The sequence below is a fragment of the Dechloromonas hortensis genome (assembly GCF_009469765.1).
Taxonomy (GTDB): domain Bacteria; phylum Pseudomonadota; class Gammaproteobacteria; order Burkholderiales; family Rhodocyclaceae; genus Azonexus; species Azonexus hortensis.
In genome coordinates, this window is record NZ_SSSQ01000003.1 from 1 (window position 1) to 113,719 (window position 113,719).

A 113,719-nucleotide genomic window follows, 5' to 3' on the forward strand; every position below is an offset into this window, starting at 1 on the left:
TGGTGGAGGTACGCGGGATCGAACCGCGGACCTCTTGCATGCCATGCAAGCGCTCTCCCAGCTGAGCTATACCCCCGCCGCGAAAGAAGGCCGCATTATAGGGAGCGACCCTCTCCCTGTAAAGGGCCTGTCAGGAATTTTTAGATATTTTGTTGCAGCGCAGCCAGGACCTTGTCGCGCCCAATTAACGTAATCACTGCATCGACTGACGGTGTCTGCGCCTGTCCGGTCAGGATGACACGCAAGGGCATCGCCAGCTTGGGCATTTTAAGGCCGTGCTTGGTCACGCTTTCCTTGATCAGCGCATTGATGGCGGGCGCTTCCCAGGCGACGCCGGCGATCCCGGCCGCAAAATCGGCCAGCGCCGGGCGGGCATCGTCGCTCAGGTGCTGGGCGAGGAGTTCCGGGTTGGGTGTGACGTGGGCGTAGAACACTTCGACGGCATCGGCCAGTACATTCAGCGTATTGCTGCGGTCGACATACAGGGTGACGGCTTTTTCAAGATCGGGGCCGGCATCGGTGTCGATGCCGCGGGCGGCGAGGCGGGTCTTGATCTTGGCCGCCAGTTCGGCCGGCGGCAGTTGCTTCATGTAATGCTGGTTCAGCCACAGCAGCTTTTCGGTGTTGAACTGGGCGGCCGATGCCGTGATGTGATCAAGGTCGAACCATTCGACAAACTGCTCGCGCGAAAAGACTTCGTCATCGCCATGCGACCAGCCGAGGCGGGCCAGATAGTTGATGACGGCTTCGGTCAGGAAGCCATCTTCATCGTATTGCATCACCGAAACGGCACCATGGCGCTTCGAGAGCTTGGCGCCATCGTCGCCGAGAATCATCGACAGGTGGGCGTAGGTCGGAATCTCAGCACCCAGCGCCTGTAGGATGTTGATCTGGCGGGGCGTGTTATTGACGTGGTCGTCGCCGCGAATGACGTGGGTGATGCCCATGTCCCAGTCGTCGACACAAACGCAGAAATTGTAGGTCGGCGTGCCGTCGGCGCGGGCGATGATCAGGTCGTCCAGTTCCGTATTGGCGAATTCGATGCGGCCCTTGACCTGGTCGTCCCAGGCAACGACGCCATCCTTCGGGTTCTTGAAGCGGACAACCGGCGGCACGTCAGCCGGCGGGGTCGGTAGCGCCTTGCCCGCTTCCGGACGCCAGCGGCCGTCATAGCGCGGCTTCTCCTTGCGGGCTTCCTGTTCGGCGCGCAGCGCATCCAGCTCCTCGCGGCTGGTGTAGCAGTAATAGGCTGTGCCATTGGCCAGCATCTGCTGGATCATTTCCTTGTAACGATCCATCCGCTGCATCTGATAGAAGGGGCCTTCGTCATGCTCCAAGCCCAGCCACTGCATGCCGTCAAGAATGGCCTGCACGGCTTCCGGCGTCGAGCGTGCGACATCGGTATCCTCAATGCGCAAAATGAAGGTGCCGCCATGGCGGCGGGCAAATGCCCAGGAGAACAGTGCGGTGCGGGCGCCACCAATATGAAGATAACCGGTGGGGCTCGGGGCGAAGCGGGTGCGAACAGGTTTCATGGGCGCGGAGTCGATACGTAAGCAAAGACCGCTATTCTATCCGACCCACGTTTGACTCGTCGCCCGAGTTATGGTCAAATGCGCCCCTCTTGAATTTGGGCGGTTAGCTCAGTGGTAGAGCACTGCCTTCACACGGCAGGGGTCACTGGTTCGAACCCAGTACCGCCCACCAAATTCTGCATAGGCTCAGCATTTTGCTGGGCCTTTTTGCATTTTGGGCGAAAAAACATGTGGCTCGTGGCAAATTCCACTGGCAGATTTGGTGTGATGGTGTAGAGTCAAATCACAAGTTCTTTCTTGGGGGAGCGGGGATTATGGACGTTAATTCAGTAACTTCCAGCACAAGTACCTCCGGCAGTGTGCAGGCGGCTCCGGCGCGACAGGCGCAGCAAATTGAGAAACGCGAGCCGGCGGCGGAAGAGCGCACCGAAAGCAAGGAGGTTGCGCCGCGTCCGGTGGTGAATAGCGACGGGCAAAAAACGGGAACCGTGATCAACGTAACGGCCTGAGCAATCCAATTGGCCATCGGGTGGTGAAATGGCAACAGGTTCAATTTCCGGTTCGCAAGGCCTGAGTAGCGGAGTCTGGGCGCAGTTGCAGCAGCAACAGGCGCAGCGGACTGCCGATCAGGCCGAACAAAAAGCACGGGCCTTGCGCGCGCAGGCCAGTGATGCGCAATCCACAGCCGATCGTGCCCAGGAAAATGCCCGTACGCTGCGGGTGCAATCGGAACAGGCGCAAGGCGAGGCGAGTGGTGCCAGGATGGATTTGGCGGCAATGCGCTCAATGGATACGGTACAGAGCCAGTTCAATCAATGGCGTGCGGAGTTGGCGTCGGCGCTGGGTACTGCGGAAACGTCTTCACCAAGTGTGTCTACCGCAGCGACCGGCAGCCAACCGGTGCTTAACGCCGATGGGCAAACGACAGGAACGCTGCTTAGCGTGACCGCCTGAGTTCTCTGGCCTGAACCGGCTTGTGCGGATCGCGGGAGATGTTGCCCCGCGATTTTTTTCGCCGGTTTGCCGTGGTGGCTCTGGTATCGTTGCGCCCTGTCATTTCACGAGAGGCGGGAAGGGAGAGTGTTTGTGTTAGCCAATCATTGGTGCGCGTCGGTCGATGCGACCATCCAGTTGCGAACAGGTTGTAATCCGCTGGAAAAACACGGTCCGCAGGCGGTGATAGTGCATGCCGATGCCTGGGCGCCGATGGATGCAGTGGCTGATCCGCATGACATTCGCCAGGTGGTCGATTACGAGGTGATCTTTCTGGCGATTCGCAAGCTGGAAGGCAATGCGCATTGTGAATGTCTGGAATCGAGCATTCTGGAAGTCATGGACGCGATTTTCGGCATGTCGGTGGTAACGTCTGCCTTCATTTCGATGCACAAGCCGCATGTTTATAACGGTCAGGGCACGCCGGTGATTTCCTTGTCGATGACGCGTGAGCAATGGCAAAAAACGAAGCGGTGATTTCGGCGATTGGTGCCGTGGCCAGTAACAATATGCTTGGTCTGGCCGGTTGGCTGCCGTGGGATATTCCCGAGGAACTGGCTTATTTCGAGGCGACGGTAGCCGGTGCGGCGTTGGTGATCGGGCGCCTGACCTACGAGTCGATGGAGGTGGTGCCGGAGGACTCGTTCATCGTCAGTCGCGATCCCGACTTGCTGCTCAAGCCGGGCTGCCATCGTGTCAGTTCGGTCGAGGCGGGGCTTGCGGCGGCGATTGCAACCGGCAAACCGGTTTTCGTGATTGGTGGCGCATCGATTTATGAAGCGGCCTGGCCGTATTGCAAATACTTTTACTTGACGCGTATCGACAGGGCATTCGAGGGCGATACCCTGTTCCCCGAAAGTATTCCGCTGGCAGACTGGAAAGTCGTCAGCGAGGAGCGCAAAATCTATCGGGAACGCAAGACGGATAGCGATGTGTTGTGTCGTTTCTTGCGCTATGAGCAATCCGTGCCGCAGGTAATCGGGTAACGCGATTGTAATTGCCGACGAATAGTCAAAATCGTCGGGGCTGCGTCAAAACGAAAATGGCAGAGCCGATGGCACAGGCGTCAGAAAATTACGCCCGACGTGGGCAACGGTTGTGGGGCGGACTTATCGCCTTGACGCTAGGCGGCTTCTTGCTGCTTGCCTACGTGCTCTGGTCGGTTTTCGAGGGGGCGTGGTCCGAGGCGGAGAGTGCAACTGCCAACTACGCCGAGTTGCTGGCGACCTGGCAACAGCGCGTGACCAGTATTGCCGTCGTCAGTCTGCTGTTGTTCGCCGGGCTGGCGCTCGTGCTGTTCCGCCTTTTCCGTGCCCAGCGGCGGGAGCGGCAGGCGGCCGAGCGCTTGCGTCAGCAGCAGGAGCAGCTGGAAACAGCGCAGCGTATTGCCCAGCTGGGTAGTTGGGAAATGGATGTCAGGACGAGGAAGGTCGTTTGCTCTGAAGAGCAACGCCGCATTTTCGAAATCGATCCGGCCAAGGCCGATCTGGTTTATGAAGATTTCCTTGCCATGGTTCATCCGGACGAGCGTGAGCGGGCCGACAGCACCTTCCAGAGTGCTATTGCCGGGGATCACCTGTTGCAGTTGAAACATCGCCTGCTGATGCCCGATGGCCGGATCAAATATGTGATGGAAACCGGCGAGACCCGTTTTGCCGAGGACGGTAAGCCGCTGACGGTATTTGGCACCTCGCAGGATGTGACCGGACAGTACCAGATGGAATCGCAAATGCAGTTGCTGGCCAGCGCTTTTCAGTACAGCGGCGAAGCGATCCTGATTACCGACCACGAGAACAGGATTGTCACGGTCAACCCGGCTTTTTCACGCCTGACCGGGTATCTGCCGGCTGAGGCGATCGGCCGGAATCCTCGCTTTCTGTCGGCAGGACGGACAACGCGCGAGGAGTACCAGGAGATGTGGCAGACAATCCAGGCGCGCGGTTTCTGGCAGGGGGAAATCTGGGATCGGCGCAAGGATGGCGGGATCTATCCAAAATGGATGTCCGTCTCGGTGATTCGCGATGACGACGACGGGATTCGCTACTACGTTGCCCATTTCACCGATGTGTCGGCGGAGCGGGAAGCCGAAGCCCAGTTGCAGCATATTGCTCACCACGACATGCTGACCGGTCTGCTCAATCGCTTGAGCCTAGCCGGTCGGCTGGAGCAGGCGCTCGCCGCAGCGCGTCGGGAGGGGGGCCGGGTTGCCTTGCTGTTCATCGATCTCGACCGCTTCAAGGTGATCAACGATACGCTGGGCCATCATGTGGGCGATGAATTGCTGATCGCGGTTGCCGGGCGCCTGCGCGAAGCCGTTCGCGACAGCGACGTCGTGGCACGCTTGGGCGGCGACGAATTTGTCGTCATGCTGACCGGGATGGAGCACTCTGGCTCGGCCGCGATGATTGCCGAGAAGCTGATCCTCAGCGTCGGCGACCCCTATGTGATTGAAGGCCACGATCTGTATACGACGCCGAGTATCGGCATCGCCATTTTTCCGATCGATGGTGACGATGGCCAGACCCTGATGAAAAACGCCGATGCCGCCATGTACCACGCCAAGGCGGCCGGGCGAAACAATTTCCAGTTCTTCGATTCGCGGATGAACGATGCGGCACTGGAGCGTTTGAAGATCGAACACAGCCTGCGCCATGCGCTGTCCCGCAACGAGTTCCTGCTCCATTTCCAGCCGGTGATCGATGTGGCGAGTGGTCGGGTGGATGGTGTCGAAGCGCTGATCCGCTGGTTGCATCCGGAGCAGGGCATCATTCCGCCTGGGCGTTTCATTGGCATTGCCGAAGAAACCGGCCTGATTCAGCCGTTGGGGGATTGGGTGTTCTGGACGGCCTGCCGGCAACTGGCCGAGTTCAAGGCTGTCGGTTTGTCCGGCTTGAAGATGAGCATCAACATCTCGGCGATGCAGTTGCGAAACGGCAATTTACCGGTTCTGGCCAAGGGGGCGATCGAGGCATTCGGGCTCGACCCGGCGACGCTGATCTTCGAGGTCACCGAATCGGTGGCCATGCACCAGCCCGAGGAAACGGTGCGCATTCTTGATCAGTTGCACGCCATGGGCGTCGGCCTGGCGATCGATGATTTCGGGACCGGCTATTCCTCGCTCAGCTATCTGCGCATGTTCCCGATTCATCATCTCAAGCTGGATCGTTCGTTTGTCCAGGAAATCGGCCAGGGGCCGGACAGCTGGGTGATCTGCGATGCGACCATCGGCCTGGCGCATAACCTTGGTCTGAAACTGGTGGCGGAGGGGGTGGAAACGCAGGAGCAGTTCGATTACTTGCGTCTTCAGGGCTGCGATCTGGTGCAGGGTTTTCTGCATAGTCGGCCATTGCCGGCCGACGAAGTCATCGCTTTCATCCGCCAGCGTAACGGCTGAGAAAAAATCGCTTGCATCGGCTCGGCGTTTTTCCTATGATTCAAACGAACGTATGAATTATAAGGTGATGCCATGGCTGAAGCACGATCCGTCGATACCCGCGAACGCATTCTCGATGCGGCTGAACATCTTTTCATGGCGCATGGCTACGAAGGCACGTCGATGCGCCAGATTACCAGCGGCGCCGGCGTCAATCTGGCGGCGGTGAATTATCACTTCGGCTCCAAGGAGTCGTTGATGCAGGAAGTCTTCCGCCGTCGTCTGGATTGGCTGAACGACGAACGGATGCGCGTCCTCAATGCGCTGGAAAGCGAAGCGGCGGGCAAGCCGTTGAAGCCGTCGCAGATTGTCGACGGCTTCTTCGGCACCTTGTTGCGCATGGCCGATGATGAGGAGCGCGGTGGCGTCACTTTCCTGCGTCTGCTCGGCCGCACGCTGACCGACCCCTCCGAATTCATCCGCACCTTCCTGGCCCACGAGTACGCCGAAGTGGTCGATCGCTACAAGGAAGCCCTGTTCAAGGCGCTGCCCGATGTGCCGAAGGCGGAAATCGTCTGGCGCTTCCACTTCATGCTCGGCGCCACCTCCTACGCCATTGCCGGGACCGATGCCTTGCGCCTGGTCACCGACTGGCAGATCGAGGAGGAGGATGCCACCGACCGCCTGGATCGCCTGGTGCCGCGCCTGATGTCCTTCCTGCTCGGCGGCCTGCGCGCGCCGCTGCCGCAATTTTCGAGTCCTACGGTCGACCTCTGAAAAACCGCAAAAACCAAAAAACCATAATTGGAGACAAACAGCATGTTCAACAGCACCATCCCTCTGCTCGGGTTAGTCACCCTGGTGGCTTTGGCCGGGTTGCTCATCGTCCGGCCGCTACGCCGGGCGCTGATCACCCGGCCCATTTTTTCCACCTACCGAAAGGTATTGCCGCAGATGTCGGACACCGAGCGCGATGCGCTGGAAGCCGGCACCGTCTGGTGGGAAGGCGAACTGTTCCGCGGCAAGCCGGACTGGCAGAAGCTGCATGCCTACCCGCAGCCAAAGCTGACGCCGGCCGAGCAGTCCTTCCTCGACAACGAATGCGAGGAGGCCTGCCGCCTGGTCGATGACTGGAAAGTCACGCACGAACTGTACGACCTGCCGAGCGAGGCCTGGCGCTACATCAAGGACAAAGGCTTCCTCGGCATGATCATCCCGAAGAAGTACGGCGGCCTCGAATTCTCGGCCTACGCCCATTCGCAAGTGGTGACCAAGCTGTCGACCCGCTCTTCGGCGCTGTCGGTCTCGGTGATGGTGCCGAACTCGTTGGGCCCAGCCGAACTGCTGCTGCACTACGGTACCGAGGCGCAGAAGAACCATTACCTGCCGCGCCTGGCCAAGGGCATCGAGGTGCCGGCCTTCGCGCTGACCAGCCCGTGGGCCGGTTCCGATGCGGCGTCGATTCCCGATAGCGGCGTGATCTGCAAGGGCTTGTGGCAAGGCAAGGAAGTGATCGGCATGCGCGTCTCGTGGGACAAGCGCTACATCACGCTGGCCCCGGTGTGCACGGTGTTCGGCCTTGCCTTCCACCTCTATGATCCGGAAGGCCTGCTCGGCGACAAGAAGCACATCGGCATCACCTGCGCCCTGGTTCCTTACGACCACCCGGGCGTCGATACCGGCCGCCGCCACTTCCCGCTCAACGCCATGTTCATGAATGGCCCGACGCGCGGCAAGGAAGTCTTCATGCCGCTCGATTTCATCATCGGCGGGCCGAAGATGGCCGGCCAGGGCTGGCGCATGCTGATGGAGTGCCTCGCCGCCGGCCGCTCGATCTCGCTGCCGTCTTCCAATACCGGCATGGCGCAGATGACGGCGCGTGCCGTCGGCGGTTATGCCCGCGTCCGCAGCCAGTTCAAGATGGCAGTTGGCAAGTTCGAAGGCGTCGAGGAAGCGCTGACCCGGATCGGCGCCTACACCTACATGATGGACGCCGTGCGCAAGATGACGGCCGGCGCTGTCGATCTCGGCGAGAAGCCGTCGGTGGTCTCGGCCATCGCCAAATACCACGTCACCGAACGGGCCCGCCAAGTTGTTAACGATGGCATGGACGTCATCGGCGGCAAGGGCATCTGCCTTGGCCCATCGAATTTCCTCGGCCGTGCCTACCAGCAGGTGCCGATCGGCATCACTGTCGAAGGTGCCAACATCCTGACCCGTTCGCTGATCATCTTCGGCCAGGGCGCCATCCGCTGCCATCCGTATCTGCTGCCGGAAATGCAGGCGGCGCAGAATCCGGATCAGAAGAAAGGCCTGGCCGATTTCGACAAGGCGCTGTTCGGCCATATCGGCTTCACCATCAAGAACGGTTTGCGTGCGCTGTGGCTGGGGATGACCGGTTCGCACTTTGCTGCGGTCAACGTCGATACGGCACCGGAAATGAAGCGCTACTACCAGCAATTGACGCGCTTCTCGGCGGCCTTCGCCTTCATGGCCGACATCTCCCTGCTGGTGCTCGGCGGCAGCGTCAAGCGCCGGGAAAAACTGTCGGCCCGTCTCGGCGACATCCTGGCCCAGATGTACCTGATTTCCTGCACCTTGAAGCGTTACGAGGAAGAGGGGCGCCAGGCTGCCGATGCGCCGCTCGCCCACTGGGCGATCTGGGATGCGATGTACAAGGCGCAACAGGCGTTCGACGGTGTCATCGCCAACTTCCCGGTGCGTTTCATCGCCGCCTTCCTGCACCGCTCGATCTTCCCGTGGGGTCACCCGTATGTCGTGCCATCCGACGATGTCGGCCATCAGGTCGCCAAGTCGCTGATTTCGCCGTCGGCCACCCGCGATCGCCTGACCGCCGAATGCTATCTGCCGCTGGTCGAGAGCGAGCCGGTCGGGGCCATCGAGTTGGCGCTGAAGGCGACGCTGGAAGCCGAAGCCATCGAGGCGAAGATTCGTGCCGCCGAAAAGGATGGTCGTTTCGACAACAACCCGCTGGCCAATGTCCGCGATATTGCCTTCGTCGCTTTCGAGGCGGGCGTCATTTCGCCGGCCGAATTCGAGGTCATGAAGCGGCGCAATCATCTGCGCGACATCGTGGTCCATGTCGATGATTTTCCCTTCGACTACAACGTGGCGACCGCCAACAAGCCGGCCGAATGCCGGATGGCGGCCTGAACATGGGCGGCAGGACGATCTATGTGGTCGACGGCGCCCGGACGCCGTTTTTGAAGGCGCAGAAAGGGCCGGGGCCGTTCGCGGCGTCCGACCTGGCAACGCAGGCCGGGCGGGCGCTGTTGCTGCGCCAGCCTTTCGAGCCTTCCGATCTCGACGAGGTCATTCTCGGTTGCGCCGCGCCGTCGCCGGACGAAACCAATATCGGCCGCATGGTGGCGCTACGTCTTGGCTGCGGCGAGAAGGTGCCGGGCTGGACGGTGATGCGCAACTGCGCTTCCGGCATGCAGGCGCTCGATTCGGCGATTGCCAACATCCAGTGCGGTCGGGCCGAACTGGTGCTGGCCGGCGGCGTCGATGCCCTGTCGCGGGCGCCGCTTTTGTATTCGGACACCATGGTGCGCTGGTTCGCCGGCATGATGAGCATGCGGACAGCCGGCCAGAAGCTCGGGCATTTCCTGAAGCTGAAGCCGAGCGCCTTGCTGTCGCCGGTGATCGGCCTGATGAAAGGCCTGACCGATCCGGTGGTCGGCCTGCTGATGGGGCAAACGGCCGAAAACCTCGCCTGGAAGTTCGGCATCACGCGCCAGCAGATGGACGAATTCGCCGTGCGCAGCCACCAGCGGGCGCTGGCCGGCCGCCAGGCCGGTCATCTTGGCGAAATCGTGCCGCTGGTCGATGGCGCCGGCAAGGTGTACGCCGAAGACGACGGGGTGCGGGCCGATGCCAGCATGGCCGGCATGGCCAAGCTGAAACCCTTCTTCGACAAGAAATACGGCAACATCACCGCCGCCAACAGTTCGCAGATTACCGATGGCGCCGCCTGGCTGATTCTCGCTTCGGAAGAAGCGGTCAAGAAATGGAATCTGAAGCCGCTCGGCAAAATCGTCGATAGCCAGTGGTCCGGCCTCGATCCGGCGCAGATGGGCCTCGGCCCGGTGCATGCCTCGACGCCCATCCTGCAGCGCCATGGCCTGGGGCTGAATGATATCGATGCCTGGGAGCTGAACGAGGCGTTTGCGGCCCAGGTCATGGGCTGCCAGGCGGCCTGGCAATCCGACGAGTACTGTCGCGAGCAGCTAGGCCTGCCGGCAGCACTCGGCGCCATCGACGAGAACAAGCTGAATGTCGATGGCGGGGCGGTGGCCATCGGCCATCCGGTCGGCGCTTCTGGGGCGCGCATCGTGCTGCATCTGTTGCATGTGCTGCGCCGGCAAAAGGCCAAACGCGGCATTGCGACCATCTGTATCGGTGGCGGCCTGGGCGGCGCCATGCTGCTCGAAGCCGAAAGCTGAACATGCGGATCGGTATTGTGGTTGATTCGGCCTGCGATTTGCCGAGGGATTTTCTCGCCGCCAACGGCGTGCTGGTCATGCCGATCACGCTGCGCATCGGCGACCTGCTGATCGAGGATCGGCGCGATCCCGAGGAAACCCAGGCCTTCTATGCCCGCCATCTGGACCGGAAAGGTGAGGATTTTGCCGAGTCGATTCCATATTCGGTACAGCAGATCGAACAGCTGTTCCTCGAACGGCTGGTCCTCGATTTCGACTATGTCTTCTGTCTGACCATCACCAGCACGCGCAGTCCGATCTTCAATCATGCGATGCAGGCGTCGCGCGCCATCCTCACCCAGTACAAGGCCATTCGCCGTGCCGCCGGCGTGCCGGAGCGTTTCGGGCTGGCCGTGCTGTCGACGCGCAACCTGTTTACCGGCCAGGCCGTGCCGGTGGCCGAAGCCGTGCGCCTGATCCGGGCTGGCGGTTCGCCGAGCGAGATCGGCGCCCGCCTGCGCCATCTGGTCGATCAGACGCATACCTACCTGGTGCCGGCTGACCTGTTTCACATCTACAAACGTGCCTCCAAGAAAGGCGATACCAGCCTCAGTTGGGGTTCCTACACGCTCGGTTCATGGCTGGATGTCAAACCGATCCTGCATTGCCATTGCGACCAGACGACCACGGTCGACAAGGTGCGCGGCTTCGAAACCGGCGTCGAGCAACTGTTCACCAAGGCGGCCAAGCGCATCCGCGACGGACTCGATGCGCCGCATGTCTGCATCAGCTACGGCGGGGCACCGGGCGCGGTGGTCAATCTGCCCGGCTATGCCCGGCTGATCCAGGCCGCGGCGGAGCAGGGCGTCCAAATTCTCGTTTCGCCGATGAGCAAGACGGCCGCGGTCAACGTCGGGCCGGGCGCCCTGTCGTTGGCCTTTGCCGCCAGCGGCCATCGTCCGCATTAAAGAAAGCACATGATGACTCTCAATCTTCAACACTGGCGGGTCGAGCGCGATGCCGAAGGTGTCGCCACCGCCATCCTGGACAAGGCCGGCGAGTCGGCCAATTCGCTGTCGGTCGCCGTGATGGCGGAACTGGCGCAGATCCTCGATGGTTTCGACCAGCAGCCGCCAAAAGGGCTGATCTTCCGCTCCGGCAAGGCAGCCGGCTTCATCGCCGGGGCCGATATCGAGGAATTCACTCAGCTCGACACGCCGGAAAAGGGGCGGGCATTGGTCGAGCGGGGCTGGCAGCTGTTCAACCGTCTGGCTGCGGTCGACTACCCAACATTGGCCATAATCCGCGGCCATTGCCTGGGCGGCGGTCTCGAACTGGCCCTGGCCTGCCGCTACCTGCTGGCGGTCGACGAGCCGGCGACCAAAATGGGCCTGCCGGAAGTCATGCTCGGCATCTTCCCGGGCTGGGGCGGCATGCTGCGCCTGCCGCAACGGGTTGGCCCGGCGGCGGCGCTCGACATGATGCTGACCGGCAAGAGCCTCGACGCCAAACGGGCCAAGCGCATGGGGCTGGCCGATGAATGCGTGCCGCCTCGGGTCATGGAGCCGGCGGCGCGGCAACTGCTGCTCTCCGGCCAGCCCCGGCGCCCCTTACCGGCGCTGCAGCGCCTGCTCAACGGGCCGCTCAAGGCCGTCGTCGCCAATGGCGCCCGTAAACAAGTAGCGAAGAAGGCGCGGCCGGAACATTACCCGGCCCCCTACGCCATCATCGATATCTGGCAGAAACATAATGGCAATGCGCTGGCCGCGCCGGCCATCATCGACCGCATCATCAGTTCGCCGACGGCGCGCAATCTGGTCCGCGTCTTCTTCCTGCAGGAGCGGCTGAAAGGCTTCGGCAAGGCTTCGGAATTCTCGGCCCGGCGTGTGCATGTCATCGGAGCCGGCGTCATGGGCGGCGATATCGCTGCCTGGTGCGCCCTGCGCGGCATGACCGTGACACTGCAGGATCAGAGCCTGGAACGCATGGGGCCGGCCTTGCAGCGTGCCAACAAGCTATTCACGCGCCGCCTGCGCGACCCGCTCAAGGCACGGGCCGCTTTCGACCGCCTGATTCCCGACGTCAACGGCGATGGCGTCGCCCATGCCGATGTGGTGATCGAGGCGATTTTCGAGAATGTCGAGGCCAAGCATGCGCTGTTCAAGGCGCTGGAGCCGCGGCTGAAGCCGGGGGCGGTGCTCGCCACCAATACCTCCAGCCTGAAGCTGGAAGACTTGCGGACGGTGCTGCAACAGCCGGAACGCCTGGTCGGCATCCACTTCTTCAACCCGGTGGCAATGATGCCGCTGGTCGAAGTAGTCGAGGCCGAGGGGGCGGACCCCGATGCCGTGCAGGCCGCCTGCGCCTTTGTGAGGCAGATCGACAAGCTGCCGCTGCCGGTCAAGAGCGCGCCGGGCTTCCTGGTCAATGCGGTGCTCGCCCCCTACATGCTGGCCGCGATGCGTGCGGTCGACGAGGGAATTTCGCCGGAAACCGTCGATGAAGCGATGCTCGCCTTCGGTATGCCGATGGGGCCGATCGAACTGGTCGATACCGTCGGCCTCGATATCGCGCTGGCGGCCGGCCAGCAACTGGCCGGCGGGGCCGCTGCGCCGCGCTGCCTGTTGGCGCGGGTCGAGAAGAACCAGCTCGGCAAGAAGTCCGCTCAGGGCTTCTACGCCTGGGCAGACGGCAAGGCGAAAAAGGGCAGTGCCGGTGCCGTGCCGGCGGGTCTGGCCGAGCGTCTGGTCAAGCCACTGATCGACCGGGTCGAACAATTGGTGGCCGACAGCATCGTTGCCGATGCCGATCTGGCCGACGCCGGCGTGATTTTTGGCACCGGTTTTGCCCCCTTTACCGGTGGGCCGCTCAACTTTCGCAAAAATAAATAATCGAGCTGTTGTTTCTTTGCAACAAGACGGTCAAATTGTGTAAATAAAACAGTATTTCAAACGTTTGTTTGAGATTTAATGGCGGCAGCAGTAATGGGAATTCTTTCCCAAACATAAACAAAACAGGAGACAAACCAATGCAAAAAATCATCACCCCGCGCCTGATTCCAGCGCTCATCGCAGTTGCTTTTTCCGGTACTGCCAGCGCGGCCGGTTTCCAGCTGCTGGAGCAGAATGCGAGTGGTCTTGGTAACGCCTATGCCGGTTCAGCAGCAGTAGCTGATAACGCCAGCACGATCTACTACAACCCGGCCGGCATGACGCAATTGCAGAACATCGAGGTGTCGGGCGGCCTGACGGCAGTCAATACCAGCTTCAAATACAACAACGAAGGGTCCACCGGCCTCGGTGCCCTGGCCAATAGCGGCAATGGTGGCGATGGCGGCGATCTCGGCCTGATCCCGAACGGCTACGTCTCCTGGGCTGTGAGCAAGGATCTCTATCTCGGTCTGGGCATCGGCGCACCGTTCGGCATGCGGACCAAGTACGACGATCGCTGGGTCGGTGCCGCCCAATCGACGCATTTCGATATCAAGACGATCAATATCAACCCGTCGATTGCCTATCGGATCAACGATGTCGTCTCCATCGGCGGCGGCCTGAACTGGCAGCACCTGGAAGCCGATTACCGCCGGCTGACCGCAGTGACTGCATCCGGTGTGAACTCGCCGCTCAAGCTTACGCTGGAAGATGATTCCTGGGGCTGGAACATCGGTGCCCTGTTCAAGCTGGCACCGACTACCAAGCTGGGCGTTTCCTATCGCTCCAAGATGAAGTACGAAACAACTGGCAAGATCGAGATCAGTGGCACTTTGGCGTCAAACAGTTCCGATGCCAAGGCCGACATCACGCTGCCCGATACTTTCGTCATGAGCTTGACGCATGCCCTCTCCGACAAGTGGGAGTTGCTGGGCGACGTGTCATGGACGGGCTGGAGCAGCATTCCCAAGGTTGACGTGATTCGCGCTTCGGCGACCAGAAACGGCCTGTTTGCCGCGGGTACCAATGCCCAGGTGCTGGATACCGAATTCCGCGACACCTGGCGCGTCGCGCTGGGCGCCAACTACAAGCTGAGCAGTGACTGGGCCTTGAAGGGCGGTATCGCCTACGACCAGACGCCGGTCAGGGATGCGGCGACCCGCTTGGTTTCGCTGCCGGATAACAACCGTACCTGGTTCTCGGCCGGCGCGCAGTGGAAGGCCACCAAGTCGACAACGCTCGATGTCGGCGCCACCTATCTTTACCTGAAGGATGCCAAGATCGACAACAACCAGATCGCCCAGGGCCGTGGCCGCGTCACCGGCACCTACGAAGACAGCGCCTGGATCTTCGGCGGCCAGTTGTCGATGGCCTTCTGAACGAACAAGCTTCCTTGCGTCATTTCAACCCCGGCCAGTCCGGGGTTTTTTTATGCCCTGGCTGTCCAGCTCGCCTTGACCAGCAAGCCGGGCGGCGGCACTGCCTGATCCAGTTCCAGCCGGGCCCCGTGCAGTTCGGCAATCCGTGCGACGATGGCCAGGCCGAGGCCGCTGCCCGGCTGGTCGGTGTGGTTGAGGCGGTGGAAGCGGCGCAGCACGGAGGCTCTTTCTTCCGGTGGAATGCCCGGGCCGCTGTCGCTGACGCTGAGTACGCAGCGGCCGTTGTCTCGGTTGATGCCGACGCGGACCCGGCCGTCGTGCGGGGTGTAGCGGATGGCGTTGTCGATCAGGTTGCGGATCAGCACGCGCAGCCATTCGGCCTGACCGGTGACCGTGCAGTTGCTGTCGGCCGCGAAGTCGAAATCGATGTTCTTGTCGAGAATCAGCGTGCCCAGTTCGGCGCAGACGGATTCAGCCAGCCGGCCGAGGTCGACCGGCTGCGGGTCGGGCAGGCCGGATTCCGGGTCGAGGCGGGCCAGTTGCAGCATCTGGTCGACCAGGTGCGAGGCGCGGCTGAGGCCGCTTTGCAACTGCTGTAGCGAGCGGTCGCGTTCGTCGCTGTCGCGGGCCCTTAGCGCTACCTGCAACTGGGCCTGCAGCGCGGCGAGCGGCGTGCGCAGTTCGTGGGCGGCATCGGCGGTGAACCGGCGCTCGGTTTCGAGGGCCGTTTCGACGCGCTGGAAAAGGCCGTTCAGGGCCTCCAGCATCGGCCGGATTTCTTCAGGGGCGGAGGGCGGCGACACGGCCTGCAATTGTTGCGGGTCGCGGCTGGCGATCTGGGCGGCGACGCCGCCCAGCGAGGCCAGGCCCTGGCGGGTGGCGAGCCAGACCCAGAGACCGATCAGCGGCAGGCCGAAGAGGGCGGGGAAGAGCAGGCGCCAGGCGATGTGGCCGATCAGGTCGTCGCGGATGTGGTGGTTTTCGCTGACCTGGACCTGCAGGCTGCGTTCGCTGTTCCACTGGCTGTAGTGCCGCCAGTGGCCGTCGTCGCCGCGCGTTTCGGAAAAGCCGTCGGCTGCGGTCAACGCCGTTTCCGGGGCATTATTCGAGCGCATCAGCAGCTTGCCGTCGGCCCGCCAGATCTGGCAGCGCAGGCGGCGCTGGTATTTGTGGGCGACGTCGCCGAGATCTTCGATATCCTCGCCTTCGTCGTGGCTGGCCAGGGCGAGCAAGGTCTGCGCGGCCTGGGCGAGTTGGGCATCGAACAGTTCATCGACCTCGTGGTGGGCGTCGATGTAGCTGAAGATCATGGTCACCAGCCAGGCCGCGGCGACGCCGCCGAGCAGCAGGCTGAGCAGGCGGCGGCGCAGCGAGAACCAGACGGTATTCACTTGGCGATCGTGTAGCCGACGCCGCGCAGCGTGCGGATCAGGTCGCTGCCCAGCTTCTTGCGCAGGTGGTGGATATGGACTTCGAGCGCGTTGCTGTCGGGCTCGTCGCGCCAGCCGTAGAGCGATTGTTCGAGCTGGGTCCGACTCAGCACGCGGCCGGTGTTTTCGAGCAGCATCTGGAGTAGCGAAAATTCCCGACTCGACAGTTCGACCGGCTGGCCGGCCAGCGTCACGATATGGGCTGCCGGGTCGAGGGTCAGATCGCCGTGCGTCAGCAGCGGGGCGGCGCGGCCGGCGCTGCGCCGGGCCAGGGCGCGGATGCGTGCGGTCAGTTCGTCGAGGTCGATCGGCTTGACCAGGTAGTCGTCGGCCCCGGCATCGAGGCCGGAGACCTTGTCGCCGGTTGCATCGCGGGCGGTCAGGATGAGGATGGGCATCGCCTGGCCGCGTTGGCGGGCACGGCTCAGCACGTCCATGCCGGACAGGCGGGGCAGGCCGAGGTCGAGGACGACCAGGTCGAAGCTTTCGGCATGCAGGGCGTGGTCGGCGGCATTGCCGTCCTTGACCCAGTCGACCGCAAAGCCGGCCTGGCGGAGGCCGACGGTCAGGCCATCGCCAAGCTGGGGATCGTCTTCGACAAGCAGGATGCGCATGGCTTGGATTCTATCAGCTTGCAATCCACCAGCCGGCGGCGGCCACCCAGACCAGCAGCAGGATGGCGGCGAGCGGGCGGGCCGAGGCAATGGCCTCGCCGGGCTGCCCGTTCTTGCGGCCGGTGATCATGGCGCGCACCAGGTTTTCGCCGTGTAGCAGGCTGCCGGAGGCGACGCCGGCGAGATGGATGACGACGACGGTCAGCATCGTCGCGGCCAGGCCTTCATGCAGTTCTTCCAGCGGATGGCCGCCGAAGTCGTTGTAGATTGCCCAGCCGGCCAGCCCGGTGACGATGCCGAGGCCGAGCAGGAGCACGATGGCCCAGCCGCCGGCCGGGTTATGGCCGACATGGTGAGACGGTTCGAGGCGGAGCAGGCTGAGCAGATAGGCCTTGACGCTGCTCGGGCCACGTACGAAATCGACGAAGCGGGCGTAGCGGCTGCCGATGAAGCCCCAGGGCAGCCGGAAAGCGCAGACGGCAAGCACGGTGCCGCCGCTGATGACATGGAGCAGCCGCAGGCTTTCGCTTTCAGAGGTCAACCAGGCCAGGCAGAAACCACCAACCATCAGCCAGTGGCCGAGGCGAACCGGCCAGTCCCAGACGAGTATTTTTTGCATGGATTATCTCCGCAGTTCGGGCAGGGCGATGTCGTGTTCGCTGTAGCGGCCGTCGGCGGCGCCGCGATGGCAGGCTTCGCAATTGGCCGCCGATTTGACCCGCGGGTCGCGCCAGAATTTGGCCGGTACTTCACGGTGATGCCGGACAAAGCGCGGTGTCTGCGAGATGCGCGGCGGCTCGCCGGCGCTGCCCAGCTTGCCGGCATCGCCGGCATGGCGCTGGAGAAAGGCGCTGATTTCCTGCCTTTTGAGGGAGTCGACCGCAGCATCGCTGCCGAAATGCTGCTCCAGGCTGCCCAGGGTGCGTTGCCAGTCCCTGGCCGAGAGCAAGGCCGGTGGATAGGCAAGGTGGCAGCTGCCGCATTCGGCCCGGTAGCTGGCCGGGGTGTCGCCGGGCAAGGGCAGGCGGTCGGCCAGTGCCGGCAGCGCAAAGGCGAGCAGGGCAAGGGTGATGAGCGCTTTCATCTCAGCGCACCTCGCTCATGAAGGCGATGAAATCGGCCTTTTCACCCGGTGTGCAGGCCCGGCCGACGACTTCCTTGCAGTTGCGGCCAAACCACTTTTCGACCTTGGCCGGGTCGCTGAAACGTTCGCCATTGGCGGCAACGGCCAGTGGCCGGATGCTTTTGCCGGTGACGGCATGCTGGCCGCTGTTGGCGGGTTGCTCGGTATGGCAACTGGTGCAGGCCGGCATCTTGTCGTTGAGTGCAAAGCGCTGACGGAACAGGTTTTCGCCGCGTTTGGCAGAGGGCGTGAAGCCGGGCTGCTGGGTGGCTGCTTCGTTAGTGTAAATCTGGCGGATCTGCTGGGGCGTTTCGGCGTGACCGGCGAGGCTGACCAGCAGCAGGCCGAGAGCGGGGAGGGCTCGCATCATCTTCGTTCTCCTTGTTGTGTTGATGGAGACGAGTGTAGAGAGCGAGTCTTAAGCAGGAATTAGGCGAAACTTAAGGGACGATTAAGGCGGCTCAGGCGTACTCGAAAACCCAGCTTTCGCGGGTTAGTTCGCGCTGCCAGATGGTCAGCTTGGGCGGCTTGATCCACAGCGTCCACGTGTGCTGGCGGTTCCGGAAGGCTGCTTCGACGCCCTTGAACACCTCGGGTGACAGGATGGCCAGACAGTGGCCGTCGGCGTGGCGCACCGACTGGTAACGGATCAGTTCAACCCCGGCCTGGCGGGCAAGGCTGGCCAGTTGCTGGGTGGCCGTGTAATCCGCCGGATCGGTCCAGTCCTGGCGGTCGGCGTCCAGCGGCGGGCGGCTGAGGTCGAGGGCGGCCGGCGTCGCGCCATGGAATTCGAACAGCGTGATCGGGATCGCCGCTTCCTTGCCGGCCAGGCCCTCGCTGTCCATCCAGAAACGCAGCCGCCAGTAGCCGCATTCGGCACAGGCGGTTTTCTGTTCCTCGGCGCCGTAGAAGACGCCGGGATCGGTCCGCGCCCGAAAGCGGGAGCCGGCCGGCGGCTTGGGCCAGTAGCGGAACGGCGTGGCGAGCAGCCAGTGCAGACCTGCGGTGGCAGCCGGCAGACGCGGTTTTGCTTCTTCGAGAATGTCTTCGAGCAAGGACTGGTCGTCCAACCTGCCGTGCACCAGTGTCATGGTCGCCACACGGTGCTGGGCTTCGACCGCCCGCCAGCCGCTGCCCAGCCAGGGCCTGGCCTCAGACGCGAGCGCGGTGGGCGTCCAGGTATTCACAGACATGCAGCAGACCATCGACGCGTTTGACGAGTTCGAGCGGATGGCGGTTGTCGAAGGCCTGATTGGCGGACTTCAGCCAGTTGCGGGCCAGTTCGTCGTTACCGCCGACCAGCGACGATATGGAGCGGTAAAGGCGGATGAAATGCGCGGCCAGTTCCCAGGTCTTGCTGCCTTCGGCAATGAAGTATTTGCCGTTGAGCAGGCGCGATGCCGATGGCTGACTGGTGCCGATGATCGCATTCAACTCGGTAGAGCCCAGCTCAAGGCGCTTCGCCGCTTCGACCACGGCGGTCGAGAGAACGCGGGAGCGCTCGGAGAGCGGGTTGCTTTGCAGGGCAGTGGGCATATCAGTTTCCCCTGAATGGTTAATTAATTCTACAGAATAAATATTGCCATGTTTTGTTGTTTTGAATTAATTTTTGCCGGGGCTTAGGCAAACCCGTTTCGGGCCTCACCGGTGACCGGCCATTTTTGCCTTCGTCAGGCTGTTTACCGCAGGAGACTTGCCCGGCGGGCCGCTTCCCGGTAGTTTTCCGGCCTTGATCAATATATTCGCGCAAGCGATGGAGAGAGCAATGGCATTGTGGAAGAAAATCGTACTGACCGGACTGGTCGCTTTCGCCTCGGCTGGTGCCCAGGCCGGTGCGCCGGAGAAGACCCCGTCGGGCCTGGTTTATGAATCCCTGAAGGACGGCACCGGCGAACAGGCTTCGCCGCAAGCCAGCGTTCAGGTGCACTACCGTGGCACGCTGGCCAATGGCAGCGAGTTCGACAGTTCCTACAAGCGCGGCCAGCCGGCCACTTTCCCGCTCAATCGCGTCATTCCCTGCTGGACTGAAGGCGTCGCCAAAATGCGCGAAGGCGGCAAGGCCAAGCTGACCTGTCCGCCCGAGATCGCCTATGGCTCGCGTGGCGCCGGCTCAGCCGTGCCGCCGAATGCGACGCTGACCTTCGAGGTCGAACTGCTCAAGGTCATGCGCTGACCGGCGAAATGATTTGAGAAGCAGACCGGCGGCCATGCTTGCCGTCGGTCTGCTATTGAAGCGACTCAGCTAACGCTCGCCTCGTCCGGCACGCGGACGCCTGCCGCAGCCTGCGGCGCCTGCGATGTCCGCAACAATCGGTGCAAATGATTGGTCAGCTTGGGTAGTTCCTGCGCCAGTTCTTCGAGCGCTTCCTGAACCAGGAGGCTCGCCTCGGGGGCATTTTGTTTGAGCGGCAATTCAATCGCCGCAGCAATTCTCTGTATGTTCTGCAAACCGAGACTGCCGGCGCTGCCCTTGAGCGAATGGGCGTAGCGCTGCACTTCGTCGAGTTGGCCGCGCGCCAGGGCGGCTTTGATGACCTCGGCCTCGCCATCGTGGTTGTCGGCAAACATGCCAAGCAGGCGCAGATAGACCGGCAATTTGCCCCGCATGGCGTGCAGACCGATGCCCAAATCCAGACCATCGATTCGCGCCAATTGCTGGCGTAGCTGTTCATCGTTCCCGTTATCCTGAAGGCCGGTCGGAGACTCATGCAAGGCGGCAGGCTGAGTCTGGGCCGGCATCCACTGCAGCAGGGTACGGAACAGATGGTCCGGATCGACCGGTTTCGGGACATGGTCATTCATGCCGGCTTCCAGGCAGGCCTGCTTGTCTTCGTCAAAGGCATTGGCGGTCATTGCCAGAATAGGGACGGCGCGCCGTTCGGGCAGCGTCCGTAGTTTTCGGGTCGCCTCCAGACCATCGAGATTGGGCATCTGGACATCCATCAGGATCAGGTCGTAGGCAGTCTTGGTTGCTTTCTCGAAGGCTTCCTGGCCATCGACTGCAACATCCACCCTAAGCCCGGTTTCCTCGAGCAATTCAAGTGCAACCTCGCGGTTGATCGGATTGTCCTCCGCCAGCAGGATGTTTCTTCCCCGCAGCGGCGAAAGGTCGAGCGCGGCCGGCGAATCGGCGGCGGGGGCGGGGGCCAACGGCTTTTGCCCGGACAGCACGCCGAGCATGGCGTCGTGCAGTACCGAGGGCGTTACCGGTTTGTTCAACTGGGCAGCGATACCAATCGCCGCCAGTTGCTCGGCCGACCACTCGCCGCCATAGGCGGTGGCAAGAATGATCTTCGGGGCGGGCTGGGGGCCGAGGCCGAGGATGCGGCGGCTGGTTTCGATACCGTCCATGCCCGGCATGGCCCAGTCCATCATCACCAGATCGAATGGCTGGCCCGTCGCCATCGCCTCGTGCATGGCCGCGATCGCCTGTTCCCCGGATTCGGCCGTCCTGACCCGGGCGGAAAAGGAAAGCAGCATGTCTTCCAGCGCCACGCGCGCATCGACGACATCGTCAACGACCAGCACGCGGAGGCCACGCGGCAAGGTCAGGCTGCGCGCTACTGTTGTAGCTGCCGCCGCTCTTTGCAGTGGCAGCTCGAACCAGAATGTACTGCCCTGGCCGAGCGTGCTGTCGACGCCGATCCGGCCGCCCATCAGTTCGACCAGGCGCTTGCTGATGGCAAGGCCGAGCCCGGTGCCGCCAAAGCGCCGCGTCGTCGAGGCATCGGCCTGTTCAAAGGCCTGAAACAGGCGTTCCTGTTGTTCCTCGCTGAGTCCGATCCCGCTGTCGCTGACTTCGAAGCGCAGCGTCAGCGTCGTTTCGTCCTGGCTCAGCAGGCGGACGCGGAAAATGATACTGCCGGCTTCGGTGAACTTGATTGCATTGCTGGCGAAATTGACCAGTACCTGGCCAAGGCGCAGGCGGTCGCCGCGGAGGAGGGCAGGAATGGCCGGATCGATGCGGTTAACGATCTCCAGCCTTTTTTCCGCGGCGCGATCACCGATCAGATCGTTGAGATTCTGGAAGACCCTGTCCAACTCGAAGTCGTTATGCTCGATACTCAGCTTGCCCTCTTCGATCTTCGAAAAATCGAGAATGTCGTTGATGATGCCGAGTAAATGCTGGGCGGCCTGTGTCACCCGGTTGAGCTGTTCAATCTGGCGGCGATCGACCGCCGCCCGCCGGATCAGGTGGGTCAGCCCGATGATGGCGTTCATCGGGGTGCGAATTTCGTGACTCATGTTGGCCAGGAAACTGCTCTTGAAGCGGCTGGCATCCTCGGCCGCCACCTTGGCCTGCTCCAGTTCCCGGGTTCTTTGCGCAACCAGGTCCTCAAGATGAATCTGGATATTGCGCAACTCCTGCGTGCGCTGGTCGAAGTTTTTCGCGAGGTCTTCCAGTTCGTCATCGGTGCCGAGCGGGGCACAGCGTTTTTCCGGGCTGCCATCGGCTTCGGCGACGCGCCGGCGCAGGGTCAGGATCGGACGTGAAATGGAAAAGCCGATCCAGTGCGCAATGGCGATCGCTGCCAAAGTAAGCAACAGGCCGAGCAACGCCACATCGCGGATGGCGCTACGCGCTGGTTCGAGATAGTGCTGGCGGGGCGCCGAAACTTCGAGTTGCAGGTTCAGGCCGGTCAGGAAGCCCTGGGCGCCGCTGTTCAGGGGGTGCTGTGCGGTGACCATGTCGGCTGGACTGCCGGACTGGTGCTCGTACAGGGATTTTTCCCCGGCCTTCAGGCGATAGCCGATCATCGAATCGGAGGACAGGACCCGCCGGGCCACTGCACCGAGATCGTAAACCACGACCAGGGCACCCTGCGTTGTGCTGTAGTAACTGACCGGGACAAAAACGACCCACTGGCCATGCGCGACATCGACGATATAGCTGACCACCCCGTTGGCCAGCGCGCTGCGCAGTTCGGCCGAGTCGGCGTAGGTAGGCAGGGTTTCAAGCGTCGAGTAGACCGGCTTGCCGTCATAGCCGACCAAGGCGACGGCATGAACGTCGCGTCCCTCGCGGAAGTTCCGGATGATGTCCGGCAGGTAGGTCTGCCGGCCCTGGGCGTCGTTCAAGCCATTGACGACGAGCGGATTCTTGACGAGGACGGTGGCGCTCTCGAGCAGATAATCGATCCGCTGCAACAGCAGTCGAGCATCCTGCCGCGCCCGTTCCTCCAGTTCATGGGTCAGGTTGGTGCTGATCGTCGCGTAAAGGCGAAAGCCGACCGTCACCGCCACCGTCGCCATCGACAGGGCAACGAACAGGCCGAAGGCCCAGGTGATCCGGCGGCGAACGCTGCGCGTAAAGTAATCGAGTTTCAAAATGGCTTATTCGGCAAGGACAATGTGGCCGTGATCGTTGAAGCGAGCCAGATACAAGAGGTTGCGGTCGAGCGCATCGTGCTGCTCGGCGCTGAACGGCGGATTGTAGTCACGCAGGACGCCGTTATGGCGGGGCAGGCTTTCCAGCGCGTTGCGAATGGCCTGCCGGTCAGCGGATTTGGCCTGGCTGACGGCGCGGGCAAACAGATGGGTCAGATCGTAGGCGTGAACGCTGCCGATCGGCGACGGGACCACGGCATCCGGGGCCAGACTGTAGCGTTCGCGATAGCGCGCCAAAAAATTTCCGAGTTTCGGGTGGGCACGTCCCTCGCCGATCAGGATGGATTGGACAAAACGCAGGTCCACGTTTTGCAGGGCTGTATGCATCGGGGTAAAGAAGTCCCCCCCGGTCAGCCCCCAGTGCGAAAAAATGGGCACCGGCTTGGCCTGCCGGGCCATGGCCTGAATGATGATGCGCGATTCCAGCGGGTTGGCGACCATGACCAGGGCGCCCAGACCGTTGCTGACCAGGGCGTCTATCGTGCTGTTGATGTTTGGATCGCCGGCATCGAGCCAGACAAGTTCGACTTTGCCGGCCGGCAGTTTGGCAATCAGCGCTTGCAAGGCTGCCTCGTTGCTGCGGCCCCAGGCCGAGCGCTCGAGCAGGACGGCAACATGGCCCTCCATTTTCACGGCTCGTTCAAGTAGAAACGGGGCAACCTGCCCGTCATTGATCGAAACGCGGAATGTGTAGCTTGGTCGATATTGGTGATTGATCAAGCCCTGTCCGGCTGCCCAGGGAATCAGGTAGGGCAGTTTCAGACGATGTATTTCGCTCAGTTCGTCGGTAATGACCGCGGTATGCATGCCGCCCATGACGGCGAGCAGCGACGGCATTTGCGCCAGGCGTTCGAGATTCTGCCGTCCGATCTGCGGGTTGGCGCCGTGGTCGAGGGCGATTATGCGCAGTGGTTTGCCGAGCAGGCCACCTTTCTGGTTAATTTCTTCGACCGCCAGTTGCATGCCCCGGTAGATCGCACCGCCGGCCTGGGCGCCGCCGGTGGACAAGTCGGCATCGAGGCCGATCACGTAGGAATCATTTTCACGCGGCGCCATTTGGGCAAAGCGCAACTCCTCGGTCTTGGCCAGCAGGTCATAACCGACGGCAAAGGCGAACTTGTCGGCAACCGGTGCCATGGCAACCCGGAAACGCTGACGTTCTTCGGGTGACAGCGTGTAGATCTCGACCCCGGCGGCGCGGATCTTTTCGATGAAATCGATCTCGCGGCGAGCGGTTTCCTGGCGTTCCCAGAGCGTCAGTTCGCGGGCCGTGCTGTGGATGATTTCCCGTAACTCGGGCGACAGCGTTTCGAAGACGCGCTTGCTGGCGGAAAAGACATAGCCGAGGTAGGCGTGGTTGGAAATCGTCAGGTGTTTCTGGACCTCATGCAGGCGCATGCCGTGGATGGCGACCAGCGGATTCTCCTGGCCGTCGACGGCCCCGTCGGCCAGCGCCTTGTAGGTGGCATGAAAGTCGATCGGAATCGGCTGGGCGCCCAGCGAGGAGAACTGATCCGCAATCAGCGGACTTTTCATGGTGCGGATGCGCAGCCTGGCGAAGTCCTGCGGCTTGCGAATCGGCGTGTTGGCGGTGAATTGCTTGAAGCCGTTTTCCCAGAAGGTCAGGCCGATCAGGTCGATAGCATTGAGTTTCGAGAGCAGTATTTGTCCTGGCTCGCCATCGAGCATGGTGTAAAGCTCTTCGCGACCGGCGAAGTAGAACGGCAGGTCGGCGTACTGCATGGCCGGAATCGCCGAGCTGAGCTTGGCGGTCGGCGTCAGTAGCAGATCGAGCGTGCCGTTGCGCGCCATCTCCAGCATCTGGTCATCGCTGCCGAGTTGCTGGTCGGGAAATACCGCAATCTTGAGTTTGCCCTTGCTGCGCGTTTCAACTGCTTCGGAAAATTTCAGCGCCGCGGCGTGCAGGGCGCTGTCCGCAGCGATATTCAGACCGAGGCGCAGTTGACGGGCCGGTGCATCCTGGGGGGCGGGATGCTCCGCGCTGGCGGCCGGTAGCGTGCTGCCACGACCTAGCCACCAGATTGACAGCAGAACGCTTGCCAACAACAGGCAAACAATCGCGATCGTTCTGGGGGGGAGTTTATTCATGGCAAATCAGTCGATGAAAATTGTAATCATTTTCAAGCGTCTTCCAAATGTTACAAATTTGGAACACTTGTCTGATGATAGCCTACGTATTCACCTCATTGATCAATCGCTTACGCCAAGATAAATATATTTTTGTCATTGTCAGGTGAGTCCGGCTTGCCGCTTACAGGGCTGCCGACCCGGCGCCGGGCTTGTCGCCCGGATGTTTTTCCTCATCCAGCACCCACAGCCGGTGGGCGTCCAGTAGCAGGCGGTAGCGCGATTCGAGGGCGTCGAGCTGCATCAGCCGGGCCGCCAGTTCGGCTTCGTTGGCCAGCCGGCGGGCGGTCAGCAGGTCATTGAGGCTGCCTTCGCCGAGCTGGTAGGCGCGGGCCGTCATTTCGGCGGCGTGGTTCAGGCTGTCGGCGGCCTGGCGGCCGGCTTGCCAGGTGGCGCGGGCGGCATTGGCCAGATGGTAGGTGGCGGCCGCCTCGGCCGTGATCTTTCGAAGCGCGGCGGCTTCCCGGTTGCCGGCGGCATCGGCCTGTGCCAGCGCGGCATCGGCAGCGGCCCGGCGGCCGCCGCCGGGGAGCGGAATGCTGATGTAGGCGCCGACGATCTGCTCTTCACCGGCCCGTTCGCGCGACACCTGCAGACCGACGGTCGGATCGGGCAGCCGGTCGCTGCCAATGCGGCCGGCGGCAAACTGGGCGCGTTGCGTTTCGCCGCGGGCGAGGCCGAGTTCGTGGCTGTGTTCGAGAATGGCGTCGATCCACTCGTTGGCGCTGCCACTGAGCGGGGGCGGTTCGGCAATCGTCGCCGGTTCGCTGAGCGGCAGGCCGGGGTAGCGCCGACGCAGATCTTCGGCCGCTGTTTGCTGGCGGACCCTGGCCTGGGCCAGTTGGGCCGTAGCCTGGGCCAGCGCGGCCTCGCTCTGGATCGTTTCCAGCCTGGCTGCATCGCCTAACTGCTGGCGGTGCTGGATGGCGCGGGCCTGCTTTTCCAGCAGGGCGACCTGGGCGGTCCACTGCGAGGCCAAGGCATTTTCGCGCAGCCAGACGAACCAGGCCTTGAGCAGGGTGCGGCTACTTTCGTGCAGGCTGTCGCCGAGCGCGGTTTCGGCCAGCGCGACGCCGGCCGCGCCGAGCTGGGCATCGAGTGAGGCCTTGCCGGGCAGGCGCAGCGGGCGTTCGAGGGCGGCATTCCATTCGTTGAAACGCTCGTCGGGGCTGGTATTCGGGCTGGTCCGGCGCTGCTGGGCGCCGAGGCGGACGTTCCATTCGTAATTGCCGGCTTCGAGCCGATTGCGGTTGGCTTCCTCGGCCCGGACCTGGCTGCTGGCGGCCTGGACCTGCGGATTGGCGCGCAGCACTTTTTCGACGATGGCGGCCGGCGGCAGGTTGGGCGTCGGTTCGGCGGCCAGGGCGACCTGGCCGAGTGCGGCGAGCAGCAGGGGAATCAGTTTTTTCACAGGCGCCCCTGGTCGATGACCGGCACCAGCCAGTAGAAGACGTTGGCGTTCGGTAATTTTTGCTTGATCAGCGCCAGAACCTGGCGCTTATCTGCTTCCGGACCGACCGTGCGGATGACGGTACGCGGCGCGTGGCCGGCGACCAGTTCGGCATCCTCGACGAGCGGGATCACCGAGCCGTGACCTTCGGCGGTACTGACCGTGAAGCCGGGGACCAGATCGGGCCGGGAGAGCAGCAGGTCTTCGACGTGCTGGGCGACATCGTCGGGCATGATCAAGGAGAGCAGGACATCAGCCATGGCGTTCCTCGCTGAGGGCAACGGTACGGTGGACGCCGAAACGGCGGAACAGGATGGGCAGCAGCACCAGGGTCAGTGCCGTCGAGGTGAGCAGGCCGCCGATGACGACGATGGCCAGCGGGCGCTGCACTTCGGAGCCGGGGCCGGTCGCGAAGAGCATCGGGACCAGGCCGAAGGCGGCGATGCTGGCTGTCATCAGCACCGGCCGCAGCCGCCGGCGGGCGCCTTCGACGACGACTTCGGCGAGGCTCATGCCGCGCGCCAGCAACTGGTTGAAGTAGGTGACCATGACGACGCCGTTCAGCACGGCGATGCCGAGCAAGGCAATGAAGCCGACCGAGGCGGGGACCGACAGGTATTCGCCGGAAATGAGCAGGCCGAAGATGCCGCCGATCATCGCGAATGGAATGTTGGAAAGGACCAGCAGCGCCTGGCGTACCGAGCGGAAGGTCGAGAAGAGCAGGAAGAAAATCAGCAGCAGCGCCACCGGCACCACTACAGCCAGCCGGGCCGCCGCCCGTTGCTGGTTCTCGAACTGGCCGCCCCAGGCCAGCCGGTAGCCGGGCGGCAGCTTGACCTGGCTGGCGACGGCGGCCTTGGCTTCCTCGACGAAACCGACCAGGTCGCGGTCGCGAACATTGGACTGGATGACGACGTAGCGCTGGGCATTCTCGCGGTCGACCTTGACCGGGCCGTCGATGCGCTCGATCTTGGCAACGCTGGCCAGCGGCACGCTGCCGCCACCCGGCAGGCTCAGGCGCAGCGCCGCGAAATCGGCCGGCGAGGCACGCAGCGTCTGCGGGCCGCGCAGGACGACCGGGGTGCGGCGGCCCTGTTCGATCACGGTGCCGACATTGCGCCCTTCGAGCAGGGCTTTCAGGTCGTTCTGGATGTCATCGACGTTGAGGCCGAAACGGCCGGCGGCGAGCCGGTCGACCGCCAGCTTCAGGTATTGCACGCCGTCGTTCTTCAGCGTGAAGGTGTCTTCGGCGCCGCGCACGGTTTTGACCGTTTTTTCGATGTCGACCGCAAGACTGTTCAAAGTCGGCAGATCGGGGCCATAAACCTTGATCGCCAGGTCGCCGCGGACGCCGGTCAGCATTTCGGAGACGCGCATGTCGATCGGTTGCGTGAAGGAAAAGCCGATGCCGGGGAAGTCGGCCATCACGGCGCGCAACTGGTCGGCCAGCCAGGCCGGGTCGGGGTTGCGCCAAGTATCGCGCGGCTGCAGCACCATGAAAGTGTCGGTCTGGTTGAGGCCCATCGGGTCGAGGCCGAGTTCGTCCGAGCCGGCGCGGGCGACGATCGCCTTGATCTCCGGCACCTGCGCCAGGATGGCCTGCTGGACGCGGCTGTCGAGGGCGATGGTCTGGTCGATGCCGATCGACGGCAGTTTTTCCAGCTGCATGATCAGGTCGCCTTCGTCCATCGTCGGCATGAAGCTCTTGCCGAGCAGCAGGAAGGCGCCGGCCGCGGCAAGCAGGCCGAGCAGGGCGCCGATGATGAACTGGCGGCTGCGACTGAGCGCGGCAGCGAGAATGCGCTCGTAGAGCGCTGCCAGTTTTTTGACCAGCCACGGTTCGTGGTGCACGCCGCGCTTGATCAGGTAGGAGGCAAGCACCGGGACCACGGTCAGTGACAGCAGCAGCGAGGCGGCCAGTGCGAAAACGATGGTCAGCGCGACCGGGCCGAACATCTTGCCCTCCAGTCCCTGCAGCGTCAGCAACGGCAGGAAGACGATGATGATGATGACGATGCCCGAGGTGACCGGGGCGGCGACTTCACGGGCGGCGCGGAAGATCAGGTGCAGCGTCGGCAGGTTGTCCGGCGCCTCGGCCAACTGGCTTTCGACGTTCTCGACGACGACCACCGCCGCATCGACCAGCATGCCGATGGCGATGGCCAGGCCGCCGAGGCTCATCAGGTTGGCCGAGAGGCCGGCCAGGCGCATCAGGATGAAAGTGGCGAGCGCTGACAGCGGCAGCATCAGCGCGACGACGATGGCGGCCCGCAGGTTGCCGAGGAAGGCGAGGAGCAGCAGGACGACCAGCACGATGGCTTCGAGCAGCGCCTTTGATACCGTGCCGACCGCCCGCTCGACCAGGTTGCCGCGGTCGTAGAAGGCTTCGAGCGTGACGCCGGGCGGCAGCGCTGGCGCGATCTCGGCCAGCCGCGCCTTGACGCCGGCCACCACGCTTTGCGCATTGGCGCCGCGCAGGCCGAGGACCAGGCCTTCGACCGCCTCGCCCTGACCGTTCTTGGTCACCGCGCCGTAGCGGGTGAGGGCGCCGATGCGGACCTCGGCAACATCAGCGACGCGGATCACGGTACCGTCCGTGGCTTGCAAAACGACTGCTTTCAGGTCGTCGACCGTACGGATTGCCCCTTCGGCGCGAACCAGCAGCGATTCCTCGCCATCGTTCAGGCGACCGGCGCCGTCGTTGCGGTTGTTGGCTTCCAGCACCGCCTGCAGTTCCTTCAGCGCCAGGCCGCGCGCGGCCAGGCTTTGCGGATTCGGCACCACTTCGAAGGTGCGGACCTCGCCGCCCAGGCTGTTGACGTCGGCGACGCCGGGAATGGTTCGCAGTTGCGGGCGAATCACCCAGTCGAGCAGGGCGCGCTTCTCGGCCAGCGGCAAGTCGCCCTCGATGGTGAACATGAACATTTCGCCGAGCGGCGTCGTGATCGGTGCCATGCCGCCACTGACGCCGGGCGGCAGGTTGCCCATCGCCGAATTCAGGCGTTCGCCGACCTGCTGGCGAGCCCAGTAGATGTCGGTGCCGTCCTCGAAATCGATGGTGATATCGGTCAGCGCATACTTGGACGTCGAGCGCAGCAGGCGCTGGTGGGGAATGCCGAGCATTTCCTGCTCGACCGGCACGGCGAGCCGGGTTTCGACTTCTTCCGGCGTCATCCCCGGCGCCTTCAGGATGATCTTGACCTGGGTCGTCGACACGTCGGGGTAGGCATCGATCGGCAAGCCGAGGAAGGCCATCACGCCGGTGCCGATCAGCAGGGCGGTGAGCACCAGCAGCAACAGGCGCTGGGTCAGCGAGAAACGGATCAGGGCGGTCAGCATTATTCTTTGCCGACGCCGGTCAGCATCGCCTTCAGGCCGGAAACGCCCTTGACCGCCACCTTGTCGCCGGCCTTGATGCCATCGACGACGACGCTGTCGCCGCCCTGGCTGACCACGCGCACCGGCCGCGCCGCGAAGGCCAGGCCCTTGTCATTGGTCGAAACCTGGACGAAGGCCAGCGTCTTGCCCTGGTCGCGGATCAATGCGCTGGCCGGCAGGCTGATTTGCGGCCCGCTCGTGCCGGCGATCTCGACTTCGATTACCTGGCCCGGCGTCAGTTGTTCGGCCCCGTGGCTGACTTCGGCGCGTAGCAGGACCGTCTGGCTGGCGCTATCGACGGCGCGACCGATGGCGATCAGCTTGCCGCCGATCTCGCTGCCGGCCATTTTGACTGGCGCCCCAGGCTTCAAACTGGCTGCGGTAGCCAGCGGCGCCTGGATCTCCAGCCACAGCGGCGACAGTTTGGCGATCCGGTAGAGCGGTGCCGCAGCCTCGACCCGCTGGCCGAGTTGGGCATGCTGTTCGAGCACGATGCCGTCGATGCCGGCGGTCAACGCCAGCGGACCGCCCAATTTGCCCGGCGCGACGCCGGCCATGGCCAGCCCCTGGCGGCGTTCGCTGGCCAGGGCCGTGGCCTGGGCGGCGGCGCTACGCGTCGCCTGCAGGCGGGCTTCGGCAATGATGCCTTCGGCAAACAGGATTTCGTCACGCTTCAGGTTCTGTAGCAGCAGCGCCGCCTGGCTGCTCGACTGCAGCGCATCGCGTTGCAGTTCAAGCGCTTGCGGGCTGGCCAGATGGGCGACCACCTGGCCGCGCTTGACCGTGGCGCCCGGCGCCACCGCCAGCATCTCGACCATGCCGCCGACCGGCGCGGCGACGATGCGCATCTGCTCGGTCGGCACGACGACCCGGCCCGGCAGCGTGCCGGCGCGCCCGGCCTGGGGGCTGCCGGCCACCGTCGTTTCGATGCCCAGGGCCTTGATCTGGGCGGCTTGCAACAGCAGGGGCTCGGCGGTGGCACTCAGGCTGGCCGCCAGCAGGCCGGCGAGAAGAAGGAGGTGGGGCATGGGGGATCGATTTCAATGGCGACACCCGATCTTAGCGAGGCAAGCTTAAGTCACCCTTAAGCATGCCGGCGCCGGCCAGCCGTGGTCTTTTAGGGCAATTGCTGCGGTCGACGCCCGGCCCGGGCAATAATTGCCGGATGGGGGGCGGGGCGCCATCGTCGCCCGGCCCGGCTGCTACAATTCGCCGCCCTCAACCGTATTCAAGGCTGGTCAATGGAGAGTTTGCTGCAGTTCTGGCATGTCTGGAGCGGCTGGATCGTTACCGCCGTGCTGCTGGCCATCGCGCTCGGCTTCCTGCTACGTTTCGTCGTGCCGGCGCTGCTGCTCGGGCGCGAGCTGGGGCGGGCGATCAAGGGCCTGGCGGCGCAGGCGATGCCGGCCGATCCGGAAAAAATCGCCCGCGAGGTCATGGACTCGCCGCATCTGCGCCATCTGTGGCGGGAATATGCCCAGACCCTGCACGCCATTCCCGATCCGGCCAATCCGAAAGCCTTCGCCGCCTGGCGGGCGACGGCGATGGCCGAGGATTTCCTGACCGAGCGGGCGCTGGTCGACACACCGCTGAAGACCGATTTCTACAAGCACCTGCCGGGCATCCTGACCGGCATCGGCATCATCGGCACCTTTACCGGGCTGATCGCCGGCCTCAATCATTTCGAAGTGTCGAGCAATACCGAACTGGTGCGCAGCAGCCTGCGCGCGCTGATCCAGGGCGTCGGCCAGGCTTTCGAAGTGTCGGCGGCGGCAATCACGCTGGCCATGCTGATCACCTGGATCGAAAAATCCATCGTCACCCGGCGCTACCGCCAGGTGGAACAACTGGTCCAGCGAATCGACAGCCTGTTCGATGCCGGCGTCGGCGAGGAATACCTGGCCCGCCTGGTCCGCGCCTCGGAAGCCTCGGCGGTGCAGGCGGCGCGGCTGCAACAGGCCATCGTCGGCGAATTGCGGCAAGGCATGGCGGCCATGCTCGCCCAGCAACAGCAGGCTTCATTGCAGCATCAGGAAGCGCTGGCCAGTCGGGTGGCCGATGCCGTGGCGAAGACCGTGGCCGGCGCCTTGCAGGAGCCGCTGAGCCGGATGACCACGGCCGTCGAACGGCTGGGCAGCGGGCAGGGCGCCGCAGTCGGCGGGGCACTGGAAAAGGCGCTGCAGCAATTTAGCGGCCGACTCGACGACACCTTCGGGCAACGCCAGGACGGGCTGGAAAGCCTGCTGCAACGCACCGCCAGCGCGCTGGAAAGCACTGTCGGCGAACTCGGCAAGGTGGCCGGCCGGCTCGAACTGGTCGGCCGCGGCGCCGTCGAATCGGCGGCCGGGCGGTTGGACAATGCCGGGCGCGGCGTCGGCGAGGCCGCCGAGTTCTTCGCGCTGAGCAGCGGCGACATGGCAGCCTCGGCCGCCGCGATGGCGCAGGCGGCGAAGAGCGTCGGCCAGTCGCTGAGCGGGCAGCAGCAGGCGACGCAGGCGATTGGCCAGATGGTGGGCGACCTGCGCGCCACGGTCGAACAGGCCCGCCGTGAAGCAGCGCTGACCGGTGAACTGGTCGGTCGCATGGAAGGCGCCGCGGCGACACTCGGCCGCGCCGGGCAGGAGGCCGATGCCTACCTGCAAGGCGTTTCTGAGGTGCTGGCCCAGGCCCACGCCGCCTTCGCCGAGAATGTCGAGCGCACGCTGGCCCGTGGCAATGGGCAGTTCCAGCAGCATGTGACCGGCGCCGTCGAGGCGTTGAAAGGCGCCATCGAGGAACTCTCCGACGCGCTGGCCCAGGAAGCGGTGCGCCGGTGAGCCTGGTCCGGCCCCGGGCCGCCAGCCGGCGCGGCAACCGCGAGGAGGGCGAAAAGCCGTTCTGGATCTCGTTTTCCGACTTGATGACGGCGCTGATGGTGCTCTTTCTGGTGGCGCTGACCGTCGCCTTGCTCGCCATCACCCATGATATTTCCGAGGCCGAGCGGCAGAAGGCGGAGCAGGCGCAGGAGATCTCGGCCTTTCTCGCCCGCCTGCAGGCCCAGGTTGAGCAGTTTCCCGGCGTCAGGCTGCGCGGCAACGTCATCGACTTTGGCGACCGGGCCCGTTTCGACACCAACAGTCATAAACTGAGCGATAGCCAGGCCGCGCTGCTGCGCAGCTTCGTGCCGGCCGTTCTTGAACTGGCGCGCGATCCGCTCGGCGAAAAATGGCTGAAGCGCATTGTCGTCGAAGGCTTTGCCGATGCCCGCGGCGGTTATCTGCACAACCTCGACCTCAGCCTGCGCCGCTCGGAGCGTGTCATGTGCGCGCTGCTGCTCCCGGCCAGCGGCCCGGAGGCGTTGGCCGAAGCCGACCGCCGGCAGGTGCGCGAACTCTTCCTGGTCAGCGGCGCTTCCTTCAATGCGCTGAAAAGCAGCGCGGAGGAGAGCCGGCGCATCGAGCTGCGCCTCGAGTTCCGCGAGCCGGACGAGGCGCCGCTCCTGCGTGCCGACAGCGGGATCGAGGCCGACCTGCGCTGTCCGCTGGACCGGCCATGAGCGCGCTGGACGAACTCGGCCTGCAACTGCGCCGGCGTTTCGTCGCCCCCAATTCGTCGACCACGCTGGCGCAAACCGAACCGGCACTGCTTGCCCGGCTCAATGCGGTGCGCCAGGCCCTGGCGCCGCCGCGCGGCCGCTTTGCCGAGGCCCGTATCGCGCAGGGCGTCATGGCTTTTCGCATCAGCGGCCGCAACATCGCCTATCCGGCGCTCAAGTACGCCTGTTACGGTGTGGCGCGGCCGATGGACTGGGAGGGCCGCATCCTGCTCGCCGAGGCACCGCAACTGGCGCTGCTGCTCGCCTGCGTGCGCGCCCTGGACAGCCGGCCGGGTCGCCTGGCCGCCTGCTGCCGGGCGCTGCAGCGGGCCTGGGCGCTCGATATCGAGGCCCAGCCGGAAGTCCTGAACGCCGCCCACCTACGGCCGGGTATCGCTACCCTGCGTGGCTTCCTGCAGGAAATGGGCGAACAGTCGCGCCCCGAATCGCCCGCGACTAAATAAGGCCGATCGCCTTCCCCGAGTCCGCCGTTGGCGGCGATCGGGCTGCCGGCTTTGGTGCCGGGCAATTCCACCTTCCTTTGGCCAGCCGCTTTCCGGCACCTCGTCCATCGTTTTTGAAAATCGATGCAAAAAAGCAGTTGACCGCCGGAGTGTCTTATCTATAATTCAAACGTTCGTTTTATTTAACGAAGCACAAAAAGAGACCTAAAGGAGAATCGCTTGAACAAGCTGATCGTGAAGAAAGCTGCCGTGCTCGGCGCGGGCGTGATGGGGGCGCAGATTGCGGCGCACCTCGCCAACGCCAACGTGCCGGTCGTGCTGTTTGACCTGCCGGCGAAGGATGGAGACAAGAACGGGATCGTCAAGAAGGCCCTCGACGGCCTCAAGAAGCTGGACCCGGCGCCGCTCGCCAGCAAGGGCAAGCTCAAGTTCATCGACGCCGCCAATTACGACGAACACCTGCCGCTGCTCGCTGAGTGCGATCTGGTCATCGAAGCCATCGCCGAACGCATGGACTGGAAAAACGACCTCTACGCCAAGATCGCGCCGCACATCGGCGCCCAGGCGATTGTCGCGTCCAACACCTCGGGCCTGTCGATGAACGCGCTGGCCCAGGGCCTGCCGGAAGCCATCCGGCCGCGCTTCTGCGGTATCCACTTCTTCAATCCGCCGCGTTACATGCACCTGGTCGAGATCATCGGCACCCAGAGCACCGACGGCGGTACGCTCGATGCGCTGGAAACCTGGCTGACCTCGCGTCTCGGCAAGGGCGTCATCCGCGCGTTGGATACGCCGAACTTCGTCGCCAACCGGATCGGCGTCTTCTCGATCCTCGCCGTCATGCACCATACCCAGGCTTTCAGCCTCGGTTTCGACGAAGTCGATGCGCTGACCGGGCCGAAGATCGGCCGCCCGAAGAGCGCCACCTATCGCACGGCCGATGTCGTCGGCCTCGATACGCTGGCCCACGTCGTCAAGACCATGCAGGACACGCTGCCCAACGATCCGTGGCATCAATATTTCACCAGCCCGGCCTGGTTGCAGGCGCTGATCGGCCAGGGCGCCCTCGGCCAGAAGACGCGCTGCGGCATCTTCCGCAAGCAGGGCAAGGAAATCCAGGTCCTTGATCTGGCCAACCAGGTTTACCGCAAGTCGGCCGGCGAAATCGCCGACGACGTCGCCGCCATCCTGAAAATCAAGAACCCGGCCGAGAAATTCGCCGCGCTGCGTGCCTCCAGCCACCCGCAGGCCCAGTTCCTGTGGGCCATCTTCCGCGACATCTTCCATTACGCCGCCGTCCAACTGGAAAGCGTCGCCGACAATGCCCGCGATCTTGATTTCGCGATGCGCTGGGGCTTCGGCTGGGCGCAGGGGCCGTTCGAAACCTGGCAGGCCGCCGGCTGGAACGACATCGCCCAGGCCATCGCCGCCGACATCGCCGCTGGCAAGAGCATGAGCAATGTCGCCTTGCCGGCCTGGGCGCTGGAAAGTGGTCGTACCGGCGTGCATGCCGCCGAAGGTTCCTATTCCGCCAGCAAGAATGCCTACGTCGCCCGCTCGACGCTGCCGGCCTATCAGCGCCAGCTGTTCCCCGAGCGCGTGCTCGGTGAAACCGCCGTGGCTCCGGAAAAATCCGGCGAAACGCTGTACGAGAACGACGGCGTCCGCCTGTGGAAGATGCCGGCGGTCGACGCCGGAATTGGCATCATTTCCATCAAGTCGAAGATGCATACCATCGGCGACGAAGTCCTCGACGGCGTGATCGCCGCCGTGCGCCAGGCCGAAACGACGCTCGATGGCGTGGTGATCTGGCACGAAGCGCCGTTTGCCGTCGGCGCCAACCTGCAGCAAGTCGGCGAAGCCTGTGCCGCCGGCCAGTTCGATATCCTGGAAAAAACCGTCGAGAAATTCCAGCGCGCCTCGCAGACGCTGAAATACGCGCAGGTGCCGGTGGTGGCCGCAGTGCAGGGCATGGCGCTGGGCGGCGGTTGCGAGTTCGTCATGCATGCCGGCAAGCGGGTGATGGCGCTGGAAAGCTATGTTGGCCTGGTCGAAGCCGGTGTCGGCCTGATTCCGGCCGGTGGCGGTTGCAAGGAATTCGCCGTGCGCGCAGCCGAATGGGCCGCCCAGTCGGCGACACCGGGCGAGGTCTTCAACTACCTGCAGCCGGTGTTCCAGACCATCGCCATGGCCAAGGTCGCGAAGAGTGCGGTCGAGGTCGTCGAGATGGGCTTTGCCAAGCCGTCCGACACGATCCTGTTCAACGCCCACGAGTTGCTCTTCGTCGCGATCAAGGAAGCCCGCGCCATGGCCGAGGCAGGCTATGCGCCGCCGAGCATGGCGCGCGGCATCCCGGTCGCCGGCAAGAACGGCATCGCCACCTTCGAGATGATGCTGGTCAACATGAAGGAAGGCGGCATGATTTCCGCCCACGACTACAAGGTCGCCCGTTCGGCCGCCGTTGCCCTGTGCGGCGGCGAAGTCGAGACCGGTAGCCTGGTCGATGAGGAGTGGCTGATCACCGTCGAGCGCCAGTTGTTCGTCGAATTGCTGAAGACCCCAGAAACCCAGGCCCGGATCAAGCACATGCTGGAAACCGGCAAGCCGCTGCGTAACTAATCGGGTCGAGGAGACATAGAAAATGAGCAAACAGATTCAAGACGCCTACATCGTCGCTGCGACCCGCCTGCCGGTCGCCAAGCGCAACGGCATGTTCAAAAACGTCCGGCCGGACGACATGCTGGCTGCCGTCATCAAGTCCGTCGTCGCCCAGGTGCCGGGCGTCGATCCGGCACTGATCGGCGACGTCATCGTCGGCTGTGCGATGCCGGAAGCCGAGCAGGGCATGAATGTCGCCCGCATCGGTGCGCTGCTGGCCGGCCTGCCGATCACCGTACCGGGGATTACCATCAACCGTTTCTGCTCCTCCGGGGTGCAGGCGGTGTCCGATGCCGCCAACCTGATCCGCCTCGGCCTGGCCGACGTGATGATCGCTGCCGGCACCGAGTCGATGAGCGTGATGCCGCAGATCATGGGCAACAAGATGTCGATGAACCCGGCCATCTTCGCCAAGGAGGAAAACCTCGGCATCGCCTACGGCATGGGCCTGACCGCCGAGAAGGTGGCGCAGCAGTGGAAGATCAGCCGCGAAGCGCAGGATGCCTTCGCATTGGCCTCCAACCAGAAGGCTTGCGCGGCGATTGCCGCCGGTCACTTCAATGCCGAAACGACGCCTTACACCATCCGCGAAAGCCTGCCCGACCTGAAGAGCGGCCAGATCAAGCTGCGCGAGCGCACCGTCGAATTCGATGAAGGCCCGCGCGCCGATGCCTCGCTGGAAAAGCTCGGCAAGCTGAAGCCGGTGTTCCATGCCCGTGGCTCGGTGACGGCCGGCAATTCTTCGCAGATGTCGGATGGTGCCGGCGCGGTGATGCTGGTGTCCGAGAAAATCCTGCGCGAGCACAACCTGACGCCGCTGGCCCGCTTCGCCGGCTACGCGGTGGGCGGGGTGGCGCCGGAAATCATGGGCATCGGCCCGATTGCCGCCATCCCCAAGGTACTGGCCCAGGTCGGCATCAAGCAGGACGACCTCGACTGGATCGAGCTGAATGAAGCCTTCGCCGCCCAGTCGCTGGCGGTGATGCAGGAACTCGGCATCAATCCGGCCAAGGTCAATCCGTTGGGCGGCGCCATTGCCCTCGGCCATCCGCTCGGCGCCACCGGCGCCATCCGGATCGCCACCGTCGCGCATGGCTTGCAGCGTACCGGCGGCAAGTACGGCATGGTGACGATGTGCATCGGTACAGGCATGGGCGCCGCCGGCATTATCGAGCGGATCTGATCCGGTGAAACCCGCCTGGCTAGCCAAATTGCCGCCGGCCTGGCGGGCCCGCATGGTGCGCCTCGGCTTCAACTTCCATCCCGCCTTTCGCGGCACCGGGGGGCGGGTGACGCATGTTGCGAAGGATTTGCGCCACATCCGCATTCGCCTACCGCTCAACTGGAAGACCAAGAACATCGTCGGTTCGCTCTACGGCGGCGCGCTGTTTGCGATCACCGACGGGGCACACCCCATGATGCTGATGGCGGCGCTGGGGGACGGTTACATCGTATGGGACAAGGCGGCCAGCATCCGCTACCGCAAGCCTGGCTACTCGACGCTGTACGCCGATTTCGTGCTCGGTGACGAGGAGGTGGCCAGTATCAGGACGGCGCTGGCCGAATGCCCGGAGCTGGAACGGACCTACACGGTGGAATTGAAGGATCGCCACGGCACGGTGCATACCGTCGTCGAGCGAACGGTTTATATCGCTGACAAAAACTACTACCGACAGAAAAACGGTGGAGGAGACAAATGATTACATCGCATAGCGTTCGGCGGGCGGCACTGGTCGCGGCATTGATTGCCGTGCCCGGGCTGCACGCGGCGGAAGTGGCCGGGGTCAGGGTGGACGAGAAGGTGCGCGTCGGCGGCAGTGAGTTGCTGTTGAATGGCGCCGGTCTGCGCAGCAAGCTGTTCATCAACCTCTACGTCGGGGCGCTCTACGTCAGCCAGAAGTCGGCCCAGCCGGCGGCATTGCTCGATACCGCCACGCCGCGCCGAATGACCCTGCGCCTGCTGCGCGACATCGGCGCCGATACCTTGCATGGCGCGCTGGAAGATGGCCTGCACAACAACAGCGGTCCGGCCGAGTTGGCCGAGATCAAGGTGCCGGCCGAGCAGTTCGGTGCCATGCTGAAGGGGTTCGGCAAGCTCAAGGAAGGTGATACCGTTGCCATTGATTTCTCCGCCGAGGGCGTCAGTGTCAGCCTGAACGGGGAAATGCGCGGCAAGGTGGCCGGCCCGGCATTCGCGAAAGCGCTGCTCAAGGTCTGGCTCGGCGACAAGCCGGCCGACGCCTCGTTGAAGAAGGCGCTGCTCGGCAACTAAGGCACAGGAGGAGACAAAAATGGAAAAAATCTGGCTACAAAGCTATCCCAAGGGTGTTCCGGCCGAGATCGACATCGAGCACATTCCGTCGCTGGTCGCGCTCTTCGAAACCGCCTGCACGACCTACGCCGACAAGGTCGCCTACATCAGCATGGACAAGGAGATGACCTACCGCCAGCTCGATGAGGAAAGCAAGGCCTTCGCCGGCTGGCTTCAATCGCTCGGCTTGCAAAAGGGCGAGCGCGTCGCGCTGATGATGCCCAACCTGCTGCAATACCCGGTCGCCCTGTTCGGCACGTTGCGCGCCGGTTGCGTCGTGGTCAATTGCAACCCGCTCTATACGCCGCGTGAGCTGGAGCACCAGTTGAAGGATTCCGGCGCGACGACCATCGTCATCGTCGAGAACTTCGCCCATACGCTGGAGCAGGTTATCCAGCACACGGCGATCAAGCATGTGCTGGTCACGCCGCTTGGCGAAATGCTCGGCGCCCTGAAGGGGGCGATCGTCAATTTCGTCATCCGCCACGTCAAGAAGATGGTGCCGGCCTGGAAGCTGCCCGGTTCGATCGGCTTCAACGCCGCGCTGGCGGCCGGCCGCCGGCACGGCTTCAAGCCGGTGGCGCTGGCCCGCGACGATGTCGCCTTCCTGCAATACACCGGCGGCACGACCGGCGTTTCCAAGGGGGCCATGCTGACCCACGCCAACATCGCCTCGAACGTGACCCAGGCCTATAGCTGGATCAAGCCGGTGGTGAAGGAGGGGCAGGAATTCATCATCACGGCGCTGCCGCTCTATCACATCTTCGCGCTGACCGCGAACTGCCTGACCTTCCTGATGATCGGCGCCCGCAACCTGCTGATCGCCAATCCGCGCGACATTCCGAATTTCATCAAGGAGTGGGGCAAGTACCCTGTCACCGTGGTGACCGGCGTCAATACGCTGTTCAATGCGCTGCTCAACCACCCGGATTTCGCGAAGCTCGATTTCTCGACGATGAATGTCACCCTCGGCGGCGGCATGGCGGTGCAGGGGCCGGTCGCCGACAAATGGCTGAAAGTGACCGGCACGCCGTTATTGCAAGCTTACGGCTTGACCGAAACCTCGCCGGCGGCGACGATCAATCCGCTCGATATGCACGAGTTCAACGGCGCCATCGGCCTGCCGATTTCCTCGACCGAAGTCTCGATCCGCGACGACTACGGCAACGAAGTGCCGCAGGGCCAGGTCGGCGAAATCTGCATTCGCGGACCTCAGGTCATGAAAGGCTACTGGCAGCGGCCGGACGAAACGGCACTGGTCTTCTACCCGGACCGCTTCCTGCGCACCGGCGACATGGGCTACGTCGATCCAAAAGGCTTCGTTTTCCTGGTCGACCGCAAGAAAGACATGATTCTCGTCTCCGGCTTCAATGTTTACCCGAACGAAGTCGAGGAGGCCGTCGCCATGCACCCCGGGGTCATGGATGTGGCCGCCATCGGCGTGCCTGATGAGCACTCGGGCGAGGCGGTGAAGATTTTCGTCGTCCGCAAGGCGGTCAATGTCACCGAGAAAATGCTGATCGAGCACTGCCGCGGCCTGCTCACCGGCTACAAGATTCCGAAGCATGTCGAATTCCGCGACGACCTGCCGCGTACCAACGTTGGCAAGATTCTGCGTCGCGCACTGAAAGAGGGAGCATAAATGCCGATTCCTGCATCACTGAACAAGAACCTGCGCCTGCCGGTCATCTGCGCGCCGATGTTCATCATCTCCAACCCGGACCTGGTCATCGCCCAGTGCCAGAGCGGCGTCATCGGCTCCTTCCCGGCGCTGAACGCCCGCCCGAAGGAATTGCTCGACGAATGGCTGACGCGCATCCGCGCCACGCTGGCCGAAAGCCCGAACGCCGCGCCGTTCGCCGTCAACCAGATCATCCACCCCTCCAACGAGCGGCTGGAACACGACATGGCGCTGTGCGTGAAGCACGAAGTGCCGCTGATCATCACCAGCCTGTCGGCGCCGACCGCCATCGTGCCGCCTGTGCATGCCTACGGCGGCAAGGTCTTCCATGACGTGATCAGCGTCCGCCATGCCGAAAAGGCGCTCGAAGCAGGGGTCGATGGCCTGATCCTGGTCTGCGCCGGGGCCGGCGGCCACGCCGGAACGCTTAGCCCGTTCGCGCTGGTCGGCGAGATCCGCAAGTTCTACGACGGCCCGATTGCACTGTCCGGCGCCATCACCAACGGCAAGGCCATTCTCTCGGCGGAGGCGCTGGGCGCCGATTTCGCCTACATCGGCACCCGTTTCATCGCCACTCACGAAGCCCATGCCGTCGAAGCCTACAAGCAGGCGATCGTCGATTCCGCCGCCAAGGACGTGGTCTACACCCCGTACTTCACCGGGGTGCATGGCAATTATCTGACCAAGAGCATCCTCGCCGCCGGCCTCGACCCGGCCAACCTGCCGGAAAAAGACAAGACAGCGATGAGCTTCGGCAGCAGCCGCGATGCCAAGGCCTGGAAAGACATCTGGGGCGCCGGGCAGGGCGTTGGCACGATTGACGAGGTGATGTCGACCAGCGAACTGGTCGACCGCCTGCAGCAGGAATATCGCAGCGCCAAAGCGGCGTTGTGTAGCAGCCCGTTCTGAACGTTCTGAAAAATACTAAAAGGAGACAACAGCAATGAGTGATTACCGCGCCCCCGTCAAAGACATGCGCTTCGTGATGGATGAACTGGCCGGCTTCAAGGAACTGAGCCAGATCGCCGCCTATGAGGAAGCGACGCCGGATCTGGCCGATGCCATTCTCGACGAAGCCGCAAAATTCGCTGGCGAAGTTCTGGCCCCGCTCAACCGCGTCGGCGACAAGGAAGGCTGCAAGCTGACCGCCAGCGGCGTCACTACGCCGAACGGCTGGAAGGAAGCCTACGCCCAATACCGCGAAGCCGGCTGGAACGGCATCACCTCGCCGGCCGAGTTCGGCGGCCAGGGCCTGCCCGACACGCTGGGCATCGTCGTCAAGGAAATGCTGTGCTCGGCCAACATGGCCTTCAGCCTGGGCCCCTTGCTCACTACCGGCGCCGTCGAAGCGCTGCTCACTTGCGCCAGCGACGAGCTGAAGGCGATCTATCTGGAAAAGATGGTCAGCGGCGAGTGGACTGGCACGATGAACCTGACCGAGCCGCAGGCCGGCTCTGACCTGGCGCTGATCCGTTCGCGCGCCGAGCCGCAGGCCGACGGCAGCTACCGCGTCTTCGGCCAGAAGATTTTCATCACCTACGGCGACCATGACATGACCGAGAACATCGTGCATCTCGTGCTCGCCCGCTTGCCGGATGCGCCGGCCGGGGTCAAGGGCATCTCGATGTTCCTGGTCCCGAAATTCCTGGTCAATGCCGACGGCTCGCTCGGTGCCCGCAACGACGCCCACTGCGTCTCGCTCGAACACAAGCTCGGCATCCACGCCAGCCCGACCTGCGTCATGGCCTATGGCGATAACGGCGGGGCGGTCGGTTACCTGCTCGGCGAAGCCAACCGCGGCCTCGAATACATGTTCATCATGATGAACGAAGCCCGTCTCGGCGTCGGCCTGCAGGGCATCGCCATCGGCGAGCGCGCCTACCAGCAGGCCCTGGCCTTCGCCCGCGAACGCAAGCAGGGCCGCGATGCGCTGACCGGCGAAGCGCTGGTCACCATCGACAAGCACCCGGACATCCGCCGCATGCTGATGCTGATGAAGTCGCGCGTCGAAGCCTGCCGCGCGCTGGCCTACTACACCTCGGGGCTGCTTGACCGCGCCCACGCGGCGACCGATGCCGACGAGAAGAGGCGCAATCTGTTCCTCGCCGAATTCATGATCCCCATCGTCAAGGGCGGCGGTACCGAAATGGGCATCGACGTCACTTCGCTCGGCATCCAGATCTACGGCGGCATGGGTTTCATCGAGGAAACCGGCGCCGCCCAGCACTGGCGCGATTCCCGCATCACCACCATCTACGAAGGGACGACCGGCATCCAGGCCAACGACCTGCTGTTCCGCAAGCTGATGCGCGACCAGGGCGCCACCGCCAAAGTCGTTTTCGGCGAAATCTACGCCACCGCCAAGGCCCTCGGCGCCTCCGGCAAGCCGGAACTGCAAGCTATCGCCCAGCGCCTCGGCATCGCGCTCAAGGCCTGGACGGAAGCCACCGAGTGGCTGGCCGGCAATGCGAAAACCGGCCTTTCCGGGGTGTTGACCGCAGCCGTGCCTTACCTGCACCTCGCCGTTACCGTCTGCGGTGGCTGGTTCATGGGCAAGGCCGCGCTGGCAGCTGCCGGCTATCTCGACAAGGGGGAGGGCGATCAGGCCTTCTACCGCGCCAAGATCGCCACCGCCCGTTTCTACGCCGACCAGCTGCTGCCGCAAGCCATCTCTTATGCCGAAACCGTCAAGGCCGGTGATGCCGCGCTGGCCGGGATCGGCGACGAAGTGTTCTAGGCGAGCAAAGATCTTCTCTGCGGGGGAGCCCGGTCACCCGCCCGGTGTCTTCCCTTATTTATGGGGCCTTCGGGCCCCTTTTTTTCGTTCGGGTTCCACGGGCTCAGGCTTTTGCCGCATGGGCCGCACTCAGTTTCTCCGAGACAAACTCGGCCCGGGAGGTCGAGTTGTTCGCCTGGTTATTGATCACGCACCAGGCAAAAAATTCCTGGGGGACGATCTGGCATTCCAGGGCGAGCACGCCGGAGCGCTGAAAGTTTCTACGGGCAGCCACCGCGACGGCTTTCCATTTTTCAAAGGAATCCTCGAAACATTCCGGGTCGGTGGCCGTGGCCTTGACCTGCGCCCAGGTTTCCTCGGTGTACCAGGTGACCCCGATGACGAGCGACTGGCTGCGGCGTTTCGCTTTCAAGCTTTGATAAAGCGTCGGTTTTCTCATGGGCTGAAGACGTGCTGGAAATTGATGAAAATATTTCCAACCGTATGCAAAACCCGCGCCAATTCATGTTCCTAATTAAATCAGGTGCTTGGAGTGATCCCTGGCGTCGTGTTTCCGACAAGTGCTGTCACGACCTTCTTGGTTGCCTGGGGGCAGAAAAGAGCCCCTTGCAGACTTACCCAGATTTGGAGAGCGGTCGTTCAGGAACATAGAAGTGAGGCGCGGCAGGAGCGCAGCACAGGAAACCACAAGCACAGCTTGTGGCCATCGCTCTCGACTGCCCGGTTAGCGCTAAGGCCCAGACAGTGCCCCCCACCCGATCTTGAATAAATAGGAAAGTGCTTTGTTTGCGATATCTGCGACTTGCTCCTTGGCTGCAGAGTTAAATGCTTCTGAAAGCTCTTGTCCAATTGATTTGCCCTTTTTGCTTGCATCAATTGAGGATGGAATTACCTTCAGTATTTCAAGAGATTTTGGACTCAATGTAACGAAAGCGTTCTTGCCGCGTTGCGTGACTCCAACAGAGCCAATGAGGTACCCAGTTTCATAAAGCCAGTTCACCGTTTCATAAACAAACTCTAGCTCCTTAGTCATATCTTGAATTTCGCCGTTAACTAGGTAACGACCTGTCCAGTAGCCACTGCTAGAGATGGTTTCAGAACACTCTTCGCAGCCAGTGATTTCTTCGAAATTCAAACCTGCTCGGCAGGGAAAACTGTTCTGCAAGACTGCGAAGATGCACCCTACGTAATAGTTGAACTTATCAATGTTATTTTCCATGCTTAATTTTCAAGAGAAGCGCTAATAGTTATTCACGAGCAGAAACGTCCAGGTTATTGCTAATAATACGAACACTATTGAATCGCTTGTGAGGTTTCGAATGACATAGAGAGTATCGGGTGCGGATCTCCTTATCAATCAGCAATCATACGGACTGAGCCGATGTCCGCTTTGGATCTGTTTCTTGAGAGGCCGCTTCTGGCTGAGTGTTACCTTTTTGCGAACTTCCTAACGAATCTGTTGCCGGATGCCATCAGAACCCAACAACTGGCAGACGCACCATGCAAAGCTTGATTTTCAAAATCACCGGCCTGAAAGATGAGACCTCCGTACGTGCCTTGGCCAATGCCATTCAAGACTTGCCGAGTATCGGCCACGTCGAGATATCGCTGGAAAAAGGGGAGGCGAGTGTCGAACACGGCCGGTTTGTCAGTCCGGATGACATTCTTCAGGCCATCATCGATGCCGGATTTGAAGCCGAATATTCGTTGTGAAAGCATTCACTTGATAGTTGCCGGAACAGGACGCACGACTCAACGGCCATAGGGCATTGGCCTTGCATAATGGACGAAGGGCGCTCGCCTCGGGCACAATCACCGGATGATTACTGACGAAATGCAACTGGAATTTGAGGACGGCTTGCCCGTCGTAGTGAATGAAGACCGGCTCTGGTGCGACAACGGATGGACGGCCCGTGTCATAAAAAACGAGGACGACGAAGGCTGGGCGGTGTCGATGACTAAAGACGGCGAATCCGAGCCAGCCCTGGTTGGGCCCTGGACGATGGGGCGGGACAAGAAGAATCCCAAACCGCTTGATGCCTCGGCTTTTCAAGTCCTGGTCAAGACGGCATCGGAAGTCATCCGGCGTCATGAGCATCAATTGCACGCCATGCTCCACAAGAAGGTCACGGTGGATACAGCAAGCGGGCGGATCAATGTGATGCTCGACATTGTTCCGGATGAATACGAACCCTATGCGCTGCTCAGCGCCCAAGATCCTTTCGGCGAGGTGCTGGCCGAGATTCGTGTCGAGCCAGGCTTCAAATTGACGACGAGCAGTGCGCAAGCCTGGATCGAAGACGATTTCCGTTCGCCGGGCTGAGCGCTAGCTCGAACGGCTTGCCGTTCGCTGTCTGGTTCATCCACTTTGCCGATTGTTGAAGATTGTGAAGCGAGCGGGGAATCGATATATACTGTACAAATACACAGTATATCGAGGTGTCGCATGAACCAGCAGATCGAACAGATAAAGGGTGTTGCCATGGGCGTCGTCAATGGCATTCTGGCCTCGGCTCGCAAGCCCAGTGTGAGCTTCAAGCGGGTGTTTGAGCTGCAGCCGGGTGAGCGCGAGGAAGTGCTGGTCGTGGGCAGCGTGCACCGGGACTACTGCGCCAGTTATTGCATCGCCATCCTGAATCCCAGGGTGACGCTGCAAGAGCAGCTGCAACCGACGGTTGCCTACAGCCCGGCCAGCTTGAAGGAGCTGGTGGCCGGGCATTGCGATGCCATGGTTCAGGTGCAGGTCATCGATCAATGTACGACTGTGGCCAGTAGCTATCACGCCGATCAGCGGTAAAGCGCCATGTGTGAGTGCTACGAACTGAAGGCAAGTGCCCGGGAGTTGGTGCGGCACTTCAAGCAGCTCGATCTCGGTCAACGGGAGGTTTCCCGGTTGGCGGAAATGCATCCGACCGATCCGGTGCTGATGGTCACCCGCAACAGCACGGGTTATTTGGCCAGCCGTGCCCGCTGGGGGCTGGTCGGGAGCTTTCTCGACCTGGCGCCGCGTAATCCGCTGATCAATCTGCACAGCGAGGATCTGGAGGCCAAGCCGTTTTACGGAAAACTCCTGAAACGGAATCGCTGCCTGATTCCTGCGACCGCATTTTTTGAGTGGCAGGCAGTCAGCGGCGGCAAACGGAAGGTACGGATCAGTGATAGCCGGCGGAAGCCGCTGATGCTGGCCGGCATTTACGATCAGCATCGGCTGGCCGGAACGACCTGCGCGATTTTGACGATGGCGGCCAACGATAGCGTCGCTCCCATCCACCAGCGCATGCCCGTCATCCTGACCCAGGAAGAGGGAGCCTTCTGGCTGGCCGAACATGATGAATTTCCGTCGGAAGCGTATGCCGAGATGGTCCTGCCGGCATCCCGTGGTGCGCTGGTGACGGAAGTGCTGGCCGAGCCGGAAGTGTCGCCGCAACTGGCCTTCGCCTTTGCCTGAAAATTCCCGCCGGCGACCCAAGGAAGTTCTTGTGGGACGCGGGAATGGCCGGGGGCAGTTAGAGCCCGCCGCCCCAGCGGTGTTGCCAGGCGATGCTGATGGTGTCGAAGTCGGTACCGGTCCGGGTGTAGACGCCGCTACTGGCGTGAACCTTGATCGAGTTCCGGCGGTCGATAGGCAGGGCCAGGGTGGCAGCGAAGCGGGAGTTTTGCTGGAGGTCGTTGCCACGCACGCCATCGAGCGTCGTACGTCCGCCGGCGAAATGCGCTGCCGTCATCGCGACCCATACCCCGGAATTGAACGCGTAAACCAGATGCGCCTGGGCGCCATAAATGGGGTTCTGCTCGCGCCGCTTGCCGCCGTAGAAATCGTTGTTGTCGCCGAACAGTGTCGCCGAACCGCTGAGTTCCAGCGTCCACGGTCCCCAGCCCTTCGAGATGCCGAGTTCGGGTTTGATGTACCAGCGGTTGGTGCCGATGTTGACCAGCCTCTCCCGGTCGTATTGCCCGGTCGGCAGAGAGATCTGGAGGCTGCCGCCAATGACCAGGTCATGCCGGTAGCCGGCGAACTGATCCAGCGTCAGGGCAGGGGCGCCGTAGAAGTTCATCGACAGGCGCAGCTTCGGATCACCGAATCCGGATACGTCGCGCGTCACCGCTTGGCCCTGGTAGTCGGCGGTGCCGTTGAGCGATGCGTAGGGCAGGATGAAATCGAACTTGGCCGATTGACCGCCGATTTCCAGCACCCGGGCGTAGGCCAGGACGCCGAGATCGGTCTTGATCTTGGCATTGGTCAGCGGCACCGCCGGGTCGAAGGAGATGCCGCCTTTGGAGTAGCCGGCGCCAACAATCAGGAAATTGACGCCGATCGGCGCATTCGAATATGTCCGCGGTTCGATTTCCTGTGCCTGGGTAAAGCCGGCAAGCAGCATCAGGGGCAACGAGAAAACAAGCCTGGTAGCGGGCATGGTGGCGGATGTCTGAAAATGGGCGGGGGCGGTGTAAGGTCCGGTTCAAGTCAGCGCATTTGATGCTCAATACATTACACGGAAAGTCAGCCCTGCGCTGCCTGCGGGATGCAGGTCCGGCTGGCGAAGAAAGCAGCAAGGGCTATTATTCATTCGACTGATGCTCAAACGCCAAGGGAGTCGAATCATGACCGACCATCATGCTGCCTATACTGCCGATGAAGCGTTGCAGCGCCTGAAGGATGGCAATGCCCGTTTCGTTGCCGGCGAGGCCCGTTTTCCGACGGTGCAAAAGGAAGTCCTGGCCGAACTGGCCAAAGGCCAGCAGCCTTACGCCACCATTCTCGGTTGCAGCGACAGCCGGGTGCCGCCCGAACTGGTTTTCGATGCCGGTTTCGGTGAGTTGTTCGTGGTCCGGGTGGCCGGCAACGTGCTCGGTCCGTCGATCCTCGGCACGCTGCAATATGCCGGTTCGCACCTGCATACGCCGCTCTTCGTAGTGCTGGGCCACGAAGGCTGTGGGGCGGTCAAGGCGGCAATCGCCTCGAAGTTCCATGGGGCTGTACAAAAGAGCCGGATCGAGGTGCTGCTCGAAAATATCCTGCCGGCGCTCGATACGCTGGATGGCGAGCAGCCGGACGAGGTGCTGCTGCACTCGGCGGTCGAAGCCAACGTTCGGCATACGGTACGCGAACTGCTCGATACGCCGGAAGCCAAGGCCAATCTGGTCGCCGGTCATATGAAACTGGTCGGCGCGGTGTACGAGCTAGAGTCGGGACGCGTCCGCTTCCTCGACTAAGGGGACCCGCCCTTGGGGCGATGCCTGCGGTCAACACCTCTGGACGGGCAAATTCTCAATCGTTTTTCAGATAAGGCTTGCGGGGCGGGTCTGCGCGGCAAGCCGGCTGTTCATTGTCATTTCCCTGTGGCATAGTGGGCAAAAATGCTGCGGTGCAGCAAAAAAACAAACCAACAAGGGGAATGTCATGTTCGATTTCTGGATCCAGTTCGCGCTGGTTTTAACCGCGATTCTGATCGGTATCCGGCGCGGTGGGGTAGCGCTCGGGTTGATCGGCGGCCTCGGCGTCGCGGTGCTGACTTTCGGTTTCCGCGTTGCACCATCCGAACCACCGATCACCGTGATGCTGATCATCCTTGCCGTGGTCACCGCCTCGGCCACCTTGCAGGTTGCCGGCGGGCTCGATTTCCTGGTCCAGCAGGCCGAGCGCCTGATGCGCCGGCATCCGCAGCAGATCACGCTGCTCGCGCCGCTCTCCACCTTCCTGCTGACCGTGTGCGTCGGCACCGGCCACGCCGTCTATTCGCTGCTGCCGGTAATTGCCGATGTCGCGCTGAAGACGAAAATCCGCCCGGAGCGGCCGATGGCGATTGCCAGCGTCGCCTCGCAGATGGGCATTACAGCCAGCCCGGTGGCGGCCGCCGTCACCACTTTTCTGGCGATGACGGCAAAGACCGCGGCGCCGGTCACCCTCGGCCAGATCCTGATGGTGACGTTGCCGGCCGGCCTGATCGGCGTCATCGCCGCAGCGCTGTGGAGCATGCGGCGCGGCCTCGATCTCGACCAGGACCCCGAGTTCCTTGAACGGATGCAGGACCCGGCTTTCCGCGCTTCGGTCGAAATGTCGGTGACGACGCTCGACAAGGAGTTGCCGCCGGCGGCGCGGCTGTCGGTCATCCTCTTTTTCTCCGGCATCCTGAGCATCGTCGCGCTGGCGCTGTTGCCGCAACTCTTGCCGCTGGTCAAAGGCAAGCCGATGCCGATGACGACGGTGGTCCAGGTGGTGATGCTGGCCTTTGGGGCCTTCATCCTGTTCGCCGGTAACGTCAAGGCGGCGGCGATTGCCAAGTCGGAAGTGTTCACCGCCGGCATGATCGCCGTAGTCTCGATCTTCGGCATCGCCTGGATGAGCGATACCTTCGTCAAGGCCAACGAGAGCTTCCTCGTCGACAACATCAAGGCGATGGTCGAATACGCGCCCTGGACCTTCGCGCTGGCCATGTTCGCCGTCTCCGCCTTCGTCAAGAGCCAGGCGGCGACGCTGACCATCATGCTGCCCTTCGGCCTGGCGCTCGGCCTCTCGCCGCAACTGCTGCTCGGCCTGATGCCGTCCTGCTACGCCTATTTCTTCTTTGCCTTCTACCCGAGCGACCTGGCGGCGATCAACATGGACCGCAGCGGCACGACGCGGATCGGCAAATACCTGCTCAACCACAGCTTCATGATTCCCGGCTGGATCGGCGTCATCGTCTCGACCATCGTCGCCTACGCGCTGGCCCAGGCGTATTTCTGAGCCGCCAAAAGGTTGGCCCACCGAACCCCGCACACAACGGTAAGGATTGTTGCACACCGTTACTTGAAATATCGGGGGGCCGCCCGTATCTTCTATCCATGCGCTGACCAGACATCAGCCTGACGGTCGCCACCTCCCCCTCTCCCCCGGCCGTCCGAAAGCCCCATACTCCCCCGGTGTGGGGCTTTCGCCTTTCTGCGGCTTGGGAAAGGCCGCGAATTCCGATTATTCTTGGCCCCCGTTTTGCCGAAGCCGCGAAAGCCCATGCCGAGAAGAAGAAAAAAGAAGGTCGCCCGCATCCTTTACCCGTCGAGCGGCCCCTTGCCGGCCCGGCTGGCCGAGCAGTTCGCCGGGCGCCTGCTGGTCTTCAGCGATGCCAGCCAGCGCCGGCACGGTGGGCTGGCGGCAGTGCTCTTCGCCGATCAGGCGGGCGAGCCGCTGGTCAGTGCGCGGACAGTGCCGCTGATCGGCAGCAACGAACTGGAATTGCAGGCCGCCCTGTTCGCGCTGGCCGAGGTCGAGCGCCAGTTTCCCGGGCAGCAAGCCAGCCTGTTTTCCGATAATCAGGATGCGGTGACCCGCCTGACTCGCGCCGCGACGCTCGGTCTGGCCCAGGACCCGGTACTGGCCGCACTGTGCGCCGAGCAGGGTGTGGCTGCGACACTGGCCCGAGTCACGATCCATTGGGTGCGCGGCCACGCCACCTGCCGCGGCAATACCCTGGCCGACCAGCATGCGGCGGTGGCCGCCGCCTAGCTTAGGGTTGCCTGGTTTTAGCCTTTTTTGAACGGTCGACCGCAGGCATGGCGTTTGTCACGACTGCTGTGCCGCCATCAGTGACGAAACTGCTCGGCGACGATGCCGTGCCGGGTCAGCTTGTCGTAGAGCGTCTTTTTCGGTGTCTGCAGTAGTTCGGCGGTCTGCGCGACATTGCCGGCGCAACTGTGCAGGGCGCTTTCGATGGCGCGCTTTTCCGCGGCATCGACCTGTTCGGCCAGTGACAGGCTGGCGGTTTCGGGGGCGGCAACGGCGCGCAAGGCATCGGGCAGGCCGAGTGCCCAGCGGTCGGCGACGTTTTTCAGTTCGCGCACATTGCCCGGCCAGTCGTGCGCCGCCCAGCGGGCGAGGTCGGCCGGCGTCCAGGCGGCGAGCGGGCGCTGGTAGCGGCTGGCGGCTTCCTGCAGGAAATTGGCCATCAGCAGCGGAATGTCGTCGCGCCGCTGGCGCAAGGGCGGCAGGTCGAGACTGACCACATTCAGGCGGTAGTAGAGGTCGGCCCGGAACTGGCCGGCGTCGGACGCCGCCTTGAGGTCGGCCTTGCTGGCGGCGACCAGGCGGCAATCGACCGGAATCGCCGTGTTGCTGCCCAGGCGTTCGACGCTGCGTTCCTGCAGCACGCGCAGCAGCTTGACCTGCAGGTTGAGCGGCATCGATTCGATTTCGTCGAGAAACAGCGTGCCGCCATTGGCGTGCTCGATTCGGCCGATGCGCCGCTTGCCGGCGCCGGTGAAGGCGCCCGCTTCGTGGCCGAAAAGTTCGCTTTCGAATACCGTTTCCGGCAGGGCGCCGCAGTTGATGGCGACGAAGGGGCCGCGCCGGCCGCTCGCTTCGTGGATGGCGCGGGCGACGACTTCCTTGCCGCAACCGGTTTCGCCGTTGATCAGGATGTCGACGCCGGTCGGCGCCAGCGTCGCGACCAGCCGCCGGATGTGCTGGATGGCCGGCGACTGGCCGATGATCTGGCTGACGCCGTGGCCGAGGCGCTCCTTGAGCTGGCGGTTTTCCTGGAGCAGGGCGCGTTTTTCCAGCGCGCTGCGTACGGCGGCGACCAGCCGTTCGGATGGAAAGGGCTTCTCGATGAAGTCGTGTGCCCCTTCGCGCATCGCTTCGACCGCCATGCCGACATCGCCATGGCCGGTAATCAGCAGGACCGGCAGTTCGCGGTCGTGCTGGCGCAGTTCGCGAAGCAGGGTGAGGCCGTCGCGTCCGGGCAGGCGGACGTCGCTGACGACCAGCGCCGGGCTGGCGGTGGCCAGCGCGGCGAGCATGCTTTCGCCGTCGGCAAAACCGCGCACCGGAATGTCGGCAATCGACAATGCCTGCTCGCAGCCCTTGCGGACGGCGGCGTCGTCCTCGACCAGGAAAACCGGAAAGTCAGCCATTGATCACGGCCTTGGCGTAGCTCGGCCGGTCGAGATCGACGGTTTCGACGCTGAGCTGGATTTCGGCCCGATTTTTCGGGTCGACCGCAGCGACCAGCGCGGCGAGCACGGCATCGGCCAGCTCCTTGCGCTCCGCATCGCTGCGCCCGGCGAGCAGGGCGATGCGGACATGGGCGAAACCACGCGGGGTCGGGCTGATGCCGACCAGGAAGGTTTCCAGGCCGATCGCCCGGCTCTTGATGTCCGGCTCGCTGAACAGGCCGGAGTCGAACATCGCGGCATTGAGCGCGGCGAGGGCGCGGGTCGGGTTGAAGTTGCTCAGGTTGCGGGTGTATTCAAGTGTCAGATGGGGCATCGGGGTCTCCTGCGGCGGGCAGCGTCAGCACGAAAACGGCGCCGCCCTCGGGCGCATTGTGCGCGCTCAGCGTACCGCCGTAACTTTCGACGATGGTCAGCGAAATGGCCAGGCCGAGGCCTAGGCCTTCGCCGGCCGGCTTGGTGGTGTAGAAAGGTTCGAACAGGTGGTGGCGCACTTCCTCGGCCAGGCCGGAGCCGTGGTCGCGGACTTCGATGGCGACCCGTTCGCCGTCATGGCGGGTGCCGACTTCGAGCAGGGCATCGGTCTGGCCGGCCATCGCATCGAGTCCGTTGCGCAGCAGATTGACCAGCACCTGTTCCAGCCGGCCGGCTTCGGCGATCAGCCGCAGGTCCCGGGCGACCGGGGCGACGGCGATGCGGGCGGCGGTTTCGCGGCGGCGCGGCTCGACGATCATCAGCGCATGCTCGATGGCGTTGGCGACGCTGACCGGCTGCGGGGTCGGCGCTTCCTTGCGGGCGAAGATCTTGAGCTGGCGGACGATGCGGCCGGTACGCTCGACCAGTTCGCTGATCATCTGCAGGTTTTCGGCCACTTCGCCATGTCGACCGCGGGCGAGCAGGGCGCTGGCGTTGTCGGCGAAGGTTTGCAGCGCGGCCAGCGGCTGGTTGAGTTCGTGGCTGATGCCGGCCGACATCTGGCCGAGGGTCGCCAGCTTGCCCGCCTGGACTGCGGCATCGCGCGTTTCGCGCAGGATGGCCTTGGTGCTTTCGAGAGCAGCGATCTGTTCGGTGAGGTCGGCCGTGCGTTCGGCGATGCGGCTTTCCAGCTCGCCATAAACGCGGCGCAATTCCTCGCGGCGGCGGGCGCGGTGGCGGAAGTGGGCGGCCAGGCCGAGCAGGAAGGCGGCGGCGAAGGCAACGGCAATGGCGCCGCCGAGGGCTGCCGCCCGGGCTTCGCCCGGATTGCCGAACTGCACGACCTGCCAGCCCTGTGTGCCGACCGGACGGGTATGGATCAGCCATTCGCGCGGCGCTTCTCCGGGCAGGCTCAGATGCTGCGGCTGGTCGGAATCGAGGCTGAAAGCGCGATCGGTCAGCGCGGTAATGGGCTGGCCACCATATTGCTGCGTATCGGCCAGCCGCGCGCTGACCGCTTCGGCCAACGGCGCCAGGGTGCGATAGCGCAGCTTGCGACTGGACGAGAGGAAGACGATGCCGTCGCCGTCGGCCAATAGCAGTGTTTCGCCGGCGCCGGCCAGGGCCTGTTCGAGGCTATCCAGACCAACCTTGACGACGATGACACCCAGCGCCGCATCCTTTTCCCGGACCGGAGCGGCAAGGAAGTAGCCGGCTTCACCGGTCGTCACGCCGACGCCGTAGAAACGGCCCAGGCCGCGCTCAAGGGCATTGCGAAAATACGGCCGGAAGGCGTAGTTGTGGCCGATGAAGCTGTGCGGCTGACGCCAGTTGCTGGCGGCAAGCGTCTTCCCGCGGGCATCGATCAGGTAGGCCACGGCGACCGCGGCGCCTTGCTGCGCCGCTTCGAGATAGGCGTTGGCGGCGGCGACCCGTTGCGGGTTTTCCGGCTCATGCAGCAGGGCGAGCAGCGAAGGGTCGAGGGCGAGCAGGCCGGGCAGCGCTTCGTGCCGGGAAAGTGTCGCTTCGAGCGACAGGGCAAAGGCGTCGAGGCGTTGTGCCGAAAGGCGCCGTTCGCCATCGAGATGGAAGGCGAACAGCGCCCGGTAGGTCAGCCAGCCGAGCAGCAGGCAGCAGCCGAGCGCTGCTGTCAGCAGGAACAGGAAGCGGCGTTTGGGTTCGATGCTGCTGCGCTCCGCCGCTGATTACCAGTAACCCAGAATCGACCACCAGATGCTGCCGACGACGATCCAGATGACGAGATTGACCACGCTCATCACCAGCCCGGCGAACCACCACTGGCCGAGCGTTGTGTAGCCCGAGTTGTAGATGATCGGTGAGGTGCCGGTTGCGTAATGGGTCAGTGTCATCATGATGCTCGAGGCGGCGGCCATGATCAGCGCGTAGGCCATCGGCGGTGCACCGAGGGCGATGCCGGCGGCGTAGAAGGCACCGAACATGGCGGTGATGTGGGCGGTCGTGCTGGCGAACATGTAGTGGGCATAGGTATAGGCGAGCAGCAGCAAAATCCCGGCGCCGACCCCGATGCCGAGGTGTTCGATGCCGCCTTGGAGGCTCTTCGACAGCCAGGGAACGACCCCCAGCTTGTTGAGGAAAGTGGCCATCATGACCAGGGCGGCAAACCAGACCACGGTATCCCAGGCCCCCTTTTCGTTCAGGACGTCGTCCCAGCTCAGCACCCCGGAGATCAGCAACAGCGCCAGGCCGCTGACCGCCGCCGCCGTCGGATCGACGGCGTAGTCATCGCCGAAGAGCAGTTCGGGCACGCCGGCCCAGAGGAAAAGCAACCAGGCGAAAACGCCGAGCAGGATTTTTTCGCTGCCCTTGATCGGCCCGAGTTCCGTCAGTTTCGTCTTGGCAAAGTCGTGCGCCGCATGGGTGTCGGTGATCTCTGGCGGGTAAACCTTGAACAGGACCAGCGGCATGACCAGAATGGCGATCAGCCCGGGCAGCAGCATGGCCAGCGCCCAGGTGCCCCAGGACAGGTCGATCTGGGCGCCGGTCGCATCGGCAACCAGCTTGACGATGAGCGGGTTGGGGGCGGTCGCGGTGATGAACATGGCGGAAGTGATCGGGTTGGCGTGGTAATTGACCAGTGCCAGGTAACGGCCGATCTTGCCCTCGCTACCCTGTTCAGGCGACGAGTCGAAGCTGCGCGCGATGGATTTCATGATCGGGTGCATGATGCCGCCGCCGCGCGCCGTGTTGCTCGGCGTGACTGGTGCCAGAACTAGTTCGGAGAGACTCAGCGCGTAACCGATGCCAATCGTCTTTCGGCCGAACAGGGCGATGAACCAGTAGCCGATGCGGGCGCCGAGGCCGGTCTTGATCAGGCCGCGCGAGATCATGATCGAGACGCCAATCAGCCAGATTAGCGGATTGGCGAAACCGCTCAGGGCATCGGCGATGGCGGTGCCCGGCTTGTCGCTGGTGACGCCGAGCAGGGCCACCAGCGCAATGCCGATCATGGCCAGGGCACCGATCGGCATCACCTTGCCGATGATGGCCGCGATGGTGCCGACAAACAGGGCGAGCAAATGCCAGGCTTGCGGCTTGACGCCTTCCGGCACCGGGATGACGAACCAGATGAGCAGCCCCAGGCCGATCGCGATAAGGGCTGGGCGGAGCTTGAAAGCATCGTTGTTCATGGTCGTCTCTCCTGTGGCTGGATGACTGCGGATAGACGGGCACCGAGCCTGCCGGCGCCCGCCCGATATCTGCTTAGTCTATCGCGGCCAGCTTCAGTTCGGCATCGGCATGACGCTGTTGTTCCTCCATCACCAGCCGGCCGAGTTCGCGTTTGAGATCGTTGAAGGCGGCCGACGAGGGGTCGCGCGGCCGGGGCATGTCGACGACCTGGTCGCGCTTGACCGTGCCCGGGCGGTAGGTCATGACGACGATGCGGTCGGCCAGGTAGATCGACTCTTCAATCGAGTGGGTGACGAAGAGGATGGTCTTGCCCAGCTTTTCCCAGATGCGCAGCAGTTCGTCCTGCAGGTTGCGCCGGGTCAGCGCGTCGAGGGCGCCGAAGGGCTCGTCCATCAGCATGATCGGCGAATCGAGCGCCAGCACGCGGGCGATGGCGACGCGCTGGCGCATGCCGCCGGACAGATCCTTCGGGAAGCGGTCGCGGAAGTCGTTGAGGTGCAGCAGGTCGAGCAGTTGATTGACGGTGAGGTCGATCTCGGCCTTTTCCTTCTTCTGGATTTCCAGGCCGAAGGCGATGTTCTGGGCGACGGTCATCCACGGGAACAGCGCGTATTCCTGAAAAACCATGCCGCGATCCGGGCCGGGGCCGGTGATCTTCTTGCCTTCGACGGTGATCTCGCCGGCGGAGGGCAGTGCGAAACCGGCCACGGCGTTGAGCAGCGTCGATTTGCCGCAGCCGGAGGGGCCGAGCAGGCAGACGAATTCGCCGGCCTTGATTTCGAGATTGATGTCCTTTAGCGCGATGACATCCTTGCCCGGCGTCTTGAAGACTTTCTGGACGTTGTTGACGATGATTTGGGCCATGTTAGTGCTCCAGGCCGCGGTGCCAGCGCAGCAGATGGTTGTTCAGGCGGCTGACCGCGCTGTCGATGAAGAGGCCGAGCAGGCCGATGGTGATCATGCCGGCGATGATCTTGTCCGACCACATGAACTCCCGTGCTTCGAGGATGCGGAAGCCGAGGCCGTCATTGACCGCGATCATTTCGGAAACGATCACCACGATGAAGGCGGTGCCGATGCCGATCCGCACACCGGCCAGGATGTAGGGCGTCGCGGCCGGCAGGATGACGCGGGTGAACATCGTCCATTGGCCGACCCCGAGATTGCGGGCGGCACGCAGGAAGATGCCGTCCACCTGACGAACACCGGCGATGGTGTTCATCAGCACCGGGAAGAAGGCGCCGATGGCGATCAGGAAGAAGGACGGCGGATTGCCCAGGCCGAACCAGAGGATCGCCAGCGGAATGTAGGCGATCGGCGGAATCGGCCGCAGGATCTGCATCAGCGGGTTGAACAGGTCGTAGGTACGCGGGCTGGCGCCCATCAGCAGGCCGAGCGGCAGGGCCAGGCCGGCACCGATGACAAAGCCGGCGATGACGCGGAACAGGCTGGAATAGGCGTCATGCAGCAATTCGCCGGAGATCAGCCAGGCCAGGTAGCTCTGGCCGGCTTCCTGTGGTTGCATCGGCAGCAGGTAGGCCCACCACTTGGCGGCAACCGCGGTCGGCGACGGGAGCAGGACTTCGGAGAACAGGCCGAAGCGCGAGCCGGCCTCCCAGAGGATGAGCAACAGCACCGGGACAAGGGCGCCGTGCAGGAAGTCTTTCAGGTTTTTCATCGGGATCGCCTCACTTTACCTTGAGGTCGGCCTTGGCCTTCTGCAGCAGGTCGAGCTTGACCCATTCGGCGGCCTTGGGCGGCTTCTGCATGCGGCCGACGCCGTACTTGTTCATGAAGTCGGTGGTGATGTCGATATGTTCGAGGCTGACGTCGTAGGTGTAGTCGGCGTTATCCATCGCGTCCTTGAAGTCCTGCGGGGAAATCTGGCCCTTGAACATCGACTCGCGGACATACTTTTCGGCCAGCGCCGTGTCGTTGTTGAACAGCGCGGTCGTCTCGACGAAACACTTCATCAGACGCTGGGCGACGTCCTTTTTCTCGGTGTACATCTTCTCGGTCATCACCAGCAGGCGGACCGGCTCGCCCATTTTGGTGGTGTAGGGCTTCATGATCTCGACCCCGAACTTCTTGTTGAGGGCCTGCGACGACTGCGGTTCGGACTGGTTCATGGCGTCGATCTGCTTGGCGGCCAGGGCCTGGTTGAGGTCGGCGAAAGCGAGGAAGACGATCTGTACGTCCTTGCCCGGCTTGTCGGACCAGGAGAGGCCGGCCTTTTCCAGCTCGGCGTAGAGCAGCAGTTCGTGGGCGCCGCCGCGGGTGACACCGACCTTCTTGCCCTTCATGTCGGCCAGCGACTTGATGCCGGAATCGACGCCGCCGACGATGCGCGCACCGCCCTTGGCGAAGCCGGCGACGGTGACGATCGGCACGCCGTTGGCGCGGCCGGAGATGGCACCGTCGGAAGCCAGTGCGGCGATGTCGATTTCACCGGCGACGATGGCCGGCATGATGTCCGGGCCTTTCGGGAACATGCGTTCCTCGACCTTCAGGTTGTACTTGCCACAGGCTTCCTTCATGTAGGAGACGGCGCCGTAATGGGCGAATTTCAGGTTGCCCAGACGAACGACGTCGGGTGCCTGAGCCAGTGCAGCGAGCGGGGCGCCGACACCAAAGGTGGCGAGCAGGGCAAGACGGATGGACTTGTGCATGGATATCTCCTCCAGAGTTTTTCGTAGGCCGCAGTGCGGATTGCGTGAATACAATCGCAGGAGATGTGCCAGGCAGCTTTTCCTTCGCAAGTCATTGAATGCAATTAACTCCGTACTTTGCTGGACGGTGGGCGAGTGCAGAAATTCGGAATTGCCGGCTTGGGTTGTGCGGATTTCCGCACAGATGGCGTGGTTGGCGATGCTTTCCCGGCCCGGGCAAAGGCGATCAGGCTGGCGCCGTTTCCCACAGCCCGTGGACGGCAAGTCGGTTGTCGTCGGGCAGAAAAACACTGTAGGCGCCCTGCATGGCATCGAGCGATTGACAGCCGAAGACGGCATGAGCCGGGAGATGGATCGGTCGCCGGAAAACGGCGCTGATGGCAAGCAGTGGCCGGCTGCTGCCGTTTTCGATAGTCGCCGCCGCCCGGGCAACGACATACATGCCATGGGCAATTGCCCCACTGAAGCCGAAGCGCCGGGCCAGCACGGCCGAGAGGTGGATCGGGTTGTAGTCTCCGGCGAGCCGGGCGTAGCGGCGAATGAGCGATTTCTCAAATTGCCAGTCGGCGGCGACCAACGATTCTGGCGGCTCTTCGGGCTCAACGGGGGCGCCCGGCAGCCTGCGGCGTTTGCCGGGCAAGCGGTATTCGCTGCTGCCGGAAAGCAGGCTACGGCCGGCCTGCGTCACTTCCACGGTGAAGGTGACTTTGTGTGTATCGCCCGTCGCTTGCGGCAGCAGTGAAACCTGTATTTCCAGATTCGAATCCGCTCGTGGAATGGCATGCAGGCGCAACTCATTGCCGCTGTGAATCAGGCCGGGGATGGAGTGGGGAAAGCGTCGATCGAACATCAGCGCCAGTTGGGCGCGTTGGGCCAGGAGGTAAAAATAGGTCAGGGGCGGCGTTGACCGGCGGAAATCGAAGAATCGGCGGTATCGCTCGATGTGCGCCAGGTCGATGCCGCTGACTGCGAAGTGACGGGAAAACCCGGGCGTAGTCTGAACCTGCTCCTTGCGGCGCCAGCAGTTGGCGACACCGGCCAGCAGCAAGGCGGGCAGGGCCGGCAGCCGGGGGGATGCGGAGGGCGTCATGCGCGGAGGATCAACCGCGCAGCAGTTGCTGCGACCACTGGCGAACCTGCCCGGCGACCCATGCGCCGTCATCGAGCGGCAGGTCGTGCCCGGCGGTTGGATGTTCGGCAAAAGCGGCCCCCCAGCGTTGGGCCAATTGGCGCGAACAAGCGGGATTGACCAGACTATCCCGCGCGCTGCCCAGAACTAGCAGAGGGGGCGTTGGTTGGTGCAAGGGCGCCCGATAGCGGGCGGCGGCCAGCAACTGGCGCCAGGCATTGGCCGGCGAAACCGGGTTTTGCCGGGCGTAGGCCGCCCACTCGGCCTGTTTTTCCGGTCGTTCCGGCTGGCTGCTGGTCAGGCGGAGGATGGTTTTTTCCCGGCGCGCTGCATCACCACGGCCCAATAGCATTTGCAAGAGGACGGGATAGTTGCGCGGGCGCAGGCGGTGATAAAAAGGACTGAAGGGACGCAGGCTGGTGTTGATCAGCACGCAGCCGGCCAGTTCATCAGGGTGGCGAACCGCCCAGTCGACGGCGACCATGGCACCGAGCGACATCGCGAGCAGGAAATAGGGCGGGGCGAGGCCGAGTTCGCCCAGTTGGGCGCGACAGTGTTCGGCCATCGCCGGCACCTGCGGCGGACTGGCCTGCGCGTTCAGGCTGCCGTTGCCCGGCAGGTCGATGCAGCAGACGGTGGCGCCGCGGCACTCGCGCTGCAGGGTTGCCGGAAAGTCTCCCCAATGGCGGCGCTCGCGGGTCAGGCCACGCAGCAAAATCCAGGTGCTCACGACAGGGGGCGCCGGTACCAGTGCTGCATTGCGTGTTCGCGGTAAAGCGTGCGCTGTTCTTCGCCAGGCAGCCAGTGCTGGTAACTGCAGGCGGCGCGGACCAGGAAGTCGAGCCAGGCAACATGCCGGCGCAAAACCCGCTGCTGGCGATGCTCGATCAGCGGATTGAATATCCCGTGACGGGAAAACAGTTGCCGCGGGTTTTTCTTGACCCATAGCCAGGAGCCCATTTCCAGGGTGAGCGGCAGAAAAACCTGCCCCGGTATTGCGCTGAGGCGCTGGTACAGGTAGTCCCAGAGGTCGCCATGCGCCAGGTACTGTCGGCTTTGCGGCTCGAAGACATAAGGGTGGTTGGGATGCGTCTGGTCGTAGATTTCCTTCAGCGCGTGCATCTCGGGCAAGTGGGCAATCGGCATCGTGGTGTGGGCATAGGGAAACCAGATCCGGTCATTGATGCCGAAGCCGGAATGGCAATCCATTGCGATGCCGAAGGGGCGGCCGGAAAACTCCTGGTGCACGACGCTGCACACCGCCTGGTTCTCCTGTTCCATCGGGGCGTTCGCTGGTCCCCGGTACCAGGGCAGGCGCGAACTGATGCGCTGCCCGCCAAACAGGAACGGAACTCTTTCCGTCGCTTCCAGCGGCGCATTGCGCATCAGGTCGACCCCATTCGGGTTGGCCCGGGTGCCGCGCCACATACCGCCTGGATTGATGATCGGCATGAAGACCAGGCGAACCGACTCAAGCTGCCGATGCAGCACGCTGTCCCAGGGCAGGCGTCGGACCAGGTTGTTCAGATAGGCGAGAACGACGGCGGTGCCGATCCTCTCCAGGCCGTGAAAGCCACCGAAAAAACCGACCACCGGCAGCGTTGGGTCGGGATTGCCCAGGGTGATTACCTGCACCGGAAATTCCTGCTTGCCGAGACATACCGCGCAGGCTTCGTAGGTTTGGAGATGCTTGCCGCCTTGCCGGATGATGGCTGCCAGTTCGAGCAGTTCATTGAGGCCTGAATCAGCTACGTCTCGCAATTGCGGAGCACCTCGGGCGAAGGGTTTGGGCAGGCGCTAACGGCTAGGCGGTTCCCCGGCCGCAGGGCTGACATGCCTGCTTAACATTTCGTCGCTATGGTAAGGGCCAAGCCCCGTGCTTGAAGATGAAATTTTCATGACAATGCCCCGCTTGCCGCGACGCTGGCACCAGCGGGCAATTTCCGGCAGTCAATCTGCCGGGCAGGAGAATGCGAATGCACGCCAGGTTTCGGAGAATGCTGACTCACCCCGCCCTTGCCTTGGGCAGTACGCTGTTTTGGGGACTCGTCGAACTCGTTGCCCTGAACCGTTCACCGCGTTCGGGACGGTGAGCGCCGGCCGGCTCAGTTCTTCAGCAGCAGCGCGGCAGCGGCGTCTAGATCGGCCTTCCGGATCAGGCCCATCTTTTTCTGGACCACCTGGCCGTTGCGGTCGATGAACAGCGTGTAGGGCAGGCCGCCCTTGCTGTTGCCCAGCGCCTGCATCAGCGGAATGCCTTTTTCCTTGGCGATCAGCACCGGGTAGTCCATTTCGTAGGCCTTGGCGAATTCCTTGGCCGGTTCCGCCTTGTCCTCGATGCCGATGCCGAGGACTTCGATCTTGCCCTTGTGGCTGGCGCGGAACTTGATCAGTTCCGGAATCTCGGCGCGGCAAGGGCCACACCAGCGGGCCCAGAAATTGACCACCAGCGGCTTGCCTTTGTAGCGTTCGAGCGCCACCGGCTTGTCGTCAAGATCGCTCAATGTGGCGGAGAACAAGGGGCCGGAGGCCGGCAGTTCATCGGCTACGGACGGTCCTGCGGTCAACGCCGCAAAAAGGGCAAAAACCAGGGCGGGCAGAAGTTTTTTCAAGGCAGGTCGCCGCGACGGAACAGGAAGTAGCCGATGGTAGCACTGAGCAGGCCGAGTGCTGCCGGGTAAGCGAGGGCGAAGATCTTGTAGCCCTCGGCGCCGAACAGGTCGAGGATGACGTAGGCCGAGGGGCCGAGCACGATCAGTTGCGGGTCGAACAGGGCCAGTGCGGCGGTGCGGAAAACCTGCAGCGGATTGGCCAGGGCGAGGGTGACGGCGATTTCCGGCGAGACCTTGCCCTGGATCATGACGCCGAGCAGGATCAGGTCGAGGAAGAGCAGGAAGGTCAGCCAGACCAGGAAGGCGGCGCCCTGCGCCATGTCGGTGCTGCGGGCGATGGCCGAGATCAGCATGCCGATGCCGAGGAAGCACATGGCCATGACGGCGAGCAGGGCGGTGTAGTAGCCGAAGATGTTCCACGGCACTTCGATGCCTTGCACGGTCGCCCAGCCGACGGCGCCGAGCATGGCGAGGAAAACCGGGGCGAAGACGACGATGTAGCGGCCGACGATCTTGCCCCAGAACCAAGCGGAGAGCGAGACCGGCAGCGAGAGCAGGTATTCGAAGACGCCGGCCTCGCGGTCGCCGGCCACCGAGCGGACCGTGGTGATCAGCACGAAGATCGGCAGGATGGCCATGGTCAGCTGGATGTAGGTGACGAGCAGGCGCGACAGACCGATGAAGCCGAGGACACGCGATTCAGTCAGGCCGAACAGGAAGAGCAGGGCGACGATGCCGCCGAAGATCAGGGTATAAATCTGGAACCAGCGGGCGCGCAGCGATTCGACGATATCCAGTTTGGCGGTGAGCCACAGTTGCTTCATTTACTTTCCTTTGGCGAGTACATGCTGGCGCATGCTCTCAAAATCCAGGCTGCCCATCTGCGGATAGACGACGGCGCCGAAGTTGTAGCCCATCGGGGAGCTGCGGGTGACGAAATGCGCCTTGCGCGGGTCCAGCCAGGTCACGTCCTTGCCCTTGCCGGCTGAATCGGCCACCCACATGCGGGTAGCGGCCTCGGCCAGCCACGGGTATTTCTGCAGGTTTTCGCGAATCCAGAAGGTCATGCAGCCGATGTCATCGAACTTGATCACCATGTCCTTCGGGCCGCCGCGAATTTCCGCCGCGAAGCGCCGGTCGGAGATGACCATGCTGCAGCGCGGGCAGTTTTCGCGGTCCCACTTGATCTCGGCCATACCTTCCGGCCAGCCGTCTTTCTGGCAGCCGGAGAGCGCGGCGGCGAGCGGCGTCAGCAACAGGCCGCCGAGACCCAGGCGGCCGATGAACCGGCGGCGATGCGGGTCGCACATGCTCAGTTGCCCGTCTCGGCCAGCGACAGGTCGCCGACCAGCGCGGTGTAGCGGGAAATGATGCCGAGAAAGCGCAGGCGGTCGGGGCCGGCGATGCTGCCGGTCCAGGTCAGGCTGTCATCGCTGCTGCTGATGTTCCAGCCGTCGAGTGCCTTGGCGAACGCCGGTTCGAAGCGCTTGAGGACGATGCGGCAGGCCAGCGTCGCGGTCATCGACACGGCATCGGCCACCTGGTCGTCGAGGACGACCTTGCCCATGTCCATTTCGATGACGCGATTGACCAGCGCCGAAACCTCGTCGAGACGGTGGCTGGAGATGATCATCGTCGCATCGTCGAGGCGTTCGGCCAGCAGGTCGAAGAAGATCTTGCGCGCTTCCGGGTCGAGGTTGGCGGCCGGCTCGTCCATCACCAGCACCTTGGCGTCGCGGCCGAGGGCGATGGAAATCAGCAGCTTCTGCTTCATGCCGCCGGAAAGGCGGACGAACTGCCGGGTCAGGATGTTTTCGACATCGAGGCCGAGGCGCTTGGCGATGGCGTGGATGCGCTGCGGGTCGGTGCCGCACAGCGAGGCGGAAAAGTCGATCAACTGGCCGACCGGCATTTTCAGCGGCGGCGGCAACTGCGGCACGAAGCCGATGCTGCCCAGCACTTCGGTACGGTTGCTGCGCGGATCGAGGCCGTTGATGGCGACGGCGCCATCATGGGTGTATTCGCCGAGCAGGCAGCGGATCAGGGTGGTTTTGCCGGCCCCGTTGGAGCCGATCAGGGCGACGCGTTCGCCGAGTCCGATATTGAGGCTGATGCCATCGAGGACACGGGCGCGGCGGAATGTCTTGGCGACGTTGTTGAACTGGATCATGGGCGCGATTATAGGGAGGCTGCTGCGGTCGACATTGAATTTCGATCAAAAATCCGCAAGGTGTTTTGCCTTGCCAGGCCTGCCATTGGGCAGGCCGGGCCGGCTCAGAGCAGTTTCGACAGCCCTTTGACTTCGTAGCGCAGGGCGCCGGTCGGGCAGATGTCGATGCATAGGCCGCAGCGCGTGCAATCCGGGCCGAGGCCCATGGTTTCCTCGCTGGCCCGGCCCTTGACGGTGACGTCGAGGACATGCGGCACCAGGCAGACCTTGCGGCAGTCGCCTTCGTGGAAACAGTGTTCGACGTGGTAGCTGACCTGCAGCGGTGAAATTGCGCCGACGGCGCCATAGGTCAGGCCGATCGGGCAGACGTAGCGGCACCAGGCGCGGCGGGAATAGAGAATCTCGAAGAGCAGCAGCAGGCCGACCCAGCCGAGGGCCAGGCCCGGGCCGTAGATCAGCGCCCGGGACAGGATGCCGGTCGGCGACAGTGTTTCGAAGACGGTGTAGCCGGTGACGATGGACATCAGGCCAAAAAGCACCCAGAACACCGTGCGCGTGCCGCGGTGGAATTCGTGATCGGTGACGATCTTTTTCTCGACCAGTTTCAGATGCAGCGCTTCCGTCCATTCCGCCAGCAGGTGGTAGGGGCAGACCCAGGAACAGAAAGTTCGGCCACCGAGCAATACCCAGATCAGGAAGACGGTGAAGGTGCCGATGAACAGGTTAACGATGATGTGCTTGTGGGCGAGCATCACCTGCAGTGCCGAGTTGAGGTCGATCAGGTGAAAGCCGACGAAGCGTGAGGCGGTCAGCGAACCTTCGAGAATCTGGATGTCGAGCCAGAAGGAAAGCACGAACAGCAGATTGACGGCGAGCAGCACGGCCCAGCGGCGATTGCGCCACTTGTGGCTGACATTGTGGTGTTCGCGGGCGTGCAGTTTTTCCTTGATGTAGCGATCCTTGTCCTCGTACTTGAGGAACATGATCTTTTGCACCTTGTCGGCAACCTTCTCGGGTTTTTTCGGGGCAGCGCCCAGCATGCCCATGAACAGTTCGGTAAAGCGGCTCATATCAGGCTTTCCAGGGGGCGCGGGCATCGACGACGATGGCGGCCGGTTCGGCCGGGCAGATCATCTCGCAGACGCCGCAGCCGACGCAGGGTTCGAGGACGGTCGGGGTCATGCGTTCGACGCCGTCGGCACCCTTGACCGGACGCAGTTCAAGGGCGTTCTTGACCGGGCAGGCCTGGACGCATAGATCGCACAGTTCGAGGTCGTAGGGGTGGTCGCGGATCGGGATCGGTTTCCAGCGGTCCACGTCCATGTAGCGCATTTTTCCCGTGAAGGCGGCGCCCCGCGTCTGCCCCTTGAAGGGCTTGCCCTGCACGGCCAGACAGGATTCCGGACGGGCCAGGCGGGCGACACCGATGCGTTCCTTCAGGTTGAGCGTGCTTTCGGCATCCTTTTCCTTCGCCTTCAGGATCGGGGCGGCAGCCAGCATGGCGCCATCGCTGATCTTGAGGAATTCCGGCTTCTTGTAGGTCAGCGAGCCGGTCGGGCAGGCCAGCACGCACTGCACGGCATCGCAGGAGAAATCGCAGGCTTGCTCGCGGGCATCGATGTAGGGCACGCCGACGCCGAAGCCGTCGTTCAGGTCGCCGAGCTTGATTGCCTGCACCGGGCAGACCTGTACGCACTGGCCGCACTTGATGCAGGAAGACAGGAAGTCGGATTCGTTGAGGGCGCCGGGTGGCCGCAGGCGCGGTGTCTTGGCGCTGCTGACCGGGATGTAGCCGAGCAGGGACAAACCGATCACCCCGCCGGCCAGGCCGACCGATTGCAGGAACTTGCGCCGGGCCTTCTGCGCTTTTTCAATCGACATCGCCGGTTTTTTCGGCTTTTGCGGGGTGGGAGTGCTCATGATAGTGCCGCCCTTGCTGGCTTGATGAAGCGTGGCTGTTCGTCGCGCAGGATCAGGTCGGGAGAGGAAAATGGGGCCAGTCGTTCGAGGAAGTCGAGCAGTTCCATGACCGGCGAGCTGCGGAAGAAACGGGCCACCGGCATTTCCATCCAGATCTGGTCGGCGTAGGCATAGAGGTCGTGCTTCTGGTCGCCGATGCCGTCGCCGTTGCGGTCGAAGCCCTGGAAGTCGTCCCAGTAATTGCCCTGCCAGAAGTTGCGGGGGTTATTGTTGTTGTCGCCGCGTCCACCGTAGGTGACCTGGGTCAGATTGCCTTCGAAAATGTTGTCGACCATGTTGTTGCCGCCGGTTTCGCTGTTGAACAGGATGCCGATGCCGTTGTAGGCGAAGCGGTTGCCGCGAATCTCGATCGTGCTTTCCGGCTGGAACGGCGAAAGGTCGGAACCAATGCCGATGCCGCAGTAAATGATCTCGTTGTTTTCGATGACGGTGCCGGACGCTTCCTTGAAGCCGATGCCCATGCCGGTGGCGCCGGTGGCGTGCGAAATGACGTTGTTGCGGACGGCGCCGCCTTCGGTGTACATGAAATAGACACCGACCGCGTTGTCGTAGAACTGGTTGCGTTCGACGATGTTGTCGTTGGCGAACATGAAATGGATCGAGTAGCGGCTGCGCCGACCCAGGTTGTCGCGGAAAACGTTCTTGTTCGAATACCAGGCGACCATGTCGCGCGAATCGATGATCTGGTTCTTCTCGACGATGTTGTCGTGGCTGTACCAGAGGCGCAGGCCGTCGCCGCGGACGCCGAGTTCGCGGTCCTTGGAGCGGACGGTGTTGCCGCGGATCAGGTTGTTGTTCGACTGCTTGAAATCGAAGCCGAACAGGCAGTTGTCGAGTTTCAGGTCCTCGATGACGTTGTTGTGACCACGGACATCGAGGCAGGAGTCGTCGGTATCGTGCGAGTCGCCCGAGCCGGTCAGGTGCAGGCCACGCAGCACTGAGTTGTTGGCATTGAGCGCCATCACCGTGCCCTTGTCGCCGGCATCGATGGTGACCTGGCCGCCGCCTTCGATGATCAGCGGCTTGTTGATGACGACCGGACCTGCATAGACGCCCGGTGGGGGCTTCAGCACCGAGCCGGCGGGGGCCTTGTCGACTAGGTCCTGGAAGGGGCGCAGGCCATGCACCCGCTTGTCCCGCTCATGCAGCATGTAGGTCGGCTTCGGGCGGTCGATATCGACCCGCGGCTTGCCCCCCATGTCGGCGTTGTCGTCGCGTTGCTGAACCGAGTTGCCGATCTGGCAGGCGAGGAGCAGGGCCGTCGTCAGACCGGCCCGAATTACCAGAGAACGCTTTGACACCGAATTACTCCGCAGCGCCTTCGCGCAGTTGTTTGCGACGGATCAGCAGGGCCAGCATCATGCAGATGAAAATGACCAGCAGCAGGCCGTAGCCCCAGTAGGGGTAGGAGAAGGTCGAGAACTGCGCGACCTTGCCTTCGCCGAAAACGGTGGGCATGAAAGGCTTGACGGTGAAGGCGCCCCACGGGTGCAGGTTGTGGCCGAAGAACCACAGCCAGCCGGCGTAGGTGATCACGAAAAAGACCGGGAGCAGGGCCGGAACCAGCGCCAGCAGCAACTGGAAGGAGCGAAGCAGGGCAACGCCGGCGATGACCACGCCCATGACGGCGATCAGGCCGAAGATGACGACTTGCGAAATGTTGCGGACGTTGTCGCCCCAGTCCTTGATCCGTTCCGGATCGCGGAAGAAGGTGCCGGATTCCTGCATGTAGGCCTGAACATGGCTTTCGAGGTGGCCCATGACGAACTGGTCGACCAGCATCCAGGCGGCGACGGCGGCGAAGCCTGCGGTCAACGTGGCCAGACGGGCCTTTTTCTTCGGCAGTGCGAAAGCCAGCATCATGACTGCGAAGAAGCCGAAGAAGAACTTGGCGAGCGGCTTTTCGACCGGAGCGCCTGTGGCGATCGGGAACATGCCGACGTAGTGGTTGATGGTGTTCATCTCATGGACGCAATCGAGACCTTCGGCGCCCTTGTCGACATTTTTCTTGGCATCGAGCACCGGGTTGTAGCGCTCGTCGTCGTGAGCCAGATCCTTCTGGATGATCTCGTTGGCCATCCGGGTGCCCTTGCCGGCCGCCTTGCAGCCGTTATAGACACCGTCGAAGTGGAAGTGAATGCGGATGCCGTCCGGGAAGGCATCTTCAGGGTAATTCGGGGCGGTCAGCGAAACCCACCAGATCGGGGCAAAGTAGGCGGCAATCAGGCAGACCAGCGAAATGAAGGTCAGGCCACCGATGATTTTGTTTTGTTTTTCCATGTTGCTGCTCTCTGTTCGATACGTCCGGCCGGGGGCCGGGAATGGTTGCCTGAAACAGGTTCAGGCAACCAGTTTGTTACTTTACTTCTTCTTGCCGCCGGCTTTCGGCTTGCACATGTTGCCCGGCATCACCAGGCTGGACTGGTAGGCGGAAATCGCCACCAGCTGGTCGTTGGTGTAGGGCTTGATGACCTTGACCATGTCCGGGTTGGCGTTGCGGCGGTGGCCGTCGCGAATCTCGGTCATCTGGCGCAGCAGGTACTTGTAGTGCTGACCGGCGATCACCGGGTAGAACTTGGCTTTGTCGCCTTCACCATTCTTGCCGTGGCACTCCAGACACTGCTTTTCGTACAGTTCCTTGCCCTTGGCGACCTGCATTGCGGCATCGGCGCCTTCGTACTTGCCGTGTTCGACCGGGATGCAGAGGCTTTCGATGTAGGACGAAACGTCAGCCAGTTCCTGCGGGTCGGTCAGGGTGGCGGCGAACGGGTACATCGTCGGGTTGTCGCGCAGACCGGCGCGGATGTCGGCCATCTGCTTGATCAGCACCGTGGTGTGCTGGCCGGCGAGCTGCGGGAAGGTGCCATCCGGGCGACCGGCGCCGGAGGGCAGGTGGCAGGCGCCGCAGACTTCATAGGCTTCCTGGCCGTTCTTCTTGTCGCCCTTGAGTTTCAGGGCTTCAATCTTTTCGCCTTCCTGGGCATTCCACTTGTAATCCTTCGACTCAATACCACCCTGATGCGGGGCCGGGGGGGCGGCAAAGGCAACGCCAGCGGAGAGAAGTGCAACCAGCAACAATGATTTTTTCATGTCTGTATTCCTTTTACGGTCGATGATCCGAAACGGTTGATGAATTCTCCGTCATCGAATATCAGCATTCCTTGATGTGTGTCAGAAGCCCGGCATGCGGGCTTTTTCAGCTTATTTCAGCTTGGCGAGGTAGTCGGCGATGGCCTTGATTTCCTCATCATTGACGAGGTGCATGACGCCCTTCATCGCGGCGGTCTGGCCGTTGTTGCGGGCGCCGCTCTTGATGTCCTTCATCTGGGCTTCGAGGTAAGCAGCGTTCTGGCCGGCAACCTTCGGATAGTTCGGCATCAGCGGCTTGTCGCCCTTCGGACCGTGGCAGGCGTTACAGGTCTTTTCGGCGTACAGTTTGGCGCCATCCGGAGCTGCCATGGCGGAGCCGGCGGCAAGTGCTGCGATTGCAAAAAACATTACAGTTTTCATGGGTTTACCCTCCATTTTACGTGGATGGCTAGGTTAGCCCAGCCATCCACTTACTTTAATGAGCCAAATCAATATTCAAGGCTACTTGACCTTCTTGGCGCCGTTCTGCTCGAGGTATGTCTTGGCGCGGAGCCCGATGTCGGCGGCCTTGACCTGGTACTGCCAGACCTGCTCGGCCCACAGATTGGCTTGGTCCCAATCCTTCTTGGCGGCAGCGGCTTCGTGCTTGGTCTTGGCATCCTTCATCTTGTTGAGCTGGTCGGTAGCGTCATCGACCATGTTCACCACATCCGGGAAGTCCTTGAAGTTCACGCTGGTGATGTAACCGACCACGGAATCAATAACGACCTGGGTATCCGCCACCTTCTTCACCGTCGCCTTATAGTCGGCTTCCGTGTAGTTGGCCTTGGCTTCAGCCGTCTTGCCCGGCTTCCAGCCCTTCGGCTTGACCAGCAGGTAACCCTGCATTTCAAGGTGCAGCGCGGAGCAGAACTCCGTGCAGTAGTACGGATAGACACCTTCCTTGTCCGCCTTGAACTTGACGGTCACCGTCTTGCCCGGCTCAACCGAAGCATGGACGTTCATCGTCGACACCGTGAAACCGTGGGTTTCATCCTGGGCGCGTTCGAGGTTGGTCAGGTGAATGGTGACTTCGTCGCCCACTTCTGCCTCGATCGTTTCCGGCGTGATGTGCGAACGGATCAACGTACCCTTGACCTCGATCTTGTTACCCTTCTTGGTCGTCACTTCCTCACCGGCGCGAACCATGCCCGGATGCGGCTTGTCGGTCCGCGAATCGGTACCCACCTTGTAACGGACACCCGGCTTCAACTTCGAAGCCTCGATCGCCACCACATAGTGCGGCTCACCCAGCGGCAGCGGCATGTCGTACAACAGTTGCATCTTGTCGTTCGAAATGTCGATCAGCTGGTGATTCTGCGGATGCAAGGGGCCAACCGGATTGAAACGATCGATCGACAGCTTGTTCAAGGCCACCAGATAACGGCCCTTCGGATCGGCCGAGTCACCCTCCATCGTCACCAGGTGACCGATGTTGTAATGCACGGAAATCTTGTCCAGCACCTTACCCTGGCAGTGATCCCACTTCACGACCTGCGAATCGACATACAGCGAGGTATAAGCGATACAGGACTTCGAATCATACTGGGTATGCAAGGGGCCAAGACCCAACTGCACCTGGGTGTGCAGCGCATCCTTCATGCCGATCACCGGAATGCCATACGGATCCTTGGATTCGAACTTGTTGGCCTTGATCGCTGCCTGGATCTTCTCGAAGGAATAGACCGAAACGTGCGTATCGAGCTTGCCGGCCACGGTCAGGAACTTGCCGTCCGGGGTGACATCCACACCGTGCGGCGACTTCGGTTCCGGAATCAGGAAGAGGATGCCTTCCTTAATCGCCGTTTCCATCATCAGCACATTGTGGCCGTTGATCTTCTTGGCCTTGCCCTGAGCAACCAGCTCAGCCGCCTTCTTCCAGTTGATCACGTGCAGATAGTCGGTGTCCTTGGCGGAACAACCGGCCTCATACGGCGGGCGACCCTTCTCGATACCACCGACATAACGCTCGGAACAGAACGAATTGGTGAACGACCAGCCATCGGACGGGCCTTTACCGGCATCCGACAAATCCTGCGAATACGGCGGCAATTCGAGGGAGAACGACTCCTTCGGATCGATGCGGCCTTCCTTGCGATCGAACTTCCAGTACGTCACGCCACCGCGATACTTCTCGTTGAACTCTTCGAGCGGATAGAACTTCTTGTTCTCAAGCGGCGCAGCGTACTGGGCGGCTTCGATCACATACTCGGTATTCGGCGTCACGAAAGCGCCACCGTGCTCCGACTTGTAGATCGGGTTGACCACGATCTGCTTCGTCTCGAAGTCACGCAGGTCGATCACCGCCAGGCGCGGATTGGCCTTGTCGTTGATGAACAGGAACTGACCGTCGTACTTGCCCTGGGTTTCGGAAATGGCCGGATGGTGCGTATCGCCCCAGTTGATTTCCTTGCCGTCGATATTGCCCTGACGCAGCACGGCCTTGGAATTCTCGTCAAAGCCATAACCCTGCCAGGGTTCCGGCGTGAAGACGCCGATGTACTTCAGGATGCGCATGGACGGAATGCCATAGACGATGACCTGGCCGGACTGACCGCCGGAGCTGAAAGCCAGGAACTCGTCACGCTTGCCGGTCGGGACATAGGTCTTGGACGCAGCGAGCAGATCCTGCTGGCTGAGACCGCGACGCTTCATCACGTCCTGCAGCGATTCGGCGGCCCACGAGGTGGCAGCGCCGAGGCCGATCGTGGCTGCGACGAGCATCACGGTCGTTTTGACTGCAAATTTATTCATTCGATTTCTCCCACTTGATAAGAAGATCACTTCTAGTCCCCCATCGGCACAGCAACCTTTACAGGTGCTGCGACAATTTGCCGCACATTGTGCGCGGCACAGCAAGCCTTTAACAGGTGACGAATCGCTGATTCGCAGGCTGGGGAAGCGGGAGGAGTGGGGTAGGGAACAGCCTAGTTCTAAAGGATGCTTTCCTCGTCGATCAAGTGGTTCTGGACGGCATAGCGGACCAGTTCGGCGGTATTCGTCATGTTCATCTTGGCAAGGATGCTGGCCTTGTGGGTGCTGACGGTTTTGGTGCTGAGGCTGAGCTGGCGGCCGATTTCGGTGACGCCAAGACCCTGCACGATGAGCAGGAAGATCTGGTGTTCGCGATCGGTCAGGCGATTGTGCGGCGCCATGCTGCCGCGCCCGCGCAGCATTTCCTGAGTCAGTTTGTCGGAAACCGACTGGTTGATGAAGAGGCCGCCGCCGGCCACCTTGCGGATGGCGTCGGCGAGCTGGGTTTCCGCATTGTCCTTGCACAGGTAGCCGGAGGCGCCGGCCTTCAGGGCGCGCACGGCGTAAATGTCTTCCTTGTGCATGCTCAGGATCAGAATCGGCAGTTTGGGAAACTCTGCCTTGATCTGCTTGATCAGTTCGATGCCGTTACGGCCGGGCATGGTCAGGTCGAGGACCAGCGCATCCCACTCGGCCAGCCGCAGGTTGCCGATGGCTTCGATGCCGTTGCTGGCTTCGCCGGCAACCAGGATATCGCCGCTGTCGTGCAGGATGTGCTTGAGGCCGGCCCGGAGAATGTCGTGGTCGTCGGCGATCAGGGTGCGAATCATGGGGTATGTCCTCCGTGTCGGGGTAGTGTCGCTACGATATGAACGCCCTGGCTGGCGCCGCTGGCAATGTCGATCCGGCCGCCGAGCATGCTGACGCGCTCGCGCATGCCGAGCAGGCCGAAGCCTTGCTTGGATTGCACCGGGTTCAGGCCGATGCCGTTATCGCGAATGTCGATGTGGATATTGTCCGCCGTTTCGTGGACTTCGATCTCGATCTGGCTGGCTTTGGCGTGCCGGGCGACATTGGTCAGCGCCTCCTGGATCAGGCGAAAGACGGTGATGGCCGGGCCTTCGTCGAGGTCGAATTCCTCCGGCTCCAATTTCAACTGGCAGGCGATGCCTGTGCGTTCGGCAAACTGGCTGCACAGGTGTTCGAGCGCCGCGGCGAGGCCAAGTACGTCGAGCATGCCGGGGCGTAGCCCCTCGGCGATACGGCGCAAGGCGTCGATGGTGCGCTCGACCAGGGCATGGGCATCGCTGGCGCGCGCCGTCACCGAACTGCCCAAGGGGCTGCATTGGCGTTTCAGCCAGCCGAGGTCGATGCGCAAGGCGGTCAGAGCCTGGCCCAGTTCGTCGTGCAGTTCCCGGGCGATGGCTGTTCGTTCCTCCTCGCGCACGGTCTGCAGAAAACCGGCCAGTTCCTGCAGGCGGGAGCGGGAGTCGCGCAACTCCTGTTCCGAGTGGCGCAATTGTTCGGTGCGCTCGGCGACCTTGTCTTCCAGTTTGGTCTGCAGGCGGCGCAACTCGATATGGGTGTGTACGCGGGCGAGGACTTCTTCGGGCTGGAAAGGCTTGGCGATGTAGTCGACGGCGCCGAGGCTGAAGCCGCGCACCTTGTCGCCGGTATCGCGCAGGGCAGAGAGAAAGATGATCGGGATATCGCGGGTGGCCGGCTCGGCTTTCAGGCGCTGGCAAAGTTCGTAGCCGTCCATGCCGGGCATGCGGACATCGAGCAGGATCAGTTCCGGCGGTTTGGCCTGGGCTGAGCGCAAGGCCATGCGGCCGTCCTGGGCCGGGCGGACGACGTAGCCGGCCTCGGTCAGCAGGTCGCAGAGCAGATCGAGCGAGGCGACCGTGTCGTCGACGACCAGGATTTCGGGCGGCACGCGGTGAGCGTCATTGGTCTTCATTGTTCGTTATCCAGAATGCCCAGTGTTTTCCAAAGTGTCTGGTAGTGGCGGTCGCGACAGAGCGCCGAGAGATGGTTGGCAAAGCGCGGGTTTTCGCTGGCTACCTGACGGAGGGCTGCTTCAATTTCCGTCGCGCTCAGTGAAATGGCCGCTTCGGTCAGCCGCCTGCGGGTCTCGGCCGAAAGTTGGGAAAACTCCTCAATGTCGGGCGGTGGCGGGGTTTCACTGCCCGGACTGCTCAGGCAGATGCCCAGTTGCTGCTCGATGACCCGGAAAATATCGCTTTCCTCGAAGGGCTTGCTGACAAAGTCATCAGCGCCGGCGGCCAGCGCCGCCTCGCGGGCTTCCAGCAAGGCGTTGGCGGTCAACATGACGATCCGCGGTGGCTCGGTGCTGTCGCGGCGGAGCCGGGTGATGAAGTCGATGCCCTGGCCATCCGGCAGGTACCAGTCGAGAAAGACCAGATCGGCCGGCGTCTTGCCGAGTGCTGTAGCCGCCTCGGCAAGGTTGGCGGCTTCGTCGATTGTGAAACCGAGCGGTTCGAGCAGCGAGCGGACCAGCAGGCGCGCGGCCTGACCGTCGTCGACGATGAGCACCCGACACCGGCGGTCGACCGGCAATTTTCGGGCAATTTCAGGTTGCCGTGCGGGCAATTGCGGCGTATCCACCCGCGCTGCCGGGATCGTGAAGTGGAAGGTCGAGCCTCGTCCGGGGGCTGATTCGACGGCCAACTCGCCGCCCAGCATGCGGACGTAGTTCCGGCTGATGGTCAGACCCAGCCCGGTCCCGCCATGCTGGTTACTGCCCACCTGCTCGAAGGACGAAAAGATTCGCTCGCAGTCGGCCGGGGCGATGCCGATCCCGGTGTCGCGGACGGCGATGCTCAGGTCGACCCGGTTGTCGCCGCTGGCAACGGCCTCGGCACGGACGACGATTTCACCCTGTGGGGTGAATTTGACAGCGTTGGAGAGCAGGTTGAGCAGGATCTGGCGAATGATTACCGGGTCGAGCATGACCACGGCCGGCAGGTTTTCCATCTCCAGGCGCAGGGCCAGTCCGGCCTGCTCGGCGCGCAAGCCCATCATGTCCACGACCTGGGTCAGCAATTCGGCGAGAGCGACTTCCTCGATGGCGATTTCCATCTTGCCTGATTCGATCTTGGAAAGTTCAAGGATGTCGTTGATCAGGGTCAGCAGGTGATGCCCGGAATGGTTGATGATTTCGAGGTTGCCCTGCTGTCGTGACGACAGGCTGGTGTCTTTCTCCATCAGCCGGGAGAAGCCGATCACCGCGTTGAGCGGCGTCCGCAGTTCGTGGCTCATATTGGCCAGGAAGGTTGATTTGCTGCGGTTGGCCGCTTCGGCCTGGTCGCGGGCAACAGTCAGTTCCTCCGTACGCTGACGCACCAGTTCTTCGAGGTGTTCGCGGTAGTCGGCCAGTTCCTGCTCGGCCTTCTTGCGTTGCGTGATGTCGGAAAAGATCGAAATGTAGCGGCGAATCCGGCCGTCCGGGCCGCGCAGGGCCTGCATCGAGATTTCTTCCGGAAAGATTTCGCCGTTCTTTCGGCGATTCCAGATTTCGCCGCGCCAGTGTCCATCCTGGGTCAGGCTGTGCCAAAGTTTGCTGTAGAAGTCCTGGTCGTGGAGTCCCGACTTGAGAATGCGCGGGTTTTGCCCGATCACCTCGTCGCGCCTGAAGCCGAAGATGGTGCAGAAGGCATCGTTCACCCAGAGTATGGTGCCCTCGGCATCGGTGATGACGGCTCCTTCCGCCATCGCGCCAAAGGCCATTTCATTTTCCCGGCGCATTTCGTCCTGATACAGGCGTTCAAGCGCCCGTCGGCGGGAAAAAAAGTGCAGCAGCAGGATGGTGGCGGCACCGAATGTCCAGATGCCGCCATGCCAGTACTGCAGCGCCCGCCAGGTCGGCTCCTGGGCCGTGCGGTAGGTGTTGAGGTCGATCGAGACGCTGGCGCCGCCGCGCAGGCCGCCGACCGGAACAAGCGTGTCGCGGTGGCATTCCAGGCATTCCTCTTCCATCTTCATCGGCAGCATGGCGCGCATAAGGCCATGGCTGCCTTTCCTGGGCTGGGTTTCGGTGACCATTTCGGCACCCTGACTCAAGGCAGCGAGGGCCTGGCTTTCCCATTCGTCAGGACGGTTGCCGATATTGCGCAGCTGGTTTGAAGTCAGTCGCTCACGCAGGCCGAAGCCGCGATTGCTGGTTTCCTGGATGGCGAGCAGCAGATGGATCGGCGTGACGCTGACGATCCTGAATTGTTCGTCGGTACCTGCTTTGACCGTGAAGCGCTCTTCTTCTTCAAGCGAGTTCTGCGCTGGGACATGTTCTTCGCGAATGAAGACGCCGCCGACGCCGGAGGCCCATTTGCGGATCGCCATGTCCTTTTTCAGATTGGCGACGGCATCGATGCGGGCGAGGGCGGCCGCATTCCGGTTCAGCTGTTCCCGCTGAGTGAGCAGCGAGGCCAGCACGAGAAGCGTCCAGATCGCAATCGCCAGCAAGGTTCCGGCAAGGCCGGCCAGCGACAGCGGTAATTTGAGGGGGGAGGGCATGCGTTCCTAATGCCGGAAAAGCGAGGGAATGAAAAAGGGGAGCAGAAACTCTGCTCCCCTTTGTACGCTCGGTCAATCGTGCTTACTTGACCTTCTTGGCGCCGTTCTGCTCGAGGTATGTCTTGGCGCGGAGCCCGATGTCGGCGGCCTTGACCTGGTACTGCCAGACCTGCTCGGCCCACAGATTGGCTTGGTCCCAATCCTTCTTGGCGGCAGCGGCTTCGTGCTTGGTCTTGGCATCCTTCATCTTGTTGAGCTGGTCGGTAGCGTCATCGACCATGTTCACCACATCCGGGAAGTCCTTGAAGTTCACGCTGGTGATGTAACCGACCACGGAATCAATAACGACCTGGGTATCCGCCACCTTCTTCACCGTCGCCTTATAGTCGGCTTCCGTGTAGTTGGCCTTGGCTTCAGCCGTCTTGCCCGGCTTCCAGCCCTTCGGCTTGACCAGCAGGTAACCCTGCATTTCAAGGTGCAGCGCGGAGCAGAACTCCGTGCAGTAGTACGGATAGACACCTTCCTTGTCCGCCTTGAACTTGACGGTCACCGTCTTGCCCGGCTCAACCGAAGCATGGACGTTCATCGTCGACACCGTGAAACCGTGGGTTTCATCCTGGGCGCGTTCGAGGTTGGTCAGGTGAATGGTGACTTCGTCGCCCACTTCTGCCTCGATCGTTTCCGGCGTGATGTGCGAACGGATCAACGTACCCTTGACCTCGATCTTGTTACCCTTCTTGGTCGTCACTTCCTCACCGGCGCGAACCATGCCCGGATGCGGCTTGTCGGTCCGCGAATCGGTACCCACCTTGTAACGGACACCCGGCTTCAACTTCGAAGCCTCGATCGCCACCACATAGTGCGGCTCACCCAGCGGCAGCGGCATGTCGTACAACAGTTGCATCTTGTCGTTCGAAATGTCGATCAGCTGGTGATTCTGCGGATGCAAGGGGCCAACCGGATTGAAACGATCGATCGACAGCTTGTTCAAGGCCACCAGATAACGGCCCTTCGGATCGGCCGAGTCACCCTCCATCGTCACCAGGTGACCGATGTTGTAATGCACGGAAATCTTGTCCAGCACCTTACCCTGGCAGTGATCCCACTTCACGACCTGCGAATCGACATACAGCGAGGTATAAGCGATACAGGACTTCGAATCATACTGGGTATGCAAGGGGCCAAGACCCAACTGCACCTGGGTGTGCAGCGCATCCTTCATGCCGATCACCGGAATGCCATACGGATCCTTGGATTCGAACTTGTTGGCCTTGATCGCTGCCTGGATCTTCTCGAAGGAATAGACCGAAACGTGCGTATCGAGCTTGCCGGCCACGGTCAGGAACTTGCCGTCCGGGGTGACATCCACACCGTGCGGCGACTTCGGTTCCGGAATCAGGAAGAGGATGCCTTCCTTAATCGCCGTTTCCATCATCAGCACATTGTGGCCGTTGATCTTCTTGGCCTTGCCCTGAGCAACCAGCTCAGCCGCCTTCTTCCAGTTGATCACGTGCAGATAGTCGGTGTCCTTGGCGGAACAACCGGCCTCATACGGCGGGCGACCCTTCTCGATACCACCGACATAACGCTCGGAACAGAACGAATTGGTGAACGACCAGCCATCGGACGGGCCTTTACCGGCATCCGACAAATCCTGCGAATACGGCGGCAATTCGAGGGAGAACGACTCCTTCGGATCGATGCGGCCTTCCTTGCGATCGAACTTCCAGTACGTCACGCCACCGCGATACTTCTCGTTGAACTCTTCGAGCGGATAGAACTTCTTGTTCTCAAGCGGCGCAGCGTACTGGGCGGCTTCGATCACATACTCGGTATTCGGCGTCACGAAAGCGCCACCGTGCTCCGACTTGTAGATCGGGTTGACCACGATCTGCTTCGTCTCGAAGTCACGCAGGTCGATCACCGCCAGGCGCGGATTGGCCTTGTCGTTGATGAACAGGAACTGACCGTCGTACTTGCCCTGGGTTTCGGAAATGGCCGGATGGTGCGTATCGCCCCAGTTGATTTCCTTGCCGTCGATATTGCCCTGACGCAGCACGGCCTTGGAATTCTCGTCAAAGCCATAACCCTGCCAGGGTTCCGGCGTGAAGACGCCGATGTACTTCAGGATGCGCATGGACGGAATGCCATAGACGATGACCTGGCCGGACTGACCGCCGGAGCTGAAAGCCAGGAACTCGTCACGCTTGCCGGTCGGGACATAGGTCTTGGACGCAGCGAGCAGATCCTGCTGGCTGAGACCGCGACGCTTCATCACGTCCTGCAGCGATTCGGCGGCCCACGAGGTGGCAGCGCCGAGGCCGATCGTGGCTGCGACGAGCATCACGGTCGTTTTGACTGCAAATTTATTCATTCGATTTCTCCCACTTGATAAGAAGATCACTTCTAGTCCCCCATCGGCACAGCAACCTTTACAGGTGCTGCGACAATTTGCCGCACACTGTATTCCAGCCAACTTGTGAAAAAATTGATCTTTGCTAATTCCTGCAGGCTTCCTTCAAGGAAAATGCAGCCTGCTCCAGTGGCGAAAGGCCTGTGCTAGTCCAGTGAATAAGAAAATCCTCATTGATGCGATCGGTATCTTGCTGATCGCCCTGGTGGTCGTCGTTGGTTACAAACTTTCGCCCATCCTGTTACCAAAAGCAGATTTGAACGTGCAGCCGGAGGCCGGCTGCGATCTGCACAAGCAGGCGTGTGTGGCACAGTTGCCGGATGGTGGGCGGGTCGAATTGTCATCCAGCGTCCTGCCGATCCCGATGGTCAAGCCGTTCAAGGTGCAGGTGGCGGTCAGCGGCCTGAAAGCGTCGCGGGTCGAAGTCGATTTCACCGGCATCGACATGAACATGGGGCTGAACCGGCCGGTGCTGGTCGATCAGGGCGGCGGTCGCTTCGTCGCCGAGGCCAACCTGCCTGTCTGCATTACCGGCGAGATGGATTGGCAAGCGACGGTGCTGATCGAAAGCGGCAACCAGCGCATTGCCATTCCCTATCGTTTTTCCGGAGTCCCCCACTAACCATGTCCGAACGCATCCTGCTGGCGATTGCCGCTCTTCTTGCCGCCCTGGTCGTCGGGCTCGGCTTGTTCTGGCACCCCGAGCCGACGGAATGGCAGTTGCCCAAGCTCGCTTCGGCCAATGGCGGCGATTTCACCCTGCAGTCAGTCGATGGTCCGGTGTCGCTGAGCGACTACCGGGGCAAGGTCGTGCTCGTCTATTTCGGCTATACCTATTGCCCGGACATCTGCCCGACTTCGCTGGTGGCCACGGCCGAGGGGCTGAAACAGTTGAAGCCGGAAGAACTGGCCAAGGTGGCGATGATCTTCATCTCGGTCGATCCGGAGCGCGATACGCCGGCCCGCCTGAAGGAGTACGTCGACTTCTTCCATCCGGCCATCGTCGGCGTCACCGGCACGCCGGACAGTCTGGCCGACATCGCCCGGGCCTACGGTGCCTTCTACGCCAAGCAGCGGGTCGATACGGCGGGTGGCGGCTATGTCGTCGATCATTCGGCCGACACCTATATCGTCGGGCCGGATGGCAAGCTGGCCGGCAAGATTGCCCATGCCACGCCGCCGGACCAGGTGGTGGTGGCGCTACGCAAGTATTTGAACCAACCCTGAAGGAGTGCAATTCAATGAAACAACTTTCCCTGCTCGCCGCCGGCCTGATCTTCTCGGCCGGTGCCCTGGCCGGCGCCGCTGACAACGTCTCGGTGCAAGACCCCTACGTTCGTCTGGCGCCGCCCAATGCGCCGGCGACCGGTGCCTTCATGGTCATCAAGAACAACGGCGACAAGGACATCAAGGTGCTGAAGGCTGACAACCCGGTTTCCAAGGTCACCGAGTTGCATACCCATCTCAACGAAGGTGGTGTCATGAAGATGCGCCCGGTACCGGCGATCGACATCAAGGCCAAGGGTGAGGCCGTGCTCAAGCCGGGCGGCCTGCATGTGATGATGATCGACCTGAAGGCGCCGATGAAGGAAGGCGATGTCGTGCCGATCACGCTGAGCTTCGATGACGGCAGCAGCAAGGTGGTCGAGGCCAAGGTGGTGCGCCCGATGCCGGCCGCCAGCATGCCGATGGAACACAAGCACTGAAAATCGGTGCTTTCCGGCCGTTGACCGCAAGTCCTGCGGTCAACGCCGGAAAAATGCCATTTTTCAAATTGAGGGCCGGATGATTCCGGCCCTTTCAGCTTTTGGCCGGGTGTTTGCCGAGTTTGCGCTGCAGGGTGCGGCGATGCATCTTCAGGGCGCGCGCCGTGGCCGAGATGTTGCCGTCGTTTTCGTTGAGGACGCGCTGGATATGTTCCCACTCCAGGCGATTGACCGAGAGCGGTTCGTCCGGGGCGGCGAAGTCGACATCGGCGTTTTCTTCGTCGTCGAAGGCGCCGAGGATGGCTTCGATTTCGACCGGCTTGGCCAGGTATTGAAAGGCGCCGAGCTTGATTGCGTCTACTGCCGTGGTGATGCTGGCGTAGCCGGTCAGGACGACGATGCGGCAGGCCGGGTTGATTTCGAGCAGTTCCGGGATCAGCGCCAGGCCGGAGGCTCCATTCAGGTTGAGATCGAGGACGACCCGTGGCGGCGACTCGCGGCGCGCCAGTTCAAGGGCGCTGGCCGGGTCGAGGGCGCCGCGCGCCGGGTAGCCGCGACGTTCCAGGGTGCGGACGAGAACGCCGTTGAAGGCGGCGTCGTCATCGATGATCAGGGTCATGTCGTTCATGGTCTGGGCAGGGGAAGTTCGATGCGGGCCAGGGCGCCGCCGTCGTCGGGATTGCTCAGGGTCAGGCGACCGCCAAGTTGTTCGATGGCGGCACTGGTCAACATCAGGCCGATGCCGCTGCCGCGCTCGTGCGGCGGGAAGGTGCTGTGCCCGACGCGCTCCAGCACGTGTTGCGGAAAGCCCGGGCCATGATCGCGAATGTCGATGCAGAGATCGTGGCTCGACCAGCCGAGGCGCAGTTCAAGGGGGAGCGGCTTGCTGGCGTTGGCGGCATTGTTCAGCAGGTTGAGAATGGCTTGCTCCAGTCGCGGGTCGGCCAGGATGGCCGGGGCCGGGCCGTCGCTGGTCAGCACCAGCCGACAACTGACTTGCGGCCGGACGGCGTGCCAGTGCTGGCGGATGGCGTCGAGCCAGCGGTCGGCCGCTTCCTTCTGGGCGTTTTCCAGGCGCTCGGCGCCAGCGCGGCGCGAGAGCACGGTGATGATGTCCTTGCAGACGCCGATCTGCTGGCGGAGCAGGGTGATGTCGTCGCGGGCCGCTTGGGACAGATTCGGGTTGTCGGCAAACTCGTGTGCCAGTTCGCCGGCGAGCAGGGCCATGGTGCCGAGCGGCGTGCCGAGTTCGTGGGCGGCGCCGGCAGCCAGCGTGCCCATCGCCATCACCCGCTCGTCGCGCAAGGCCTGTTCGCGGGCGGCCGCCAATTCGGCGTCGCGCAGGCGGATCAGGCGGGTCATGCGGACCACGAACCAGGCGATCATCGTCGCCGAAACGACGAAGGTCAGCCACATGCCGATCAGGTGCAGGCGGGTGGCACGCGTCGCATCCGGCATCGGCAGCGGAATGTAGAAAACCATCAGCAGCGAGTAGGCGACGACGGCGATCAGGCCGATGCCGAGCACGCAACGTCCGGGCAGGGTTAGCGCGGCAATCGCCACCGAGGGCAGGAGCAAAGAGACGAGCGGGTTGGTGGCGCCGCCGCTGAAAAAGATCAGGGCGCTCAAGGCGCAGATGTCGATCAGCAACTGGCTGAACAGTTCATAAGGCGTGGCGCTGCGGGCCTGGCGCAACCGCCAATGGACGGCGGCATTGAAGCACAGTGTGATGGCCAGCACGGCGAGCAGCGGCATTTGCTGGATGGGAATGTCGAGCAGGCCGGGCGCGATCATCACCAGCAGGAACATCAGGGCCAGCACAATCCAGCGGCTGGCAACCAGTCGGCGCAAGTTGGCCAGGTGGTCGGTTCCGTCGGCAGCACAGGAGATGAAAGGCATGGGGCGAATTATGCGTGATTTGTGTCAATTTTCAGATGCTGGTGGCGTGCGACAATTCGCCGCAGTCTGCCTTGGAGTGATCTTGCATGTTGAAACGCCTGTCTTTTGCCCTGTGTCTTGCCGGTATGTTGTCCGCCAACCCGGTTGCTGCGGTCGACCTCGAAAAAGGCAAGGAAATCAACGGCACCTGTGCCGCCTGTCACAGCGACAACGGCCAGGGCGGCAAGAAGGGCGAATACCCGCGCATTGCCGGCCAGCAGGTCAAGTACATCGAAACCCAGCTGAAGAATTTCCGGGCGCGGACCCGGGTCAATATCCCGATGTTCCCCTATACCCAGGAGCGCGAACTGTCGGATACCGATATCAAGGATATCGCCGCCTATCTGGCCGGCATCGAGCTGGATACCAAGATGCCGACCTATACCGGCAAGGAAGATGCGCTGACCAAGCTGCTGATGGCCGAGAAGGTGATGATCATCCCGCGCGCCGAGGGCGACCTCGACAATGGCGAGAAACTCTACAAGAAGCAGTGTGCAGCCTGTCACGGCAAGACGGGCCGGGGACGTGGCATGTTCCCGATGCTGGTTGGCCAGTACACCAATTACCTGCAGCGCCAGGTCGAGCTTTACCTGAAGGGCGACCGGCCGCATGACGAAGAAGGCACGGTCGGTGTGCTGAACGGCCTGAAGGCGCAGGATATCCAGGATATCCTGGCCTACCTGACCTCGATCCAGGAGCCGAAGGAATGAGGCGCTACACGCTGGCCGCCATCGCGGCGTTGCTCGCTACCAGCGCCTGGGCGCACGGTCACCCAGCACCGGTCGACGACAGCATGCCGGATGCCCAGCGCATCCGCTTCTGCGAACGCGTCCGCGATCATGCCCTGCAGGCTTTCTACAATCGCGACAAGGGCCGCCCGATGAAGCTGTTCGATGAGGATGGCAGCGACGGGGCGCGCATCACCAACATCATCATCAAGCGCATTTACGAAGAGCCGCAGATTTCCAGCCCGAAGAAGGCGGAAACTTTCGGCCGGGCGACCTGCAACGAGATGATGGGCAACAAGCTGGCGCCGGAATAGGCGCCAAGCAGCTGCCGGCGAGTTAGTCGGCGAAGGCCGCGCTCAGGGCGGCAATCATGTAGCTGTGGTCGAGTACGCCGGCACTTTCCCGGATGCTGTGCATGGCCCACATCGGCGAGCCGACATCGACGCTGGGAATGCCGAGGCGCGCAGCGACGATCGGACCGATCGTGCTGCCGCAACCGAGATCGGTGCGGTGGGCATACTGCTGGCAGGGCACGCCGGCCTTGTCGCAGAGCGCCATGAAGCGGGCGGCGGTGTCGGCGCTGGTGCTGTAGCGCTGGTTGGCGTTGCTCTTGATGACCGGGCCGGCATTGACCAGCGCCCGATGGCAGGGCTCGTAGGCCGCCGGAAAATTCGGGTGCCAGCCGTGCGCCATGTCGGCGCTGATGAAGAAGCTGCGGGCCAGCATCCGGCGCTGGTCTTCGTCATCCAGCCCGGCCTGGCCGGCGAGGCGAGCGAGCAGGTCGGCGATGAAGCTGCCGCTGGCGCCGGTGGCGCTTTCGCTGCCGACTTCCTCATGGTCGAAGAAGGCGATCAGGCAGGTCGCCGCCGGCTCTGGCGTGGCGAGCAGCGCACTGAGCGCGGCATGGCAGGAGGCCAGGTTGTCGAGTTGGCTGTTGGCGACGAACTCGCGGTCGACACCCCAGAACGTGCCTTTTTGCGTGTCGTAGGCATTCAGTTCCCAGGTCAGCAGATCACTGGCCTCGACACCGAGCGCGGCGGCAATCGGTTGACGGAAGCGACTGTCGGCGCTGTTGCCTTCCTCGGCAACGCCAAGCAGCAGCGGCAATTCGGTCTGCTTGTTGAACTTGAGGCCGTTTTCGTTGACCTCGCGGTTCATGTGGATGGCCAGGTTGGGCAGGCGCAGCAGCGGCTCGGCAAAGCGGACGAGGCGGGTGGCAAAGCCATCCGCCGTGCGGACATTGACCCGGCCGGCCAGCGACAGATCGCGGTCGGCAAAGGTGGCGAGCAGCGGGCCGCCATAGACTTCGACGCCAAGACGCACCATGCCGGCGGCGTCCTCCGCCGGTTTTGGCTTGAGGCGCAGGCCCGGCGAGTCGGTATGGGCGCCGATCAGGCGCAGCCCGCTTTCGGCAGCCGGCTGGCTGCCGACGATGAAGGCGATGATCGAGGCGCCGCCGCGGACGACGTAGTAACGACCGCCGGCAACCAGATGCCAGCGGTCGACCTCTTCCAGACGGCAGAAACCGGCCGCTTGCAGGCGGCTTTCACAGCTTTCGACGGCGTGCCACGGACTGGGGCTGGCGTCGATGAAGTCGAGCAGGTCTTGTGCCTGGGCGCGGGCAGTGGCGGGGATGATCATCGTTGGTTTCCTTCCTTGCTGCAGGCGGCGAGCAGGGCTTCGGCGACGCGCGAGTCGTAGAGCATGGCAATGTGGCCGACGGCCGGCAGCTCGACATCGGTGGCGCCGGGCAGGCGCTGGCGGTCCTGCGGCATGGCGTAGTTGTCGTAGGGGTTGCGCAGGCTGACGACCGGCACCTTCGGCGTTTCGCCGGCCATGTCCTGCAGCCACAATGAATCGGGTTCCATTTCGCGGGCGTTCTGGCCGAAGCCGACGCGGGCGATTTCGGTACCGGCGTGTGGGGTGGCCAGCGTCACCAGCTTGGCGATCCGGCTGCTGCCGTGGCGGGCCAGGTAGGAACGGCAGACCAGGCCGCCCATGCTATGCGCGACCAGAGTCAGCCGCTTGGCGCCGGTCGCCGCGCAGACGGCTTCGATGCGCTGATTGAGCAGCGGCACCATCTTGCCCATGCTGGTGTAGGGCGGCACCAGGCTGACGCTGGCTACCGCGTAGCCGGCGGCTTCGAAACGTCGGCGCAGTTTCCACCAGACCCCGCGGCTGCAGCCGTAGCCATGCACCAGCAGCACGACCGGGCGGCCGGACGGCAGGCGGTCGGCCGGCATCCACAGGCGTTCGAGCGGCAGCACGATGAGGAAGGTGAGCAGGAAAGCCAGGTATTCGTCCCACATTAGCCGGGCGGTAGTGGCAAAGCCGAGGCGCGGCGCCGGCGAGGCGAAGGCCATGCCGAACATCCAGGTCACGGCATTGATGCTGGCGCGCACGCCGAGCAGGGTGCCGATCGCCAGGGCAATCGCGTAGGGCCAGTCGAGATGCAGGCCAAGGCGGGCGAGGGCGAGGTAGCCGGAAATTTCCAGCGTCATCCAGAGCAGCAGGGAAACAGGCACCATGCTGGTCAGGCCGCCGCTTCGGTTTTCGGCAGCCAGATGCAGGCGCCCTTGGATTCCTTGTCGATCACCTGCAGCACGCGTTCGTGCTCGGCGATTTCGTCGGGTGCGGCGCGGCGGACGTGCAGCGGCTTGCGCTGGCGAACGACACCATCGGCGCCGAGCTGCGGGCGGGGCGCCGAATCCGGCTCGATCATCAGGCTGTTCTGGCCGCGTGTCATGGCCAGGAAAACGTCGGCCAGCAGTTCGGTGTCGAGCAGCGCGCCGTGCAATGTACGGCTGGAGTTGTCGATTTCGTAGCGTTCGCACAGCGCGTCCAGGCTGTTGCGCTTGCCCGGATGCAGTTCCTTGGCCATGCGCAGCGTGTCGATGACGCCGTTGCAGACGGTTTCGACCGGGACGCGATCCAGGCGGCGCAGTTCGGCATTCAGGAAGCCGATGTCGAAGGGCGCGTTGTGAATGATCAGTTCGGCGCCATTGATGAATTCGAGGAACTCATCGACGATGTCGGCGAACTTCGGCTTGTCGGCGAGAAATTCCAGCGAAATGCCGTGCACCGCCTGGGCGCCGGCGTCGATCTCGCGCTCCGGGTTGGTGTATTTATGCAGATGGCGGCCGGTCAAGCGCCGGTTCTCCATCTCGATGCAGGCCACTTCGATGATGCGATGGCCCGAGCGGGGGTCGAGGCCGGTGGTTTCAGTGTCGAGAACGATCTGTCGCATGCTTATCTCTTCAATTCGTCGATGCCGCGGTTGGCTAGCGCATCGGCGCGTTCGTTTTCCGGGTGGCCGGCATGGCCCTTGACCCAGATCCATTCCAGCTTGTGCGGCTTGACCTGGGCATCGAGCAGTTGCCAGAGGTCGGCATTCTTTACCGGTTTCTTGTCGGCGGTCTTCCAGCCGTTGCGTTTCCAGCCGTGTATCCACTCGCTGATGCCTTTCAGCACATACTGCGAGTCGGTGTAGACCTTGCCGGCGATCGGCCGCTTCAGCGCTTCGAGGGCGCGAATCGCTGCCGTCAGTTCCATCCGGTTGTTGGTGGTTTCCGGCTCGCCGCCCCACATTTCCTTTTCATGCGGTCCGACGCGCAGGATCGCCCCCCAGCCACCCGGGCCGGGATTGCCCTTGCAGGCGCCATCGGTAAAAATTTCAACGTTTTCTTCAGCAGACATCGCTTTCCTTGTGTGCCACCGGGCGCAGCGCCTTGGCGCGCACCGGCTTTTGTCGCCAGTTGGGAGTAATCAAGTGCATGGCGTGAGTGCGCTTGATGGCGCGCAGCATGTAAACGCCGCCGGAAAAGTTCCACCAGCGATTACCCGCCGCCTCCAGCATCTGCCAGCGTTGCAGCCATTGTTGGGTTTCGCAGGGCGGGGCATAACAGCCGTAGGTGCCGCCATCGACTTCGAAGCCGAGTAGCTTGAGCCAGTCGCGCAGGCGCTGGGTCGACAGATAACTGCCGTTCCACGGGAATTCGCCGGAGCGTTTCAGCGTTTTCGTGGCGCCCCACAGGGACAGTGGGTTGAAGCCGACGATGATGACCTGGCCTTCCGGAATCAGGATCCGTTCGGCCTCGCGCAGGATCTGGTGCGGGTCGTCGCTGAATTCCAGGACGTGGGGCAGGACGACGAGGTCGGTGCTGTGCGAAGCGAAGGGCAGGGCGCTGAGGTCGCAGAGGACATCGACCGGCCCGGTGCAGCCGGCCCGCTGGCGTAGCGGAATGCGGTTGGCGCGCAGGAAGTCGTATTGCGGCAGACCGCATTGCAGCGCATTGAAGCCGAAAACGTCGGCGACCGCGTTGTCCAGCACCGACTGTTCCCAGTTCAGTACGTACCGTCCCTGGGCCGTATTCAACCAGCGATCGAGGCCGGGAATTGACATCCGCTGCTCCTGGCTCGATAGTTCCGGCATGTTTACGATCTCACTCATTCCCGCGTTCAAGGACAATTACATCTGGCTGCTGACCCTGGGCAAGCGTGCTGCCGTGGTCGACCCCGGCGAGGCGGCGCCTGTCATCGCCCGGCTGGAAGCCGAGGGGCTGACCCTGGAAAGCATCCTGATTACCCATCACCACGCCGATCACCAGGGCGGTGTCGGCGCCTTGGTCGAGCGTTGGCAGCCCGAGGTCTTTGCCCCGGCTGCCGAGTCTATCACAGGCTGTAATCACCCCCTGCGCGGTGGCGAACGGATCGAGGTGCTTGGTCAGACTGTCGAGGTCATGGCGGTGCCCGGCCATACGCTGGGCCACCTGGCCTACTACGCGGCGCCGGCCCTGTTCTGCGGCGATACCCTGTTCGGGGCCGGTTGCGGTCGCCTGTTCGAGGGCACGCCGGCCCAGATGGCGGCTTCGCTGGCGACGCTTGCCGCGCTGCCCGATGAGACGCGGGTTTATTGTGCCCACGAATACACCGAAATGAATTTGCGTTTCGCGCTGGCCGTCGAACCTGAAAGCCCGGCCGTGCAGCAACGGGTGGCAAAAGTGGCGGCGCTGCGTGCGGCCGGCCAGTCCAGCGTGCCATCGACGCTGGGCGAGGAAAAGGCGACCAATCCCTTCCTGCGTTGCGAGGAAACGGCTGTCGTCGCGGCCGGTTTGCAACATGCTGCGGTCGACCGTTCAAAAACGGCAATTTTCACCGCCATCCGTGCCTGGCGGAACAGCTTCTAAGCTGCTTTCTGGCGCAGACGCGCCGTCACCTTGGCCAGTGCATCGAGCACGCGGGCCGCATTGAAGGGCTTGATGATAAAGCCGCAGGCGCCGTTCATGATCGACTCCTGAACGGTGTCGGGGTCGGCGTTGCCGGTAATCATCACGATTTCGGTCTGTGGTCGGGCGGCCTTGATTTCGACCAAGGCTTCCAGGCCATCCTTCTCCGGCATCATGACGTCCAGGCAGATGATGTCCGGCTTCAGGCGTTCTGCCATGTCGACGGCGATGTTGCCGTTACGGGCCTCGCCGATCACCTCGTATTCATCGCCGCGCAAAATGCCGCGCAGGATGCTGCGCATCATGTCGTTGTCGTCGACGATGACGATAGTCGTCCGTTTGCTATTCATGATCAGCCAGAATGGTATCGGCCCGGACTACCCGGTCGCGGCCTTCGTGCTTGGCACGATAAAGGGCGCGGTCGGCGGCCTTGATCAGGTCGTCGTGCAGTCCTTCGGTATCGGGAACCTGGGCGGCAATACCGATGCTTAGGGTGACCCGCCCATGCGGTGAGCCGGCGTGTGGAATATTCAGGGCATGCAGGGCGTGGCGGATTTTTTCGCCGACGAACAGGGCGCCGCCAATGGCGGTTTCCGGCAGGATCGCCGCAAACTCTTCGCCCCCATAGCGGGCCGCAACGTCGGAAGCTCGTTCCATGGTCCGCTGAATGACCCCGGCGACCTGGCGCAGGCAGTCATCCCCGGCCTGATGGCCGTAGGTATCGTTGAACAGCTTGAAATGATCGACGTCGCACATCAGCAGCGCGATGCTGTTCGAGGTGCGGCGGGCGCGGCGCCATTCACGGGAAATGTAATCGTCGAACAGCCGCCGATTGGCGATGCCGGTCAGGCCGTCGCTGGCCGACAGGCGTTTCAGTTCCTGATTGGCGGTATCGAGCTTGCGGGCGAGGACGACCAGCGAGGTACGCATCTGGATGATGCGCTGCATGGCGCGAATCTTGGCGCCGAGCACGACTTCGCTGACCGGCTTGTGCAGGTAGTCGTCGCCGCCCGAGGCGATGCCGCGTTCGATGTCCTCGTCCTTGCCGAGCGAAGAGAGAAAGATGATCGGCGTCCAGTTTTCGGCTCTTTCCAGACCGCGCAGGCGCTGGGCGACGGCAAAACCATCGGTGTCGGGCAGGACGACGTCGAGCAGGACGATGTCGGGGTGTTCCGTCTGAAAAATCTCGATGGCCTGGGCGCCGGTTTCAGCCTTGACTGCCGTCGCACCCAAGCGCTCGACATACTGGGTGAGAACCAGCAGATTGGAGCGTGTATCTTCGACAATCAGGATTTTCATGGCGGACTTGGAGAGTTGGCCGCCCGAAGTCTAACGACAATAAGTCCAGAAGAACAGCAGCGCGGCGGCCGATATCCCAATGGCAACCAGGCCCCAGACGATGCCCTGGATCAAGGCCTGGCGCGCCTCGTAATGGCCGGCCCGTTTCCGGCAATCGAAAAAGCGCTGAAATTCGCCGAAGGTGACGACGACTGCCAGGCCAAAGAAAATCATCCCGCAAAACAGGAAAATGATCGGCCCGTTCGATAGGTCGCGGCAGGTGGCTGCGGTGTAATGCAGGTAGCGCAGTACCGAGTCGGTCTTGAAAGCAAACTGACTGACGGTATAGGTGAGCAGGCCGAAGCCGGTCAGCAGGCTGATGCCCAGCCAGGTTTCGCCGCGCTTGAGTTGGGCGGCCAGATTCTTCAGTTCGTCAAACAGCCATTTCATGAATTATTGCCGCGTTTCGGTCGGGGTCATTGTGCTAAATTCGACACAAATACAAAATAGAGTTACCCGGTAGATTACCATGGCTGAAGAAACAGGCACCAATTCGACGACAATGTCGCGCGCCAGCGCGGTGTTGAACTCCCCACGCAGTCGGCGTTTCGGGAAATGGCTCGGCGGATTTTTGCTTCTTTTCGGCCTTTTTGGCTTTTTTGCCGCGCCGCCCCTCGTAAAGTCCATTCTGCTCAAGCAACTGTCGACCGAACTGCACCGCGAGGTCAGTATCGGGAGTATCGATATCAATCCCTTCACCTTGTCGGCCAGCATCAGTGGCCTGTCGATCAAGGCCGAGGGGGGCAAGGAGGTGGCCGGCTTTGACGAATTGTTCGTCAACCTGTCGGGTTTCTCGGCTCTGCAGGCGGGCATTGTCGTCGATGCCATCCGCCTGCAGGGGCCGCGCCTGGCTGTGACGCGACTCAGCGAAGGGCGCTACGACATTTCGGATCTGCTCGATGAGTGGATGAAGCCGAAGGATGAGCCGGAGAGTCCACTGCCCCGTTTTTCGCTGAACAATATCCAGGTGATCGGCGGCAAGATCGAGTTCGACGATCAGCCCAAGGGCAAGGTCCATACGATCGGCGATATCAATCTTGGCCTGCCTTTCGTCTCCAGTCTGCCGTACCAGGCCGAAGTCCTGATCGAGCCGAGCTTTTCGGCCGTCATCAATGGTGCACCGCTGGCCTTGAAGGGGCGCAGCAAGCCGTTTGCAGGCAAGCATGAAAGCGAGCTCGATCTCGATCTGGATCGCTTCGATCTGGCGGGCATCCAGCCTTACCTGCCGGATTCTGTGCCCGTGCGTCTCGGTGCCGGCACCCTCGACTCCGAGTTGAAGATCGTTTTCAAGGAGCTTTCCGAGCAGGTCTTTTCACTGGCTGTCGTCGGCAGCGCCCATGTCTCCGGCCTGGCGTTGGCCGAAAGCGGCGGCCAGCCGCTGATTGGCTGGAAGCGTCTGGATGTCGATCTGGAAAATGCCGACCTGCTCAACCGGAAAATCGCCATCAAGCGAATTACGCTCGATGGGCTGGATGCGACTCTTACGGTGAACCGCCAGGGTGAGTTCAATGTCCTGATGCTGGCTGACAAGCTGGCCCGGCCAGCGGCCAAAGCCCCGGCCGAAAAGCCGGTGGCAACAAGTTCGCCGGCGAAGCCGCTCGAATGGTCGCTGGGGGAATTCGTGCTGAACAACGGTTTGCTGCGTTGGCAGGACGACTCGAAACTGGCCCCGGTTGCCGGTGAAGTGCGCAATCTGCAGGCACTGGTCGGCCGGGTCGATAGCAAGCTGGTCGAGCCGATCGAAATTGGCGAGGTTAGCTACCAAGTTGATCTCGGCGAGCGTTTCCGGGTCGAGAAAATGCACATCAAGGGGATTCGTGTCGATTTGCCGGCGCATCGCGTCGAGATTGCCGAAGTGACCAACAGCCAGACGCGGGCTCGCATGCTGCGCAACAAGGCGGGCCAGATCGAGTGGGTCAGTTCGCCGGTGCTGAAAACGATCCGTGCCACCGATGCGAAGATTGACGAGCGGCCCTGGGTTGGCTCCATCGCCAAGCTTGCCATCGAGGATCTGGCTTTCCGCCTGGAAGACCAGACGACCCGGCCTGCCGCGGTGCAGGAGCTGGAAGGATTCAGCTTGCACGGCGAGAACCTGAGTAACGAGCCGGGCAAAAAAGGCACGGTTTCCCTGAAGGGGATGATCAACAAGAAGGGTCACCTGAACGTCGATGGCAATGTTCAGATCATGCCGCTCAACCTCGCCCTCAAGGTCCAGACCGAGGCGATCCCGCTGATGCCGCTGCAGCCCTATTTCAGCGAGCAACTGAATATCGCGCTCAGTCGCGGCCAGTTCTCGAACAAGGGCGAAGCCACGGCCGTCATCGACAAGGGGGAGTTGAAGGCCGGCTACAAGGGTTCGCTGACGCTGGGTGATTTCCTTGCGGTCGACAAGATCAACAGTGCCGATTTCCTGAAATGGAAATCCCTCTATGTCGGTGGCGTTGATTTCCAGTTGCAGCCGATGACGATCAATGTCGGCGAGATCGCGCTCGCCGATTTCTATTCCCGCCTGATTCTCAATTCGGCCGGGCGTCTGAATGTCCAGGATATTGTCAAAAAACCGGAGGGCGAAGTTGTCGTTGCCCCGCCGGCGCCGACGCAGGGGCCGACTGAAGCGAGCAAGACGGCGGCTGTCAAGCCGCCCGCCAAGGACGCGGTGGCGGCCAAACCGGTTGTGCCGATCAAGATCGCCAAGATTACGTTGCAAAACGGGACGGTCAATTTTTCCGACTTTTTCGTCAAGCCGAATTACACGGTCAATGTCACCAAGCTCGGCGGACGCATTACCGGCTTGTCTTCGGTCGCCGATACGCTGGCCGATCTCGAACTGCGCGGCAGTTATGCCAGCTCTTCGCCGGTTCAGATCCTGGCCAAACTGAATCCGCTGGCCGCCAAGGCCTACCTCGATCTGAAAGCGGAGGTCACCGGGGTCGATCTGGTCGGTTTCTCGCCGTACTCCGGAAAATATGCCGGCTACGCCATCGAGAAGGGCAAGCTGTCGGTAAATCTGGCTTACAAGCTGGAGAACAATCTGCTCACTGCCGACAATCGGCTGTTCATCGATCAATTCACTTTCGGCGACAAGATCGAAAGTCCGGATGCGACCACGCTGCCGGTCAATCTGGCCATTTCCCTGCTCAAGAACAATCGCGGTGAGATCGATCTCAACCTGCCGATTTCCGGTTCGCTGGATGACCCGGAGTTCTCGGTCGGCGGCCTGATCTTCAAGGTGATTGGCAACCTGTTCGTCAAGGCGGTGACTTCGCCGTTTGCCTTGCTCGGTTCGATGTTCGGCAGCGGCGAGGAGTTGTCGAATGTCGAGTTCGCCCCCGGGCGGGCAACGCTCAACGAGGCGGCCGGCAGGAAGCTGGAAGCGCTGGCCAAGGCGTTGAACGAGCGGGCTGCGCTGAAGCTCGAAATTACCGGTCGGGCCGATCCTGAGGCTGACAAGGAAGGTATCAAGCGCGTTGCCATCGAGCGTGCGATGAAAGCCGAGAAACTGAAGGACACGCTGAAGAAGAGCGGCGAGGGGGAGTCGCTGGACAGCATTCAAATTGCGCCGGAAGAGTACAAAACCTACCTGACCCGGGCCTACAAGGAAGCCAAGTTCCCGAAACCGCGCAATATCGTCGGCATGCAGAAGGAATTGCCGGTCGAGGAGATGGAAAAGCTGATGCTGACCAACCTGCCGGCTAGCGATGACGATGTCCGCGCCCTGGCCGTGCGCCGGGCTGAAACGGTGCAGGGCTGGTTGGTCGAGTCGGGCAAGGTGCCGGTCGAGCGGATCTTCCTGTTGCCGGCAAAGATCGAGGTCGATGAAAAGGCCAAGAGCAGCCGGGTCGACTTTTCGTTGAGATGATGCGATGAGTCAAACGATGGGGCTTGCCCTGATCGCCAGTGTCGTGGTCGTCATCTTGCTGCAGGTGGTTTTGCTGCTGCGCGGCGGGCGACGGCCGGACGACGAGTTGCGTTTGCGCAGCCTGCAGGAGGCGCAGGAAAAGGGCCTGGCGCGCCTGGAGCGGGAACTGCGCGAGGAACTGGCACGCGGGCGGCGCGAAGATGCCGAGGAGGCCTTTCGCGACCGCGAGGAACGGGCCCAGTCATCAACCTTGCTCGGCCAGGCACTGAGCACGCAGGTTGGTCAGTTCGGTAGCCTGCAGGCCGAGCGGCTCGAAGCCTTTGCCCGCGAACTGAACCGTTTTTCGCTCGGCTTGGATGAACGATTTGAGCGCCTGAAATTGGCTGTCGAAGGGCGGTTGACCGCAATCCAGGCCGACAATGCGGCGAAGCTGGAAGAGATGCGGCGGACCGTCGATGAAAAATTGCATGCGACGCTGGAACAGCGCCTCGGCGAATCCTTCAAACTGGTCAGCGACCGGCTGGAACAGGTCCATCGTGGGCTGGGCGAGATGCAGACGCTGGCCGTCGGCGTTGGTGACCTCAAGCGCGTGCTGACCAACGTCAAGACACGCGGCACCTGGGGTGAGGTGCAGCTTTCGGCGCTGCTCGAACAACTGTTGACCACCGATCAGTTCGCGGCGAATGTCGCGACGCGGCCGGGCAGCAACGAGCGCGTCGATTTTGCGATTCGCCTGCCGGGCAAGGATGATGGCGCCGTGGTCTGGCTGCCGATCGATGCCAAGTTTCCGATCGAGGATTACCTGCGCCTGAGCGAGGCGCAGGAGCGCGGCGATCCGGCTGCTGTCGAGGAAGCCGCCAAGGGCATCGAGTTGCGCCTGAAGAGCGAGGCGAAAAGCATCCGCGACAAATATGTCGCACCGCCGCACACAACAGATTTTGCCTTGCTCTATCTGCCGATCGAGGGGCTGTATGCCGAGGCGCTGCGCCGGCCGGGCCTGGCCGAAACGCTGCAGCGCGATTTCCGGATCAGCCTGGCTGGTCCGACGACGCTGGCGGCGCTGCTCAATACGCTGCAGATGGGTTTTCGGACGCTGGCCATCGAGCAGCGCTCGGCCGAGGTCTGGGCCGTGCTCGGCGCGGTGAAGACCGAGTTCGGCAAGTTTGGCGAAGCCTTGGCGCATACCAAAAAGAAGCTCGATGAAGCGAGCAGCAGTATCAGCAAGGCAGAAACCCGCACCCGTCAGCTCTCGCGCAAATTGAAGGAAGTCGAGGCGCTGCCGGTGGCGGAATCGGAACAATTGATCGGGGTGGTGGAGTTTGATGGCGAAGACGAGTGAACTGGAGGCGCTGTACCGCGCGACGACTTACCGGGTGTTTTTGCCGGGGGGGCATTGCGACCTGCGGATCGATCAGCCCTGCGAAAAATTGAGTTGCTGGCTGAAGAGCGTCGGGGCATCGAACTTTGCCATCATTACGGCCTGCAATCCCGGTTCGCAGCCGGTTGATGCAGCACGGAACGCCGAGCAGCAGTCGCTGCTCGAATGCGATCTGCTGGAGGGCAACTACGAGCCCTACGCCGGCGAGAATGTGGCCGATGGCGCGGCCTGGCCGGTCGAGGAAAGCTGCTTCGTCGCCGATATCGCGCCGGAGGATGCCTGTGCGCTCGGTCAGGACTATGGCCAGAATGCGGTGGTTTATGGAAGTGCCGATGGCGTGCCGCGACTGCTCTGGATCGAGTTGGGCGACGCATGATGGCAAAGAAAATCGGTCGTTTCGAGGTTCGCGGCGAGTTGGGGCGGGGTGCCCAGAGTACGGTTTATCTGGGTTTCGATGCCCAACTGCAGCGCGAGGTCGCGATCAAGACCGTCCATTTCAGCAAGCCAGACCCGGCGCAGAATCAGGTGCTGCTCGACGAGGCGCGTACGGTCGGCAAGTTGCGCCATGCGAACATCGTGCCGATCTACGAGGCCGGCGAAGACGGCGGCGACCTCTACCTGGTCTTCGAATACGTGCCGGGCAAGAATCTGGCCGAGTTCCTGCGCGACAGCGGCGCGCTGTCAGCGGTCAAGGCGGTCGGCATTCTGCGGCCGATTCTCGACGCCGTGGCGCAGGCGCATGCCCAGGGCATCATCCACAGGGATCTGAAGCCGTCGAATATCCTGCTCGATGAAAACGGCACGCCGCGCGTCATGGACTTCGGCATCGCCACCCGCCTCGGTAGTGTCAGCGAGTCGGCCGACGAGTATTCGGGGACGCCGGCCTACATGGCGCCGGAATATGTCGAGAAGCGCGAGTCGAGCGAACGCTCGGATGTTTTCGCGGCTGGCCTGATCCTGTTCGAGATGCTGGCCGGGCGGCGCGCCGTGGAAGGGAGCAACATCTTCCAGGTCATGCACCGGATTGCCAACGAAGATGTCAAATTGCCGGCGAGTGCTGCGGTCGACGAGCGTTTGAGCGGTATTTTGTACAAGGCGCTGGCCCGTGACCCGTCGGTGCGCTACCAGTCGGCGACGCAGTTTGCCGAGGCGCTCGACAATTATCTCGATCCGGAAGAGGACGCGGCGCAAAACGCCGGCGGCAAACAGGCAACGCTCGATTTCCTGCTCCGTCGCATGCGCCACAAGAGCGATTTCCCCGCTCTGTCGGAATCGGTCAGTGCGATCAACAAGATTGCCAACAGCGAGACGGAGAGCATCAACAAGCTGTCCAATTCCATCCTCAAGGACTTCGCGCTGACCAACAAGATTCTGCGCCTGGTCAATTCGGCCTATTTCCGGCCGGCCGGCGGCGGCAGCATCAGTACCGTGTCGCGGGCGGTGATCGTCCTAGGTTTCGAGGCGGTACGCAATATCGCGATTACCGTGCTGTTGTTCGAGCACCTGCAGAACAAGTCGAATGCCAACCAGTTGAAGGAAGATTTCCTGCGTGCCAACCTGGCCGGCATTCTCGCCAAGGACATCAGTGCGGTGGCGCAGATGCGCGATCTGGAGCAGACCTTCATCTGCGCACTGTTCCACAGCCTGGGGCGCCTGCTGTCGCAATACTATTTCCCCGAGGAGTCGGACGAGATCCGCCGCATCATGGCGCAGAAGAATTGCAGTGAAGACAATGCTGCGCTGCAGGTGCTGGGGATTTCCTTCGAGGATATGGGCATCGCCATCGCCCGACAGTGGGGTTTTCCGCCACTGATCGTCGGCACCATGCGCAAACTGCCGGCCGGCCCCGTCAAGAAGCCAGTGACGCAGGAGGAGCGCCTGCGTGTTCTATCCGGCTACTCCAACGAATTGTGCGATGTGATTGCCCAGGCGACACCGGAAGCGCGCGACCGGGAAATGAAGAAGGCGATGACCCGCTTTGCCAGCGCCGTGTCGCTCGATCAGAAGGAATTGCAGCAGACGGTGCAACGGGCCGTCGAGGAAATTGCCGAATTCGCCCGCATCATTCATCTCAATCTGCAGCAGACCACGTTCGGCAAACAGATGCGGCAGTTTGCCCGCGGCAGCGCCCAGGAAGGCAGGGCTGCGGTCGACGCATCAAATGGCGATGATTCGATGAATGGCACGCTGCTCCGCGAGAGCGGCCCGCTCGGCACCAGCGACCCGGATGATCCGGGCGGGGCGGTGGTCGATGCGCAAGCCATCCTGACGGCCGGTATCCAGGACATCAGCAATACGCTGGTCGATGGCTTCAAACTCAACGACATCCTGCGCATCATTCTCGAAACCATGTACCGGGCGATGGGCTTCAAGCGCGTCGTGTTGTGCATCCGCGATGCCAAGAGCGGCTGCATGCAGGGGCGTTTCGGTTTTGGGCCCGAGGCCAACGAGATCGCCAAGGCCTTTCGCTTTCCGCTGACCTTCACGCCGGACATCTTCCATGCGGCAACCTCGAAGGGGGCCGATATCCTGATCAGCGACATCAACGATCCGAAGATCGCCAGCCGTATTCCCGACTGGTATCGCAAGGCGGTGCCGGCCCATTCCTTCGTGCTCTTGCCGCTCAACATCAAGGGCAACCCGGTGGCCCTGATCTATGCCGATCGTGACGAGCCGGGCGGGATCGATATTCCCGAAAAGGAACTGTCGCTGCTGCGCACGCTGCGCAATCAGGCGGTGCTGGCGATCAAGCAGGGAAGCTGAGGCCGGAAAGCACGATGCCCGCAGTGCGGGCATCGTTGTCTTGCTAGCGTTTTGCTCGTCGTCTTACCAGAGCTTCCACCAGGCCACCTTGCGCTCCAGGCCATCCTTGTAATAACGGCTGTTCGGATAGTTCTGGCGCAGCACCCGGTCGGCATCGTCGCGCAGATCGGTCATGCCCAGCTTGTCGTAGGCGGTGATCATGACAAACAATGCCTCCTCGTTGGCCGGAGCCTGCGGGTAGGTCTTGATCGCCATCTGGGCGCGGTTGGCTGCCGCAATGTAGGCGCCCCGCTTGATGTAGTAGCGGGCCACATTAACTTCCTGCGAGGCCATCGCATTGACCAGATAGTTCAGGCGCTTGCTGGCATCCGGCGTGTACTTGCTGTTCGGGAAGCGGACGACCAGTTCGCGAAAGGCATCGAACGCATCGCGGGCTGCCTTCGGGTCGCGCTCGGTCGGATCCTGCGTGCTGATCAGGCCGGCCAGGCCGAGGTCTTCGTTGAAGTTGATCAGGCCTTTCAGGTAATAGACGTAATCGACCGCCGGATGGTTGGGGTGCAGCTTGATGAAGCGGTCGCAGGCGGCCAGTGCCGAACCGGGCTCGTTACCCTTCCAGTAGACGTAGCCGAGTTCAAGCTGGGCCTGCTGGGCGAAGCGACCGTAGGGGTAGCGCGATTCCAGCTTTTCCAGATATTTCGCCGCCTTGTCCCAGGCGCCGTCTTCCTGGGAGTCCTTGGCTGAGGAGTAAAGCTTGCTGGCCGACCAGCCGGCGGTTTCATCCGGACCATTGCCGAACGAACTGCAACCAGCCATGACGCCGGCGATGAAAAGTGCCAGGAACAGACGGAAGAGGGCTGGGAATGACTGGAATGCGGGTAAACTTCGCATCATGAACGATCCTATTGAAGATTCCGGCGATTATAGCCGAACTGAGCCGCTCCACCTGACGGTTCCTGATGCCAGCTACGGTCGGCGTCTCGATCAGGTGCTGGCTGAACTGCTGCCGCAGCATTCACGTAACCGCCTGCAAGTTTGGGTGCGAGAAGGCTGCGTTCAGGTTGATGGAAAAGTCGAGAGCGAGCCCAAGCGCAAGTTGCTCGGTGGCGAGCGCCTGCTCGTCGAGGCACCGGTGGAAGCCCATGCGTTGGCCGAACAGCCGGAAGATATTCCGCTTGATGTCGTCTTCGAAGATGAAACCCTGCTCGTCATCAACAAGCCGGCCGGGCTGGTGGTGCATCCGGGCAGTGGTAACTGGAGCGGCACGCTGATGAATGCGCTGCTCCACCACGTGCCAGGCATCGAGGCGGTGCCGCGGGCCGGCATCGTGCATCGGCTGGACAAGGATACCAGTGGCCTGCTGGTCGTCGCCAAGACGCTGGAGGCGCAGACCGATCTCGTCCGCCAACTGCAGGCGCGAACCGTGCGGCGCATCTACCTGGCGCTGGCGGCTGGCGCGATGAAGCATGAGGGGACGGTCAACGAGCCGATCGGCCGGCATCCGTCGCAGCGCATCAAGATGGCCATCGTCCCGGAAAATCGCGGTGGCAAGCCGGCAATCACCAACATCCGCATTCTCGAAGCCTTTACCTACACCACCTTTGTCGAGTGCTCGCTGGAAACCGGGCGGACGCACCAGATCCGCGTCCATATGGCGGCCATCCATCACCCGCTGGTCGGCGACCAGGTCTACGGTAAGCGCAACCCGAAAGTACCGGAATTCCACCGCCAGGCGCTGCATGCGACCCGCCTCGGCCTGGTGCACCCGCTGACCGGCCTGAAAATGCAGTGGGAAGTGCCGATGCCGCCAGATATGCGCGATCTGCTCGACCAGCTGCGTTATGGTTGAAGTGCTGGTCCCGGATTGGCCGGCCCCGGCCAACGTCCGGGCGCTGCAAACCCTGCGTAACGGCGGTTGCAGTGCGGCGCCCTGGCAGAGTTTGAATCTGGGTGATCATGTCGGGGACGACCCCGCCCATGTCGAGGCCAATCGTGCACAGCTGCGCCTGCATTTGCCGGCTGAGCCGCTGTGGTTGCGGCAGGTGCATGGCATTGCTGCGGTAGACGCCGATATTTCGGCAAAAATGCCCGAGGCCGATGCGGCTTATGCTCGCCAAGCCGGCACCGTCTGTGCCGTGATGACCGCCGATTGCCTGCCAGTGCTCTTCTGCGACCGGGCGGGCAGCGTCGTCGCCGCCGCCCATGCTGGCTGGCGTGGCTTGCTGGATGGCGTGCTGGAAGCGACGGTGGCCGCCATAAGGGTGCCACCGGCCGAACTCCTCGCCTGGCTTGGCCCGGCCATTGGTCCGAGCTGCTTTGAGGTGGGGGATGAGGTGCGTACTGCCTTCGTCGCCCGTGATCCGCTCGCCGCTACCGCTTTCGTCGGTCATGGAGAGGGCAAGTGGCTGGCTGACATCTATCTGCTGGCCCGCCAGCGTCTTGCATCGCTCGGTCTTGGCTCGATCAGTGGCGGCGAGTTGTGCACCGTCAGTGATGCTGCCCGTTTTTTCTCCTACCGGCGGGACGGGGTGACCGGACGCATGGCTAGTCTGATATGGCTGGTCTAGCGACTTGTCTGGTCAAATAGCGGGCCATCCTTGCCATGGATCAAGGCCGGGCCAAGTAACATATTGCCTAATGCGCTGCCCTGCCTGCGACAGGGGGCTTTTTCAGTCATGCAATCGAGATCTCTAGATGAAACGTATTGACGACCTTCTGACCTGGTTGACCATGATTACACTTGCTGGCATCTGGGCATGGTGGCAATTTGTCGGGGCCTTGTCCCCCATGTTGCTGTTGCTGCCACTCGCCTTGATTGCAGGTGCGACGATGCTTTCACATCGGGAGCGGGCGCAATGGAAAGCGCGGCAAGGCATGCACATGAAAAATCTTGAAAACATCATGAGCGAGTACCACGTCCTCTCGAACGAGGCGATGGCCCATGCCGAATTGCAATTCGCCGATCTGGAGCGGGAGATCGAGGGGGCGCAGCAGATTATCCGGGAGTCGGTGAGTACGCTGTCGGGTAGCCTGACCGGCCTCGAATCCAATTCTTCCGATCAGCGCCAGGTCCTGAAATCCTTGATCGACGAACTGCTCGACATGACTGGTTCCGAATCAGAAACCAGTCGCGAGCAGGTCGGCTTGCAGCGCTTTTTCGAGGAAACGCGAACGCTGATTGCCGAGTTCGTCAGGAAAATGGGTGATCTACGCGAAGCCAGTGTTGAAATCGCCAGTGGTTTTGAACAGATTCAGGGCCAGGTGACGACGATTTCGAGCAAACTGAACGATATCGCCGGCATTACCAAACAAACCGACCTGCTGGCCCTGAATGCGGCGATCGAAGCCGCGCGGGCCGGCGAGGCCGGTCGTGGCTTTGCCGTGGTGGCCGACGAAGTACGCGATCTGGCGGCCCGGACCAGTGCCTTCAACGTCGAAATTCGTCAGGCCCTCGGCGATATCGTCAATTCGCTGAGTACGGTCGGTGGTCGCGTTGAAGAGGCGGCCAAGACCGACATGAGCGTTGCCGAAAACTCCCAGGCGACGCTGATCAGTCTCGGCCAGGAAATGCTCGCGCTGACCGACAAGGCGCGCCAGCACTCGCGCCACATCACCGAAGTCACCGAGCGGATGCACGGCCTGACCCAGGAAGGGGTGCTCGCCATCCAGTTCGAGGATCTGGTGACCCAACGCATGACGCGGATTACCCAGCGCATGCTGCACGTTGGCCAGTACCTGCATGCTTTCCTTGGCCTGCATCAGGATCATAGCGAGGCAGACGGCCTGCAGCGCTTCAAGAAGCGTTCAGAGAAACTGGTCGCCTTGCTGGTCGACTCGCATCAGAAGAGCGACTCGATCAAGCTGCTGGGCAACGCCGCGAAAAACTCGGATGCTGCCGATATCGAGCTTTTCTGAAAAACGTATTCAAGTAAAAGGAAGGGCAGCAACTGTGTTGTGCTGCCCTTTTTTGTTCCTGCGGCTTACATTCGTCCACTACGCAGGTAGTTGAGATGCCAGCTCAGCGCTTCATCGAGCAGATGCGGTGTTTGCTTGCCCGGCGACAGATCCAGCGAGCGCTTGTAGTAATCCATCAGCGCTGGCCGGAAGTGTGGGTGAGCGCAGTTCTCGATGATCACCTTGGCTCGTTGTTTCGGTGACAGGCCCCGCAGGTCGGCCAGGCCCTGTTCGGTGACCAGGATCTGGACATCGTGCTCGGTATGATCGACGTGCGAAACCATCGGCACGATGCAGGAGATCTCGCCATTCTTGGCCTGCGAAGGGGTCATGAAAATCGAGATGTAGGCGTTGCGGGCGAAATCGCCGGAGCCGCCAATGCCGTTCATGATCTTGGTGCCCATCACATGCGTTGAATTGACGTTGCCGTAGATGTCGGCCTCGATCATGCCGTTCATCGCGATTACCCCCAGCCGGCGGATGATTTCCGGATGATTGCTGATCTCCTGCGGGCGCAGGATGATGGTGTCGCGATAGCGTTCGAGGTCGGCGTTCAACTCGGCCAGCGCGCCGGAACTGAGCGAGAAGGCAGTGGCCGAGGCGCAGGTCAGCTTGCCGGACTTGAGCATTTCCAGCATGCCGTCCTGCAGCACTTCGGTGTACGCAGTCAGGTTGTCGAACGGCCCCTCGTTCAGGCTGGCCATCACCGCGTTGGCAATATTGCCGACCCCGGATTGCAGGGGCAGCAGGTTGGCGGGCAGGCGGCCCAGCTTGACCTCGTGTTCCAAGAATTCAAGGATGTGGCCGGCGATCTTTCGCGAATTGTCGTCAGGTGTCGAAAAGGCGGAATTGCGGTCCGGGCTGTTCGTTTCGACAACCGCAATCACCTTGCTCGGGTCGCAGCGCAGGTAAGGCTCGCCGATCCGGTCGCTGGTCTTGATCAAGGGTATCGGCTGGCGGTTGGGGGGCAGGCTGGTCCCGTAATAAATGTCGTGCATGCCCTCCAGATGCGGGTTTTGCCACGAGTTGACCTCGAGGATCACCTTGTCGGCCTGATCCAGCCAGGTCTTGTTGTTGCCGACCGACGACGAGGGAATCAGGCGGCCATCTTCGAGAATGCCGGCGACTTCGACCACGGCGATATCCAGTTTGCCGAGAAAGCCTGACCAGACGAACTGGGCGACGTGCGACAGATGGATGTCGATGTACTCCATCTCGCCGGCATTGATGCGCTTGCGGCAAGTCGGATCGGACTGATAGGGCAGGCGCAGTTCGACGCCATCGACCATGGCCAGTGCGCCGTCGAGGTCGGGCGCCGTCGAGGCGCCGGTCCACACGCCGATCTTGAACTTTTTGCCGTACAGGTTGGCGTCCATGATGCGCTTGGCCAGCGCCGAAGGCACAACCTTCGGGTAGCCTGCACCGGTAAAGCCGCTCATCCCGACGTTGACGCCGGACGGAATGAGATTGGCGGCCTCTTCGGCCGACATGATCTTGCTGCGCAATGCTGCGTTATGGACGCGGGATGCTCCACCCATTTTCTCAATGCTCCTGAATAGCGGTATGAAAACGTCTCCAGACGACCGGGCCGAAAAAAAGCCCGCACGAGGCGGGCTCAAATCCAGATCCAAAGCGCATTAAGGTCTGGAGGAGACGGTGCGCAAATCTAACAAAAGCCGGAAAAGCCAACGAACGAGATTTTTTTACGCAATAGGTAAGAAAATCTTAACCATATGCAATCGGCTTGCGGCGGGCAATCAGTTCGCCGGTTTTTCCTCGCCGGCCGGCTTGGTTTCCGGTGCGGCAAGCGGGGCGGAAGCGTCGGCCGCCTTCGGGGTTTCGGCCTGGCTGTCGGGCGCGGCGGCCGGCAAGGCAGGGGCGGTGGCCGGGGCGGGCAGGGTCGTCGTCGCATCTTCCTTCTTGCCGCAAGCGGTGAGGGCTACGGCGAACAGGGCGGCAACGAGCAGGGATCGTTTCATTTCTGGTACTTCCTTTCACTATCGGACAAATGCACCGCAGCGGCGGCGTGAGTGAAAGATAGTGATCGGCTTGCCGGGCGGCAAACGACAATTTATGATCTGACGATTTAGAAAATCTTAATCGTCGATGACTTATCGCCTGCCTCCGTTGTCCGCCATGCGTGCGTTTGAAGCGGCCAGTCGCCATCTGAGCTTCAAAAAGGCGGCCGAAGAACTGCATGTCACGCCAGCGGCGATCAGTCAGCAGATCAAGACGCTGGAAGAGTATCTCGGCGTCAGCCTGTTTCGCCGGCTGACTCGCGCGCTGGAAATCACGGCTGAAGGCAGCGCTATGCTGCCCAAGGTACGGGAGGGTTTTGAATGCTTTGCCAGCGCCGTCGATAGTACCCGCCGCCCCGGTGATGGTGTCTTGACCATCCTGGCGCCGCCGTCGTTTGCTGCGCGCTGGCTGGTGCCGCGCCTGCCCCGCTTTGCCGCCGCCTGCCCGGAGGTCAAGTTGCGCCTTTCGAGCAGTGGCGATGCCGTCGACCGGCGGGGTGAAAAGCGCGAACTGGAAGGCGAGCCCGTCGATCTGCGTGCGGCGAGCAGCGCGCTGGCGATTCGCTATGGCACCGGCAACTACCCGGGCTTTCGTGTCGAGCAGATTCTTTCCCCGGACTGGGTGCCGGTCTGCAGTCCGCGTTTGCTCGAATTTGGACCATCGCTAAAGGTGCCCGAAGATCTGGCTCGGCATGTGCTGATTCACGATGAAACGATCGAGGATGAGGAGCGTCAGCCGAGCTGGCGGGAATGGCTGGCCAGCGCCGGGGTTCGTGGCGTCGATGCGCAGCGCGGCCCGCGCTTTTCGAATGCGCTGCTGGCGGTCGAGGCGGCGCTGGAAGCGCAGGGCGTCGCGCTGGCCCTGAAGCCGCTGGTCGAGGCCGATGTGGCCGCAGGGCGCCTGGTCGTTCCCTTCGAGATTTCGGTCCCTTCGCCCTATGCTTATTATTTGGTCATGCGCAAGGCGGTCGCCGAGCGCGACTCGGTTGCGGCCTTCCGGCACTGGTTGCTGGGCGAGGTGCAGGCGTTTGGCGGCATTCGCGGCTCGCGAATGGATGAGGCGGCGGTCGACGGGAGCGAGGGCGTATAATCCGCGCCTTTCCCCAAGTATCAGACCCCTGTGAGTACTCTTTCCTGGATCATTGCCGTGTCGCTGGCGGGCGGCGTTTTGAGCGTTGTCGCAGCGGCGGCGCTAAGCGTGGCGGTTGGCACTCAGCGAGTCAGTATGCTGATTTCCTACGCGATTGGTGCGTTGCTCGGCGCGGCTTTTCTGGAAATCCTGCCGCACGCCCTTGAGCATGGCGAGCCGCACAACATGGCGGCGACGGTGCTGTTCGGCATCATGGTCTTTTTTGTCTTGGAGAAACTGGTTCTCTGGCGACATTGCCACCACGACCATTGCGAGGCGCATGAGGCGCATGCGCCGGCTCACGATCACGGACGTTCCGGGCTGCTCATCCTGGTCGGCGATACTTTCCACAACTTTGTCGACGGTATCTTGATCGCAGCGGCTTTCCTGGAAAATACCGAGCTCGGTATCGTCACCGCGCTGGCCATTATCGCCCACGAGATTCCGCAGGAAGTCGGCGATTATCTGATCCTGCTGCATTCCGGTTACAGCAAGGTGCGCGCCCTGGCCTTCAATCTATTGTCCAGTCTGGCAACCTTGGTTGGCGCCATGCTTGCCTATTTCGCCCTGTCCGAACTGACCGAGTGGATTCCGACGCTGCTCGGCCTGGCTGCGGCGAGCATGATCTATGTCGCCGTTGCCGATCTGATTCCCGGTTTGCACAAGCGAACCGAGTTGAAGGCGACGGTGCAGCAGGTGCTATTGATCGGGCTGGGTATCGCCTCGATCGCGCTCGTCCGGACGCTGGTTGGCGAGTGATTCCCGGTAGCGCCGGCGCTGCCGGCGCACCTTGCTGCCACTGATCCAGAGCAGCAGTCCGCAGGGCAGCAGCCCATAAAAAAAGAATGAAATTATGCCGGCAACGATGCTTGGTTCGTTGGCGGCAACCAGCAATGTTACATAAAGCCAGCCGATTGCAACAATGTACATAGAGGGTGCCTCGCAGGGGCCCTAATTATGCATGCAAATGCATTGACAGGGCTGGGGCGGGTATGCAGAATCCAGAAGCTCAAGCCCCCGACATATCAAAGAGAAGCCCATGGCGCAGCAGGGATCGAACAACAACGACGCATTTCTTGGTTCTGCCATGCAGTTCATGCAGGCTGGACAGAACGTGGCGCAGCAGTTCATGGAGTTTTTCGGCAAGGCCGGAAATCCAACCATGGCCCAGCCACCGGTGGCCGATCCGCAAGCGATGACTGAGTTGCAGAAGCGCTTCACGGATCAGCAGATGTCATTGTGGCAGTCGGTGCTGGCCAAGCAGCAGGGGCAGCCGGAAAATTTCAAGGTGACACCGGAAGCCGGCGACCGTCGTTTTTCGGCGCCCGAATGGCGCGACAGCCCGATCTATGACTATCTGCATCAGGCCTATCTGCTGAATACCAAGTTCCTCAAGGAAATGGTCGAAATCATCCCGGCGACTGACGACAAGGCGCGCAATCGGATGCGTTTCCTGGCGCGCCAGATGACCGACGCGATGGCGCCGTCCAATTTTGCCGCGACCAATCCGGAATTCATCCAGCGTGCGCTGGAGACCAAGGGCCAGAGCATCACCGATGGCATCAACAACCTGATCAAGGATTTCGAGAAGGGCCGGATTTCGATGACCGATGAATCGGTCTTCGAGGTCGGCAAGAACATCGCGACCAGTGAAGGCGCCGTCGTCTACGAAAATGAGGTGATGCAACTGATCCAGTACGCGCCGCTGACCACCAAGGTCGGTACGCGGCCGCTGCTGGTCGTGCCGCCCTGCATCAACAAGTTTTACATCATGGACCTGCAGCCGGACAATTCGCTGATTCGCTTCATGGTCGAGCAGGGCAACACTGTCTTCCTCATTTCCTGGCGCAATCCGCAGGAAGCCCTCGGTCATCTGACTTGGGACGATTACCTGGAAAACGGGCCGATTGCCGCCGTGCAGGTCATCAAGGAAATAACCAAGGTCAAGCAGGTCAATGCGCTTGGTTTCTGCGTCGGCGGTACCATCCTGACCTCGGCCCTGGCCGTACTGAAGGCGCGGGGCGAGGATAGCGTTGCTTCATTGACCTTGCTGACGACGCTACTCGATTTTTCCGATACTGGCGAAATCGGCCTGTTCATCGACGACAACGGTCTGATGGCGCGCGAGTCGAGCATTGGCAAGGGTGGCCTGCTGCCAGCCCGCGATCTGGCGACGACTTTCTCGTTCCTGCGCGCCAACGATCTGGTCTGGAATTACGTCACCGGCAATTATCTGAAGGGCCAGAAGCCCCAGGCCTTCGACCTGCTGTACTGGAATTCCGATTCGACCAACCTGCCGGGGCCGTTTGCCTGCTGGTACATGCGCAACCTTTATCACGACAACAGTCTGCGCGTGCCGGGCAAGCTCGAGATGTGCGGCACCAAGGTCGATCTGGGCAGTCTGCAGATGCCGGTCTATCTGCTGGCGACGCGTGAAGACCATATCGTGCCCTGGCAGTCGGCTTATCAGAGCACCCGCATCCTGGGCGGCAATGTCCGCTTCGTGCTCGGTGCTTCCGGACATATCGCCGGTGTCATCAATCCGGCGAGCAAGAACAAGCGTAGTTACTGGGTCAATGACGATGTAAAAATCGATGCCGAAGGCTGGTTGACCGCAGCAGAAGAGAAGAAGGGCAGTTGGTGGAACGACTGGGCTGCCTGGTTGAAGCCGTTGTCAGGAGAGCAGCGAGCACCGCGTAAACCGGGAAGTGCCAAATACAAGCCGATCGAACCGGCACCCGGTCGTTATGTAAAGGAACGCGCGGTATAAAAACTTCTGAGCGAGGGTATAAGAATGTCGCGAGTTGCACTGGTTACTGGAGGAATGGGCGGTCTCGGTGAGGCTGTCTGCATCAAGCTGGCTGCGCTGGGCTACAAGGTGGTGACCACCTATTCGCCGGGCAATGCCAAGGTTCAGGACTGGCTGAAGACCATGAACAACATGGGCTACGGCTTCAAGGCATATCCCTGCGATGTGACGGATTTCGAGTCGGCACGTGTCTGTGTCGAGACGGTGACCGCGGAAGTCGGGCCGGTCGATGTGCTGGTCAATAACGCTGGCATCACACGCGACATGACCTTCAAGAAAATGACCAAGGCGGACTGGGATGCGGTGATGCATACCAACCTCGATTCGGTTTTCAATATGACCAAGCAGGTCATGGATGGCATGTTGGAACGCAAGTGGGGCCGGGTCATCAATGTTTCGTCGGTCAACGGTCAGAAGGGCGCCTTCGGGCAGACCAACTATTCGGCGGCCAAAGCGGGCATGCATGGCTTTACCAAGGCGCTGGCCCTGGAAGTGGCCAAGCAAGGGGTGACGGTCAACACTATTTCGCCGGGCTATATCGGCACCAAGATGGTGACGGCGATCCCGCAGGAAATTCTCGATTCAAAAATTCTGCCGCAGATTCCGGTCAATCGACTGGGCAAGCCGGAAGAAATCGCCGGCCTCGTCGCTTATCTGTCTTCCGATGAAGCAGCGTTCGTGACCGGGGCCAATATCTCGATCAACGGCGGTCAGCACATGTTCTGACCGGTGTTTTTTTAGCTGTATCAACAACAAGGAAGGAAAGACTATGACGCAACGTGTTGCTCTCGTTACCGGCGCTATGGGCGGTCTGGGTACCGCAATTTGCCAGGAACTGGCCAAGGCCGGTCACAAGGTGGTTGCCTCTTATCACCCGCAGTTCGACAACAAGGAAGAATGGCTGAAGGAAATGGCTGCCGCCGGCTTCAATGATTTCGTCTGCGTTCCTGGTGATGTTTCTTCTCTCGAAGATTGCCAGAAGATGGTTGCCGAAGCCGAAGCCGCTCTTGGCCAGGTCGATATTCTGGTGAACAACGCCGGTATCACCCGCGACCGCATGTTCGCCAAGATGGAAAAGGATGGCTGGGATGCAGTTATCGCCACCAACCTGACCTCGCTGTTCAACATGACCAAGCAAGTCTCCGCCAAAATGGCCGAGCGTGGCTGGGGTCGCATCATCAACATCTCCTCCGTCAACGGCGTCAAGGGTCAGGCTGGCCAGACCAACTACTCCGCTGCCAAGGCTGGTGTGATCGGCTTCACCAAGGCGTTGGCTGCCGAACTGGCCGCCAAGGGCGTGACCGTCAACGCCATTGCCCCGGGCTATGTCGCGACCAAGATGGTCATGGCGATCAAGCCGGAAGTGCTGCAGACCATCGTTGACTCCGTCCCGATGAAGCGTCTGGCCAAGCCGGAAGAAATCGGTGGCGCCTGTGCTTACCTGTCTTCCGAACTGGCTGGCTTCATGACCGGTGCCACCCTGAACATCAACGGTGGCCTGTATTACCAGTAATCGCTGTTTTTTGCAGAAATCAGCCTGAAATATTGCTAATTTCTGCGTTGCAGCACAAGCAGGCGCCTTCGGGCGCCTGTTTTTTCAGCTATAATGTTGCACTGCACACAAAATCGTTCAAGGATGGCAGCATGTCGGAACCGGTACGCCTGATCAAGAAATACCCCAACCGTCGTCTTTACGATACCAAGACGAGCGCTTACATCACGCTGGGGGACGTCAAGGATCTGGTCCTCAAGTTTGAAGTGTTCAAAGTACTGGATGCCAAGAGTGGCGAAGACCTGACGCGCAGCATCCTGCTCCAGATCATTCTTGAAGAGGAAACCGGCGGCATGCCGATGTTCTCGAGCGATCTGCTCTCCGGCTTCATTCGTTTCTACGGTAGCGCCATGCAGGGCATGCTCGGCAAGTACCTGGAAAACAACATGAAGACCTTCGTCGATTTCCAGAACAAGCTGCAGGACCAGTCGCGTACCATGTACGGGGCCGGTGACAACACTCATATGCAGACGGATTTCTGGAACCAGTTCCTGAACTTCCAGCAGCCGGCCATGCAGAGCATGATGACGGCCTACATGGACCAGTCGAAGAAAATGTTCCAGTCGATGCAGGATCAACTGCAAACCCAGACACGGACCATGTTTACCGGTTTCCAGGCGAATCCGGGCGAGAAGGCCGACAAGTAAGCGTGTGCTGACGGGTTTGGCCCAGGCTAAATCCGTCCCGCCCGGTGCCAATGGCCCGTTGGCGAAAAGGGCATTTTTCGGCCGTTGACCGCAGCAATTCGATTGGTTCAGTCGGGGTCTTGCGCCTTGGCCCAATCTTCAGCAATCACAAAACCCAGACCATTGCTTTCCGGCAGGTAAAGCCGACCGCCACTGATCGGTGCTGTCCAGCCAGTGTCGGCAGCCAGCCATTCGGCCGTGCCCAGGCCATGCACCGAGTCCGGTGCAATCGCCGCCGCCAGCTGGGCGCAGGCGAGCAGGCCGCAACTGCTTTCCAGGCTCGACGTGACAATGCATTCCAGACCGGCGGCGCGGGCGCGTAGTGCAATCTCCATGCTTTTCAGCAGTCCACCGTGGCGGGCCGGTTTGAGGACCAGTCGGCGCAGCGGCGGGTGGCGGAAGAAGGCCGGCGTCAGTAGATGGCAGGACTCATCGAGCGCCAGCGGAAAAGGCAGGCCGGCTTGGAGTTGGGCCAGCTCCTCCGGTACGGGATAGCGCAGCGGCTCTTCAAGGCCTTCGATCGGCAAGCTGCGGCAGGCATCGAGAAATTGCCGGGCTTCGGGCAAGGACCAGGCGGCATTGGCGTCGAGGCGCAGTTTGATCGGTGCCGGCAAGCCGGTGGCGAGTTGGCGCAGACGGGCGATTTCCTCGGCCGGCGCAGCCAGGCCAACCTTGATTTTCAGCACCTGAAATCCGGCGTCAAGGCTTGCTTGAAGTGCCGCTTCGCTGAGCTCGGAAATAGCCCCCAAATTGCTGTTCACCGCCAGACTGGCAACGTTCGGTTCGCCGCTCAGCCAGGCGTGCAACGGCAGGCTGGCTGACTGGGCGGCCAGATCGAGATGTGCCGATTCTTCGGCAAAAGCCCTGGCTGCCGGTTCGTCGATGCCGAATTCAGGCAGTGGCGCGCAGTCACCCCAGCCGGTCAGACCCTGATCGTTGCGCAAGCGGAGCAATTTGCCCCGGCGCTCAAGGAGTTGCCCCCGGCTGGTTTGCCAGGGGCGCTTCAGCGGCAGGGCGTAGGGCAGCCAATCGGCGGCGACGACGTTCACGGGCGTTTGCGGTACTTGCCGAAATCCGGTGCTCGGCGTTCCAGCCAGGCGTTGCGTCCTTCCTGGCCTTCTTCGCTCATGTAGAAGAGGCCGGTGGCGTTGCCGGCCAGTTCCTGGATGCCGGCCAATCCGTCGGTGTCGGCATTGAAGCCGGCCTTGATCATGCGCAGCGCCATCGGCGACAGTTGCAGCATCTGCCGGCACCAGGCGACGGTTTCCGCTTCCAGTTGCTCGACCGGCACGACGGCGTTGACCAGGCCCCAGTCGAGGGCGGTGGCGGCGTCGTACTGGCGGCAGAGCAGCCAGATTTCCTTGGCGCGTTTCATGCCGATGGTGCGGGCCATCAAGCCGGCGCCGAGGCCGGCATCGAAACTGCCGACGCGGGGGCCGGTCTGGCCGAAGCGGGCGTTGTCGCCGGCGATCGATAGATCGCAGACGAGGTGCAGGACGTGGCCACCGCCAATGGCGTAGCCGGCGACCATGGCGACGACCGGTTTCGGGCAGCGGCGAATCTGCATCTGCAGATCGAGGACGTTGAGATGCGGCGTGCCGCCTTCATCGATATAACCTTCGTCGCCGCGTACTTTCTGGTCGCCGCCGGCGCAGAACGCCTCGTCGCCGGCGCCGGTCAGGATGATGGCGCCGATGGCATTGTCGTGATGGGCGCGGTGGAAAGCGTCGATTAGCTGGCTGACGGTTTCCGGCCGGAAGGCGTTGCGGCGTTCCGGGCGGTTGATGGTGATCTTGGCGATGCCTTCCGCCGTTTCATAAAGGATATCGGAGTAGGTTTGGCTGCTGAGCCAGGTGATCGGCTGGGTGGTCATGATGCGGTTTCGGGTTGCGATGCCGCGAGTATAGCCGTGCTCGGGGGGCGGCGATTTGAGCTGTGTCGCGCTTCCTATTCCTTTTGCGGGCCCGGGAGGAAGCGTGGGAAAATGCCGCTTCGTTATTGAGGATGTCATTGTGAGAGAACGCCGCCGTAACCACCGCTTCAACCTGCAAGGCAAGGTCCTGCTCGAACTGGGGGGGCAGCGCTTCGAGTTTCCGGCCGCCGATATTTCGGTGTCGGGGGTAGGCGTCATGCTCGATGTGGCAGTGCTTGGCGCCAAGCCGAGCGGGGCGGTCGGTATCTGTACCATCGAATCGCCCGATCTGGCTTGCCCGGTCGAAGCCTATGTCAGCGTGATGCGCATCCGCCGCGTCGGGCATCAGCATCTGGTCGGCCTGCGCTTCGAGTCGATCAGCGATGAGCAGTTACAGGTCATCCAGGCTTACGAAAGCCTACTGCGGGCGCGAAGTGCGAAACGTGCCGCCGGCCCGCTTTCTTCAACCTGAAGTAGTCCGTTAACTGGGGCGTGACTGGTCGTTCCTGCTGGCGCCTTGAGCCGGTGCCGCAAGAACGACCCTGAGCCGCGTCAGGCCTGGAAGAATGCTTCCAACTGGCTGAAGACGGCGTGATCGGCACCGTGCCGCCGGACTGTGATGACGTCTTCCAGCTTTTCCAGTTGCTTGATCATTTGCGGCAGGCGCCCGTCTTCATTGACCAGCAGCCAGATGCGCGAATGTTGGCCGTTGCCGAGCGGCAGGCAGAGAATACCCTCGACGTTGTAGGCACGGCGCGAGAAGAGGCCGACGACGTGCGACATGACGCCGGGGTGGTTGTTGACGTTGATTTCGAGCACGGCGCGGGCCAGCGCCTGCTGTTCGTTGCGATGGATGGCGTTCATTTCAGTGTCCGATCATTTCGTGGTTGGCGGCGCCCGGCGGCACCATCGGGTAGACCTTCTGCTCGGCGTCGATGCTGGCGTGGATCAGGCAGGGACCGGGGCGGGCGATGGCTTCCATCAGTGCGGCACAGGGATTTGCCGCCTGGTCGAGGTCGACTGCAGCAATGCCGCAGCCTTTGGCGACCATGATGAAATCCGGCATGGCCTGGAACTGCGAGGCGAACAGCCGCTCGCCATAGAACAGCGTTTGCTGCTGGTGCACCAGGCCGAGGACTGCATTGTTCATCAGCACGATTTTCAGATTGACGTTCTGCTCGGCGGCGGTGACCAGTTCCTGGATATTCATCAGG

109 protein-coding genes and 2 tRNA genes (1 of these 111 cut by a window edge) are annotated in these 113,719 nt (G+C 62.3%); 50 read left to right on the plus strand and 61 right to left on the minus strand.

What is annotated here, in order from left to right; all coding sequences use genetic code 11:
* Positions 1-76 (minus strand) — tRNA-Ala (locus tag GH663_RS06450).
* 64 nt (positions 77-140) lie between these two features.
* Positions 141-1,535 (minus strand): glutamate--tRNA ligase, encoded by a 1,395-nt coding sequence (gltX, locus tag GH663_RS06455; protein WP_153130844.1) that lies wholly within the window; start codon positions 1,533-1,535, stop codon positions 141-143.
* A gap of 97 nt (positions 1,536-1,632) precedes the next feature.
* On the opposite strand from gltX, the gene GH663_RS06460 reads away from it, so the two are divergent.
* The 12 genes from GH663_RS06460 to GH663_RS06515 all read left to right on the plus strand — a co-directional run bounded on the left by GH663_RS06460 (position 1,633) and on the right by GH663_RS06515 (position 14,655).
* A tRNA-Val gene (locus GH663_RS06460) sits at positions 1,633-1,707 on the plus strand.
* A gap of 22 nt (positions 1,708-1,729) precedes the next feature.
* Positions 1,730-2,044: a hypothetical protein gene (locus GH663_RS06465; protein WP_153130845.1), complete on the plus strand. Its 315-nt coding sequence runs from the start codon at positions 1,730-1,732 to the stop codon at positions 2,042-2,044.
* Between the two features lie 28 nt (positions 2,045-2,072).
* A complete protein-coding gene (locus GH663_RS06470) occupies positions 2,073-2,489 on the plus strand; it encodes a hypothetical protein (RefSeq protein ID WP_066882396.1) in 417 nt (138 codons plus the stop codon).
* Between the two features lie 132 nt (positions 2,490-2,621).
* Positions 2,622-3,005, plus strand: coding sequence for a dihydroneopterin aldolase (locus GH663_RS06475; protein WP_157651251.1), 384 nt, complete (start codon positions 2,622-2,624; stop codon positions 3,003-3,005).
* A complete protein-coding gene (locus GH663_RS06480) occupies positions 2,984-3,514 on the plus strand; it encodes a dihydrofolate reductase (RefSeq protein ID WP_153130847.1) in 531 nt (176 codons plus the stop codon). The genes GH663_RS06475 and GH663_RS06480 overlap by 22 nt, the downstream gene beginning before the upstream one ends.
* A gap of 149 nt (positions 3,515-3,663) precedes the next feature.
* Complete coding sequence (locus GH663_RS06485) at positions 3,664-5,922, plus strand: putative bifunctional diguanylate cyclase/phosphodiesterase (protein WP_246181516.1); 2,259 nt, start codon at positions 3,664-3,666, stop codon at positions 5,920-5,922.
* 72 nt (positions 5,923-5,994) lie between these two features.
* Positions 5,995-6,678, plus strand: a complete 684-nt coding sequence (locus GH663_RS06490; RefSeq protein WP_153130849.1) for a TetR/AcrR family transcriptional regulator — start codon at positions 5,995-5,997, stop codon at positions 6,676-6,678.
* 42 nt (positions 6,679-6,720) lie between these two features.
* Positions 6,721-9,075: an acyl-CoA dehydrogenase gene (locus tag GH663_RS06495; protein WP_153130850.1), complete on the plus strand. Its 2,355-nt coding sequence runs from the start codon at positions 6,721-6,723 to the stop codon at positions 9,073-9,075.
* Positions 9,057-10,367, plus strand: coding sequence for an acetyl-CoA C-acetyltransferase (locus GH663_RS06500; RefSeq protein ID WP_153130851.1), 1,311 nt, complete (start codon positions 9,057-9,059; stop codon positions 10,365-10,367). Before GH663_RS06495 ends, GH663_RS06500 begins: the two co-directional genes overlap by 19 nt.
* 2 nt (positions 10,368-10,369) lie before the next feature.
* Complete coding sequence (locus GH663_RS06505; protein ID WP_153130852.1) at positions 10,370-11,314, plus strand: DegV family protein; 945 nt, start codon at positions 10,370-10,372, stop codon at positions 11,312-11,314.
* A gap of 12 nt (positions 11,315-11,326) precedes the next feature.
* Positions 11,327-13,237, plus strand: a complete 1,911-nt coding sequence (locus tag GH663_RS06510) for a 3-hydroxyacyl-CoA dehydrogenase NAD-binding domain-containing protein (protein WP_153131150.1) — start codon at positions 11,327-11,329, stop codon at positions 13,235-13,237.
* A 137-nt stretch (positions 13,238-13,374) separates the two neighbouring features.
* Positions 13,375-14,655: an OmpP1/FadL family transporter gene (locus GH663_RS06515; protein ID WP_153130853.1), complete on the plus strand. Its 1,281-nt coding sequence runs from the start codon at positions 13,375-13,377 to the stop codon at positions 14,653-14,655.
* A 50-nt stretch (positions 14,656-14,705) separates the two neighbouring features.
* Here GH663_RS06515 and GH663_RS06520 read toward each other — a convergent pair whose 3' ends face one another.
* The 7 genes from GH663_RS06520 to GH663_RS06550 all read right to left on the minus strand — a co-directional run bounded on the left by GH663_RS06520 (position 14,706) and on the right by GH663_RS06550 (position 19,358).
* Positions 14,706-16,046, minus strand: a complete 1,341-nt coding sequence (locus GH663_RS06520; protein ID WP_153130854.1) for an ATP-binding protein — start codon at positions 16,044-16,046, stop codon at positions 14,706-14,708.
* Positions 16,043-16,699: a response regulator gene (locus tag GH663_RS06525; protein WP_153130855.1), complete on the minus strand. Its 657-nt coding sequence runs from the start codon at positions 16,697-16,699 to the stop codon at positions 16,043-16,045. The genes GH663_RS06520 and GH663_RS06525 overlap by 4 nt, the downstream gene beginning before the upstream one ends.
* A gap of 13 nt (positions 16,700-16,712) precedes the next feature.
* Complete coding sequence (locus GH663_RS06530; RefSeq protein ID WP_153130856.1) at positions 16,713-17,318, minus strand: cytochrome b/b6 domain-containing protein; 606 nt, start codon at positions 17,316-17,318, stop codon at positions 16,713-16,715.
* A 3-nt stretch (positions 17,319-17,321) separates the two neighbouring features.
* Complete coding sequence (locus GH663_RS06535; RefSeq protein WP_153130857.1) at positions 17,322-17,783, minus strand: diheme cytochrome c; 462 nt, start codon at positions 17,781-17,783, stop codon at positions 17,322-17,324.
* Between the two features lies 1 nt (position 17,784).
* Positions 17,785-18,192 carry a DUF1924 domain-containing protein gene (locus GH663_RS06540; RefSeq protein WP_246181517.1) on the minus strand — a complete coding sequence of 136 codons (408 nt, stop codon included), beginning with the start codon at positions 18,190-18,192 and terminating at the stop codon, positions 17,785-17,787.
* Positions 18,193-18,283: 91 nt separating this feature from the next.
* Positions 18,284-19,015 carry an RES family NAD+ phosphorylase gene (locus tag GH663_RS06545; RefSeq protein ID WP_153130858.1) on the minus strand — a complete coding sequence of 244 codons (732 nt, stop codon included), beginning with the start codon at positions 19,013-19,015 and terminating at the stop codon, positions 18,284-18,286.
* Positions 18,975-19,358, minus strand: coding sequence for an antitoxin Xre/MbcA/ParS toxin-binding domain-containing protein (locus tag GH663_RS06550; RefSeq protein WP_153130859.1), 384 nt, complete (start codon positions 19,356-19,358; stop codon positions 18,975-18,977). The genes GH663_RS06545 and GH663_RS06550 overlap by 41 nt, the downstream gene beginning before the upstream one ends.
* A 229-nt stretch (positions 19,359-19,587) precedes the next feature.
* On the opposite strand from GH663_RS06550, the gene GH663_RS06555 reads away from it, so the two are divergent.
* On the plus strand, positions 19,588-19,995 hold the full coding sequence (locus tag GH663_RS06555; RefSeq protein WP_153130860.1) for an FKBP-type peptidyl-prolyl cis-trans isomerase: 408 nt from the start codon (positions 19,588-19,590) through the stop codon (positions 19,993-19,995).
* 65 nt (positions 19,996-20,060) lie between these two features.
* On the opposite strand, the gene GH663_RS06560 is transcribed toward GH663_RS06555, so the two are convergent.
* The 6 genes from GH663_RS06560 to GH663_RS06585 form a co-directional block, all read right to left on the minus strand.
* Positions 20,061-23,150 carry a response regulator gene (locus GH663_RS06560; RefSeq protein WP_153130861.1) on the minus strand — a complete coding sequence of 1,030 codons (3,090 nt, stop codon included), beginning with the start codon at positions 23,148-23,150 and terminating at the stop codon, positions 20,061-20,063.
* Between the two features lie 6 nt (positions 23,151-23,156).
* A complete protein-coding gene (locus GH663_RS06565; protein ID WP_153130862.1) occupies positions 23,157-25,319 on the minus strand; it encodes a DctP family TRAP transporter solute-binding subunit in 2,163 nt (720 codons plus the stop codon).
* Positions 25,320-25,482: 163 nt separating this feature from the next.
* Positions 25,483-26,769: a TolC family protein gene (locus GH663_RS06570; RefSeq protein ID WP_153130863.1), complete on the minus strand. Its 1,287-nt coding sequence runs from the start codon at positions 26,767-26,769 to the stop codon at positions 25,483-25,485.
* Positions 26,766-27,068, minus strand: a complete 303-nt coding sequence (locus GH663_RS06575; protein WP_153130864.1) for a DUF3240 family protein — start codon at positions 27,066-27,068, stop codon at positions 26,766-26,768. Before GH663_RS06575 ends, GH663_RS06570 begins: the two co-directional genes overlap by 4 nt.
* Positions 27,061-30,147 carry an efflux RND transporter permease subunit gene (locus GH663_RS06580; RefSeq protein WP_153130865.1) on the minus strand — a complete coding sequence of 1,029 codons (3,087 nt, stop codon included), beginning with the start codon at positions 30,145-30,147 and terminating at the stop codon, positions 27,061-27,063. Before GH663_RS06580 ends, GH663_RS06575 begins: the two co-directional genes overlap by 8 nt.
* On the minus strand, positions 30,147-31,214 hold the full coding sequence (locus GH663_RS06585) for an efflux RND transporter periplasmic adaptor subunit (RefSeq protein WP_153130866.1): 1,068 nt from the start codon (positions 31,212-31,214) through the stop codon (positions 30,147-30,149). The genes GH663_RS06580 and GH663_RS06585 overlap by 1 nt, the downstream gene beginning before the upstream one ends.
* Before the next feature lie 213 nt (positions 31,215-31,427).
* Between GH663_RS06585 and zorA the strand changes: the two genes are divergently transcribed.
* The 10 genes from zorA to GH663_RS06635 all read left to right on the plus strand — a co-directional run bounded on the left by zorA (position 31,428) and on the right by GH663_RS06635 (position 43,611).
* Positions 31,428-33,002: an anti-phage ZorAB system protein ZorA gene (gene zorA, locus GH663_RS06590; protein WP_153130867.1), complete on the plus strand. Its 1,575-nt coding sequence runs from the start codon at positions 31,428-31,430 to the stop codon at positions 33,000-33,002.
* Positions 32,999-33,721 (plus strand): flagellar motor protein MotB, encoded by a 723-nt coding sequence (locus GH663_RS06595; RefSeq protein ID WP_211371083.1) that lies wholly within the window; start codon positions 32,999-33,001, stop codon positions 33,719-33,721. The genes zorA and GH663_RS06595 overlap by 4 nt, the downstream gene beginning before the upstream one ends.
* A complete protein-coding gene (locus GH663_RS06600) occupies positions 33,718-34,224 on the plus strand; it encodes a hypothetical protein (RefSeq protein WP_153130868.1) in 507 nt (168 codons plus the stop codon). The genes GH663_RS06595 and GH663_RS06600 overlap by 4 nt, the downstream gene beginning before the upstream one ends.
* A gap of 219 nt (positions 34,225-34,443) precedes the next feature.
* On the plus strand, positions 34,444-36,843 hold the full coding sequence (locus GH663_RS06605; protein WP_153130869.1) for a 3-hydroxyacyl-CoA dehydrogenase/enoyl-CoA hydratase family protein: 2,400 nt from the start codon (positions 34,444-34,446) through the stop codon (positions 36,841-36,843).
* 22 nt (positions 36,844-36,865) lie between these two features.
* A complete protein-coding gene (locus tag GH663_RS06610; RefSeq protein WP_153130870.1) occupies positions 36,866-38,065 on the plus strand; it encodes an acetyl-CoA C-acyltransferase in 1,200 nt (399 codons plus the stop codon).
* 4 nt (positions 38,066-38,069) lie between these two features.
* A complete protein-coding gene (locus tag GH663_RS06615) occupies positions 38,070-38,582 on the plus strand; it encodes a DUF4442 domain-containing protein (protein ID WP_153130871.1) in 513 nt (170 codons plus the stop codon).
* The gene (locus GH663_RS06620; protein WP_066882442.1) at positions 38,579-39,154 is read left to right on the plus strand and encodes a chalcone isomerase family protein; all 576 of its coding nucleotides are present in this window, start codon (positions 38,579-38,581) and stop codon (positions 39,152-39,154) included. The genes GH663_RS06615 and GH663_RS06620 overlap by 4 nt, the downstream gene beginning before the upstream one ends.
* Positions 39,155-39,173: 19 nt before the next feature.
* A complete protein-coding gene (locus GH663_RS06625; protein ID WP_153130872.1) occupies positions 39,174-40,835 on the plus strand; it encodes a long-chain-fatty-acid--CoA ligase in 1,662 nt (553 codons plus the stop codon).
* Entirely contained in the window at positions 40,836-41,783 is a 948-nt protein-coding gene (locus tag GH663_RS06630) for an NAD(P)H-dependent flavin oxidoreductase (RefSeq protein ID WP_153130873.1), read from the plus strand.
* A 34-nt stretch (positions 41,784-41,817) separates the two neighbouring features.
* Entirely contained in the window at positions 41,818-43,611 is a 1,794-nt protein-coding gene (locus tag GH663_RS06635; protein ID WP_153130874.1) for an acyl-CoA dehydrogenase C-terminal domain-containing protein, read from the plus strand.
* 103 nt (positions 43,612-43,714) lie between these two features.
* Here the strand turns inward: GH663_RS06635 and GH663_RS06640 are convergent, their stop codons facing one another.
* Together GH663_RS06640 and GH663_RS06645 are read right to left on the minus strand one after the other, a co-directional pair.
* Positions 43,715-44,023: a hypothetical protein gene (locus tag GH663_RS06640; protein WP_153130875.1), complete on the minus strand. Its 309-nt coding sequence runs from the start codon at positions 44,021-44,023 to the stop codon at positions 43,715-43,717.
* A gap of 318 nt (positions 44,024-44,341) precedes the next feature.
* The gene (locus GH663_RS06645; protein WP_153130876.1) at positions 44,342-44,830 is read right to left on the minus strand and encodes a hypothetical protein; all 489 of its coding nucleotides are present in this window, start codon (positions 44,828-44,830) and stop codon (positions 44,342-44,344) included.
* 281 nt (positions 44,831-45,111) lie between these two features.
* Here GH663_RS06645 and GH663_RS06650 point away from each other — a divergent pair, with 281 nt between their 5' ends.
* The 4 genes from GH663_RS06650 (at position 45,112) to GH663_RS06665 (ending at position 47,059) form a co-directional block, all read left to right on the plus strand.
* Positions 45,112-45,324, plus strand: coding sequence for a heavy-metal-associated domain-containing protein (locus GH663_RS06650; RefSeq protein WP_153130877.1), 213 nt, complete (start codon positions 45,112-45,114; stop codon positions 45,322-45,324).
* Positions 45,325-45,430: 106 nt separating this feature from the next.
* Positions 45,431-45,934 carry a hypothetical protein gene (locus GH663_RS06655; RefSeq protein ID WP_153130878.1) on the plus strand — a complete coding sequence of 168 codons (504 nt, stop codon included), beginning with the start codon at positions 45,431-45,433 and terminating at the stop codon, positions 45,932-45,934.
* 123 nt (positions 45,935-46,057) lie between these two features.
* Positions 46,058-46,408: a hypothetical protein gene (locus GH663_RS06660; protein ID WP_153130879.1), complete on the plus strand. Its 351-nt coding sequence runs from the start codon at positions 46,058-46,060 to the stop codon at positions 46,406-46,408.
* A gap of 6 nt (positions 46,409-46,414) precedes the next feature.
* The gene (locus GH663_RS06665) at positions 46,415-47,059 is read left to right on the plus strand and encodes an SOS response-associated peptidase (RefSeq protein ID WP_153130880.1); all 645 of its coding nucleotides are present in this window, start codon (positions 46,415-46,417) and stop codon (positions 47,057-47,059) included.
* A gap of 58 nt (positions 47,060-47,117) precedes the next feature.
* Here the strand turns inward: GH663_RS06665 and GH663_RS06670 are convergent, their stop codons facing one another.
* Positions 47,118-48,026 (minus strand): transporter, encoded by a 909-nt coding sequence (locus tag GH663_RS06670; RefSeq protein ID WP_153130881.1) that lies wholly within the window; start codon positions 48,024-48,026, stop codon positions 47,118-47,120.
* A 187-nt stretch (positions 48,027-48,213) separates the two neighbouring features.
* Between GH663_RS06670 and GH663_RS06675 the strand changes: the two genes are divergently transcribed.
* The 3 genes from GH663_RS06675 (at position 48,214) to GH663_RS06685 (ending at position 51,094) form a co-directional block, all read left to right on the plus strand.
* A complete protein-coding gene (locus GH663_RS06675; protein WP_170291352.1) occupies positions 48,214-48,825 on the plus strand; it encodes a carbonic anhydrase in 612 nt (203 codons plus the stop codon).
* Between the two features lie 187 nt (positions 48,826-49,012).
* A complete protein-coding gene (locus GH663_RS06680) occupies positions 49,013-50,338 on the plus strand; it encodes an anaerobic C4-dicarboxylate transporter (protein WP_153130883.1) in 1,326 nt (441 codons plus the stop codon).
* 264 nt (positions 50,339-50,602) lie between these two features.
* On the plus strand, positions 50,603-51,094 hold the full coding sequence (locus tag GH663_RS06685) for an RNase H family protein (protein WP_153130884.1): 492 nt from the start codon (positions 50,603-50,605) through the stop codon (positions 51,092-51,094).
* 77 nt (positions 51,095-51,171) lie between these two features.
* On the opposite strand, the gene GH663_RS06690 is transcribed toward GH663_RS06685, so the two are convergent.
* The 25 genes from GH663_RS06690 to nosZ (GH663_RS06810) all read right to left on the minus strand — a co-directional run bounded on the left by GH663_RS06690 (position 51,172) and on the right by nosZ (GH663_RS06810) (position 79,474).
* Positions 51,172-52,500 carry a sigma-54-dependent transcriptional regulator gene (locus tag GH663_RS06690; protein ID WP_153130885.1) on the minus strand — a complete coding sequence of 443 codons (1,329 nt, stop codon included), beginning with the start codon at positions 52,498-52,500 and terminating at the stop codon, positions 51,172-51,174.
* A complete protein-coding gene (locus GH663_RS06695) occupies positions 52,493-52,855 on the minus strand; it encodes a 5-carboxymethyl-2-hydroxymuconate Delta-isomerase (RefSeq protein ID WP_153130886.1) in 363 nt (120 codons plus the stop codon). The genes GH663_RS06690 and GH663_RS06695 overlap by 8 nt, the downstream gene beginning before the upstream one ends.
* Entirely contained in the window at positions 52,836-54,638 is a 1,803-nt protein-coding gene (locus tag GH663_RS06700) for a sensor histidine kinase (protein ID WP_246181530.1), read from the minus strand. Before GH663_RS06700 ends, GH663_RS06695 begins: the two co-directional genes overlap by 20 nt.
* 21 nt (positions 54,639-54,659) lie before the next feature.
* A complete protein-coding gene (locus tag GH663_RS06705) occupies positions 54,660-56,123 on the minus strand; it encodes a DASS family sodium-coupled anion symporter (RefSeq protein WP_153130888.1) in 1,464 nt (487 codons plus the stop codon).
* Positions 56,124-56,196: 73 nt separating this feature from the next.
* Positions 56,197-56,988 carry an ABC transporter ATP-binding protein gene (locus GH663_RS06710; protein WP_153130889.1) on the minus strand — a complete coding sequence of 264 codons (792 nt, stop codon included), beginning with the start codon at positions 56,986-56,988 and terminating at the stop codon, positions 56,197-56,199.
* Between the two features lies 1 nt (position 56,989).
* Entirely contained in the window at positions 56,990-57,802 is an 813-nt protein-coding gene (locus GH663_RS06715) for an ABC transporter permease (protein ID WP_153130890.1), read from the minus strand.
* Between the two features lie 10 nt (positions 57,803-57,812).
* Positions 57,813-58,793: an ABC transporter substrate-binding protein gene (locus GH663_RS06720; protein WP_153130891.1), complete on the minus strand. Its 981-nt coding sequence runs from the start codon at positions 58,791-58,793 to the stop codon at positions 57,813-57,815.
* Positions 58,794-59,019: 226 nt separating this feature from the next.
* Entirely contained in the window at positions 59,020-59,883 is an 864-nt protein-coding gene (locus GH663_RS06725) for a MaoC family dehydratase (RefSeq protein WP_170291353.1), read from the minus strand.
* A gap of 10 nt (positions 59,884-59,893) precedes the next feature.
* On the minus strand, positions 59,894-60,652 hold the full coding sequence (locus GH663_RS06730; RefSeq protein WP_153130893.1) for an alpha/beta fold hydrolase: 759 nt from the start codon (positions 60,650-60,652) through the stop codon (positions 59,894-59,896).
* The gene (locus tag GH663_RS06735; RefSeq protein WP_153130894.1) at positions 60,649-61,683 is read right to left on the minus strand and encodes a M14 family zinc carboxypeptidase; all 1,035 of its coding nucleotides are present in this window, start codon (positions 61,681-61,683) and stop codon (positions 60,649-60,651) included. The genes GH663_RS06730 and GH663_RS06735 overlap by 4 nt, the downstream gene beginning before the upstream one ends.
* 344 nt (positions 61,684-62,027) lie before the next feature.
* Positions 62,028-62,534, minus strand: a complete 507-nt coding sequence (locus GH663_RS06740) for a TlpA family protein disulfide reductase (RefSeq protein WP_153130895.1) — start codon at positions 62,532-62,534, stop codon at positions 62,028-62,030.
* The gene (locus GH663_RS06745) at positions 62,531-63,358 is read right to left on the minus strand and encodes an ABC transporter permease (protein WP_066882494.1); all 828 of its coding nucleotides are present in this window, start codon (positions 63,356-63,358) and stop codon (positions 62,531-62,533) included. Before GH663_RS06745 ends, GH663_RS06740 begins: the two co-directional genes overlap by 4 nt.
* Entirely contained in the window at positions 63,359-63,844 is a 486-nt protein-coding gene (locus GH663_RS06750) for a hypothetical protein (protein ID WP_153130896.1), read from the minus strand.
* A 2-nt stretch (positions 63,845-63,846) separates the two neighbouring features.
* The gene (locus GH663_RS06755) at positions 63,847-64,704 is read right to left on the minus strand and encodes an ABC transporter ATP-binding protein (RefSeq protein ID WP_153130897.1); all 858 of its coding nucleotides are present in this window, start codon (positions 64,702-64,704) and stop codon (positions 63,847-63,849) included.
* Between the two features lie 104 nt (positions 64,705-64,808).
* Positions 64,809-65,774: a NapH/MauN family ferredoxin-type protein gene (locus tag GH663_RS06760; RefSeq protein WP_153130898.1), complete on the minus strand. Its 966-nt coding sequence runs from the start codon at positions 65,772-65,774 to the stop codon at positions 64,809-64,811.
* A 1-nt stretch (position 65,775) separates the two neighbouring features.
* Positions 65,776-66,624 carry a 4Fe-4S dicluster domain-containing protein gene (locus GH663_RS06765; RefSeq protein WP_153130899.1) on the minus strand — a complete coding sequence of 283 codons (849 nt, stop codon included), beginning with the start codon at positions 66,622-66,624 and terminating at the stop codon, positions 65,776-65,778.
* Positions 66,621-67,985 (minus strand): nitrous oxide reductase family maturation protein NosD, encoded by a 1,365-nt coding sequence (gene nosD, locus GH663_RS06770; RefSeq protein ID WP_153130900.1) that lies wholly within the window; start codon positions 67,983-67,985, stop codon positions 66,621-66,623. Before nosD ends, GH663_RS06765 begins: the two co-directional genes overlap by 4 nt.
* A gap of 4 nt (positions 67,986-67,989) precedes the next feature.
* On the minus strand, positions 67,990-68,964 hold the full coding sequence (locus tag GH663_RS06775) for a hypothetical protein (RefSeq protein WP_153130901.1): 975 nt from the start codon (positions 68,962-68,964) through the stop codon (positions 67,990-67,992).
* An 81-nt stretch (positions 68,965-69,045) separates the two neighbouring features.
* Positions 69,046-69,774 carry a c-type cytochrome gene (locus tag GH663_RS06780; RefSeq protein WP_153130902.1) on the minus strand — a complete coding sequence of 243 codons (729 nt, stop codon included), beginning with the start codon at positions 69,772-69,774 and terminating at the stop codon, positions 69,046-69,048.
* 111 nt (positions 69,775-69,885) lie between these two features.
* The gene (locus GH663_RS06785; RefSeq protein ID WP_240481785.1) at positions 69,886-70,182 is read right to left on the minus strand and encodes a c-type cytochrome; all 297 of its coding nucleotides are present in this window, start codon (positions 70,180-70,182) and stop codon (positions 69,886-69,888) included.
* A 93-nt stretch (positions 70,183-70,275) separates the two neighbouring features.
* Positions 70,276-72,567, minus strand: coding sequence for a Sec-dependent nitrous-oxide reductase (gene nosZ, locus GH663_RS06790; RefSeq protein ID WP_153130903.1), 2,292 nt, complete (start codon positions 72,565-72,567; stop codon positions 70,276-70,278).
* A gap of 179 nt (positions 72,568-72,746) precedes the next feature.
* Positions 72,747-73,397: a response regulator gene (locus tag GH663_RS06795; protein ID WP_153130904.1), complete on the minus strand. Its 651-nt coding sequence runs from the start codon at positions 73,395-73,397 to the stop codon at positions 72,747-72,749.
* Positions 73,394-74,527 (minus strand): response regulator, encoded by a 1,134-nt coding sequence (locus GH663_RS06800; protein ID WP_153130905.1) that lies wholly within the window; start codon positions 74,525-74,527, stop codon positions 73,394-73,396. Before GH663_RS06800 ends, GH663_RS06795 begins: the two co-directional genes overlap by 4 nt.
* Positions 74,524-77,100: an ATP-binding protein gene (locus GH663_RS06805; RefSeq protein ID WP_246181518.1), complete on the minus strand. Its 2,577-nt coding sequence runs from the start codon at positions 77,098-77,100 to the stop codon at positions 74,524-74,526. Before GH663_RS06805 ends, GH663_RS06800 begins: the two co-directional genes overlap by 4 nt.
* Before the next feature lie 82 nt (positions 77,101-77,182).
* On the minus strand, positions 77,183-79,474 hold the full coding sequence (gene nosZ / locus GH663_RS06810; protein WP_153130903.1) for a Sec-dependent nitrous-oxide reductase: 2,292 nt from the start codon (positions 79,472-79,474) through the stop codon (positions 77,183-77,185).
* A gap of 193 nt (positions 79,475-79,667) precedes the next feature.
* Here nosZ (GH663_RS06810) and GH663_RS06815 point away from each other — a divergent pair, with 193 nt between their 5' ends.
* From GH663_RS06815 to GH663_RS06825, 3 genes are read left to right on the plus strand one after another with little or no spacing between them, the layout of a single operon-like run.
* Positions 79,668-80,135 (plus strand): hypothetical protein, encoded by a 468-nt coding sequence (locus GH663_RS06815; RefSeq protein WP_170291354.1) that lies wholly within the window; start codon positions 79,668-79,670, stop codon positions 80,133-80,135.
* Positions 80,136-80,137: 2 nt separating this feature from the next.
* Positions 80,138-80,740: an SCO family protein gene (locus GH663_RS06820; RefSeq protein ID WP_153130906.1), complete on the plus strand. Its 603-nt coding sequence runs from the start codon at positions 80,138-80,140 to the stop codon at positions 80,738-80,740.
* Between the two features lie 14 nt (positions 80,741-80,754).
* Positions 80,755-81,219 (plus strand): copper chaperone PCu(A)C, encoded by a 465-nt coding sequence (locus GH663_RS06825; protein ID WP_240481650.1) that lies wholly within the window; start codon positions 80,755-80,757, stop codon positions 81,217-81,219.
* A gap of 94 nt (positions 81,220-81,313) precedes the next feature.
* Here the strand turns inward: GH663_RS06825 and GH663_RS06830 are convergent, their stop codons facing one another.
* Together GH663_RS06830 and GH663_RS06835 are read right to left on the minus strand one after the other, a co-directional pair.
* Positions 81,314-81,847, minus strand: a complete 534-nt coding sequence (locus tag GH663_RS06830; RefSeq protein WP_066879452.1) for a response regulator transcription factor — start codon at positions 81,845-81,847, stop codon at positions 81,314-81,316.
* Positions 81,844-83,118, minus strand: coding sequence for an ATP-binding protein (locus tag GH663_RS06835; RefSeq protein ID WP_153130907.1), 1,275 nt, complete (start codon positions 83,116-83,118; stop codon positions 81,844-81,846). The genes GH663_RS06830 and GH663_RS06835 overlap by 4 nt, the downstream gene beginning before the upstream one ends.
* Before the next feature lie 86 nt (positions 83,119-83,204).
* On the opposite strand from GH663_RS06835, the gene GH663_RS06840 reads away from it, so the two are divergent.
* Both GH663_RS06840 and GH663_RS06845 read left to right on the plus strand, forming a co-directional pair.
* Positions 83,205-83,867, plus strand: a complete 663-nt coding sequence (locus GH663_RS06840; protein ID WP_153130908.1) for a c-type cytochrome — start codon at positions 83,205-83,207, stop codon at positions 83,865-83,867.
* Entirely contained in the window at positions 83,864-84,199 is a 336-nt protein-coding gene (locus GH663_RS06845; protein WP_153130909.1) for a hypothetical protein, read from the plus strand. Before GH663_RS06840 ends, GH663_RS06845 begins: the two co-directional genes overlap by 4 nt.
* A 22-nt stretch (positions 84,200-84,221) precedes the next feature.
* Here the strand turns inward: GH663_RS06845 and GH663_RS06850 are convergent, their stop codons facing one another.
* The 5 genes from GH663_RS06850 to GH663_RS06870 are packed head-to-tail and all read right to left on the minus strand — an operon-like array spanning position 84,222 to position 88,287.
* Positions 84,222-85,526, minus strand: a complete 1,305-nt coding sequence (locus tag GH663_RS06850; RefSeq protein WP_153130910.1) for a M18 family aminopeptidase — start codon at positions 85,524-85,526, stop codon at positions 84,222-84,224.
* Complete coding sequence (locus tag GH663_RS06855) at positions 85,523-86,413, minus strand: esterase/lipase family protein (RefSeq protein ID WP_153130911.1); 891 nt, start codon at positions 86,411-86,413, stop codon at positions 85,523-85,525. The genes GH663_RS06850 and GH663_RS06855 overlap by 4 nt, the downstream gene beginning before the upstream one ends.
* 5 nt (positions 86,414-86,418) lie before the next feature.
* Positions 86,419-87,132 (minus strand): DNA polymerase III subunit epsilon, encoded by a 714-nt coding sequence (dnaQ, locus tag GH663_RS06860; RefSeq protein ID WP_153130912.1) that lies wholly within the window; start codon positions 87,130-87,132, stop codon positions 86,419-86,421.
* Positions 87,133-87,134: 2 nt separating this feature from the next.
* Complete coding sequence (rnhA, locus tag GH663_RS06865; RefSeq protein ID WP_153130913.1) at positions 87,135-87,581, minus strand: ribonuclease HI; 447 nt, start codon at positions 87,579-87,581, stop codon at positions 87,135-87,137.
* Entirely contained in the window at positions 87,571-88,287 is a 717-nt protein-coding gene (locus tag GH663_RS06870) for a class I SAM-dependent methyltransferase (protein WP_153131155.1), read from the minus strand. The genes rnhA and GH663_RS06870 overlap by 11 nt, the downstream gene beginning before the upstream one ends.
* Before the next feature lie 28 nt (positions 88,288-88,315).
* On the opposite strand from GH663_RS06870, the gene gloB reads away from it, so the two are divergent.
* A complete protein-coding gene (gloB, locus tag GH663_RS06875; RefSeq protein WP_153130914.1) occupies positions 88,316-89,071 on the plus strand; it encodes a hydroxyacylglutathione hydrolase in 756 nt (251 codons plus the stop codon).
* Here the strand turns inward: gloB and GH663_RS06880 are convergent.
* Genes GH663_RS06880 through GH663_RS06890 form a run of 3 tightly spaced genes read right to left on the minus strand, consistent with a single transcriptional unit; the run spans position 89,068 to position 90,838 of the window.
* Positions 89,068-89,460, minus strand: coding sequence for a response regulator (locus tag GH663_RS06880; protein WP_153130915.1), 393 nt, complete (start codon positions 89,458-89,460; stop codon positions 89,068-89,070). The two genes, gloB and GH663_RS06880, sit on opposite strands and share 4 nt — an antisense overlap.
* Complete coding sequence (locus tag GH663_RS06885) at positions 89,453-90,409, minus strand: diguanylate cyclase (protein ID WP_153130916.1); 957 nt, start codon at positions 90,407-90,409, stop codon at positions 89,453-89,455. The genes GH663_RS06880 and GH663_RS06885 overlap by 8 nt, the downstream gene beginning before the upstream one ends.
* A 30-nt stretch (positions 90,410-90,439) precedes the next feature.
* Positions 90,440-90,838, minus strand: a complete 399-nt coding sequence (locus GH663_RS06890; protein ID WP_153130917.1) for a hypothetical protein — start codon at positions 90,836-90,838, stop codon at positions 90,440-90,442.
* A 79-nt stretch (positions 90,839-90,917) separates the two neighbouring features.
* Between GH663_RS06890 and GH663_RS06895 the strand changes: the two genes are divergently transcribed.
* From GH663_RS06895 to GH663_RS06910, 4 genes are read left to right on the plus strand one after another with little or no spacing between them, the layout of a single operon-like run.
* On the plus strand, positions 90,918-94,307 hold the full coding sequence (locus tag GH663_RS06895) for a DUF748 domain-containing protein (RefSeq protein WP_153130918.1): 3,390 nt from the start codon (positions 90,918-90,920) through the stop codon (positions 94,305-94,307).
* 4 nt (positions 94,308-94,311) lie between these two features.
* Complete coding sequence (locus tag GH663_RS06900; protein WP_153130919.1) at positions 94,312-95,646, plus strand: DNA recombination protein RmuC; 1,335 nt, start codon at positions 94,312-94,314, stop codon at positions 95,644-95,646.
* Complete coding sequence (locus tag GH663_RS06905) at positions 95,630-96,061, plus strand: DUF3293 domain-containing protein (RefSeq protein ID WP_153130920.1); 432 nt, start codon at positions 95,630-95,632, stop codon at positions 96,059-96,061. The genes GH663_RS06900 and GH663_RS06905 overlap by 17 nt, the downstream gene beginning before the upstream one ends.
* A complete protein-coding gene (locus GH663_RS06910) occupies positions 96,058-98,448 on the plus strand; it encodes a protein kinase domain-containing protein (protein ID WP_343029823.1) in 2,391 nt (796 codons plus the stop codon). The genes GH663_RS06905 and GH663_RS06910 overlap by 4 nt, the downstream gene beginning before the upstream one ends.
* A 63-nt stretch (positions 98,449-98,511) precedes the next feature.
* Here GH663_RS06910 and GH663_RS06915 read toward each other — a convergent pair whose 3' ends face one another.
* The gene (locus tag GH663_RS06915) at positions 98,512-99,339 is read right to left on the minus strand and encodes an outer membrane protein assembly factor BamD (RefSeq protein ID WP_281349780.1); all 828 of its coding nucleotides are present in this window, start codon (positions 99,337-99,339) and stop codon (positions 98,512-98,514) included.
* Here GH663_RS06915 and rluD point away from each other — a divergent pair.
* The 3 genes from rluD (at position 99,338) to GH663_RS21060 (ending at position 102,360) form a co-directional block, all read left to right on the plus strand.
* Positions 99,338-100,294, plus strand: a complete 957-nt coding sequence (rluD, locus tag GH663_RS06920) for a 23S rRNA pseudouridine(1911/1915/1917) synthase RluD (RefSeq protein WP_153130922.1) — start codon at positions 99,338-99,340, stop codon at positions 100,292-100,294. The two genes, GH663_RS06915 and rluD, sit on opposite strands and share 2 nt — an antisense overlap.
* Positions 100,287-101,012, plus strand: a complete 726-nt coding sequence (pgeF, locus tag GH663_RS06925) for a peptidoglycan editing factor PgeF (RefSeq protein WP_153130923.1) — start codon at positions 100,287-100,289, stop codon at positions 101,010-101,012. The genes rluD and pgeF overlap by 8 nt, the downstream gene beginning before the upstream one ends.
* Before the next feature lie 313 nt (positions 101,013-101,325).
* Positions 101,326-102,360, plus strand: a complete 1,035-nt coding sequence (locus GH663_RS21060; RefSeq protein WP_211371084.1) for a methyl-accepting chemotaxis protein — start codon at positions 101,326-101,328, stop codon at positions 102,358-102,360.
* 65 nt (positions 102,361-102,425) lie between these two features.
* On the opposite strand, the gene scpC is transcribed toward GH663_RS21060, so the two are convergent.
* Together scpC and GH663_RS06940 are read right to left on the minus strand one after the other, a co-directional pair.
* Positions 102,426-103,937 carry a succinyl-CoA:acetate CoA-transferase ScpC gene (gene scpC, locus GH663_RS06935; RefSeq protein ID WP_153130924.1) on the minus strand — a complete coding sequence of 504 codons (1,512 nt, stop codon included), beginning with the start codon at positions 103,935-103,937 and terminating at the stop codon, positions 102,426-102,428.
* A gap of 219 nt (positions 103,938-104,156) precedes the next feature.
* The gene (locus GH663_RS06940) at positions 104,157-104,378 is read right to left on the minus strand and encodes a hypothetical protein (RefSeq protein ID WP_153130925.1); all 222 of its coding nucleotides are present in this window, start codon (positions 104,376-104,378) and stop codon (positions 104,157-104,159) included.
* A 127-nt stretch (positions 104,379-104,505) separates the two neighbouring features.
* On the opposite strand from GH663_RS06940, the gene gcvA reads away from it, so the two are divergent.
* Together gcvA and GH663_RS06950 are read left to right on the plus strand one after the other, a co-directional pair.
* Positions 104,506-105,507: a transcriptional regulator GcvA gene (gene gcvA / locus GH663_RS06945; RefSeq protein ID WP_153130926.1), complete on the plus strand. Its 1,002-nt coding sequence runs from the start codon at positions 104,506-104,508 to the stop codon at positions 105,505-105,507.
* Between the two features lie 30 nt (positions 105,508-105,537).
* Complete coding sequence (locus tag GH663_RS06950) at positions 105,538-106,305, plus strand: ZIP family metal transporter (RefSeq protein WP_153130927.1); 768 nt, start codon at positions 105,538-105,540, stop codon at positions 106,303-106,305.
* Here GH663_RS06950 and GH663_RS20960 read toward each other — a convergent pair.
* The gene (locus tag GH663_RS20960; protein WP_170291355.1) at positions 106,246-106,476 is read right to left on the minus strand and encodes a hypothetical protein; all 231 of its coding nucleotides are present in this window, start codon (positions 106,474-106,476) and stop codon (positions 106,246-106,248) included. The genes GH663_RS06950 and GH663_RS20960 overlap by 60 nt on opposite strands.
* Positions 106,477-106,585: 109 nt before the next feature.
* Here GH663_RS20960 and phaC point away from each other — a divergent pair, with 109 nt between their 5' ends.
* The 4 genes from phaC (at position 106,586) to phaR (ending at position 110,554) form a co-directional block, all read left to right on the plus strand.
* Entirely contained in the window at positions 106,586-108,316 is a 1,731-nt protein-coding gene (gene phaC, locus GH663_RS06955; protein ID WP_246181519.1) for a class I poly(R)-hydroxyalkanoic acid synthase, read from the plus strand.
* A 24-nt stretch (positions 108,317-108,340) separates the two neighbouring features.
* Positions 108,341-109,081: an acetoacetyl-CoA reductase gene (gene phbB / locus GH663_RS06960; protein WP_153130928.1), complete on the plus strand. Its 741-nt coding sequence runs from the start codon at positions 108,341-108,343 to the stop codon at positions 109,079-109,081.
* A 43-nt stretch (positions 109,082-109,124) separates the two neighbouring features.
* The gene (gene phbB, locus GH663_RS06965) at positions 109,125-109,868 is read left to right on the plus strand and encodes an acetoacetyl-CoA reductase (protein WP_153130929.1); all 744 of its coding nucleotides are present in this window, start codon (positions 109,125-109,127) and stop codon (positions 109,866-109,868) included.
* Positions 109,869-109,999: 131 nt separating this feature from the next.
* On the plus strand, positions 110,000-110,554 hold the full coding sequence (gene phaR, locus GH663_RS06970) for a polyhydroxyalkanoate synthesis repressor PhaR (RefSeq protein WP_153130930.1): 555 nt from the start codon (positions 110,000-110,002) through the stop codon (positions 110,552-110,554).
* A 107-nt stretch (positions 110,555-110,661) separates the two neighbouring features.
* Here phaR and menC read toward each other — a convergent pair whose 3' ends face one another.
* Together menC and menB are read right to left on the minus strand one after the other, a co-directional pair.
* Positions 110,662-111,642 carry an o-succinylbenzoate synthase gene (gene menC, locus GH663_RS06975; RefSeq protein ID WP_170291356.1) on the minus strand — a complete coding sequence of 327 codons (981 nt, stop codon included), beginning with the start codon at positions 111,640-111,642 and terminating at the stop codon, positions 110,662-110,664.
* Positions 111,639-112,466, minus strand: coding sequence for a 1,4-dihydroxy-2-naphthoyl-CoA synthase (menB, locus tag GH663_RS06980; RefSeq protein WP_153130932.1), 828 nt, complete (start codon positions 112,464-112,466; stop codon positions 111,639-111,641). Before menB ends, menC begins: the two co-directional genes overlap by 4 nt.
* A gap of 139 nt (positions 112,467-112,605) precedes the next feature.
* Here menB and GH663_RS06985 point away from each other — a divergent pair, with 139 nt between their 5' ends.
* A complete protein-coding gene (locus tag GH663_RS06985) occupies positions 112,606-112,977 on the plus strand; it encodes a PilZ domain-containing protein (protein ID WP_170291357.1) in 372 nt (123 codons plus the stop codon).
* Between the two features lie 80 nt (positions 112,978-113,057).
* Here GH663_RS06985 and ilvN read toward each other — a convergent pair whose 3' ends face one another.
* Together ilvN and ilvB are read right to left on the minus strand one after the other, a co-directional pair.
* The gene (gene ilvN / locus GH663_RS06990) at positions 113,058-113,369 is read right to left on the minus strand and encodes an acetolactate synthase small subunit (protein ID WP_153130934.1); all 312 of its coding nucleotides are present in this window, start codon (positions 113,367-113,369) and stop codon (positions 113,058-113,060) included.
* Position 113,370: 1 nt separating this feature from the next.
* Positions 113,371-113,719, minus strand: partial view of an acetolactate synthase large subunit gene (gene ilvB / locus GH663_RS06995; RefSeq protein ID WP_153130935.1) — the final stretch only. Its footprint extends 1,322 nt past the window's final position; 349 of the gene's 1,671 nt are visible here — the last part of the coding sequence; its start codon lies beyond the right edge, outside the window — the gene reads right to left on this strand; the stop codon is at positions 113,371-113,373.

Coding starts and splice junctions, on each gene's coding strand:
- GH663_RS06635 (WP_153130874.1), top strand. CDS start 41,818: ATGAGTGATTACCGCGCCCCCGTCAAAGACATGCGCTTCGTGATGGAT.
- GH663_RS20960 (WP_170291355.1), bottom strand. CDS start 106,476: ATGTACATTGTTGCAATCGGCTGGCTTTATGTAACATTGCTGGTTGCC.
- GH663_RS06530 (WP_153130856.1), bottom strand. CDS start 17,318: ATGCAAAAAATACTCGTCTGGGACTGGCCGGTTCGCCTCGGCCACTGG.
- GH663_RS06855 (WP_153130911.1), bottom strand. CDS start 86,413: ATGGTGCCTGTTTCCCTGCTGCTCTGGATGACGCTGGAAATTTCCGGC.
- GH663_RS06525 (WP_153130855.1), bottom strand. CDS start 16,699: ATGCGCATCCTGCTTGTCGAAGACGATCCCCAGCTTGGCGATGGCCTG.
- GH663_RS06565 (WP_153130862.1), bottom strand. CDS start 25,319: ATGAATAAACTCCCCCCCAGAACGATCGCGATTGTTTGCCTGTTGTTG.
- GH663_RS06705 (WP_153130888.1), bottom strand. CDS start 56,123: ATGAACAACGATGCTTTCAAGCTCCGCCCAGCCCTTATCGCGATCGGC.
- GH663_RS06795 (WP_153130904.1), bottom strand. CDS start 73,397: ATGATTCGCACCCTGATCGCCGACGACCACGACATTCTCCGGGCCGGC.
- GH663_RS06575 (WP_153130864.1), bottom strand. CDS start 27,068: ATGGCTGATGTCCTGCTCTCCTTGATCATGCCCGACGATGTCGCCCAG.
- rnhA (WP_153130913.1), bottom strand. CDS start 87,581: ATGTCTGCTGAAGAAAACGTTGAAATTTTTACCGATGGCGCCTGCAAG.
- zorA (WP_153130867.1), top strand. CDS start 31,428: ATGGAGAGTTTGCTGCAGTTCTGGCATGTCTGGAGCGGCTGGATCGTT.
- GH663_RS06625 (WP_153130872.1), top strand. CDS start 39,174: ATGGAAAAAATCTGGCTACAAAGCTATCCCAAGGGTGTTCCGGCCGAG.
- GH663_RS06550 (WP_153130859.1), bottom strand. CDS start 19,358: ATGCCCACTGCCCTGCAAAGCAACCCGCTCTCCGAGCGCTCCCGCGTT.
- gloB (WP_153130914.1), top strand. CDS start 88,316: ATGTTTACGATCTCACTCATTCCCGCGTTCAAGGACAATTACATCTGG.
- GH663_RS06620 (WP_066882442.1), top strand. CDS start 38,579: ATGATTACATCGCATAGCGTTCGGCGGGCGGCACTGGTCGCGGCATTG.
- phaC (WP_246181519.1), top strand. CDS start 106,586: ATGGCGCAGCAGGGATCGAACAACAACGACGCATTTCTTGGTTCTGCC.
- GH663_RS06725 (WP_170291353.1), bottom strand. CDS start 59,883: ATGACGCCCTCCGCATCCCCCCGGCTGCCGGCCCTGCCCGCCTTGCTG.
- GH663_RS06940 (WP_153130925.1), bottom strand. CDS start 104,378: ATGAAACGATCCCTGCTCGTTGCCGCCCTGTTCGCCGTAGCCCTCACC.
- phbB (WP_153130928.1), top strand. CDS start 108,341: ATGTCGCGAGTTGCACTGGTTACTGGAGGAATGGGCGGTCTCGGTGAG.
- GH663_RS06665 (WP_153130880.1), top strand. CDS start 46,415: ATGTGTGAGTGCTACGAACTGAAGGCAAGTGCCCGGGAGTTGGTGCGG.
- GH663_RS06480 (WP_153130847.1), top strand. CDS start 2,984: ATGGCAAAAAACGAAGCGGTGATTTCGGCGATTGGTGCCGTGGCCAGT.
- GH663_RS06680 (WP_153130883.1), top strand. CDS start 49,013: ATGTTCGATTTCTGGATCCAGTTCGCGCTGGTTTTAACCGCGATTCTG.
- GH663_RS06840 (WP_153130908.1), top strand. CDS start 83,205: ATGTTGAAACGCCTGTCTTTTGCCCTGTGTCTTGCCGGTATGTTGTCC.
- GH663_RS06900 (WP_153130919.1), top strand. CDS start 94,312: ATGAGTCAAACGATGGGGCTTGCCCTGATCGCCAGTGTCGTGGTCGTC.
- nosZ (WP_153130903.1), bottom strand. CDS start 72,567: ATGAATAAATTTGCAGTCAAAACGACCGTGATGCTCGTCGCAGCCACG.
- GH663_RS06670 (WP_153130881.1), bottom strand. CDS start 48,026: ATGCCCGCTACCAGGCTTGTTTTCTCGTTGCCCCTGATGCTGCTTGCC.
- GH663_RS06545 (WP_153130858.1), bottom strand. CDS start 19,015: ATGTCTGTGAATACCTGGACGCCCACCGCGCTCGCGTCTGAGGCCAGG.
- GH663_RS06510 (WP_153131150.1), top strand. CDS start 11,327: ATGACTCTCAATCTTCAACACTGGCGGGTCGAGCGCGATGCCGAAGGT.
- GH663_RS06660 (WP_153130879.1), top strand. CDS start 46,058: ATGAACCAGCAGATCGAACAGATAAAGGGTGTTGCCATGGGCGTCGTC.
- GH663_RS06765 (WP_153130899.1), bottom strand. CDS start 66,624: ATGAGCACTCCCACCCCGCAAAAGCCGAAAAAACCGGCGATGTCGATT.
- GH663_RS06470 (WP_066882396.1), top strand. CDS start 2,073: ATGGCAACAGGTTCAATTTCCGGTTCGCAAGGCCTGAGTAGCGGAGTC.
- GH663_RS06870 (WP_153131155.1), bottom strand. CDS start 88,287: ATGTCAATTCCCGGCCTCGATCGCTGGTTGAATACGGCCCAGGGACGG.
- rluD (WP_153130922.1), top strand. CDS start 99,338: ATGAACGATCCTATTGAAGATTCCGGCGATTATAGCCGAACTGAGCCG.
- GH663_RS06535 (WP_153130857.1), bottom strand. CDS start 17,783: ATGAAAGCGCTCATCACCCTTGCCCTGCTCGCCTTTGCGCTGCCGGCA.
- GH663_RS06500 (WP_153130851.1), top strand. CDS start 9,057: ATGCCGGATGGCGGCCTGAACATGGGCGGCAGGACGATCTATGTGGTC.
- dnaQ (WP_153130912.1), bottom strand. CDS start 87,132: ATGCGACAGATCGTTCTCGACACTGAAACCACCGGCCTCGACCCCCGC.
- GH663_RS06805 (WP_246181518.1), bottom strand. CDS start 77,100: ATGCCCTCCCCCCTCAAATTACCGCTGTCGCTGGCCGGCCTTGCCGGA.
- GH663_RS21060 (WP_211371084.1), top strand. CDS start 101,326: ATGAAAAATCTTGAAAACATCATGAGCGAGTACCACGTCCTCTCGAAC.
- GH663_RS06750 (WP_153130896.1), bottom strand. CDS start 63,844: ATGTGCGACCCGCATCGCCGCCGGTTCATCGGCCGCCTGGGTCTCGGC.
- GH663_RS06835 (WP_153130907.1), bottom strand. CDS start 83,118: ATGCCTTTCATCTCCTGTGCTGCCGACGGAACCGACCACCTGGCCAAC.
- GH663_RS06780 (WP_153130902.1), bottom strand. CDS start 69,774: ATGAAAAAATCATTGTTGCTGGTTGCACTTCTCTCCGCTGGCGTTGCC.
- GH663_RS06650 (WP_153130877.1), top strand. CDS start 45,112: ATGCAAAGCTTGATTTTCAAAATCACCGGCCTGAAAGATGAGACCTCC.
- GH663_RS06515 (WP_153130853.1), top strand. CDS start 13,375: ATGCAAAAAATCATCACCCCGCGCCTGATTCCAGCGCTCATCGCAGTT.
- GH663_RS06630 (WP_153130873.1), top strand. CDS start 40,836: ATGCCGATTCCTGCATCACTGAACAAGAACCTGCGCCTGCCGGTCATC.
- GH663_RS06720 (WP_153130891.1), bottom strand. CDS start 58,793: ATGCACAAGTCCATCCGTCTTGCCCTGCTCGCCACCTTTGGTGTCGGC.
- gltX (WP_153130844.1), bottom strand. CDS start 1,535: ATGAAACCTGTTCGCACCCGCTTCGCCCCGAGCCCCACCGGTTATCTT.
- GH663_RS06695 (WP_153130886.1), bottom strand. CDS start 52,855: ATGCCCCATCTGACACTTGAATACACCCGCAACCTGAGCAACTTCAAC.
- GH663_RS06775 (WP_153130901.1), bottom strand. CDS start 68,964: ATGGAAAAACAAAACAAAATCATCGGTGGCCTGACCTTCATTTCGCTG.
- scpC (WP_153130924.1), bottom strand. CDS start 103,937: ATGGGTGGAGCATCCCGCGTCCATAACGCAGCATTGCGCAGCAAGATC.
- GH663_RS06685 (WP_153130884.1), top strand. CDS start 50,603: ATGCCGAGAAGAAGAAAAAAGAAGGTCGCCCGCATCCTTTACCCGTCG.
- GH663_RS06555 (WP_153130860.1), top strand. CDS start 19,588: ATGGCATTGTGGAAGAAAATCGTACTGACCGGACTGGTCGCTTTCGCC.
- GH663_RS06895 (WP_153130918.1), top strand. CDS start 90,918: ATGGCTGAAGAAACAGGCACCAATTCGACGACAATGTCGCGCGCCAGC.
- GH663_RS06825 (WP_240481650.1), top strand. CDS start 80,755: ATGAAACAACTTTCCCTGCTCGCCGCCGGCCTGATCTTCTCGGCCGGT.
- GH663_RS06645 (WP_153130876.1), bottom strand. CDS start 44,830: ATGGAAAATAACATTGATAAGTTCAACTATTACGTAGGGTGCATCTTC.
- GH663_RS06610 (WP_153130870.1), top strand. CDS start 36,866: ATGAGCAAACAGATTCAAGACGCCTACATCGTCGCTGCGACCCGCCTG.
- GH663_RS06585 (WP_153130866.1), bottom strand. CDS start 31,214: ATGCCCCACCTCCTTCTTCTCGCCGGCCTGCTGGCGGCCAGCCTGAGT.
- GH663_RS06715 (WP_153130890.1), bottom strand. CDS start 57,802: ATGAAAAACCTGAAAGACTTCCTGCACGGCGCCCTTGTCCCGGTGCTG.
- GH663_RS06915 (WP_281349780.1), bottom strand. CDS start 99,339: ATGATGCGAAGTTTACCCGCATTCCAGTCATTCCCAGCCCTCTTCCGT.
- GH663_RS06655 (WP_153130878.1), top strand. CDS start 45,431: ATGATTACTGACGAAATGCAACTGGAATTTGAGGACGGCTTGCCCGTC.
- GH663_RS06910 (WP_343029823.1), top strand. CDS start 96,058: ATGATGGCAAAGAAAATCGGTCGTTTCGAGGTTCGCGGCGAGTTGGGG.
- GH663_RS06600 (WP_153130868.1), top strand. CDS start 33,718: ATGAGCGCGCTGGACGAACTCGGCCTGCAACTGCGCCGGCGTTTCGTC.
- GH663_RS06580 (WP_153130865.1), bottom strand. CDS start 30,147: ATGCTGACCGCCCTGATCCGTTTCTCGCTGACCCAGCGCCTGTTGCTG.
- ilvN (WP_153130934.1), bottom strand. CDS start 113,369: ATGAACGCCATCCATCGCAACGAACAGCAGGCGCTGGCCCGCGCCGTG.
- GH663_RS06800 (WP_153130905.1), bottom strand. CDS start 74,527: ATGAAGACCAATGACGCTCACCGCGTGCCGCCCGAAATCCTGGTCGTC.
- GH663_RS06490 (WP_153130849.1), top strand. CDS start 5,995: ATGGCTGAAGCACGATCCGTCGATACCCGCGAACGCATTCTCGATGCG.
- GH663_RS06505 (WP_153130852.1), top strand. CDS start 10,370: ATGCGGATCGGTATTGTGGTTGATTCGGCCTGCGATTTGCCGAGGGAT.
- phaR (WP_153130930.1), top strand. CDS start 110,000: ATGTCGGAACCGGTACGCCTGATCAAGAAATACCCCAACCGTCGTCTT.
- GH663_RS06830 (WP_066879452.1), bottom strand. CDS start 81,847: ATGAACGACATGACCCTGATCATCGATGACGACGCCGCCTTCAACGGC.
- GH663_RS06845 (WP_153130909.1), top strand. CDS start 83,864: ATGAGGCGCTACACGCTGGCCGCCATCGCGGCGTTGCTCGCTACCAGC.
- GH663_RS06745 (WP_066882494.1), bottom strand. CDS start 63,358: ATGAAGCAACTGTGGCTCACCGCCAAACTGGATATCGTCGAATCGCTG.
- GH663_RS06890 (WP_153130917.1), bottom strand. CDS start 90,838: ATGAAATGGCTGTTTGACGAACTGAAGAATCTGGCCGCCCAACTCAAG.
- nosZ (WP_153130903.1), bottom strand. CDS start 79,474: ATGAATAAATTTGCAGTCAAAACGACCGTGATGCTCGTCGCAGCCACG.
- GH663_RS06820 (WP_153130906.1), top strand. CDS start 80,138: ATGTCCGAACGCATCCTGCTGGCGATTGCCGCTCTTCTTGCCGCCCTG.
- GH663_RS06880 (WP_153130915.1), bottom strand. CDS start 89,460: ATGAATAGCAAACGGACGACTATCGTCATCGTCGACGACAACGACATG.
- GH663_RS06760 (WP_153130898.1), bottom strand. CDS start 65,774: ATGAGCCGCTTTACCGAACTGTTCATGGGCATGCTGGGCGCTGCCCCG.
- GH663_RS06755 (WP_153130897.1), bottom strand. CDS start 64,704: ATGATCCAGTTCAACAACGTCGCCAAGACATTCCGCCGCGCCCGTGTC.
- menB (WP_153130932.1), bottom strand. CDS start 112,466: ATGACCACCCAGCCGATCACCTGGCTCAGCAGCCAAACCTACTCCGAT.
- GH663_RS06905 (WP_153130920.1), top strand. CDS start 95,630: ATGGCGAAGACGAGTGAACTGGAGGCGCTGTACCGCGCGACGACTTAC.
- GH663_RS06850 (WP_153130910.1), bottom strand. CDS start 85,526: ATGATCATCCCCGCCACTGCCCGCGCCCAGGCACAAGACCTGCTCGAC.
- phbB (WP_153130929.1), top strand. CDS start 109,125: ATGACGCAACGTGTTGCTCTCGTTACCGGCGCTATGGGCGGTCTGGGT.
- GH663_RS06710 (WP_153130889.1), bottom strand. CDS start 56,988: ATGGCCCAAATCATCGTCAACAACGTCCAGAAAGTCTTCAAGACGCCG.
- gcvA (WP_153130926.1), top strand. CDS start 104,506: ATGACTTATCGCCTGCCTCCGTTGTCCGCCATGCGTGCGTTTGAAGCG.
- GH663_RS06785 (WP_240481785.1), bottom strand. CDS start 70,182: ATGTTTTTTGCAATCGCAGCACTTGCCGCCGGCTCCGCCATGGCAGCT.
- GH663_RS06885 (WP_153130916.1), bottom strand. CDS start 90,409: ATGAAAATCCTGATTGTCGAAGATACACGCTCCAATCTGCTGGTTCTC.
- GH663_RS06495 (WP_153130850.1), top strand. CDS start 6,721: ATGTTCAACAGCACCATCCCTCTGCTCGGGTTAGTCACCCTGGTGGCT.
- GH663_RS06540 (WP_246181517.1), bottom strand. CDS start 18,192: ATGATGCGAGCCCTCCCCGCTCTCGGCCTGCTGCTGGTCAGCCTCGCC.
- GH663_RS06675 (WP_170291352.1), top strand. CDS start 48,214: ATGACCGACCATCATGCTGCCTATACTGCCGATGAAGCGTTGCAGCGC.
- pgeF (WP_153130923.1), top strand. CDS start 100,287: ATGGTTGAAGTGCTGGTCCCGGATTGGCCGGCCCCGGCCAACGTCCGG.
- GH663_RS06690 (WP_153130885.1), bottom strand. CDS start 52,500: ATGGCTGACTTTCCGGTTTTCCTGGTCGAGGACGACGCCGCCGTCCGC.